Origin of the sequence: Sphingomonas sp. Leaf30, from assembly GCF_001422525.1 — a bacterium.
GTDB lineage: Bacteria > Pseudomonadota > Alphaproteobacteria > Sphingomonadales > Sphingomonadaceae > Sphingomonas > Sphingomonas aerolata.
The window spans coordinates 433,360-545,725 of record NZ_LMKZ01000018.1 but is presented as its reverse complement, the minus strand read 5'-3'; the positions used below and the strand labels follow the sequence as shown (position 1 = coordinate 545,725).

General features: G+C 66.4%; 112 protein-coding genes and 1 tRNA gene (1 of these 113 cut by a window edge). 40 read left to right on the top strand and 73 right to left on the bottom strand.

Features of this window, described 5'->3' with window-relative positions:
* From ASE89_RS21300 to ASE89_RS16215, 3 genes are all read left to right on the top strand, one after another.
* Positions 1-159: part of a methyl-accepting chemotaxis protein coding region (locus tag ASE89_RS21300; protein WP_236701831.1), annotated on the top strand (this coding region is incomplete at its 5' end). The annotated region extends 235 nt beyond the left edge of the window; the window shows 159 of its 394 annotated nt.
* A gap of 65 nt (positions 160-224) precedes the next feature.
* Positions 225-929: an SDR family NAD(P)-dependent oxidoreductase gene (locus tag ASE89_RS16220; RefSeq protein ID WP_056679804.1), complete on the top strand. Its 705-nt coding sequence runs from the start codon at positions 225-227 to the stop codon at positions 927-929.
* On the top strand, positions 919-1,869 hold the full coding sequence (locus ASE89_RS16215) for a 50S ribosomal protein L11 methyltransferase (RefSeq protein ID WP_056679801.1): 951 nt from the start codon (positions 919-921) through the stop codon (positions 1,867-1,869). The genes ASE89_RS16220 and ASE89_RS16215 overlap by 11 nt, the downstream gene beginning before the upstream one ends.
* 388 nt (positions 1,870-2,257) lie before the next feature.
* On the opposite strand, the gene phhA is transcribed toward ASE89_RS16215, so the two are convergent.
* Positions 2,258-3,133, bottom strand: a complete 876-nt coding sequence (gene phhA / locus ASE89_RS16210) for a phenylalanine 4-monooxygenase (RefSeq protein WP_056679798.1) — start codon at positions 3,131-3,133, stop codon at positions 2,258-2,260.
* 22 nt (positions 3,134-3,155) lie between these two features.
* On the opposite strand from phhA, the gene ASE89_RS16205 reads away from it, so the two are divergent.
* A complete protein-coding gene (locus tag ASE89_RS16205; protein ID WP_056679795.1) occupies positions 3,156-3,821 on the top strand; it encodes a TIGR02117 family protein in 666 nt (221 codons plus the stop codon).
* A 158-nt stretch (positions 3,822-3,979) separates the two neighbouring features.
* On the opposite strand, the gene ASE89_RS16200 is transcribed toward ASE89_RS16205, so the two are convergent.
* Both ASE89_RS16200 and ASE89_RS16195 read right to left on the bottom strand, forming a co-directional pair.
* Positions 3,980-4,258, bottom strand: coding sequence for a hypothetical protein (locus tag ASE89_RS16200; protein WP_056679792.1), 279 nt, complete (start codon positions 4,256-4,258; stop codon positions 3,980-3,982).
* Complete coding sequence (locus ASE89_RS16195) at positions 4,259-5,263, bottom strand: glycerophosphodiester phosphodiesterase (RefSeq protein WP_056680796.1); 1,005 nt, start codon at positions 5,261-5,263, stop codon at positions 4,259-4,261. It lies immediately after the preceding gene.
* Positions 5,264-5,392: 129 nt separating this feature from the next.
* Between ASE89_RS16195 and ASE89_RS16190 the strand changes: the two genes are divergently transcribed.
* The 6 genes from ASE89_RS16190 (at position 5,393) to ASE89_RS16165 (ending at position 13,275) form a co-directional block, all read left to right on the top strand.
* The gene (locus ASE89_RS16190) at positions 5,393-5,956 is read left to right on the top strand and encodes a 2Fe-2S iron-sulfur cluster-binding protein (protein WP_081874216.1); all 564 of its coding nucleotides are present in this window, start codon (positions 5,393-5,395) and stop codon (positions 5,954-5,956) included.
* On the top strand, positions 5,953-6,933 hold the full coding sequence (locus ASE89_RS16185; RefSeq protein WP_056679789.1) for an FAD binding domain-containing protein: 981 nt from the start codon (positions 5,953-5,955) through the stop codon (positions 6,931-6,933). Before ASE89_RS16190 ends, ASE89_RS16185 begins: the two co-directional genes overlap by 4 nt.
* 2 nt (positions 6,934-6,935) lie before the next feature.
* The gene (locus tag ASE89_RS16180; RefSeq protein ID WP_056679786.1) at positions 6,936-9,167 is read left to right on the top strand and encodes a xanthine dehydrogenase family protein molybdopterin-binding subunit; all 2,232 of its coding nucleotides are present in this window, start codon (positions 6,936-6,938) and stop codon (positions 9,165-9,167) included.
* A 329-nt stretch (positions 9,168-9,496) separates the two neighbouring features.
* Entirely contained in the window at positions 9,497-11,701 is a 2,205-nt protein-coding gene (locus tag ASE89_RS16175) for a xanthine dehydrogenase family protein molybdopterin-binding subunit (protein ID WP_056679783.1), read from the top strand.
* 46 nt (positions 11,702-11,747) lie between these two features.
* Entirely contained in the window at positions 11,748-12,671 is a 924-nt protein-coding gene (locus ASE89_RS16170; protein ID WP_056679780.1) for an XdhC family protein, read from the top strand.
* Entirely contained in the window at positions 12,658-13,275 is a 618-nt protein-coding gene (locus ASE89_RS16165) for a nucleotidyltransferase family protein (protein ID WP_031440130.1), read from the top strand. The genes ASE89_RS16170 and ASE89_RS16165 overlap by 14 nt, the downstream gene beginning before the upstream one ends.
* Here the strand turns inward: ASE89_RS16165 and ASE89_RS16160 are convergent.
* The 4 genes from ASE89_RS16160 to ASE89_RS16145 form a co-directional block, all read right to left on the bottom strand.
* Positions 13,250-14,458 (bottom strand): ABC transporter permease, encoded by a 1,209-nt coding sequence (locus tag ASE89_RS16160; protein ID WP_056679777.1) that lies wholly within the window; start codon positions 14,456-14,458, stop codon positions 13,250-13,252. The two genes, ASE89_RS16165 and ASE89_RS16160, sit on opposite strands and share 26 nt — an antisense overlap.
* Positions 14,459-14,645: 187 nt before the next feature.
* A complete protein-coding gene (locus tag ASE89_RS16155; protein ID WP_081874217.1) occupies positions 14,646-15,302 on the bottom strand; it encodes an ABC transporter ATP-binding protein in 657 nt (218 codons plus the stop codon).
* Positions 15,303-15,357: 55 nt separating this feature from the next.
* Positions 15,358-16,743 (bottom strand): efflux RND transporter periplasmic adaptor subunit, encoded by a 1,386-nt coding sequence (locus ASE89_RS16150; protein ID WP_056679774.1) that lies wholly within the window; start codon positions 16,741-16,743, stop codon positions 15,358-15,360.
* Positions 16,743-18,176: an efflux transporter outer membrane subunit gene (locus tag ASE89_RS16145; RefSeq protein WP_236701830.1), complete on the bottom strand. Its 1,434-nt coding sequence runs from the start codon at positions 18,174-18,176 to the stop codon at positions 16,743-16,745. The genes ASE89_RS16150 and ASE89_RS16145 overlap by 1 nt, the downstream gene beginning before the upstream one ends.
* Positions 18,177-18,600: 424 nt before the next feature.
* On the opposite strand from ASE89_RS16145, the gene otsB reads away from it, so the two are divergent.
* The 3 genes from otsB to ASE89_RS16130 are packed head-to-tail and all read left to right on the top strand — an operon-like array spanning position 18,601 to position 22,567.
* Positions 18,601-19,359 (top strand): trehalose-phosphatase, encoded by a 759-nt coding sequence (otsB, locus tag ASE89_RS16140; RefSeq protein WP_056679766.1) that lies wholly within the window; start codon positions 18,601-18,603, stop codon positions 19,357-19,359.
* Positions 19,359-21,182 (top strand): glycoside hydrolase family 15 protein, encoded by a 1,824-nt coding sequence (locus ASE89_RS16135; protein ID WP_236701829.1) that lies wholly within the window; start codon positions 19,359-19,361, stop codon positions 21,180-21,182. The genes otsB and ASE89_RS16135 overlap by 1 nt, the downstream gene beginning before the upstream one ends.
* Entirely contained in the window at positions 21,179-22,567 is a 1,389-nt protein-coding gene (locus ASE89_RS16130; protein WP_031394052.1) for an alpha,alpha-trehalose-phosphate synthase (UDP-forming), read from the top strand. The genes ASE89_RS16135 and ASE89_RS16130 overlap by 4 nt, the downstream gene beginning before the upstream one ends.
* Positions 22,568-22,855: 288 nt before the next feature.
* Here the strand turns inward: ASE89_RS16130 and ASE89_RS16125 are convergent, their stop codons facing one another.
* Positions 22,856-23,941, bottom strand: a complete 1,086-nt coding sequence (locus tag ASE89_RS16125) for a mechanosensitive ion channel family protein (RefSeq protein ID WP_056679763.1) — start codon at positions 23,939-23,941, stop codon at positions 22,856-22,858.
* A 263-nt stretch (positions 23,942-24,204) separates the two neighbouring features.
* Between ASE89_RS16125 and ASE89_RS16120 the strand changes: the two genes are divergently transcribed.
* From ASE89_RS16120 to ASE89_RS16055, 14 genes are all read left to right on the top strand, one after another.
* Entirely contained in the window at positions 24,205-25,863 is a 1,659-nt protein-coding gene (locus tag ASE89_RS16120; RefSeq protein WP_056679760.1) for an MFS transporter, read from the top strand.
* Positions 25,860-27,041 carry an HlyD family secretion protein gene (locus tag ASE89_RS16115; RefSeq protein ID WP_056679757.1) on the top strand — a complete coding sequence of 394 codons (1,182 nt, stop codon included), beginning with the start codon at positions 25,860-25,862 and terminating at the stop codon, positions 27,039-27,041. Before ASE89_RS16120 ends, ASE89_RS16115 begins: the two co-directional genes overlap by 4 nt.
* A 785-nt stretch (positions 27,042-27,826) precedes the next feature.
* Complete coding sequence (locus ASE89_RS20595; RefSeq protein ID WP_056679753.1) at positions 27,827-29,239, top strand: efflux transporter outer membrane subunit; 1,413 nt, start codon at positions 27,827-27,829, stop codon at positions 29,237-29,239.
* A gap of 95 nt (positions 29,240-29,334) precedes the next feature.
* Positions 29,335-30,042, top strand: a complete 708-nt coding sequence (locus ASE89_RS16105) for a phosphocholine cytidylyltransferase family protein (RefSeq protein ID WP_056679750.1) — start codon at positions 29,335-29,337, stop codon at positions 30,040-30,042.
* The gene (locus ASE89_RS16100; RefSeq protein ID WP_056679747.1) at positions 30,039-31,145 is read left to right on the top strand and encodes a hypothetical protein; all 1,107 of its coding nucleotides are present in this window, start codon (positions 30,039-30,041) and stop codon (positions 31,143-31,145) included. The genes ASE89_RS16105 and ASE89_RS16100 overlap by 4 nt, the downstream gene beginning before the upstream one ends.
* Before the next feature lie 56 nt (positions 31,146-31,201).
* Complete coding sequence (locus ASE89_RS16095; protein WP_443024355.1) at positions 31,202-32,308, top strand: CDP-alcohol phosphatidyltransferase family protein; 1,107 nt, start codon at positions 31,202-31,204, stop codon at positions 32,306-32,308.
* Between the two features lie 73 nt (positions 32,309-32,381).
* Positions 32,382-33,710 (top strand): lipopolysaccharide biosynthesis protein, encoded by a 1,329-nt coding sequence (locus ASE89_RS16090; protein ID WP_056679744.1) that lies wholly within the window; start codon positions 32,382-32,384, stop codon positions 33,708-33,710.
* Between the two features lie 95 nt (positions 33,711-33,805).
* On the top strand, positions 33,806-34,270 hold the full coding sequence (locus ASE89_RS16085) for a DUF2141 domain-containing protein (protein WP_056679741.1): 465 nt from the start codon (positions 33,806-33,808) through the stop codon (positions 34,268-34,270).
* Between the two features lie 66 nt (positions 34,271-34,336).
* Positions 34,337-35,374: a diacylglycerol/lipid kinase family protein gene (locus tag ASE89_RS16080; RefSeq protein ID WP_056679737.1), complete on the top strand. Its 1,038-nt coding sequence runs from the start codon at positions 34,337-34,339 to the stop codon at positions 35,372-35,374.
* Entirely contained in the window at positions 35,371-36,264 is an 894-nt protein-coding gene (locus ASE89_RS16075) for a hypothetical protein (protein WP_056679735.1), read from the top strand. Before ASE89_RS16080 ends, ASE89_RS16075 begins: the two co-directional genes overlap by 4 nt.
* A complete protein-coding gene (locus ASE89_RS16070) occupies positions 36,261-37,028 on the top strand; it encodes a nucleotidyltransferase family protein (protein WP_236701828.1) in 768 nt (255 codons plus the stop codon). The genes ASE89_RS16075 and ASE89_RS16070 overlap by 4 nt, the downstream gene beginning before the upstream one ends.
* A gap of 101 nt (positions 37,029-37,129) precedes the next feature.
* A complete protein-coding gene (gene dapB, locus ASE89_RS16065; protein WP_056405144.1) occupies positions 37,130-37,858 on the top strand; it encodes a 4-hydroxy-tetrahydrodipicolinate reductase in 729 nt (242 codons plus the stop codon).
* 4 nt (positions 37,859-37,862) lie between these two features.
* Entirely contained in the window at positions 37,863-38,552 is a 690-nt protein-coding gene (gene nth, locus ASE89_RS16060; protein ID WP_056679732.1) for an endonuclease III, read from the top strand.
* Between the two features lie 23 nt (positions 38,553-38,575).
* Positions 38,576-38,652 (top strand) — tRNA-Arg (locus ASE89_RS16055).
* A gap of 4 nt (positions 38,653-38,656) precedes the next feature.
* Here ASE89_RS16055 and ASE89_RS16050 read toward each other — a convergent pair.
* The 9 genes from ASE89_RS16050 to ASE89_RS20010 form a co-directional block, all read right to left on the bottom strand.
* Entirely contained in the window at positions 38,657-39,763 is a 1,107-nt protein-coding gene (locus ASE89_RS16050; RefSeq protein ID WP_056679729.1) for a tyrosine-type recombinase/integrase, read from the bottom strand.
* Positions 39,760-39,930, bottom strand: coding sequence for a hypothetical protein (locus ASE89_RS20590; protein WP_156363523.1), 171 nt, complete (start codon positions 39,928-39,930; stop codon positions 39,760-39,762). The genes ASE89_RS16050 and ASE89_RS20590 overlap by 4 nt, the downstream gene beginning before the upstream one ends.
* Positions 39,927-40,274: a hypothetical protein gene (locus ASE89_RS16045; protein WP_056679726.1), complete on the bottom strand. Its 348-nt coding sequence runs from the start codon at positions 40,272-40,274 to the stop codon at positions 39,927-39,929. The genes ASE89_RS20590 and ASE89_RS16045 overlap by 4 nt, the downstream gene beginning before the upstream one ends.
* A gap of 258 nt (positions 40,275-40,532) precedes the next feature.
* On the bottom strand, positions 40,533-40,706 hold the full coding sequence (locus ASE89_RS20585) for a hypothetical protein (RefSeq protein ID WP_156363522.1): 174 nt from the start codon (positions 40,704-40,706) through the stop codon (positions 40,533-40,535).
* The gene (locus tag ASE89_RS20880; RefSeq protein ID WP_168427707.1) at positions 40,706-40,861 is read right to left on the bottom strand and encodes a hypothetical protein; all 156 of its coding nucleotides are present in this window, start codon (positions 40,859-40,861) and stop codon (positions 40,706-40,708) included. The genes ASE89_RS20585 and ASE89_RS20880 overlap by 1 nt, the downstream gene beginning before the upstream one ends.
* Entirely contained in the window at positions 40,858-41,289 is a 432-nt protein-coding gene (locus tag ASE89_RS16040; protein ID WP_056679721.1) for a hypothetical protein, read from the bottom strand. The genes ASE89_RS20880 and ASE89_RS16040 overlap by 4 nt, the downstream gene beginning before the upstream one ends.
* Before the next feature lie 116 nt (positions 41,290-41,405).
* Positions 41,406-41,729 (bottom strand): ogr/Delta-like zinc finger family protein, encoded by a 324-nt coding sequence (locus tag ASE89_RS16035; protein WP_051916603.1) that lies wholly within the window; start codon positions 41,727-41,729, stop codon positions 41,406-41,408.
* Positions 41,726-42,184, bottom strand: coding sequence for a hypothetical protein (locus ASE89_RS16030; RefSeq protein ID WP_156363521.1), 459 nt, complete (start codon positions 42,182-42,184; stop codon positions 41,726-41,728). Before ASE89_RS16030 ends, ASE89_RS16035 begins: the two co-directional genes overlap by 4 nt.
* Before the next feature lie 35 nt (positions 42,185-42,219).
* Positions 42,220-42,507 carry a transcriptional regulator gene (locus tag ASE89_RS20010; protein WP_082451608.1) on the bottom strand — a complete coding sequence of 96 codons (288 nt, stop codon included), beginning with the start codon at positions 42,505-42,507 and terminating at the stop codon, positions 42,220-42,222.
* 84 nt (positions 42,508-42,591) lie between these two features.
* On the opposite strand from ASE89_RS20010, the gene ASE89_RS20005 reads away from it, so the two are divergent.
* Entirely contained in the window at positions 42,592-43,077 is a 486-nt protein-coding gene (locus tag ASE89_RS20005) for a helix-turn-helix domain-containing protein (protein WP_082451606.1), read from the top strand.
* A gap of 276 nt (positions 43,078-43,353) precedes the next feature.
* On the opposite strand, the gene ASE89_RS20000 is transcribed toward ASE89_RS20005, so the two are convergent.
* The 26 genes from ASE89_RS20000 to ASE89_RS15900 all read right to left on the bottom strand — a co-directional run bounded on the left by ASE89_RS20000 (position 43,354) and on the right by ASE89_RS15900 (position 65,231).
* Positions 43,354-45,882 (bottom strand): DEAD/DEAH box helicase family protein, encoded by a 2,529-nt coding sequence (locus ASE89_RS20000; RefSeq protein ID WP_168427705.1) that lies wholly within the window; start codon positions 45,880-45,882, stop codon positions 43,354-43,356.
* A 200-nt stretch (positions 45,883-46,082) separates the two neighbouring features.
* Positions 46,083-47,114, bottom strand: coding sequence for a contractile injection system protein, VgrG/Pvc8 family (locus ASE89_RS16015; RefSeq protein ID WP_056679708.1), 1,032 nt, complete (start codon positions 47,112-47,114; stop codon positions 46,083-46,085).
* Positions 47,111-47,497 (bottom strand): phage tail protein, encoded by a 387-nt coding sequence (locus tag ASE89_RS16010; RefSeq protein ID WP_056679705.1) that lies wholly within the window; start codon positions 47,495-47,497, stop codon positions 47,111-47,113. Before ASE89_RS16010 ends, ASE89_RS16015 begins: the two co-directional genes overlap by 4 nt.
* Positions 47,497-49,908: a phage tail tape measure protein gene (locus tag ASE89_RS16005; protein WP_236701827.1), complete on the bottom strand. Its 2,412-nt coding sequence runs from the start codon at positions 49,906-49,908 to the stop codon at positions 47,497-47,499. The genes ASE89_RS16010 and ASE89_RS16005 overlap by 1 nt, the downstream gene beginning before the upstream one ends.
* The gene (locus tag ASE89_RS16000) at positions 49,898-50,029 is read right to left on the bottom strand and encodes a GpE family phage tail protein (protein WP_056679700.1); all 132 of its coding nucleotides are present in this window, start codon (positions 50,027-50,029) and stop codon (positions 49,898-49,900) included. The genes ASE89_RS16005 and ASE89_RS16000 overlap by 11 nt, the downstream gene beginning before the upstream one ends.
* A gap of 8 nt (positions 50,030-50,037) precedes the next feature.
* Positions 50,038-50,379 carry a phage tail assembly protein gene (locus tag ASE89_RS15995; protein WP_031395795.1) on the bottom strand — a complete coding sequence of 114 codons (342 nt, stop codon included), beginning with the start codon at positions 50,377-50,379 and terminating at the stop codon, positions 50,038-50,040.
* A 53-nt stretch (positions 50,380-50,432) separates the two neighbouring features.
* A complete protein-coding gene (locus ASE89_RS15990; protein WP_031395794.1) occupies positions 50,433-50,942 on the bottom strand; it encodes a phage major tail tube protein in 510 nt (169 codons plus the stop codon).
* A gap of 29 nt (positions 50,943-50,971) precedes the next feature.
* Complete coding sequence (locus ASE89_RS15985; protein ID WP_056679697.1) at positions 50,972-52,144, bottom strand: phage tail sheath subtilisin-like domain-containing protein; 1,173 nt, start codon at positions 52,142-52,144, stop codon at positions 50,972-50,974.
* An 11-nt stretch (positions 52,145-52,155) separates the two neighbouring features.
* Positions 52,156-52,509, bottom strand: coding sequence for a GPW/gp25 family protein (locus tag ASE89_RS15980; RefSeq protein ID WP_236701826.1), 354 nt, complete (start codon positions 52,507-52,509; stop codon positions 52,156-52,158).
* Between the two features lie 5 nt (positions 52,510-52,514).
* Positions 52,515-53,069 carry a phage baseplate assembly protein V gene (locus ASE89_RS15975; protein WP_056679691.1) on the bottom strand — a complete coding sequence of 185 codons (555 nt, stop codon included), beginning with the start codon at positions 53,067-53,069 and terminating at the stop codon, positions 52,515-52,517.
* Between the two features lie 60 nt (positions 53,070-53,129).
* Positions 53,130-55,133, bottom strand: coding sequence for an SGNH/GDSL hydrolase family protein (locus ASE89_RS15970; RefSeq protein ID WP_056679688.1), 2,004 nt, complete (start codon positions 55,131-55,133; stop codon positions 53,130-53,132).
* A gap of 3 nt (positions 55,134-55,136) precedes the next feature.
* A complete protein-coding gene (locus ASE89_RS15965) occupies positions 55,137-56,177 on the bottom strand; it encodes a gp53-like domain-containing protein (protein WP_056679684.1) in 1,041 nt (346 codons plus the stop codon).
* Entirely contained in the window at positions 56,174-56,821 is a 648-nt protein-coding gene (locus tag ASE89_RS15960; RefSeq protein WP_236701862.1) for a phage tail protein I, read from the bottom strand. The genes ASE89_RS15965 and ASE89_RS15960 overlap by 4 nt, the downstream gene beginning before the upstream one ends.
* Positions 56,814-57,713: a baseplate assembly protein gene (locus tag ASE89_RS15955; RefSeq protein ID WP_056679678.1), complete on the bottom strand. Its 900-nt coding sequence runs from the start codon at positions 57,711-57,713 to the stop codon at positions 56,814-56,816. The genes ASE89_RS15960 and ASE89_RS15955 overlap by 8 nt, the downstream gene beginning before the upstream one ends.
* A 191-nt stretch (positions 57,714-57,904) precedes the next feature.
* Complete coding sequence (locus ASE89_RS20580) at positions 57,905-58,786, bottom strand: hypothetical protein (protein WP_156363520.1); 882 nt, start codon at positions 58,784-58,786, stop codon at positions 57,905-57,907.
* Positions 58,787-59,102: 316 nt separating this feature from the next.
* Entirely contained in the window at positions 59,103-59,561 is a 459-nt protein-coding gene (locus ASE89_RS15950) for a phage virion morphogenesis protein (RefSeq protein ID WP_056679675.1), read from the bottom strand.
* On the bottom strand, positions 59,558-60,040 hold the full coding sequence (locus ASE89_RS15945) for a phage tail protein (protein ID WP_056679672.1): 483 nt from the start codon (positions 60,038-60,040) through the stop codon (positions 59,558-59,560). The genes ASE89_RS15950 and ASE89_RS15945 overlap by 4 nt, the downstream gene beginning before the upstream one ends.
* Positions 60,037-60,273 (bottom strand): hypothetical protein, encoded by a 237-nt coding sequence (locus ASE89_RS15940; protein WP_082451602.1) that lies wholly within the window; start codon positions 60,271-60,273, stop codon positions 60,037-60,039. The genes ASE89_RS15945 and ASE89_RS15940 overlap by 4 nt, the downstream gene beginning before the upstream one ends.
* Positions 60,274-60,286: 13 nt before the next feature.
* Positions 60,287-60,754: a hypothetical protein gene (locus tag ASE89_RS15935; protein ID WP_056405910.1), complete on the bottom strand. Its 468-nt coding sequence runs from the start codon at positions 60,752-60,754 to the stop codon at positions 60,287-60,289.
* Positions 60,751-61,266, bottom strand: coding sequence for a lysozyme (locus ASE89_RS15930; protein WP_082451600.1), 516 nt, complete (start codon positions 61,264-61,266; stop codon positions 60,751-60,753). The genes ASE89_RS15935 and ASE89_RS15930 overlap by 4 nt, the downstream gene beginning before the upstream one ends.
* Positions 61,266-61,622, bottom strand: a complete 357-nt coding sequence (locus ASE89_RS15925; RefSeq protein ID WP_056405911.1) for a hypothetical protein — start codon at positions 61,620-61,622, stop codon at positions 61,266-61,268. The genes ASE89_RS15930 and ASE89_RS15925 overlap by 1 nt, the downstream gene beginning before the upstream one ends.
* A 2-nt stretch (positions 61,623-61,624) precedes the next feature.
* Positions 61,625-61,849 (bottom strand): tail protein X, encoded by a 225-nt coding sequence (locus tag ASE89_RS15920; RefSeq protein ID WP_443024354.1) that lies wholly within the window; start codon positions 61,847-61,849, stop codon positions 61,625-61,627.
* The gene (locus tag ASE89_RS15915; RefSeq protein WP_056679666.1) at positions 61,849-62,322 is read right to left on the bottom strand and encodes a head completion/stabilization protein; all 474 of its coding nucleotides are present in this window, start codon (positions 62,320-62,322) and stop codon (positions 61,849-61,851) included. Before ASE89_RS15915 ends, ASE89_RS15920 begins: the two co-directional genes overlap by 1 nt.
* Positions 62,323-62,434: 112 nt before the next feature.
* Entirely contained in the window at positions 62,435-63,202 is a 768-nt protein-coding gene (gene gpM / locus ASE89_RS15910) for a phage terminase small subunit (protein ID WP_082451598.1), read from the bottom strand.
* Positions 63,203-63,273: 71 nt separating this feature from the next.
* Positions 63,274-64,365 carry a phage major capsid protein, P2 family gene (locus ASE89_RS15905; protein ID WP_056679660.1) on the bottom strand — a complete coding sequence of 364 codons (1,092 nt, stop codon included), beginning with the start codon at positions 64,363-64,365 and terminating at the stop codon, positions 63,274-63,276.
* 56 nt (positions 64,366-64,421) lie between these two features.
* On the bottom strand, positions 64,422-65,231 hold the full coding sequence (locus ASE89_RS15900) for a GPO family capsid scaffolding protein (protein WP_056679656.1): 810 nt from the start codon (positions 65,229-65,231) through the stop codon (positions 64,422-64,424).
* Positions 65,232-65,544: 313 nt separating this feature from the next.
* Between ASE89_RS15900 and ASE89_RS15895 the strand changes: the two genes are divergently transcribed.
* Positions 65,545-65,952: a DUF6232 family protein gene (locus tag ASE89_RS15895; RefSeq protein ID WP_056679652.1), complete on the top strand. Its 408-nt coding sequence runs from the start codon at positions 65,545-65,547 to the stop codon at positions 65,950-65,952.
* A 252-nt stretch (positions 65,953-66,204) separates the two neighbouring features.
* Here the strand turns inward: ASE89_RS15895 and ASE89_RS15890 are convergent, their stop codons facing one another.
* Positions 66,205-66,798 (bottom strand): toll/interleukin-1 receptor domain-containing protein, encoded by a 594-nt coding sequence (locus ASE89_RS15890; protein ID WP_168427703.1) that lies wholly within the window; start codon positions 66,796-66,798, stop codon positions 66,205-66,207.
* Positions 66,799-67,019: 221 nt separating this feature from the next.
* Here ASE89_RS15890 and ASE89_RS15885 point away from each other — a divergent pair, with 221 nt between their 5' ends.
* The 4 genes from ASE89_RS15885 (at position 67,020) to ASE89_RS20575 (ending at position 71,752) form a co-directional block, all read left to right on the top strand.
* A complete protein-coding gene (locus ASE89_RS15885) occupies positions 67,020-68,822 on the top strand; it encodes a terminase large subunit domain-containing protein (protein WP_056679645.1) in 1,803 nt (600 codons plus the stop codon).
* On the top strand, positions 68,822-69,880 hold the full coding sequence (locus ASE89_RS15880; protein WP_056679642.1) for a phage portal protein: 1,059 nt from the start codon (positions 68,822-68,824) through the stop codon (positions 69,878-69,880). The genes ASE89_RS15885 and ASE89_RS15880 overlap by 1 nt, the downstream gene beginning before the upstream one ends.
* 148 nt (positions 69,881-70,028) lie before the next feature.
* Positions 70,029-70,835: a DNA adenine methylase gene (locus ASE89_RS15875; protein ID WP_056679639.1), complete on the top strand. Its 807-nt coding sequence runs from the start codon at positions 70,029-70,031 to the stop codon at positions 70,833-70,835.
* A gap of 236 nt (positions 70,836-71,071) precedes the next feature.
* Entirely contained in the window at positions 71,072-71,752 is a 681-nt protein-coding gene (locus ASE89_RS20575; RefSeq protein ID WP_156363519.1) for a hypothetical protein, read from the top strand.
* 307 nt (positions 71,753-72,059) lie between these two features.
* Here the strand turns inward: ASE89_RS20575 and ASE89_RS15865 are convergent, their stop codons facing one another.
* The 7 genes from ASE89_RS15865 to ASE89_RS15845 all read right to left on the bottom strand — a co-directional run bounded on the left by ASE89_RS15865 (position 72,060) and on the right by ASE89_RS15845 (position 79,426).
* On the bottom strand, positions 72,060-73,328 hold the full coding sequence (locus ASE89_RS15865; protein ID WP_056679633.1) for a Y-family DNA polymerase: 1,269 nt from the start codon (positions 73,326-73,328) through the stop codon (positions 72,060-72,062).
* Positions 73,325-73,750, bottom strand: coding sequence for a LexA family protein (locus tag ASE89_RS15860; protein WP_056679630.1), 426 nt, complete (start codon positions 73,748-73,750; stop codon positions 73,325-73,327). The genes ASE89_RS15865 and ASE89_RS15860 overlap by 4 nt, the downstream gene beginning before the upstream one ends.
* Positions 73,751-74,226: 476 nt before the next feature.
* Positions 74,227-74,478 carry a DUF2188 domain-containing protein gene (locus ASE89_RS19995; RefSeq protein ID WP_201781558.1) on the bottom strand — a complete coding sequence of 84 codons (252 nt, stop codon included), beginning with the start codon at positions 74,476-74,478 and terminating at the stop codon, positions 74,227-74,229.
* A gap of 28 nt (positions 74,479-74,506) precedes the next feature.
* Complete coding sequence (locus ASE89_RS20875) at positions 74,507-75,868, bottom strand: S8 family peptidase (RefSeq protein ID WP_168427701.1); 1,362 nt, start codon at positions 75,866-75,868, stop codon at positions 74,507-74,509.
* Positions 75,869-76,742: 874 nt separating this feature from the next.
* A complete protein-coding gene (locus tag ASE89_RS19990; RefSeq protein WP_082451594.1) occupies positions 76,743-77,870 on the bottom strand; it encodes an AAA family ATPase in 1,128 nt (375 codons plus the stop codon).
* Between the two features lie 332 nt (positions 77,871-78,202).
* The gene (locus ASE89_RS15850) at positions 78,203-78,916 is read right to left on the bottom strand and encodes a hypothetical protein (protein WP_056679624.1); all 714 of its coding nucleotides are present in this window, start codon (positions 78,914-78,916) and stop codon (positions 78,203-78,205) included.
* Positions 78,917-79,060: 144 nt separating this feature from the next.
* Positions 79,061-79,426, bottom strand: coding sequence for a dihydrofolate reductase family protein (locus ASE89_RS15845; RefSeq protein ID WP_236701825.1), 366 nt, complete (start codon positions 79,424-79,426; stop codon positions 79,061-79,063).
* A gap of 16 nt (positions 79,427-79,442) precedes the next feature.
* Between ASE89_RS15845 and ASE89_RS15840 the strand changes: the two genes are divergently transcribed.
* The gene (locus tag ASE89_RS15840; protein ID WP_056679618.1) at positions 79,443-80,447 is read left to right on the top strand and encodes an SDR family oxidoreductase; all 1,005 of its coding nucleotides are present in this window, start codon (positions 79,443-79,445) and stop codon (positions 80,445-80,447) included.
* 144 nt (positions 80,448-80,591) lie between these two features.
* The gene (locus ASE89_RS15835) at positions 80,592-81,386 is read left to right on the top strand and encodes a retropepsin-like aspartic protease family protein (RefSeq protein ID WP_168427699.1); all 795 of its coding nucleotides are present in this window, start codon (positions 80,592-80,594) and stop codon (positions 81,384-81,386) included.
* Positions 81,387-81,443: 57 nt separating this feature from the next.
* Here ASE89_RS15835 and ASE89_RS15830 read toward each other — a convergent pair whose 3' ends face one another.
* Positions 81,444-82,196, bottom strand: a complete 753-nt coding sequence (locus tag ASE89_RS15830; protein ID WP_197979420.1) for a hydroxypyruvate isomerase family protein — start codon at positions 82,194-82,196, stop codon at positions 81,444-81,446.
* A gap of 241 nt (positions 82,197-82,437) precedes the next feature.
* Here ASE89_RS15830 and ASE89_RS15825 point away from each other — a divergent pair, with 241 nt between their 5' ends.
* Positions 82,438-82,713: a hypothetical protein gene (locus tag ASE89_RS15825; RefSeq protein ID WP_236701824.1), complete on the top strand. Its 276-nt coding sequence runs from the start codon at positions 82,438-82,440 to the stop codon at positions 82,711-82,713.
* 10 nt (positions 82,714-82,723) lie between these two features.
* Here ASE89_RS15825 and ASE89_RS15820 read toward each other — a convergent pair whose 3' ends face one another.
* Positions 82,724-83,251 (bottom strand): hypothetical protein, encoded by a 528-nt coding sequence (locus tag ASE89_RS15820; protein WP_056679609.1) that lies wholly within the window; start codon positions 83,249-83,251, stop codon positions 82,724-82,726.
* A 97-nt stretch (positions 83,252-83,348) separates the two neighbouring features.
* On the bottom strand, positions 83,349-83,609 hold the full coding sequence (locus ASE89_RS15815) for a hypothetical protein (RefSeq protein ID WP_056679606.1): 261 nt from the start codon (positions 83,607-83,609) through the stop codon (positions 83,349-83,351).
* Positions 83,610-83,853: 244 nt separating this feature from the next.
* Here ASE89_RS15815 and ASE89_RS15810 point away from each other — a divergent pair, with 244 nt between their 5' ends.
* Together ASE89_RS15810 and ASE89_RS15805 are read left to right on the top strand one after the other, a co-directional pair.
* Positions 83,854-84,972: a fatty acid desaturase family protein gene (locus ASE89_RS15810; protein ID WP_156363517.1), complete on the top strand. Its 1,119-nt coding sequence runs from the start codon at positions 83,854-83,856 to the stop codon at positions 84,970-84,972.
* Positions 84,973-85,049: 77 nt separating this feature from the next.
* Positions 85,050-85,364 (top strand): hypothetical protein, encoded by a 315-nt coding sequence (locus tag ASE89_RS15805; RefSeq protein ID WP_031393859.1) that lies wholly within the window; start codon positions 85,050-85,052, stop codon positions 85,362-85,364.
* 177 nt (positions 85,365-85,541) lie between these two features.
* On the opposite strand, the gene ASE89_RS15800 is transcribed toward ASE89_RS15805, so the two are convergent.
* The 4 genes from ASE89_RS15800 to ASE89_RS15785 form a co-directional block, all read right to left on the bottom strand.
* The gene (locus tag ASE89_RS15800) at positions 85,542-86,633 is read right to left on the bottom strand and encodes an acyl-CoA dehydrogenase family protein (RefSeq protein ID WP_056679599.1); all 1,092 of its coding nucleotides are present in this window, start codon (positions 86,631-86,633) and stop codon (positions 85,542-85,544) included.
* Between the two features lie 4 nt (positions 86,634-86,637).
* On the bottom strand, positions 86,638-87,846 hold the full coding sequence (locus ASE89_RS15795) for an acyl-CoA dehydrogenase family protein (RefSeq protein ID WP_056679595.1): 1,209 nt from the start codon (positions 87,844-87,846) through the stop codon (positions 86,638-86,640).
* Positions 87,847-87,993: 147 nt separating this feature from the next.
* Positions 87,994-89,538 carry an alginate export family protein gene (locus ASE89_RS15790; RefSeq protein ID WP_443024358.1) on the bottom strand — a complete coding sequence of 515 codons (1,545 nt, stop codon included), beginning with the start codon at positions 89,536-89,538 and terminating at the stop codon, positions 87,994-87,996.
* 61 nt (positions 89,539-89,599) lie between these two features.
* Entirely contained in the window at positions 89,600-90,946 is a 1,347-nt protein-coding gene (locus ASE89_RS15785) for a dicarboxylate/amino acid:cation symporter (protein WP_260171256.1), read from the bottom strand.
* 230 nt (positions 90,947-91,176) lie between these two features.
* On the opposite strand from ASE89_RS15785, the gene ASE89_RS15780 reads away from it, so the two are divergent.
* Together ASE89_RS15780 and ASE89_RS15775 are read left to right on the top strand one after the other, a co-directional pair.
* Positions 91,177-92,937: a sensor histidine kinase gene (locus ASE89_RS15780; RefSeq protein ID WP_056679588.1), complete on the top strand. Its 1,761-nt coding sequence runs from the start codon at positions 91,177-91,179 to the stop codon at positions 92,935-92,937.
* Positions 92,934-94,259 (top strand): sigma-54-dependent transcriptional regulator, encoded by a 1,326-nt coding sequence (locus ASE89_RS15775; protein ID WP_056679585.1) that lies wholly within the window; start codon positions 92,934-92,936, stop codon positions 94,257-94,259. Before ASE89_RS15780 ends, ASE89_RS15775 begins: the two co-directional genes overlap by 4 nt.
* Before the next feature lie 226 nt (positions 94,260-94,485).
* Here the strand turns inward: ASE89_RS15775 and ASE89_RS15770 are convergent, their stop codons facing one another.
* The 15 genes from ASE89_RS15770 to rpiA all read right to left on the bottom strand — a co-directional run bounded on the left by ASE89_RS15770 (position 94,486) and on the right by rpiA (position 112,271).
* Positions 94,486-95,541, bottom strand: a complete 1,056-nt coding sequence (locus ASE89_RS15770) for an AbrB family transcriptional regulator (protein ID WP_056679581.1) — start codon at positions 95,539-95,541, stop codon at positions 94,486-94,488.
* Positions 95,538-96,200 carry a spermidine synthase gene (locus tag ASE89_RS15765; RefSeq protein ID WP_056679578.1) on the bottom strand — a complete coding sequence of 221 codons (663 nt, stop codon included), beginning with the start codon at positions 96,198-96,200 and terminating at the stop codon, positions 95,538-95,540. Before ASE89_RS15765 ends, ASE89_RS15770 begins: the two co-directional genes overlap by 4 nt.
* Positions 96,197-97,495 carry an Hsp70 family protein gene (locus ASE89_RS15760; protein ID WP_056679575.1) on the bottom strand — a complete coding sequence of 433 codons (1,299 nt, stop codon included), beginning with the start codon at positions 97,493-97,495 and terminating at the stop codon, positions 96,197-96,199. Before ASE89_RS15760 ends, ASE89_RS15765 begins: the two co-directional genes overlap by 4 nt.
* Before the next feature lie 100 nt (positions 97,496-97,595).
* Positions 97,596-100,862 carry a PAS domain-containing protein gene (locus ASE89_RS15755; protein WP_056679572.1) on the bottom strand — a complete coding sequence of 1,089 codons (3,267 nt, stop codon included), beginning with the start codon at positions 100,860-100,862 and terminating at the stop codon, positions 97,596-97,598.
* Positions 100,863-100,909: 47 nt separating this feature from the next.
* A complete protein-coding gene (locus ASE89_RS15750) occupies positions 100,910-101,377 on the bottom strand; it encodes a YaiI/YqxD family protein (RefSeq protein ID WP_056679568.1) in 468 nt (155 codons plus the stop codon).
* Between the two features lie 288 nt (positions 101,378-101,665).
* On the bottom strand, positions 101,666-103,432 hold the full coding sequence (locus ASE89_RS15745; protein WP_056409192.1) for a DEAD/DEAH box helicase: 1,767 nt from the start codon (positions 103,430-103,432) through the stop codon (positions 101,666-101,668).
* Positions 103,433-103,489: 57 nt separating this feature from the next.
* Positions 103,490-104,662, bottom strand: coding sequence for an NAD(P)/FAD-dependent oxidoreductase (locus ASE89_RS15740; RefSeq protein WP_269082967.1), 1,173 nt, complete (start codon positions 104,660-104,662; stop codon positions 103,490-103,492).
* A 315-nt stretch (positions 104,663-104,977) separates the two neighbouring features.
* The gene (locus ASE89_RS15735; protein WP_031396458.1) at positions 104,978-105,160 is read right to left on the bottom strand and encodes a hypothetical protein; all 183 of its coding nucleotides are present in this window, start codon (positions 105,158-105,160) and stop codon (positions 104,978-104,980) included.
* Complete coding sequence (locus ASE89_RS15730) at positions 105,160-105,615, bottom strand: GreA/GreB family elongation factor (protein ID WP_031441771.1); 456 nt, start codon at positions 105,613-105,615, stop codon at positions 105,160-105,162. The genes ASE89_RS15735 and ASE89_RS15730 overlap by 1 nt, the downstream gene beginning before the upstream one ends.
* A gap of 4 nt (positions 105,616-105,619) precedes the next feature.
* Positions 105,620-106,363, bottom strand: a complete 744-nt coding sequence (locus tag ASE89_RS15725; protein ID WP_031396456.1) for an HAD-IIB family hydrolase — start codon at positions 106,361-106,363, stop codon at positions 105,620-105,622.
* The gene (locus tag ASE89_RS15720; protein WP_236701823.1) at positions 106,360-107,169 is read right to left on the bottom strand and encodes a Cof-type HAD-IIB family hydrolase; all 810 of its coding nucleotides are present in this window, start codon (positions 107,167-107,169) and stop codon (positions 106,360-106,362) included. Before ASE89_RS15720 ends, ASE89_RS15725 begins: the two co-directional genes overlap by 4 nt.
* Positions 107,170-107,177: 8 nt before the next feature.
* Positions 107,178-108,161 (bottom strand): phosphogluconate dehydrogenase (NAD(+)-dependent, decarboxylating), encoded by a 984-nt coding sequence (gnd, locus tag ASE89_RS15715; protein ID WP_056409181.1) that lies wholly within the window; start codon positions 108,159-108,161, stop codon positions 107,178-107,180.
* 147 nt (positions 108,162-108,308) lie between these two features.
* Positions 108,309-109,433, bottom strand: coding sequence for a transaldolase (tal, locus tag ASE89_RS15710; RefSeq protein WP_056679559.1), 1,125 nt, complete (start codon positions 109,431-109,433; stop codon positions 108,309-108,311).
* Positions 109,433-111,526 (bottom strand): transketolase, encoded by a 2,094-nt coding sequence (gene tkt / locus ASE89_RS15705; protein ID WP_056679556.1) that lies wholly within the window; start codon positions 111,524-111,526, stop codon positions 109,433-109,435. Before tkt ends, tal begins: the two co-directional genes overlap by 1 nt.
* A 70-nt stretch (positions 111,527-111,596) precedes the next feature.
* The gene (rpiA, locus tag ASE89_RS15700) at positions 111,597-112,271 is read right to left on the bottom strand and encodes a ribose-5-phosphate isomerase RpiA (protein WP_056679553.1); all 675 of its coding nucleotides are present in this window, start codon (positions 112,269-112,271) and stop codon (positions 111,597-111,599) included.
* Positions 112,272-112,366 lie beyond the last annotated feature (95 nt).

Genomic DNA, 112,366 nt, shown 5'->3' with positions numbered 1-112,366 from the left:
GCCGCCGACACGATGTCCGCGACGATCGACATGATCCGCGGCGATGCGGAGGCGGTCGCCAACGAGATCACGCTGCTCGGCCAGGATTTCGGGCTGATCGACGACAAGCTGAGCGTGCTGCGCGGTGCCGCCGACGGGTTTTCGTCCAGCGTCGCGTGAGCGACCTCACCGCTGTGCAATCGGGCAGGTGACGGACCCTTACCGGGCGCGCTAAGGCCCCGGGCATGACCATCCTACTCACAGGGTCGAGCCGGGGCATCGGCGCGGCCATTCACCAGGCGCTGACCGACGCAGGCGCCACCGTCATCGGGCACAAGAGCAGCAACGGGGGCAGCGCGAGCGGGCTCCCCGCCGACTTTGCCGATCCCGCCGGGCCGACCGCTTTGTGGACCGCCGCGCTCGAGCAGGCCGGCGGCACGATCGACGTGCTGATCAACAATGCCGGGGTGTTCGAGGCAAGCCCGCTGGGTGACGGCGACTGGACCGCTCAGTGGGAGCGGACGATGCGGATCAACCTGACCGCGTCCGCCGAACTGTGCCGGCTCGCGGTGCTGCACTGGCAGGCGCGCGGGTTTGCGGGCCGGATCGTCAACATCGCCAGCCGCGCCGCCTATCGCGGCGATTCGCCCGCGCACTGGCATTATGCCGCGTCGAAGGCGGGAATGGTGGCGATGACCAAGACGATCGCGCGCGGCTATGCCCGCGAGGGGATCCTCGCCTTTGCGATCTGCCCCGGCTTCACGATGACCGGGATGGCGGAGGAGTATCTGTCGAGCCGCGGCGGTGATGCGCTGCTCGCCGACATTCCGCTCGGCAAGGTCGCGGACCCCGCCGAAGTCGCCTCGGTCGCACGCTATTGCGCGCTCGAGGCGCCGGCCTCGATGACCGGCGCGGTGATCGACGTGAACGGGGCGAGCCATGTCCGCTGAGAGCTGGAAACTGACGCTGCCGTGCACGCGCGCGGAGGCGGAGGCGATCGATGCGAGCGGCGATCTGGGCGACGCGATCCCCGGCGACGCGGTGCTGATGACCACCGAGGAGATCGAGGACGACGTCGAATCCTGGCGGCTCGACGCGTATTTCGAGCATGAGCCGGGCGCCGACACGGTCGCGGCGGTGCGCGCGCTGGTGCCGAGCGCGGCGGGGGCCAGAATCGCGGTCGAGCGGCTGGCCGCGGCGGACTGGGTGACGATGAGCCAGGCGGGGCTCGAGCCGCTGTCGGTCGGGCGGTTCTTCGTCCACACCCGCGCGCATGCCGATGCGGTGCCCGAGGGCAAGCGCGCCTTCCTGATCGAGGCGAGCCGCGCGTTCGGGACGGGGCATCACGAGACGACCAGCGGGTGCCTGGCGATGCTCGACGGGCTGGCGGATGCGGCTTTCGGCAACGTCATCGATATCGGCACGGGGACCGGGCTGCTCGCCTTTGCCGCGGCGCATCTGTGGCCCGATGCGGCGGTGATGGGGACGGATATCGATCCGATCTCGATCGAGGTGACGCAGGAGAATGCGGACCTGAACGGCGTCGCGGGGATCGACCTGGTGGTGGCCGACGGCACGCTCGACGACGCGATCGTCGCGCGCGCGCCCTATGACCTGGTGATCGCGAACATCCTGGCGGGGCCGTTGGTGTCGATGGCGCCCGAGATCGCGTCGATCGCCGATGCGGGGGCGACGATCGTGCTGGCGGGGCTGCTCGAGACGCAGCGCGCGGGCGTGGTCGCGGCGTATATGGCGTGCGGGTGCTCGCTGGAGGCGGTCGACCGGCGCGGGGACTGGAGCGTGCTGCGGCTGCGCGCGGGGGCGACGCGGTTCGTGGCGGACGGGCCGTTCGATCCCAAGGGGCGCGACGGGTGGGCGCTGGATATTTGATCGGCCTGCGCATCGCCTCCCACCTGACGCCACCCCGGCGGAGGCCGGGGCCCAGTTGGGATGGCGGTTCGGTTCCATCTCCGGGGTTCGCCCAACTGGGCCCCGGCCTTCGCCGGGGTGGTTCGTGGGTGGGGGGCGTTCGGTTTCACGAAGTGATACGGCCCCGCGCTGGATATCTGAAAGCCCCTCCCCAGGAAGTCTGTTCCCCCGCGAAGGCGGGGGTCCAGTCTGGGCCCCCGCCTTCGCGGGGGAACATGGGGGTGCGGCCTGCGCCTTGCCTCACACTTTACACCACCCCGGCGGAGGCCGGGGGCCAGTTGGGTGAAGCTTCGCGCATGAATCGCACCGCTATCCCAACTGGGCCCCGGCCTTCGCCGGGGTGGTGGCTTTATGCGGCGCCTGTGGCCTTGGCGTTCGCATAGGCCTGCGTGCCGTGCGTCAGCACGACGTCGCCGGGTTCGATCCGGGCGACGGGGATGTCGGGCTGGGCCTTCAGTTCCTCGTACAGCGGTGCGAAATCGGTCTCGACCGTCAGGCGCAGCAGTTCGTCGAAGCTCGGGATGACGAAATAATTCTGCTGGAAATCGTCGATCCGGTACTCCGTCCGCATGACACGCGCGAGGTCGAGCGCGATGCGGTTGGGGCTGGGGTCGTCGAGCGCGAAGCGGGTTTCGGCGAAGCTCGAGACGATGCCCGAGCCGTAGATGCGAAGCCCCTCGGGCTCTGCGATCAGGCCGAATTCGACCGTGTACCAGTAGAGCCGGCCGAGATATTTGAGCGCGTCGAGCCCGAGCGCGCGCTGGCCGCCGCGGCCATAGGCCGCAAGATAGTCGGCGAAGACCGGGTCGGCGAGCATCGGCACATGCCCGAACACGTCGTGGAAGACGTCGGGTTCCTGGAGATAGTCGAGCTGGTCGGGACGGCGGATGAAATTGCCGGCGACGAAGCGGCGATTGGCCATGTGATCGAAGAACACGTCGTCGGGGACGAGCCCGGGCACCGCGACGACCGACCAGCCGGTGAGCTTCATCAGCCGTTCGGACAGTTCCTCGAAATCGGGAATGCCGGGCTTCGACAGTTTCAGCACGTCGAGGCCGCGCAGCCACGCGTTCGACGCGCGGCCGGGGAGCAGCTTCGACTGGCGCGCGAACAGCGTGTCCCAGGTCGCGTGATCCTCGGCGGTATAGCTCGACCAGTTTTGCGGGATCGTCCAGTCGGGTGCCCCTTCGGGCGGCGTGCTGAGCACGTGCGTTTCTTCTAGCATGGCCATCGTCTAGCATGACCGAATGACAACGGAAACGCGCTGGATTCATTGGTCGTTAAGGATCCTTGCGGTCGTCCTCGGGCTCGTTGCAGCCTATGCGGTGGCGGGGCTGGTTGGCGGGGCGATCCCGGCCAACCGGGACTGGCGCCCTCCCCCGCGCGGCATCCGCATCTTCGTCGAGAGCAACGGGGTGCATACCGGGATCATCGTGCCGAAGGTCGCGGCCGGGGTGGACTGGCGCGGGTTTGCCCGGCCCGCCGACCTGCGCGACCCGCGTTATGCCGCGTCCGATCACCTGGCGATCGGCTGGGGGGAGAAGGCGTTCTTCCTCGAGACGCCGACCTGGGCGGACGTGAAGCTGCGGACCGTGCTGGCGTCGGCGACCGGCAGCGACGCGGTGCTGCTGCATGTCGAGCATCTCGCCGCGCCGGTGCCGGGTGGCGACGTGCGGCCGGTGATGTTGAGCGAACGCGAGTATCGGCGGCTGGCGGGGTATATCGCGGCGACGATCCGGCCGGGGGGACGGGCCTATCCGGGCTATGCCGGTTATGACGCGTTCTACGATGCGCGGGGGCATTATAGCGGGGTGGCGACGTGCAATGCGTGGACGGGGGATGCGCTGCGGTTTGCAGGCGTGCGGGTCGGATGGTGGACGCCGTTTCCGGCTACGGTGATGTGGTGGTTTTGAGCTGAGATTCCAGCGATTTTCTGCTTACCCACCCCGGCGGAGGCCGGGCCCAGTTGGGGGACGGCGATAACAGCGCGCTGCCCCTTGCCAGCAGCGGCCCCCAACTGGGCCCCGGCCTTCGCCGGGGTGGTATTGAGCGTTGGGGGTGCCCCCTCCCCTCACTCCCCCGCGCGGTACCCCTGATATTGCCCGCATTCGCCGCGCCGGGGGTCCTTCTTGCAACGTTTGGCGAGTTCCTTGCGCTGCTTGCCCTCCTCGGCCTCCTGCTTGCGCATCTTGCGGCCGTAATTGCGGTCCGATTCCTCCTGGCTGGTGGTGGTCCAGTCGACCGCCTTGCCGGCGACCTGGAACGGCGCCTTCACGATCGACGTCGCAGTGCTGATGCAGCCCGCGGTCATCAGGGGCAGGATCGCCAGAACGGGAAGAACCTTACGCATCTACTTCACTCCCGCGCGCAGCCGATCGCGCGCCTGCGCTCCGTATAGCGGAAAATCGGTGAAGAATCCGTCGATACCTTGCGCGAGCCCGGCGTCGATCTCCGCGGCGATGTCGCCCTGCGCGGCGGGATCGGTGCCGCGGCGGAAGCGGTTGGGGAGGAACATGTTCTCCGCGCGGTAGGTCCAGGGATGGACGCGCAGCCCCGCTTCATGCGCGTCGGCGACCAGCGGCGACGGCGTCGTGCCCGCCCACAGCATGCCCTTGTTCGGGCCGATGCCGTACGCATAGCCCGCCACCGCCTTCAGGCCCGCGGGCGTGATCATCGCCGCATAGCTAGGCTGGGCGGCGTCGGCGGGGCCGCCCTCGCCGTCGATCAGCTGGATCAGGCGCACCCGCGTCACCGCGTGGAGCCGCTGGAGGTTCTTCACCTCGAACGACTGGATGAACACCGGTGCCGTCGCCGAATCCCAGCCCGCCGCCTTGAGCTGCGCGACCAGCAGCAGGTCGGTCGGATGGCCGATGCCGGCGAAATAGGTTGGGTGCTTGGTCTCGGGATAGATGCCGATCGTGCGGCCCGTCTCGGCGGAGCGCCGCTTGGCGAGTGCGATGATCTCGGCGAGCGTCGGGATCTCGAACCGGCCGTCATAGGCGGTGTTCGCGGGGCGGAGTTTCGGCAGCCGCTCCTTCGCGCGCAGCGTCTTCAGTTCGGCGAGCGTGAAATCCTCGACGAACCAGCCGGTGAGGTTGTGCCCGTCGATCGTCTTGGTCGTGCGGCGGCTGGCGAATTCGGGATGGTCGGCGACGTCGGTCGTGTCGGCGATCGCGTTTTCGTGCCGTGCGACGAGCACGTCGTCTTTCGTCGGGACGAGGTCGGGCTCGATGAAGTCCGCGCCCTGATCGATCGCGAGGTCGTAGGCGGCGAGCGTATGTTCGGGCCGGAGCCCGCTCGCACCGCGGTGCGCGATCACGATCGGGGGTGTCGAGGGAGGATTTTTCGGTGTCATCGCAACAGATTGCCCGCCGGCGACGCCAAGTACCAGCGCGGCGATTCGTGAGAGCCAATCGCAATAGGAAACCATTCGACGCATCGGCGTTCAGTCCTCATATTTCCCGGATCCAGAAGGGGCGACCCCATGCATTTCACGATCAATGGTCAATCATATGACGCCGAGCCCGATATCCGCACCTCGGTGCTCGACCTGTGCCGCGAGCATCTCGGCCTCACCGGCTCGAAAAAGGGCTGCGACCACGGCCAGTGCGGGGCGTGCACCGTCCTGATCAACGGGCGCCGCGTCAATTCCTGCCTGACGCTCGCGGTCATGCACCAGGACGACGAGATCACGACGATCGAGGGGCTCGGCCAGCCGGGCAACCTCCATGCGCTGCAGGATGCGTTCGTGCGGCATGACGGTTACCAGTGCGGCTATTGCACGCCTGGCCAGATCTGCTCGGCGGTCGGCATGCTCGACGAGGTCAAGAAGGGCTGGGCCAGCCACGCCTCGGGCGACCTGACCGATCCCAAGTTCGACGATGCCGAGATTTCGGAGCGGATGAGCGGCAATCTGTGCCGTTGCGCCGCCTATCCGAACATCGTCGATGCGATCCGCGAAGTCGGTGACACCGCGCCCAAGGGCCGGTCCGCGGACGAGAAGGACGCCGCGATGGACGCCGATGCGCGCGGGGAGATGGTGGCATGAAGACCTTCACCTATGAGAAACCAGCGACCCCCGAGGCCGCGGTCCGGGACGCCGGGACGACCGGCGCGCGGTTCATCGCGGGCGGGACCAACCTGCTCGACCTGATGAAGCTGCAGGTCGAGACGCCCGACACGCTCGTCGACATCAGCCGCCTCGATCTCGCGAAGATCGAGGAGCGCGAGGATGGCGGGCTGACGATCGGTGCGCTGGTGCCGAACAGCGACCTCGCCGCCGACCGTCGCGTTGTCGCCAAGTACGAGGTGCTGAGCCGCGCCCTGCTCGCGGGCGCATCGGGCCAGCTGCGCAACAAGGCGTCGACCGGGGGCAACATGCTCCAGCGGACGCGCTGCTATTATTTCTACGACACCGCGGCCGCGTGCAACAAGCGCGAGCCCGGCAGCGGCTGTTCGGCGATCGGCGGCTTCAACCGCATCCTCGCGGTGCTCGGCACCAGCGAGCAGTGCATCGCGACGCATCCGAGCGACATGGCGGTGGCGATGCGCGCGCTCGACGCGACGATCGTGACCTTGAAGGCGGACGGCGATCGCCGGCGCATCTCGGTGCACGAATTCTACCGCCTGCCGGGATCGACGCCCGAGATCGAGACCGTGCTCGAGACGGGTGAACTGATCACGCATATCGAGCTGCCCGCACCGCCCAAGGGCAAGCAGGCCTATCGCAAGGTGCGCGACCGTGCGTCCTATGCGTTTGCACTCGTCTCGGTCGCGGCCGTGGTCGACGTGAAGGACGGCGTGATCGCGTCGGCCTCGCTCGCGTTCGGCGGGCTCGGGCCGATGCCGTGGCGCAATCCGGCGGTCGAGGCCGCTCTGGTCGGCAAGGCGCCGTCGGACGAGGCCTTCGAGGCCGCGGCGACCGCGCTGCTCGCCGATGCCAAGGGCTATGGCTCGAACGACTTCAAGATCCCCCTCGCGCGTCGCACGCTTATCGCGACGCTGCGCACCGTAACGGGAGCATAAACATGTTCGGTTTTGGAACCACCAACAGCCTGACGATGGACAAGCCGCATCCGGACAGTCTTCTGGACAGCGGCGTTCAGGGCGTCATCGGCAAGCCGCTCGACCGGATCGACGGTCCGCTGAAGGTCAGCGGCACCGCGACCTATGCGGCGGAATATCAGTTCGACGACATGGCCTACGGCGTGCTCGTCGGCACGAAGATCTCCGCGGGCAAGGTCGTGTCGATCGACGTCGATGCCGTGAAGAGCATTCCCGGCGTGCTCGACGTCGTCACCGACTTCGACCAGTTCATCCGCGTGTCCGCACAGGGCGGCGCGACCGATGCACCGACGCAGGGCGTCAAGGACATCGCGTTCTTCGGCCAGATCGTCGCGATCGTGCTCGCCGAGAGCTTCGAGGTCGCGCGCGATGCGGCGGCCCGCCTGCCGATCGTCTATGACGAGGCCGAGGGCCAGTATGACTTCGCCGCGCACCGCGACGAGACGCGGACGCCCCCCGACGATGCAGCCCCTGCGCATTTCAAGCAGGGCGATGTCGACACGGCGATGGCCAATGCGGCGGTGACGGTCGATTCGACCTATGTCACGCCGAGCCAGAATTCGGCGGCGATGGAGCCGCACGCCTCGACCGCGGTGTGGGAAGAGGACGGCTCGCTGACGCTGTACGGCGCCTATCAGATGCCGACGTCAGACGCGCAGCAGCTGGCAAAGTCGCTCGGCCTGTCGGAGAAGAAGGTACGGATCGTAGCGCGCTATATCGGCGGCGGTTTCGGGTCGAAGCTCGGCATCGCGCCCGAGAGCGTCGCGGCGGCGATCGCCGCCAAGCAGCTCGGCCGTCCGGTCAAGGCGGTCATGTCGCGCCCGCAGGTGTTCGAGGCGACCGTGCGTCGCTCGAACACCGAGCAGCGCGTCCGGCTCGCGGCAAATGCCGAGGGCAAGTTGACCGCGATCGGGCACGAGACGCTCGCGTCGAACCAGTCGACCGAGGATTATTTCGAGCCCGCCGGCATCGGCACGCACCTGCTCTATGGCGGCGAAAACCGGCTGATCACGCATGAGCTGGTCGACGTGAACCTCGTCCTGTCGGGCTCGATGCGCGCGCCGGGCGAAGCGGTCGGGATGCTCGCGCTCGAGGGTGCGATGGACGAGCTCGCCGAAAAGCTCGACATGGATCCGATCGAGCTGCGCAAGCGCAACGATCCGCGGATCGATCCGGAGAAGGACGTCCCCTATTCGTCGCGCAACCTGACGCGCGCGCTCGACGAGGGTGCCGTTCGGTTCGGCTGGGACAAGCGGCAGAAGGCCGGCACGCGCCGCGAGGGCGAGTGGCTGATCGGCATGGGCGTCGCGTCCGCCGTGCGCGGCAACATGATGATGGAATCGTCCGCCAAGGTCGAGATCCATCCCGACGGCACCGCGACCGTGTCGTCGGCGATGACCGATATCGGCACGGGCAGCTACACGATCCTCGCGCAGATCGCGTCGGAGATCCTGGGCATCCCGGTCGAGAACATCACCATGTCGCTGGGCGATACCAATGATCCCCCCGCCGCGGGGTCGGGCGGGTCCTGGGGTGCGGCCTCGTCGGGGACCGCGGTCTATCTCGCCTGCGAGATGCTGCGCGGCAAGATCGCCAAGGCGATGGGCGTCGACGAGGACGGCCTGACGCTGAAGGACGGCAAGGCGATCGGCGACAACCGCTCGACGCCGATCGGCGAGCTGGTCGGCAAGGGCCTCGAGGCGACCGGGCATATCAAGCCGGGCAAGCAGGAGAAGGAAACCTCGCAGGCAGGCTTCGGTGCGCACTTCGCCGAGGTCGCGGTCAACGTCATCACCGGCGAGACGCGCGTGCGGCGGATGCTCGGGTCGTTCGCGGCGGGGCGCGTGCTCAACGCGAAGACCGCGCGGTCGCAGTGCCTGGGCGGCATGACCTTCGGCATCGGCACCGCGCTGACCGAGGATCTGATCCACGACACGCGCACCGGCAAGCTGGTGAACCACGATCTCGGCGAATATCACGTGCCGGCCAATGCGGACGTGCCGCAGATGGACGTCCACTTCGTCGACGAGCGGGATATCCATGCGAACCCGATCCACGCGAAGGGGATTGGCGAGCTGGGGATTTCGGGCGCGGGCGCTGCGGTTGCGAATGCGGTGTATAATGCGACGGGGATCCGGGTGCGCGAGTTCCCGATTACGTTGGACAAGCTGCTGGATCAGTTGCCGGCGGTCTGATCTGCTCCTCCGCGAAAGCGGGGGTCCAGGGGTCACGGGCGGTGTCGCTTGTGACCCTGGATCCCCGCCTTCGCGGGGAAACAGGTGGGGGTGGGCGCCACCCTCCTTACTACAACCCCGGCGAAGGCCGGGGCCCAGTTGGGGGACTTTCCTGACAGGGGATCGTCCTTCGTCACGACGGCCTTCCCAACTGGGCCCCGGCCTTCGCCGGGGTGGTGGTGGTGGGGTGGCTGCGGCCTGCGCTGGGGCGGCGTTGAGACCACGCCGCCACCCTCGTCAAACACCCCCGCCCCCCCTATCTCAGACCCTCCACACCCGAGGACGAGCCTATGACCGACCACGTAATGGACGCCGCGTTCCGCCCGGCCGGGCTCGACCGCGCGACGCAGGGGGTTCTCGGGCGCGGGATTGATCGGGTCGAGGGGCCGGCGAAGGTCACCGGCGTTGCCGATTATGCCTATGAGGGCACGCCCGAGCGGGTCGCCTATGCCGCGATCGTCGGTACGCCGGTCGGCAGCGGCCGCATCCTCAGCATCGACGCGCGTGCGGCCGAGGCGATGCCCGGCGTGATTGCGGTGCTCCACGGCGATCCGCGCATGCCTGCGGGCGAGTCCAATTCCAGCGCGCTGCCGCTGTTCGACACCGACGTCATCCTCCATCTCGGCCAGCCCGTCGCGGTGGTCGTCGCCGAGGACCAGGCGATCGCGCGCGACGCCGCAGCACTCGTCCGCGTCGAGACCGAAGCGGGCGAGGACCGGTTCGATGTCGAAGCGCAGCCAGTCGATACCGATCCCGCGATCGGCTTCGTGCCGCCGGTCGACATGGGCGACCTTGATGCGGCGATGCGCGACGCGGCCGTGACGCTCGATGCGACCTATACGACGCCGGTGCATTTCCCCGCCGCGCTCGAGCCGCATGCGACCACCGCCTGGTGGGACGGCGACCGGCTGACGGTGCGATCGAGCAACCAGGTGATCGGCGCCGCGCGCAAGACGATCGCCAAGGTGCTCAAGATCGACGCCGACAAGGTCCGCGTGCTCGCGCCCTATGTCGGCGGCGGCTTTGGCGGCAAGACCGGCGTCGGCCCCGAGGCGATCCTCGCCGCGATCGCAGCGGAGGCGGTCGGCCGCCCGGTCAAGATCGCGCTGCCGCGGCGCCAGACCGCCTATGTCGTCCACCACCGCTCGCATACGACGCAGCGCATCCGCATCGCCGCCGACGAACGCGGCGTGATCCAGGGCATGGGGCATGAGAGCGTCGCCGCGCAGAATGACGACGCGCCGTTCCTCGAACCCGTGCCGTTCGGGACGATCCCGCTCTATCGCGGGGAGTCGCGGCGGTTCAGGACCGACCTCGTCCGCGTCGACCTGCCTGCGAGCGGCGCGGTCCGCGCGCCGGGCGAGGCGGTCGGCACGTTCGGCGTCGAATGCGCGATGGACGAGCTCGCGGTCCAGCTCGGAATCGACCCGATCGAGCTGCGCCGCCGCAACGAGCCCGACTGCGATCCGGGCAGCGGCAAGCCCTTCTCCACGCGGCGCATGCTCGACTGCTACACGCAAGGGGCAGAGCGGTTCGGCTGGCCCGCCGCCGTCCCCGCGCCCGCATCGGTGCGCGAGGGGGAATGGCTGATCGGGATCGGCATGGCGGCCAGCCTGCGCGGCAATTTCACCGTGCAGGCGCAGGCGCGCGTGCGGCTCGAGGCGGACGGCCGCGCTGCGGTCGAATGCGACATGACCGATATCGGCACCGGCACCTACACGATCCTGGCACAGGCCGCGGGCGAGATGCTCGGGCTGCCGGTCGCGGATGTCGACGTCCGGCTGGGCGATACCGACTTCCCGCCGACCGCAGGGTCGGGCGGGTCGTTCGGTGCAGGGAGCGCGGTGTCCGCGGTGGTGCTGGCGTGCGAGGACATCCTGGCCGAGCTCGCGCTCCGGATGAACGCGGCGCCCGAGGAGCTGAGCCTTCGCGACGGGTGCGTCAGCGCGGGCGGGCGGCAGGTGAAGCTTGCCGACCTGCTGCGCGGGGCGCCGATCGTCGCGATGGGGAAAACCGGCCCCGGCAAGGAGAGCAAGCGGACCAGCCAGGCGAGCCACGGCGCGCATTTCGTCGAGGTCGCGGTCAACGCGGTCAGCGGCGAGGTGCGGGTGCGGCGGATGCTCGGCGTGTTCGACGTCGGCCGCGTGCTCAACCGCAAGACCGCGACCAGCCAGATCATCGGCGGCATGGCCTGGGGCATCGCCTATGCGCTGACCGAGGAGGGCGTCGTCGACACGCGCACCGGCGCGTTCGTGAACCCCGATTTCGGCGAATATCACGTCGCGGTGAACGCCGACATTCCGCAGCTCGAGGCCTATTTCATCGAGGAGATCGACGATTCGGCGAACCCTGCGGGCGCCAAGGGGGTCGGCGAGCTCGGCATTTCGGGTGCGGGCGCGGCGGTCGCCAACGCGATCTACAATGCGACCGGTGTGCGGGTGCGCGATTTCCCGGTGACGCTCGACAAGCTGCTCGAGGGCTTGCCCGCGCTGTAACGTCTGTTCCCACGCCGATGCGGAGGAACGAGAAGAGAGAGAAGACATGGCCGAAAACGATAGCGTGATTGCTGCGGCGAAGACCTGGAAGGGCGAGAAGATGGCGATCGCCACGGTCGTCTCGACCTGGGGCTCGGCGCCGCGCCCCAAGGGGAGCCACATGCTCGTCCACGAGGACGGCCGGTTCGAGGGCTCCGTCTCGGGCGGCTGCGTCGAGAGCGACATCCTCGCCACCGCCGCCGACGTGATCGCCGGCGCGCCGTTCCAGCTGCGGAACTACGGCGTCGCGGATGCGGCCGCGTGGGAAGTCGGGCTGCCCTGCGGCGGCGAGATCGCGGTGATGGTGCAGCCGGTCTCGGCCGAGGGGTTCGACCCCGAATTGTTCGACCGAATCGCCGATGCGCGCGACCAGGGCGATGCGCTGACGGTGACCACCGACCTCGCCACCGGGCACAGCGATGCGCGGCCGGCGGAGACGGGCGAGGTGTTCGTCAACCGCTATGATCCGCCGCGCCGCCTGCTGATCGTCGGCGCGGTGCAGATCGCGCAGGCGCTGGCGGGTCTCGCGCGCGAGCTGGGGATCGCGACGGTCGTGATCGACCCGCGTGCGCGCTTCCTGACCGACGAGCGGTTTCCCGGCGTCACGCTCGACGACCGCTGGCCCGACGAGGCGATCGCGGCGCTGCGCCCGGGTCCGTCGACCGCGGTCGTGACGCTGAGCCACGACATCAAGATCGACGACCCCGCGCTGATCGCTGCCCTTGCGACCGACGCTGCCTATGTCGGTGCGCTCGGCAGCCGGAAGAGCCATGCGGCGCGGCGCGAACGGCTGGCCGCGGCGGGGGTGACCCGTGAGAATATCGACCGGATCGACGCGCCCGTCGGGATCGACATCGGCGCGATCGGGCCGTCCGAGATTGCGCTGTCGGTCGCCGCCGCGATGATCGGAGCGTTCCATGATCGCGGCTGAAGACGTCGTCCTCATCCTGCTCGCCGCGGGCCGATCGCAGCGGTTCGGCATCCCGAACAAGCTCGAGGTGCCGTTCCTCAACAAGCCGGTCGGGCTGCACGTCGTCACCGCGTTCGAGGCGATCCCGTTCCGCGACCGGCTGGTCGTCACCGATGGCTGCACGCTCGATTTCGCGAGTCATGGCTATGCGGTGGTGCATAATGACGATCCCGCGGCGGGGATGGCGCAGTCGGTCAAGCTGGGCGTGCAGCGCGCCAAGGACGACGGCGCGCAGGCGGTGCTGATCGCGCTGGCCGACATGCCGCGCGTCACCGCGGCGCATGTCTACCGGATGCTCGATGCCGCCGACAGCGCGGATGCGGTGGTCGCGTCGAGCGACGGGGTGAAGCCGTCGCCCCCTGCCCTGTTCGGGCGCGACCGGTTCGACTTCCTGCTGTCGCTCGACGGCGATGCGGGCGCGCGCGACCTGGTGCGCGCGGGGCGGCACGTGGTGACCGCGCCGGCCGAGCTGATCGACATCGACACGCCCGAGGATCTGGAGCGACTGCAGGCGCTGGTCCATGACCCGCGCGCGGCGATCACTCGTGCCTTAACGCGTCGATAGGGTTCATCGCGGCGGCGCGGCGTGCGGGGAAATAGCCGAAGACGACGCCGATCACCGCCGAGATGCCGAACGCGAACAGGTTGATCTCGGGCACGAACAGCCACTGGACCTTGATCAGCGGCGCGATGATCGCGATCGCCAGCTGCGCGATCACCAGCCCGATCAGCCCGCCCAGGCACGACAGCACGATCGCCTCGACGAGGAACTGCAGCAGCACCTCGCGCGCGACCGCGCCGATCGCGAGCCGGATGCCGATCTCGCGCGTGCGTTCGGTCACCGACACCAGCATGATGTTCATGATCCCGATCCCGCCGACGACCAGGCTGATCCCCGCGACCGCCGCGACGATGCCGGTCAGCAACGTCGTCGTGCCGGTCAGCGTGTCGGAAATCTGCTTGGTATCGAAGATGTTGAAATCATCCTCCTTGCCCGCGGTGATCGTCCGGCGTTCGCGCAGCAGGTCGGTGATCGACGCCTGCACGGTCGCGGTCGAGAATTTCTGGTCGACGCCCACCAGCATCAGCCGGATGTCGCGATTGCCCGTGAAGCGGCGCTGCACCGCCTTGATCGGCATGATGACCACGTCGTCCTGATCGCCGCCGAACCCCGCCTGCCCGCGCGTCGACAGCACGCCGATCACGTCGCAGCTGATCGCGCCGATTCGCATGCGAAGGCCGACCGCGTCGCCGCCGCGGAACAGGTTGGTGCGCACGGTATTGCCGATGATGCACACCGCCTTGCCCGACGCCTCCTCGACCGGCGTGAAGATCCGCCCGCTCGCCAGCGGCCAGGGCTGGACCTGGAAATAGGCGCTGGTGGTGCCGTTGATCGTCGTCGACCAGTTCGCGCCTTCGTAGATCGCGGTGGCGGTAGCCTGCGCCTGGGGGGCGACCGCGGTGACGCCGGCGATCTGGTTGGCGACCGCAGTGACGTCCTCGGGCTTGAAGTCGGGCGGCCGCGGTCCGCCGCCGCCACGACCGAAGCCCTGACCCGGCCGGATCTGCAGGATGTTGGTGCCGAGCGCGGAGATCGACTGCTGTACCGCCGCGGTCGTCGCCTTGCCGAGCGTGACCATCGTCACGACCGCCCCGACGCCGATGACGATGCCGAGAATGGTCAGGAACGACCGCAGGATGTGGCGGCGGATCGAGCGCAGCGCGAGCGAGAGGGTGGTGCCGAACATTAGACGTTATCCCCGCGCAATGGTTCGTCTCCCCCGCCCGCTTGCGGGAGGGGGTCGGGGGGTGGGCTCGCGGGTTCGGCAAACACCACGATCGAGGCGTGACCGACTATCGCCGCCGGTGCATGCGACGTGAGCGCGTGCCCACCCCCGGCCCCTGCCGCTTGCGGGAGGGGGGAAGACGGGGCCATCACGACTCGACCCTTTCGCCTTGCTCGTGGCGGCTTTCGATGCGTTCGACGAGGCCGTCCTTGAAGTGGACGACGGTGCGCGCGAAGGCGGCCATGTCGGGTTCGTGGGTGACCATCAGGACGGTGATGTTCTGCTCCGCGTTGAGCCGGGTCAGCAGCTGCATGATCTCGACCGAGCGTTCGCTGTCGAGGTTGCCGGTCGGTTCGTCGGCGAGCAGCACATCGGGGTTCGTCACCAGCGCGCGCGCGATCGCGACGCGCTGTTGCTGGCCACCCGACAGCTCGGCGGGGGTGTGGTCCCACCAGTCCGCCAGCCCGACCGTGTCGAGGCTCGCCATCGCCGCCGCACGCCGCGCGCGCTTCTCGTCGCCGCGATAGAGCAGCGGCAGCTCGACATTCTCGAGCGCGGAGGTGCGCGACAGGAGGTTGAACCCCTGGAACACGAAGCCGAGATATTTACGGCGGAGCAGCGCGCGCTGGTCGCGGTCGAGCGTCTCGACATGATGACCGCGGAACAGGAACGTCCCCGCGCTCGGCACGTCGAGACAGCCGAGGATGTTCATCGTCGTCGACTTGCCCGACCCCGACGGCCCCATCACCGCGACGAAATCGCCGCCGGCAATGTCGAGGTCGACGCCTTTGAGCGCCTGGAACATCGTCGCGCCCGCGCCGTACGTCTTGGTGACGCCGCGCAGCGAGATCAGGGGCGGATTACTGGCCACCGCCCCCGCCCTTGCTCGCGCCACCACCGCGACGGCCACCGCCGCCGCGCTTGGTCTCGTCCGAGCCGCTGGCGAGCTGGCCGGTAATGACCTGCGCGCCGGGCTGGAGATTGCCCGACAGGACCTCGGTCATCGTCCCGTTGGTGTCGCCGGTGGTGATCTGCACCGGCTGCGGCGTGCCGTCGGCGCCCTTCACATAGATGGTCTGCTGCGCGCCGCGGCCGAGCGTCGCGGTCCGTTCCGCCCCGCCGCCGCGCCGCGGCCGGAAGGTCAGCGAGCCGGCAATGCCGCCGCCCGCATCGCCCGACGCGGCGGTCGGCTTGAACCGCAGCGCTGCGTTGGGGACGAGCAGCACGCGCTGCCTGTCCGAGGTGACGATATCGGCGGTCGCGGTCATTCCCGGGCGCAGCGTGAGCGACGGATTGGCCACGGTCAGGTCGGCGGCGTAGGACACGACCTGGCCGGTGGTGGTCGTCGTGCTGGTGCTCGAACTCGACGACGTCGCCGAGCTGACCGTCAGGTTCGAGCCGAGATCGACACGCGTGATCGTCGCGGGGAAGGTCTTGCCGGGAAAGGCGTCGACGGTGAAGTTGGCGCGCTGGCCGATCTTGACCTCGCCGACGTCCGCCTCGTCGATCGCGACCTCGAGCTTCATCTTGGTCAGGTCCTCGGCGATGACGAACAGCGTCGGCGTGTTGAACGACGACGCGACGGTCTGGCCGGGATCGATCTGCCGCGCGAGCACGACGCCGGTCACCGGCGAGCGGATGATCGCACGCGCGCGCTGCGTCTGGCTCTGCGCGAGTGCGGCGCGGCTGGCGACGACATTGGCCTCGGCGACCTTCTGCGCGGCGAGCGCGCGCTGATAGTCGGCGCGGCCGGCCTGAAGCTCGGTCTTGGACGGCACGCGCCCGCCCGACAGTCGCGCGACCTCCTCGAGCCGGTTGAGCTGTGCGCGCGATTCGGCGACGGTCGCCTGCGCCTGGTTCACCTGCGCCTGGTTGGCGGCGAGCTGTGCATTGCCCTGGCGGATCTGGTCGTCGAGCTGTTCGGGATCGATCAGCGCGAGCGGCTGGCCCGCGACGACGCGGTCGTTGACGTCGGCGACCACCTTGGTGACCAGCCCCGACAGCTGCGACCCGACCGTCACCTGGTTGGTTGGCGCGAGCTTGCCCGTCGCGGACACCGTCACGGTCAGGTTGCCGCGCTCGGCCGCCTGGGTCGAATATTGCGTCTGCTCCTTGGCGCCGAAGCACTTGGCGAGCAGCAGGCAGAGCAGCACGACGCCGACCGCGATCGCGACCCATTTGATGTAGCGTTTCCAGGGGGCCTGCGGCCTCACGCCCAGAAAGTCGTCGATCGATGCGTCGGCCATCAGCGTGCCTCTGGATTGGAGATGGGCGCTTGCGGGATCACGGTCGCGTCCCAGCCGCCGCCAAGCGCGGCATAGAGCGCGACCAGCGCGGTCGCCGCGTCGGCGCGCGCCTGGGTCGCGCCGTTGCGCGCGGACAGGAGCGCGACCTCCTGCTGGTTGAGCGTGGTGAAGTCGGTCAGCCCGGTGCGATACTGGCTGCGGCTGAGGATCGCGGAGTTGTTCGCGGCATCGAGCGCGATGGCGAACTGGCGCTCACGCTCCTGCGCGGTCTGGAGCGCGACGACCGCATTCTCGACATCCTCGAGCGCGGTCAGCACGGTCGACTTGTAGAAGGCGAGTGCGCCGTCGGCGGCGGCCTCGCTGGTCCGCACCTGGCTGCGCAGCCGGCCGCCGTTGAAGATCGCCTGGGTCAGCCCCGCGAACAGCCCGCCGGTGATCGCATCGCCGATATTGCCGATCGAGGTGGCGTTGGTGTTGATGTTGCCGGTGATCGCGAGCGCGGGATAGAGCTGTGCCTTGGCCACCCCGATCCGCGCGGTGGCGGCGGCCAGCGCGCGTTCGGCCGAGCGGATGTCGGGACGCTGGCGCAGCGTGTCGCCGGGAATACCGACGCCGACCGCCTTCGGCCCGACCGGGATCGGCTTGACCGGCGCGAGCAGCGGCCGGAGCGCGCCCGGCGCCTGCCCGGTCAACACGCCGATCCGCGCGACCGCGGCGGCATATTGCTGGTCGAGGCTCGGGATCGTCGCCGCGGTCTGGGCCCGCTGCGCGCGCGCCTGTTCCTGGTCGAGGCTGGAGACGAGCCCCGCCTGGACGCGGAACCCGGCGATCTCGAGATTGTCGTCCTGGATCGTCAGCGAGGCGCGCGCATTGGCGAGCTGCTGCTGATACAGCCGGGCGAGCACATAGTTGCGCGCGACCTCGCTCTCGATCGAGATCAGCACGGTCGCATAGTCATAGCCTGAGGCTGCGTACTCGGCGCGGCTAGCCTCGATCGTGCGGCGGATCTCGCCGAACACGCCGACCTGGTAGCTGGCGCTCGCGCCGAGCGTGAAGCTGTTGGTGCCGCCGCCGCCGGTGTCGACGACGGTGCCGTCGGGCAAGGTGAACGACCGCCCGCCGCCGCGCAGATTCTCGTTGCGCTGATACCCGCCCGAGCCGCTGAGCGTGGGGAGCAGCAAGGCGCGGTTCTGGATCAGGCTCTCGCGCGCCTGGCGGAGGCGGGCGACGCTCTGCGCGATGTCGAGATTGGTCGCCGCCGCCTGCTCGACGAGCTGGCCGAGCACGGGGTCGTCGAACCGCTGCCACCAGCGCGTCAGGTCCTCGGGGCTGGTCGCGGGGGTGACGGAATAGGCGTCGGGCACCCCCAGCTCGGCCGCCGCCTTCGGACGGTAATCCGGCCCGACCGAGCAGCCGGCGAGCAGGACGGGCATGAGGAGGAAAGCTCGGACGCGGGACATGGGCGGTAGGCATGACGCAATGCCCCTTCCCTCGTCCAGTGGTTTCGTGTCGCAACCTGTCGCAACCGGGGCGAGCTGTGGGTGGGTGCGTGCGGCCGTGCGGCCTTGCTGCGCTGTCGCCATCCCTCTCTTCCGTCATCCTGACGAAAGTCAGGATCCAGGGTAACACAGGGTGACGCTCGTGGCTCTGGATCCTGACTTTCGTCAGGATGACGGTGGGGGTGGGGTGGCGCTCGTGGCTCTGTGTCCTGACGTTCGTCAGGATGACGGAGGAGGGCGTGACGGCCCCGAAGCATCGCCCCGATGCCCAACGCCTGCTATGACGGCAATCGAACCGCACCCGTTCCAATTTTGCAGTGCAGCGGAACGGAGCGTCACAGCCGGGGGTTAGACGACCATGCTTGCCGAACGCCAGCCTGCGACTGAAGTCCTCGCACCCCCGCCGCACGTCCGCGACGACGCCAGCCTGTTCTTCGATTTCGATGGCACCCTGGTCGATCTGGCCCCGACCCCCGATGCGGTGGTCGTCGATGCCGGCTTGCTAGACCAGCTCGACCGGCTCGCCCTGCGCTTTCCGGCGCGCGTCGCGATCATCAGCGGGCGGTCGATCGCGCAGCTCGATGCGATGCTCGGCCAGCATGCGCGGCGGTTCGCGGTCGCGGGCAGCCACGGCGCGGAACGCCGCACGCCCGAGGACGGCCATGTCGCCGCCGAACGCCCCGCCTCGCTCGAGACCGCCGCCGAGGCGCTGCGCGCCTATGCCGAGGCGAACGCACTGGTCTATGAGGCGAAATCGCTCGGCGCCGGGCTGCATTACCGGATGGCACCGGCGTTCGAGGCGGATGCGGTCCGCCTTGCCGAAGATCTCGCGCGCACGCACGGCCTGACGCTCCAGCGCGGCAAGATGATGGTCGAGCTGCGCACGCCCGGCGACAAGGGCGCGGCGTTGCGCGACCTGATCGCCGCGCCGGCGCTGGTCGGCAGCCGCCCGTTCTTCTTCGGCGACGACGTCACCGACGAGGATGGTTTCGTCGCCGCACACGCTCTGGGCGGCGCCGGGATCCTGATCGGCCCCGAACGCCCTACCGCCGCCACCTACCGCCTCGACGATGTCGCGGCCCTTCGCGGCTGGATTGCCGCCATATTGGAATCATGATGACCGCTACCCCGCTCGCCCCCCGCCCATTTGACAGCAACCCGACGCCGGACATGAACCTGTGGCCGATCGGCAATTGCCAAGTGTCCGCGCTGATCGACCGCACCGGCACGTTCGTCTGGGGCTGCGTGCCCCGCGTCGACGGCGACCCCGCCTTCTGCGCGCTGCTCGGTGGCGACGCCCCCGAGACGGGGCTGTGGGCGATCGAGCTCGAGGGCAGCGCGAAGACGACGCAGGCCTATATCCGCAACACCCCGATCCTGGTCACCCGGCACGAGGACGAGGCGGGCAACGCGGTCGAGGTCACCGATTTCTGCCCGCGCTTCGTGCGCGAGGGGCGGACCTATCGCCCGACCAGCTTCGTGCGGATGGTGAAGCCCGTCGCGGGCAGCCCGCGGATCCGCATCCGCCTGCGCGTCGCGACCAACTGGGGCCAGCCGACCACGCATACGCAGGGGTCGAACCATATCCGCTTCCTGATGGACGACCAGACGCTGCGGCTCACCACCGACGCGCCGGTCGGGCATATCGTCGGCGAGCGCTGGTTCCGGCTCGAACGGCCGATGCACCTGTTCCTGGGGCCCGACGAGAGTTTTGCCGGCGTGCTGCACGAGGCGGCCGAGGCGATGCTGACGCGGACCAAGGACGAATGGCGCCACTGGGTGCGCGGGCTGGCGACCCCGGTCGAATGGCAGGACGTCGTCATCCGCGCGGCGATCACGCTGAAGCTTTGCCAGCACGAGGAGACCGGCGCGATCGTCGCCGCGCTCACCACCTCGATCCCCGAACATGCGGGGTCGGAGCGCAACTGGGATTACCGCTATTGCTGGATCCGCGACGCCTATTACACGGTGCAGGCGCTCAACCGGCTCGGCGCGCTCGATGTGCTCGAGGGGTATCTCGAATATCTGCGCAACATCGTCGACGCGTCGAAGGGCGGGCATGTCCAGCCGCTCTACGGCGTCGGCGGCGAGGCGACGCTGGTCGAGCGAGTCGCGCCCGCGCTGCCGGGCTATCGCGGCATGGGCCCGGTCCGCGTCGGCAACCAGGCGTATGAGCAGATCCAGCACGATGCGTACGGCCAGATCATCCTGTCCGACGTCCAGGCGTTCTTCGACCAGCGGCTGTTCCGCATGTCGAGCCATGAGGATTTCAAGAGCCTAGAGCTCGTCGGCGATCGCGCCTGGGAAACCTATGACAAGCCCGACGCGGGGCTGTGGGAACTGCGCACCAAGGCGCATGTCCATACCTATTCGGCGGCGATGTGCTGGGCGGCGTGCGACCGGCTCGCCAATGCGGCGGGCGTGCTCGGGCTCGAGGATCGCCGGACGTTCTGGAACGCGCGCGCGGACACGATCCGCAAGACGATCGAGACCTCGGCCTGGCGCGAGGAGACGCAGCGCATCTCCGCGACGTTCGGTGGCGACGATCTCGACGCGAGCCTGATCCAGCTGCTCGACCTGCGCTTCTTCGCGCCCGACGATCCCCGTTTCCAGTCGACGCTGAAGGCGGTCGAGGAGGGTCTGCGCCGCGGCAGCCACATGCTGCGCTATGCGACCGAGGATGATTTCGGCCTGCCGCATACCGCGTTCAACGTCTGCACCTTCTGGCTGATCGAGGCGCTGCACGCGACCGGCCGCACTGCAGACGCCTGCGCGCTCTTCGCCGAGATGGTCGCACGGCGTACCCCTGCGGGCCTGTTGTCGGAAGATATCGATCCGAACACCGGCGAGCTGTGGGGCAATTATCCGCAAACCTATTCGCTGGTGGGGCTGATCAACTGCGCCGTCCTCCTCAGCAAACCCTGGAGCGCCGTACGATGAGTCGCCTGGTCGTCATTTCGAATCGGGTGCAATCGGTCGACGCGCCGTCGGGCAACCAGGGCGGCCTCGCGGTCGCGCTGCTCGCAGCGTTGCGCGAAAAGGGCGGGGTCTGGTTCGGCTGGTCGGGCGCGACCACCGAGACCTTTACCGGGCATATCAATTTCCAGCAGGGCAAGGGCGTCACCACCGCGACGATCGACCTCGAGGAACAGGATTTCGACGAATATTATAACGGCTATGCGAACCGGACCTTGTGGCCGCTGTTCCATTACCGGATCGACCTGACCGAGTTCGAACGCGATTTCTCCAGCGGCTATGCGCGGGTGAACAAGCGCTTTGCCGAGACGGTGCTGCCGCTGATCGAGCCCGACGATCTCGTCTGGGTGCATGATTATCATCACGTCCCGCTGGGCCGCGAGCTGCGCAAGCTGGGGGTCGAGAACAAGATCGGCTTCTTCCTCCACATCCCCTGGCCGCCGATGGCGATGCTGCTGTCGCTGCCGAGCCACCGCGCCCTCGTCGAATCGATGTTCGCGTACGACGTGGTCGGGTTCCAGACGCAGGACTGGCTCGACAGCTTCCTGCACTACGTCACCAGCCAGCTCGACGGCGTGGTCGGCGAGGATGGCTGGGTGACGGTCGGCGACCGGACGATCAAGGCGATCACCACGCCGATCGGGATCGAGACCGCCGATTTCGAAAAGTCCGCGAGCAGCGACACCGCGCGCCACGCGAAGGAGCGGATGTACATGTCGGCGACCGGGCGCAGCCTGATCGTCGGCGTCGACCGGCTCGATTATTCAAAGGGGCTGGCCGAGCGCTTCTCGGGCTATGAGCGGTTCCTCGCGTCGCACCCCGATCACCGCGGGCTGGTCTACATGCTCCAGATCGCGCCGCCCTCGCGCGAGAAGGTCGACACCTATCAGGAGATCCGCGCGAACCTCGATTCGATGTCGGGGCGGATCAACGGCGAGTTCTCGGACATCGACTGGACGCCGATCCGCTACGTCAACCAGGGCTTTCCGCGCGACGTGCTGGCGGGCATCTACCGCGCGGCGCGGGTCGGGCTGGTGACGCCGCTTCGCGACGGAATGAATCTGGTCGCGAAGGAATATGTCGCGGCGCAGGATCCCGAGGATCCCGGCGTGCTGATCCTGTCGCAGTTCGCGGGCGCGGCAGCGCAGCTGTCGGATGCGGTACTGGTCAACCCGTACAGCCCGGAGGAAATGTCCGACGCGATCGCGCGCGCGCTGAAGATGCCGCTGGCGGAGCGCAAGGCGCGCTGGGAGAAGCTGATCGACAACGTCCGCAAGGAGGACGTGATGTGGTGGTGCGAACTGTTCATCACCGCGCTTGAGGATGCGCCGGAGCATGTCGAGGCGTAACGACACTTAGCCTTGGTTGGCCTCGTCATTCAACCGCCGCCCCGTCATCCCCGCGCAGGCGGGGATCCCGACTGGCTACCCCCGCGAGTCCCCTCCACGGCCAGCCAATATGGATCCCCGCCTGCGCGGGGATGACGGCTTGGGTTGGGATGGCGCGGAGCGGTGATGGGTTTTCCCCAAGACCCGTCATCCTGACGACCGTCAGGACCCGGAGCCATACAGAGCAGCGCCCGTGACCCTGGGCCCTGACTTTCGTCAGGGTGACGGGTGTCCTACGCCGCGCCAGCGTTACGGCGCGACACCCCGCACCGGGTCCGGCGCCATCAGCAGGCGGCCGCGGGGCATCGCCTCGGGCATTTCCGCCGTGATATACGCCAGCATCGCCTCGCGGACGTCGCAGCGCAGGTCGAACGCGACCGAGGCGTTCTTGGCGGTCATCAGCGCGCGGAGTTCGACCGCGTCCGCCTTCATGTCGGTGACTTGGAGGTTGAAGAACCGCCCGTCCCAGCGCGGATTGGCCTTCACCACCTCGGCGAGCTTCTCGCGCAGGCGGGGCACGTCGGTCGACGGGTCGACATACCAGAAGACCGAGCCCATCAGCTGGCTGGTTTCGCGCGTCCAGTTCTGGAAGCTCTGTTCGAGGAATTTCGACACCGGCACGACGAGGCGGCGTTCGTCCCAGATCTTGATGACGACGAAGGTCAGGTTGATCTGTTCGACCCGCCCCCATTCGCCGTCGACGATCAGCACGTCGTCGAGCCGGATCGGTTCGGTGAACGCCATCTGCACGCCGGCGATCAAATTCTTCAGCGCAGGCTGGGCGGCGGCACCGACGACGAGGCCGGCGATACCCGCCGAGGCCATCAGCGTGACGCCGATCGAGCGGATGCCGGGGACGCTGAGCAGCATCAGGCAGACGCTGATGAAGATGATGAAGAAGGTGCCGATCCGGCCGAGGATCGCCGCGCGGGTGCGCTTGCGCCGCGCGCGCAGATTGTCCTCGACGGTGATGTCCGAGCGGATCTCGATCACGTCCTGGAATGCGCGCAGGGCGGCGACCGCGAGCCAGCCGAGCAAAGCGGGGACGAGGAAGCCGAGCAGCTGCTTCCACAATTCCTCGATATCGTCGTCCATCGGCAGGATCCGCGCGACGAATGCGACGCTGACCGCGACGAACACCGCGCGCAGCGGCCGGCGGACGCGCGCGAGGACGAGTCCGTCGGTCTTGGCGGTCGACCGCCGCTGTGCATGGCCGGCGATCCGCATCGTCAGCCAGTGCGCGACCAGCGCGAAGAGCACCGCCGCCGAGACCACGGCGACGCTTTCCAGCCAGACCCATTCGGGTGGTATGTTGAGCGATCTGAATATGCGCATGACAGCGCAACGGTGCGGGTGCGGGGATGTTCCGCTGCGGTGCAGCATGGGGGGGGGACATCCACCACGATGGCGACCACCCCGGCGGAGGCCGGGGCCCAGTTGGAGAGGTCGCAGTAATGGAGGGCGGCCCGCTGTTACCGCCGTCCCCCAACTGGGCCCCGGCCTTCGCCGGGGTGGTGTGCTTTTCTGACGCGGGTCGCTCGCCGCGAACCCTGTTCCCGGATGACGTGCCCCCGTGATCATGCCACAAGACAGCGACCATGATCGCCCGGAGAATCAGACGCTTCCTGAGCGAGGAAGACTGGACGTTCGCACCGCACGAACTGCCCGTCCTTCCCGGCTCGCCGGGCTCGCCCGCGCATCCGCGGCATCGCCAGATCGCCTATGCGCTGATCGGCATCCTCCTCGGGCTGACGGTCGGGTTCGGCAACGCGCTGATCAGTGCGAACACCTACACGCTGCAGGGCGCGCTCGGGCTCGATCCGGCGGAGATCGCGTGGCTGCCGACGGTCTATGTGATGACCAACGTCAGCATCAACCTGCTGATGATCAAGTTCCGCGCGCAGTTCGGGCTCAGGCCCTTCGCGCTGATCTTCCTCACGCTCTATGTGCTGGTGACGCTCGCGCATCTGTTCGTCCACGGGTTCGCCACCGCGATCGCGGTGCGGGCGATCAGCGGGATGGCGGGCGCCGCGCTCAGCAGCCTGTGCCTCTATTATGTGATGCAGTCGCTGCCCGCGAAATGGCGGCTGAAGGCAGTCGTGCTCGGCATTGGCATCCCGCAATGCGCGACGCCGCTCGCGCGGCTGTTCTCGCCCGACCTGCTCGCCATGTCGCAGTGGCGGACCCTGTACCTGTTCGAGCTGGGCCTCGCGCTGCTGTCGCTCGCCGCGGTCGCGGCGCTGCGCCTGCCGCCGACGACGCGGAGCAAGGCGTTCGAGCCGCTCGACTTCCTCACCTTCGTGCTGTTCGCGGGGTCGACCGCGCTGTTCGCCGCGGTGCTCGGGCTCGGGCGGATCCTGTGGTGGACCAATGCGCCGTGGATCGGGTGGGCGCTGATCGTCGCGATCCCGATGTTCGCCGCCGCGATCGTCGTCGAGCATCACCGCGTCAACCCGCTGCTCAACACCCGCTGGCTCGGCAGCGCGGACATATTGCGCTTCACCGTCGTCATCGTGATGGCGCGGATCGTGCTGTCCGAACAGACCTATGCCGCGGTCGGGCTGCTGACCGTGCTGGGGCAGAACAACGACCAGCTCATCCCGTTCTTCCTGATCATCTTCGTCGCCTCGGTCGCGGGCGTGATCGCGAGCGCGGTGACGCTCGACGTCGAGCGGCTCGGCCACCCGATCATGCTTGCGATCGGGCTGGTCGCGGTGGCGGCGTGGTTCGATTCCTACGCGACCAGCCTGACGCGCGCGCCGCAGATGTACGTGACCCAGGCGATCATCGGTTTCTCCGCGACCTTCTTCCTCGGCCCGGCGCTGCTGTTCGGGATGACTCGCGCGCTGAAGGAGGGTGCGGGGCACATCATCAGCTTCATCGCGCTGTTCGGGATCATCAACTCGCTCGGCGGGCTCGGCGGCACCGCGCTGCTCGGCAGCTATCAGGTGATTCGCGAGAAGGCGAACAGCGCGGCCCTCGTCCAGCAGATCTCGCCGACCGACCCGATCGTCGCGCAGCGCATCGCCGCGGGCGGCGCCGCGGTCGGCCGGGTGATCGTCGACCCGACGCTGCGCAGCGCGGAAGGCGCGGCGATTTTGTCCCAGACCACGACGCGCGAAGCAAACGTGCTTGCCTATGCCGACGTCTTCCGCTTGGTCGCGATTCTCGCCGGAGGGACGTTCGGGTATCTCGTCTTCCTGATGGTGCGGCGCCAACGACGCGAACGCCGTGCGCGACTTGAGAGGACGACATGACCGACGCCCGCAGCCCGGTGGCAGAAGGACCCGCGACGGAGGAGAAACAGGCGGAGACGGCCACCGCGCCTACGGCCGCGCCTGCGCCCGCCGCGACGCCCGCCACCCCGGTCGGCTCGGGCTGGCGACCGCAGCCGCCGAGCCCGCGGGTCATCGGCGTCATCGTCCTGCTCGTGATCGCGGGTGTCTGCGCGGTGCTCGCGGCGTGGCGGCTGCCGCCGTTCGCGACCAGCTACCAGTCGACCGACAACGCCTATGTCCGCGGCCGCACCACGGTGATCAGCCCGCAGGTCAGCGGCTATGTGACGCAGGTGCTCGTGCGCGACTTCGCGGATGTGAAGGCGGGCGATCCGCTGGTGAAGATCGACGACCGCATCTATCGCCAGCGGATCGACCAGGCGCAGGCGCAGGTCGACGCGCAGGCGGCGACGCTGTCGAACAGCCTCCAGACCGCGCGCAGCCGCCAGGCGAGCCTTGCCGCGCAGGACGCCGCGGTCGCCAATGCCGCGGCGCAGCTGATGCGCGCGCAGGCGGACATGGCGCGCGTCAACGACCTCGTCACCGACGGCTCGGTCAGTCTGCGCGAACGCGACCAGACGCTCGCCGCGCTCCGCCAGGCGGAAGCACAGGTCCAGCAGGCCAAGGCCGCGCGCGAGATCGCCCGCCAGGACATCCGCACCGTCGAGGTCGGACGCGGCGGCCAGGAGGCGGGCGTCTCGGGCGCGGAAGCGGCGCGCCAGCTCGCGCGGATCGACCTTGCCAACACGGTGATCCGCGCACCCGAGACGGGGCGGCTGAGCGAGGTCGGCGTCCGGCTCGGCCAATATGTGACCGCGGGGTCGCAGCTGATGTTCCTCGTGCCGCCCGAAACCTGGGTGATCGCGAACTTCAAGGAAGCGCAGACCGCGCGGATGGCGGTCGGCCAGCCCGCGTCGTTTACGGTCGACGGGCTCGCGAACGAACGGCTGACCGGGCGCGTCGAACGGATCTCGCCCGCGGCCGGCTCGGAATTCGCGGTGCTGAAGGCGGACAATGCGACAGGCAACTTCACCAAGGTGCCGCAGCGAATCGCGGTCCGCATCCGCGTCGATCCGGGCCAGCCGCTGAGCGCGCGGTTGCGGCCGGGGATGTCGGTGCAGGCGCGGGTCGATACCGCCGGCGGGCCGGGGCCGCGGTGATGTTGCGCCGGTTCGACGTGTCCTGTTCTCCCGCGGAGGCGGGAGCCCAGCCTGGGTCCCCGCCTTCGCGGGGAGACATTTTGGTAGGGGCGGTAAGCCAAGCCAGGATTTCCACCCCGGCGGAGGCCGGGGCCCAGTTGGGGGACGGCGATGACGTAGCGCTGTCCGCCGTTACTGTGGCCTTCCCAACTGGGCCCCGGCCTTCGCCGGGGTGGAGACAGGGGGTGCGGGTGATACCCGACGCCGCGCGCGCGTCCTGTTCTCCTGCGGAGGCGGGAGCCCAGACTGGGTCCCCGCCTTCGCGGGGAAACATTTTGGCAGGGGCGGTAAGCGAAACCAGGATCCCCACCCCGGCGGAGGCCGGGGCCCAGTTGGGGGACGGCGATAACGGAGCACTGTCCGCCGTTACTGCGACCTTCTCAACTGGGCCCCGGCCTTCGCCGGGGTGGTGGCAGGGGGTGCGGGCGGTGCCCGACGCCGCGCGTGCGTCCTGTTCTCCCGCGGAGGCGGGAGCCCAGCCTGGGTCCCCGCCTTCGCGGGGAGACATCTTGAGGGAGGGCGCTGCGCCGACCCACGCCGCCGCCCCAATCAAAACCGCTACCCCGGCGAGAATCCCCACCCCGGCGGAGGCCGGGGCCCAGTTGGGGGGCGGCGATGACGTAGCGCTGTCCGCCGTTACTGCGGCCTTCCCAACTGGACCCCGGCCTTCGCCGGGGTGGTGGTTAACAGTGCGGGTGCGGCGCGGCGTGCCGGGGTGTTGGCCAGCAGTGCGAGCGTGGGGCGGCGTGCGGACGTGGCGGCGCAAACACGCATGGCGGACCGCCGCCGCCCTCCCCCTCGCGCTGCTCGCCTCCGCGTGTATCGGCCCCCGCCCCGAGGCGCCCGCCGCTACCGCGGTCGCGCCGCCGCCGGCGTGGCGGACCGCGCTGGGGCCGGGTACGCCGATCCGGGCGGACTGGTGGAGCGCGTTTGGTGATCCCGCGCTGACGAGCCTCGTCGCGCGGGCGCTTGCCAACAGCCCCGATCTGGGGGCGGCCGCCGCGCGGATCGACGAGGCGCGCGCCGCCGCGCGGCTGGCACGGGCGCAGCAGACGCCGCTGGTCAACGGATCCGCGCCCGGTACCACCGGGCAGACCGTCAGCGCGCTCGGCACGCCGTCGGACGCGATCGGCGCGCAGCCCGCGGTCAGCATCAGCTATGATCTCGACCTGTTCGGCCGGCTCCGCCAGGCGAGCCGCGCGGCACAGGCGCAGTTGCTCGCGAGCGAAGCGGCGCGCGACACCGTCCGCCTTGCGATCGCGAGCAGCGTCGCGACCGGCTACATCACGCTGCGCGCGCTCGACCAGCGGCTCGCGGTCGCGCGCCAGACGCTCGACGCGCGCGCCGAGGGGCTGCGCATCGCCCGCCGCCGCGCCGAGACCGGCTACACCTCGAACCTCGAACTGCGTCAGGCCGAGGCGGAATATCACGCCACCGAACAGCTCGTCCCCGCCGCCGAACTGTCGATCAGCCGCCAGGAAAACGCGCTTAGCCTGCTGCTCGGCGATGTCCCCGGGCCGATCCCGCGCGGCCTGCCGCTCGACCGGCTCGCCGCGCCCGCGATCCCCGACGGGCTGCCCGCCGACCTGCTGCGCCGCCGGCCAGACCTGTATCAGGCGGAGCAGACGCTGGTCGCGACCGACCGCTCGCTCGACAGCGCGCGCGCGGCGATGCTGCCCAATCTCGCACTCACCGGCTCGGCGGGCGTCGTGCTGTCGAGTGCGCTTGCCGATCCGATCGCGGTGTTCTCGATCGGCGCGAGCGTGCTCAGCCCAATCTTCGACGGCGGCCGGCTGGGCGCGCAGGCCGATGCCGCCACCGCGCGTCGCGACCAGGCGGCGTTCGCCTATCGCCGCACCGCGCTGCAGGCGTTCCGCGAGGTCGACGACAGCCTTGCGGGTGTCCGCCGCTCGGGCGAACAGGCCAATGCGTTCGCGGCACAGCGCGATGCGCTCGCGGGTGCGCTGCGCAACGCGTCGAACCGCTACCGCGCGGGCTATTCGGCCTATATCGACCAGCTCGATGCGCAGCGCGGGCTGCTGACCGCGGAGCTGTCGCTGGTCCAGGCGCGCGCGGACCGGCTGACGGCCTATGTGACGCTCTACCAGGCGATGGGCGGCGGCTGGTCGCGCGACGATGCGGCGGTCGTGCGGCGCTGAGGAGGGTTACGCAGGACACCGCCTGCGGCCCTGCCCCCGCATTCGCACGCGAAGATCTGCATTTTCCTGCCACAGTTGATGCATAAGCGGGTGCCATGAAGGCCATCATCCTTGCCGCGGGCCACGGATCGCGGCTCCTGCCGCTGACGCTCAGCACGCCGAAATGCCTGGTGCAGGTCGGCGGGCGGGCCATCCTCGATTCGCAGCTCGACGCGGTCGCGGCGGCGGGGTTCGATGGCGCGGTGATCGTCGGCGGGTACCGCATCGACCAGATCGCCGCGCATCTGGCCGGGCGGCGCGGCGACCCGCCGACGACGCTGATCTTCAACCCCTTCTGGTCGGTCGCCAACAGCATCGGCAGCGTCTGGGCGGCGCGCGCGCATCTGGGCGCCGCGTTCGCACTGATGAACGGCGACACATTGTTCGACGCCGCGATCCTGCAGGCGGCGCGTGCCGAGGCCGGGCCCGGCGTGACCCTGGTGGTCGAGCCGCTCCACGAACCCGGCCTCGACGACATGCTGGTCGAGGCGGACGGCGAGCGGGTGATCGCGGTCGGCAAGCATCTTGTCGGGCATCAGGCGACCGACCGGTCGCTCGGGCTCATCCTGTCGGGCGGCAGCACCGCCTATGCCGACGCGCTGCGCGCGGTGATCGGCGAGGACGAGGGGATCCACGCCTATCACCACGCGGTCGTGCGCCGCGTTGCCGAGGGCGCCGGCGTCCGCGCGCTGCGGATCCCCGCCGGCGCGCGCTGGCAGGAGATCGACCGGCCCGAAGACATTGCGCATTGGCAGGCGTCATGAGCCGGAAGGTCGCGTTCCTGTTCCTCGGCGAGACGCTGCTGATCCCGCATCTCTATCCGATCGTCGAGGCGCTCGCCGCCGCCGAGCCGACGCTGCCGATCGAATTGTGGGTCAGCACCTCGGTGCACGAGGCGCTGCTTGCACGCTGGAGCACGGGGCTTGGGCAGGTCACAATCCGGCGCGCACCGGGGTTTCGCGCGCTGCCCGGCCATGCCGAGGGCGACAATCCGCCGCTGCCGCCCAAGCTGCCGACGCTGTTCCGCCTCCTGCCGCATCTGCTGCGCACGCCGGTGGTGGTGTGCGCCGAACAGACCAGCCTGTGGCTGCCCGCGACGCTGCCGCTGCGGACGCGGTTCATCGACACGTTCCACGGCGCGGGGTCGATGATGGCGCGCGGGCACTGGCGGCGGCGCGCAGGGTGGCGCACCTTGGTCGCGGCCGAGCGCGACCGGCAGGCGCTGATCGACGGCGGCGACGCGCCCGAGCGGATCGTCACCACCGGCTATGTGAAGGCCGCGTTCCGCCAGCGCACCCCCGCCGCGCGGCTGTTTGCCGATCCGCGGCCGGTGATCCTCTACACCCCGCACTGGCAGGCGCACCGCTCGTCCTGGTGGCGCTGGGGGCCCGAGGTGGTCGACCGGATCCTCGCCGATGGCCGCTACAACCTGATCTTCGCGCCGCACCAGCGGCTGGTCGAGCGCGCGCCCGAGCTGCGCGGCTTCGTCGCCGGGCTCGCCGGCCGCGCGGGCGTGCATGCCGATCTCGACAGCTTCGCGATGGTCGATGGCAGCTACACCGCCGCCGCCGACCTGTATCTCGGCGACACGTCGAGCCAGGTGGTCGAATATATGATGCGCCCGCGGCCGTGCGTGTTCCTGAACGCGCTGGGGGCCGACTGGGTGGGCGATACCTCCTATGCGATGTGGGGCGCAGGCGCGGTGGTCGGCAGCCTCGACGCGCTGATCCCGGCGATCGACGCAGCGCCCGCGCTGCATCCCGGATATCAGGATTTCCAGACGCGGTTCGTCGAGACCGCGCTCGGCGACGTGGCGGGCGGCGCGCCCGCGCGCGCGGCGCAGGCCGTGCTCGCCGCGCTGCGCTGAACCAGCCCGGGCTCGCAATCCGCGCGCAATCGGCTATCGGGCAGCGGATGCAAGACATGCCAGCACTCGTGCCCCTGGGCGACAATCCGACCCTGCTCTGGGGGATGCGCAACGACGAGCGGCTGCGTCGGATCGGCGTGGCGCAGGGCTTTGCCGGACGCGACGCGGCGGACGGCCCCGCGATTCTCGCCAACATGGCGTTCGCGTTCGACCCGGTCTGGACGGCGCATCTGAAATCGCGCCCCGGCACCGTGATGACGCGCGCGGGCGTTCCCGTGCTGGCGCATGTCCGGACCGCCGAGGAGCGCGCGCGGGTCGCCGCGGCGATGCACGCGGACGCAGCCCTCGACGCCGCCAGCGGGCTGACGCTCATCGCCGCCGAGTCGGACGAGGGGATCCTCAACGAGGCGCTGCGCAAACGCGAAAAGCCGTTTGCCGAGCGGCTCGTCCCCGCCGCGGTCCCCGCGATCGAGCGGGCGAGCTATGTCGGGGCGTACAAGGGCGTCACCGACCTGCTGACCAAATATCTCTGGCCCGAATGGGCGCTGGCGATCACCCGGGTCTGCGCGCGCGCGGGGATCACGCCGAACCAGGTCACCGCGATGGGATCGGTCCTGTGCATCGTCGCGACGATCGCCTTCTGGTATGGCTGGTTCTGGACCGGGCTTGCCACCGGCCTCGTCTTCATGGTGCTCGACACCGTCGACGGGAAGCTCGCGCGCTGCACGATCACCGCGTCGAAGCTCGGCAATGCGTGGGATCACGGCGTCGACCTGGTCCATCCGCCCTTCTGGTGGTGGGCCTGGGCCGCGGGCTGCGCGCCCTATGGCCGGCCACTCGACGATGCGACCTTCTGGGCGGTGATCGGCACGATGCTGTTCGGCTATGTCGCGCAGCGGCTGATCGAGGGCGCGTTCATCGTCCGGTTCGGGATGCACATCCATGTCTGGGAACGCTTCGACAGCTGGTTCCGGCTGATCACCGCGCGACGCAACCCGAACATGGTGATCCTGTTCGCGGGGCTGGTCGTGACGCGGCCCGACTGGGGGATCATCGGCGTGGCGGCGTGGACCGCGATCTCGCTGATCGTCCATCTCGTCCGGCTGTTCCAGGCGATGGCGCGGCGCGCGAAGGGCGGCACGATCACGAGCTGGCTCGCCTGACCGCGCCACACGCCCCGACCCGCCAGCCGCGACTTGCCGCACCGCACCGCGCGCTTTAGGGGCCGCAGGGCGCATGACCCAGGCCCCCGCCCCTTCCCCCACGACCAAGGATTTCGGTGGCGTGCTGCGTTCGGCGGCGCGCAACCTGGGCTGGCTGCTCGCGAGCCGCAGCGTGCTGGCGATCCTGTCGCTCTTCTATCTCGGCTTTGCGACGCGGACATTGGGGGTCGTCGATTTCGGCCGGTTCGCGCTGATCACCGGTGCGGTCCAGGCGCTGACGACGTTCGTCGGCTTCCAGACGTGGCAGATCATCGTCCAGTACGGCGTCCAGCCGCTCCACGACGGTGACAGCCCGCGGCTCGCGCGGCTGTTCCGGCTGGCGGCGCGGCTCGACCTGTCGAGCGCAATCCTCGGCGCGCTGCTGACGATCGGCATCCTCCAGATCTGGGCGAACGCGTTCGGCATTCCGCGCGACCTGATGCACTACACGCTGGTCTTCGCGGTGATCCAGCTGCTGACGATCCGATCGACCCCGCTCGGCATCCTGCGGCTGCGCGACAAATTCTCGCTCTCCGCGCTCGCCGACAGCATGACGCCGGTGATCCGCTTCGTCGGCGCGGGCGCGGCGATGCTGTTCGACCCGACGATCCGCGGCTTCATGATCGCCTGGGCCGCGGCCGAGCTGGTCACCGCGGCGACCTACTGGATCATGGTGTGGCGCAGCGGCGACTTCGCGCTGATGCTGGGCGGCCGCAGCGGCTGGCGCGCGCTGGTCGCGGAGAATCCCGGCGTGGTGAAGTTCGCGCTGAGCACCAACGCGAGCGCGACGCTCGGCCTGTCGAGCAAGCAGATCCCGCTGCTGCTCGTCGGTGCGTCGATCGGCCCCGCCGCGGCGGGTGCGTTCCGGCTCGCGGCACAGGTCGCGCAGGCGCTCGCCAAATTGTCGCAGCTCCTGTCGCGCGCCGCCTTCCCCGAGATCGTCCGCGCGGTGCGGACCGCGGCGCCCGAGCGGCTGCGGTACATCCTGGTGCGGACGATGCTGGCGAGCAGCGCGGCGGCGCTCGCGATCCTCGCGGTCGTCGCGCTGATCGGCGAGCCGATGCTAAAACTGGTCGGCGGCAAGTCGTTCGGCAGCGCCTATCCGGTGCTGTTGTGGCTCGCGGCGGCGGGGTGTTTCGACCTTGCGACCGTCAGCCTCGACACCGTGCTGACCGCGGTCAACCGCGCGGGCACGGTGTTCGCGATCCGCGTCGTCGGCGTGGTTCTGCTGTTCATCGGCGCGTTCGCGCTGATGCCGCTCTATGGTTCGTCCGGGGTGGCGATGGGCGTCGCGATCGGTTCGGTCGCGGTCGCGATCCTGCTCGGCTTTGCTGCGGCGAATCTGACGCGCAGCCGTCCCTGAGGGCGGCACGCCCCGCCGCGGTCGATAAAGCGCGGGTTCACAGAGCCGACGTCATTGGCCTCCAAATTGCCGTTATGCGATTGCAAGGGTCCCCCATGACGAATCTACCTCTCCTGCTCGCGCTCGCCGCGGGTGCAACGCTCGCCTCGACGTCCGCGGCCGCTGCGGAGACGTGCGTCGGCACGCCCGGGAACGGCGCGGCCAAGCTCGTGCTTGAGGCGACCACGCTGCACAATGCGGTCGGCGAGGTCGCGTTCACCGTCTATCCGGACGACAAGGGCCGGTTCCTGTCCAAGGGCGGCAAGCTGGCGCGCGCGCGCGTGTCCGCCGCGCAGCCGCATGCCTGTTTCTGGCTGAAGCCCGGTTATTACGCGATCGCGCAATATCATGACGAGAACAGCGACCATGATTTCAACCGAACGCTGTTCCTGCCCAAGGAGGGGTTTGGATTTTCGAACGACGCCCCCACATCGGTCGGCCTGCCCTCCTTCGCGTCGGCGCGGGTGGCGTTGCCGGCCGGGGGGACGGTCGTGCGGATGAAGATGCGGTATCGGCGCTAGCGTCGATCAGGGGCAGACGTGCCATAAAAATGTAGCGATACTAGCCTGCGACAGGTAGCCAAGAGTGTGAGCGACGCCGTTTCCAATTTCCAGGCCTTTGATGGCGTGCCGTTTCCAGCGGCCAGACGCGGCGCGGCACCGGACGTGACCGCGCGCAGTGCTGCGTCGCAGATCCGCACCGGGATCATCTGCAACCCCAAGAGCCACCGCAACCGCAGCAGCGTCGAGGCGACGCGGCCGTTCGTGTCGGGCACGGTGCTCGCGGTCACGCCGCGGACCCAGGCCGAACTGGCCGCGGTGCTGACCGATTTCGCGCAGCACGGGATCGAGCTGCTGGTGATCGACGGCGGCGACGGCACGATCCGCGACGTGCTGACCGCGGCGGCGACGGTGTGGACCGGCGCGATGCCGCGGGTCGCGATCGTCCCGTCGGGCAAGACCAACGCGCTCGCGCTCGATCTCGGCATTCCCGATCACTGGACGCTCGACCAGGCGCTCGCCGCGGCGCGCGACGGCGCGAGCATCGTCCGTCGCCCGGTCGAGGTCGAACGCGCCGGCACCGGCCAGAAGCTGCGCGGATTCCTGTTCGGCGCGGGCGCGTTCGTCGAGGCGACCGGGCTCGCCCAGCGCGCGCACCGCGCGGGCGCGTTCAAGGGGTTCGCGGTCGGCGTCGCGCTGAGCTGGGCGATCGTCCAGACCTTGTTCGGGCGCGCGTCGGGGATGTGGCGCGCGGGCAACCGGATGCACGTCCGCTACGATTCCGCCGCCGATGCCGGCCGGGTCGCGGATACCGACACGCATCGCTACATCCTGCTCGCCTCGACGCTGACGCGGATGCCGCTGGGCGTCCAGCCGTTCGGCCCCGCGCGCGACGGGCTGAAGACGCTGCTGGTCGATGCGCCGCCACGCTGGCTCGCCGCCGCCGCACCGCTGATCGTAGCGGGGTCGCCGGCCAAATGGCTCGACCGGGCGGGGTATCACCGGATCGACACGCCTGCGCTCGACGTGACGATGGAGGCGGGCTTCATCCTCGACGGCGAAGTCTATCCGGGCGGCGCGCTGACGATCCGCCAAGCGGCGCCGATCAGCTTCGTCGTTCCGTGAGCGCGACGCTCGGCGCGCTCGTCCGCGACCAGCTCGCCACCCCGGTGATCCCCGCGGTGCGGCACGTCGCCGAGGCGCTCGCGGCAACGCCCGGCGCAGTCGGCATCCTGTTCTACGGCTCCAACCTGCGGACCGGCGCGACCGAGGGGGTGCTCGACTTCTACGTGCTGACCGCGGGCGCGCCCGAACGCGGGATCTGGCCGACCGTCAGCTACCGCGAGTTCGACGAGGCGGGCGAGACGCTGCGCGCGAAGATCGCGACGATGCGGCTGTCGACCTTCGCCAAGGCGGCGGACGCGGGGACGCTCGACACGACGATCTGGACGCGCTTCGTCCAGCCCTGTGCGCTGGTGTGGTCGCGCGACGAGGCGACGACCGCGCGGATCGCCGAGGCGATCGCCGCCGCCGCACGTTCCGCCGCGCGGTTCGCCGCCGCGCTCGGCCCCGAGACGGGGACCCCGCGCGACTATTGGCGGGCGCTGTTCCGCCAGACCTATGCCGCCGAATTCCGCGTCGAAAAGGGTGGGCGCGAGGATCAGATCATCGGTTTCGACCCCGACCGCTATGACCGGCTGCTCCCGCTCGCCTGGGCGGCGGACGGGATTGTCGTGACGACGGAGGGCGCGGCGTTGCGCCCTGCCCTGCCGGCCGCACGCCGCGCCGCGGTGCTGCGCGCGTGGCGGCTGCGGCGGCGCGCGGGCAAGCCGATCAACATCGCCCGGCTGATGCGCGCCGCCTTCACCTTCGACGGCGCCGCACGCTACGGCGCGTGGAAGATCGAGCGGCATACCGGGATTGCCGTGCCGCTGTCGCCCTGGGCCGAGCGGCATCCGATCCTCGCCGCGCCCGGCGTGCTGTGGCGCGTCTGGCGCGCGCGGCAGGCGGCATGACGGAGATGCCTAACCCGTTCAACGCGCTGATCCTCGCCGGGTCGCGCGGCGGCGTCGATCCGCTCGCGGCCTATGCGGGCGTCGCGCACAAGGCGCTCATCCTGCTCGAGGGGCGGACCTTGCTCGCGCGGGTCGCCGACGCACTGCGCGAGGCCGGCGCGGACGTGATCGCGGTATCGGTATCGGACGACGCGGTGCGCGATCATGCGGTCGCGCTGGGGCTGCGGGTGCTCGACGCCGCGAGCGGCCCGAGTCTCAGCGTCGGCGACGGGATCGCCGCGCTCGGCACCCCGTTGCTCGTCACCACCGCGGATCATGCGCTGCTCCGCCCCGAATGGATCACGCGGTTCCAGGCCGACATTCCCGCCGACGCCGATGTCGCGGTGCTGCTCGCCCGGCGCGATGTGGTCGAGGCGGCGGCGCCGGGGACGCGGCGCACCTATCTCCGCTTCGCCGATGGAGGCTGGTCGGGGTGCAACCTGTTCCGCTTCGCTACCCCCAGGTCGATCGCCGCGATCGATCTGTGGCGGCAGGTCGAGGCGGATCGCAAGCGGCCGTGGCGGATCGTCCGCCGGCTCGGCCCGGGGCTGTTGCTACGCTATGCGCTGGGCCGGCTGACGCTGGGCGATGCGATCGCGCATCTCGGGCGCAAGGCGGGGCTGGTCGCGGCAGCGGTCGCGACGCCGTACGGGCTGGCCGCGGTCGATGTCGACAAGCCCGCCGATCTCGACCTCGTCCGATCGCTCCCGCCCGTCCCGCGATAACGCTATCGCGCGGATTTGGGGTCTATTCGCGACCCCCCGCTTCGTGCGAAAGCGCGCGCATGATTGCACCGACCTCGCCTCCGTCCGCCCCCCGGGCCCGCATGACCGCGATCGGCATTTATGGCAGCGCCGGCCGGATGGGCCGCGCGATCACCGACGCGATCGAGACCGCGGGCGCGACGCTCGCGGGCGGCGTCGATGCGGGCGACGACCCCAGCCCGCTCGCGGCCGCCGCCGACGTGCTGGTCGACTTCTCGACCCCCTCGGCGATCGAGGCGCATCTCGCCGCCGCGCGCGCGGCGGGCACCGCGCTCGTCATCGGCACGACCGGCCTGACCCCGCAGCACCAGTCGCTGATCGACGCGGCGGCTGCCGACATCGCGATCCTCCAGACCGGCAACACCTCGCTCGGCGTCACGCTGCTCGGCATCCTGGTACGCGAGGCGGCGGCGCGGCTCGGCCCCGACTGGGACGTCGAGATCGTCGAGATGCATCACCGCCACAAGGTCGACGCGCCCTCGGGCACAGCACTCCTGCTCGGCGAGGCCGCCGCCCGCGGTCGCGATTCGACGCTTGCAGAACTGCGCGTCGACAGCCGCGCCGGGCTGGTCGGCGCACGCAGCGAGGGGACGATCGGTTTCGCGTCGCTGCGCGGCGGGTCGGTGATCGGCGACCACAGCGTGATCTTCGCGGGCGAAGGCGAGCGGATCGAGCTCAACCACCGCGGCGACGATCGCAGCATCTTCGCACGCGGTGCGGTGCGCGCCGCGCTCTGGCTCGCCGACCAGCCCGCCGGCCGCTACCGGATGGGCGACGTGCTGGGGCTGTGAGCCAGTGAAGAAGGCCGACGTCGTCGACTTCTATGCGCGGCTCGCCGAGGCCGATCCGCATCCCGAGACCGAGCTCGAATTCGTCAATCCCTACACGCTCGTCGTCGCGGTCGCCTTGTCCGCACAGGCGACCGACATCGGCGTCAACAAGGCGACGCGCGCGCTGTTCCGCATCGCCGACACGCCGCAGGCGATGCTCGCGCTCGGGATCGACGCGCTGAAGGAGCACATCAAGACGATCGGCCTGTTCAACACCAAGGCCAAGAACGTCATCGCGCTGTCGCAGATGCTCGTCGACGAGCATGACGGCATCGTCCCGAACGACCGCGCCGCGCTCGAACGGCTGCCCGGCGTCGGCCGCAAGACCGCGAACGTCGTGCTCAACGTCGCGTTCGGCGCAGAGACCTTCGCGGTCGACACGCACATCTTCCGCGTCGGCAACCGCACCGGTCTCGCGCGTGGCAAGACCCCGCTCGCGGTCGAACTGAAGCTCGACGCGGCCACCCCCCAGCCCTTCCGCCTCCACGCGCATCACTGGCTGATCCTGCACGGCCGCTATGTCTGCAAGGCGCGCACCCCGGAATGCTGGCGCTGCCTCGTCGCGGACCTGTGCGCGTTCAAGCCCAAGACCCCGCCGCCCAAGCTCGCCGCCAAGATCGGCACGGCCAAGAAAATGGCTGGCGCACCCGACTAGGCTTTGCTACGCGCACGCCTCAGGCACCCGTAGCTCAGCTGGATAGAGCGCTGCCCTCCGAAGGCAGAGGCCACTGGTTCGAATCCAGTCGGGTGCACCAAACTTCATTTATTTTCCCCTGATTTTAATGTCTTAGCGGCATCTTTGGCTAACCTTTCTGCAAGGTTAGCCAAAAGCTTGTTTGCAGCAGTGTCTGAAAGCGTGCGCTGATCGGCGGCGGCAGTGTACCGCGCAACCTCGCTGTCGGTCGTGTGACCGGTCCACGCCTTGATCTCCTGATTCGAGCAGCCGGCCTCGGCGAAGCGGCGCGCGGCGGCCTTGCGCAGCCCGTGCGCCGAGCAATTCGGCAGGCCGGCCTCGTCGCACCACTGGCGGAACTTGTTGCCGAAGCCTTTCACCGAAAACTGCCTGCCGAACTCGGTGACGACAAAGAACGCGCCGACTGTCGGCGTTGCCAGGATCGATTCCGCCAGGCCGGGCATGATCGGCAGCGACACGAAGACCTTCGTCTTTTCCTGCGTCAGTTCGAGCCTGGTGTCGCGGACGCTGGCGGGACCCATCTTGCGGGCATCACCGCCGCGCTGGCCGGTCCAGATCATCAGATCGAACGCCAGCCGGGCGACCGTGCCGATCGCGTGGCGCCGTTCGTACGCGGCGATCTCTTCCTCGGTCCAGCTGTGGAACCCGCCCCCGCTGACCTTGAACGGACGCGTGACGATGACCGGGTTCGAGCCGGCCATGCCGATGCGCATGGCGAACTTCATCAGCGCGGAGAGCCGCTTGCGTAGCATGTTCGCCGACGTCCGGTGCGGCAGCAGCTCGGCGAGCATTGCCTCGACGTGCCGCGGCTGCAGCTCGCGCACCATGATCTCGCCGTACCGCCGCCCCTTGCGGGTCCGCGAGCGCCAGCGCTCGAGCGTGCCGCGATAGACGACGCGCGTGCGCTCGCCCGGATCGAGAAAGTCGGGCGAGCGGTAATAACGGGACAGCAGGTCGTCGAACGTGCCGACCGCGGCGCGATTGGCGCCGGCCTCGATCGCAGGCGCGCTGACGCCTTCGTTGCACGCGCGCAGCTCGGCCAGAAATGTGTCGGTCCCCGGCTCGTTCTTAAAATAATAGGTGACGAAGCCCGTCCGGCGGTAGCGATAATGGGCCTTGCCATGCCGGTCGCGGAACGTGCTGACGTGCTTCGGAAGCCAGCGCCGCTTCACGCGAACATCTCGTCCAGGCTGTTCGCGCCAGCGGGTACGACCCCTGCCCCGGTCGTGACGATGATCCGGCCAGGTTCGATCTCGACCCGCACGGGGATGCCGACTTTCGCAGCTGCACGGAACACGCGCGCGAGATCAGCTTGGCGAACGAGGGCGCGCGCGCTCATGATTGGGCCGACTCGAGCGGAGTATCAGCGAGGACCGCGCGCAGCTTTGCAGCGTGCTGCATCATTTTCGCAGCGCGCGTTTCAAGCGTCCTGGCGGTCACGAAGAGGTCAAGATTCGACACACCGCGATCGGCGTTGAGTTTGTGGTTCAGGCTTCGGACGCCGACCCCGAGCGCATCAGCCAGCGCCTTTTTGCCGCCGAGGATCTCGTATGCGGTTTGGAGCCCCATCATCCGCGATATCTCGATCGGGAGGCCGCGCTGTTCCCGCTTTGAGGAACGCCTTTCAAGGGCTGCGGACGTTTCGATCTCGCGTGCTTCGGGGGGAGCGGTGCTGATCACCATGGAATTCCTGCAGATGCTGGGGAGGCCAGAGGACGCGCCAGTGGGCGTTCTTGTACAAAGCGATTCGCCAAGACCGGCGAACAGGGGCGGCGGGCAGCGTCAGCGAGGACGTCGCACGGTAGGTCGGCCGCGGCAGACGGCGACGTCCGCGACCTCACAAAGCCCACCATGCGACAATGGGCATCCAGCCGAGCAGCGACGCCGTGCCAATTGAAAGGACTCGATAGCCTCGAGGCAGACGCTGCTGTGCGATGCGGTTCACCGGCAGGCCTCCTCGACGGACGCCGTGATGGCCGGCTCGACGTTGCCGAGGGCGAGGCGGCAGATGCGCTGCCATTGCGGTGCGACCGACCCGGCGATGACACCGAGCGCCGCAGCGCCACCGCCCGCGAGCAAGCCGATGCCGAAGCCGTGGAGGATGTGCTGGGCCATCAACCGCGCCGATCCGCCATGCCGGCGGCAAGCATGATGATCGCGACCGGGACCCAGATCACGGCGAGCGCGATCGCCACGACGACCTTCGCCACGCGGCGGTGACGCATGCGGCGCTCGATGCGCGAGCGGCTGGTTGCAGCGGCGGCGATCACTGGAGCACCGCCGCTGCAGGATCCGAGACACAGCGCGAGCACGTCGCCGGCCCGCGCCAGCCGCACGTGTGCGAGCCGTCGCCCGCGACGCACGGATCGCTCTCGCTGCACCCGCAGCCGCGGCAGATCCGGGGATGTTCCTCGGCCGGCGTGTCGCGCAGCTGAAAGTACACGTCGATATCGATTGGGAAGGCATCGGCGAATGCGTCGACGGTCTCGCGATAGCGCGCCGTAGACCCCTCGGTTTCGAGCAGCATGACGAGCGCCCGCGCCTCGGCCTGGTTGTTCGCGCTGATGCTGCGTGCGATCGCGTCGACCGACAGGCCGGCGGCAATACGGCGCAGACGCAGATAGCGCGCAGGCGTCAGCGGCAGGAGAACCGAGGGCGCCGGGCGGCGGCGTTCGGTGGGCATCCCGACATGGATCATGGGGCAATCCTTCCAGACAAAGGGGTGACGGCGCCGGAAGCGGGATCTTCCGGAGTGACGGGGGGGATGGTTCAGGAGGCTGGCGGCGGATCGGCCGCGGAGGTCAGATCAGGGGATCAGCCAGGGGCTGGCGAGACCTCCGCCGCGTCGGGCTGGTCGTCGTCATTGGCCGGCACGCGGTTGTCGTCGTTGGCGGGCTTCGAGCGCCACTGGCCGTGCGGCAGGCGGATCGCCGGGTTCGGGATCATGCTCGGTCGCACCGTGCGGAATATGCCGAGCTGCGCCACGAAGGTGTGGCCGCAATCGGGGTTCTGGCAGACATAGCGGATCTCGCGCGTCAGCCGGTCGATCTCGACCGAGTCATAGGCGATCGATCGCGTCAGGCAGTGCGGGCACACCGTCGCGGGAACGCGGGGCGTGTAGTTTCTCTTCTTCGTCACTGATGGGTCCCCCCGGCATTCCCCGGCCCCGTCGACATGGCGGGACGAAGGAAATTGGGCAGGCGCCGGCGGATGCGGCGCAGAACGCCGTCAACCTGCTGCGCCTCGACCAGCGCGCGATGATGATCGAGCGGGGAGGCGCCGGGTTGGGAGACGCTGAAAAGGGCGGAGGTCAGTTCACCTGCCTCACGAACGAAGTCGATCGAGTCCGCGACCAGCTGGCGTCTGCAGGCATCCTCCTGCTTCACCTTGATACCGAGCTGATGGCTGAACGCGTCACGGAACGGCGCACCCTCACCACCAGCAAGCCGATGCGCAGTGTCGAGCGCAAGGGCTTCGGGAAGCGACGGCAACGTGTCGCTGTTCGGGTTGGCCCACGCGTACACGGTGCTGACGGCTTTGCCGACTGCGGCAGCGGCGCCTTCCCCTTTGATCTGCGCGAGAACCTTGATCATCGCGTCGGGAAAGGTGTCGGGGATGCGAGGCTTGGTCACAGCGAAGCCCTCCGCTGGAAAAGCGCGGATCGATTACAATCGACGAGGGTACCCTGCGCAGCTACCTCTTGAGTCTCGGGATAGATGTCGGGACGAAGAAGATGCTTGGAAACGCCGGTCGCCCGCTCAACCTTGAGCACATGCTCAGCGGGCAGGCGCTTCGCGGATTGCAGCCATTTCCAGACGGCGGTCTGCGAAACTCCGCACAGCCGTGCAAACGCAGATTGCGAACCTGATTTGAGAACCGCGGTTTTCAGCGATGCAGAAGGGGATGCGATATCCATACCCTTCGACTACACATATGGTTGTAGTCCAGTCAACACATATTTGTCTATATGCAACTACACCATTGGTTGTAGCGTGCTGATATGATTGACGGTGAACGATTAGCTGAGCGGCTAAAAGCCAATGGACTGTCGCAGTCCGAACTGGCGCGACGCGTGGGCATCAGCCAGCAGACCATCCATAAGCTGGTCGTCGGGCAGTCTCGTGGCTCGACGCATATTGCGGCTATCGCGAGAGAACTGGCGACGTCGCCCGCCTATCTCACAGGCGAGATCGATGATCCCCATGAAGGCGCCGCTCCCCCGCGCCCTAGGCCGACCGTGCAGGTCGCCACCATGCAGGTGTTGCTGCCTGATCAGCGGGCCTTGGCCCGAATGTTTCTTGGCATTCTGAAGGCGTCTGAGGGGATGTCTCAGGATGCTCTTTCTGATGAGCTTGCACGGATGCTGCCCAAAGGGCTCGGGCTTCTGCAAGGGCCGCTTGTGTTCGAGGACTCGGACGATGGCGATGCTCCGCCAGGCGAAACTGAAGGCGGTCATGACGATCGTCCCGCACGGCGGCGAGCATAGCGCAGGTGGTTTCACACCGAACACATCCGCGCTCACATCGAGGCTGAGACTGGAACACTGACACCATATCGCCGACTCATATCGTTCTTATTATGTTCCGCTCCGTACGGTACGATTCCCAACAAAAATAGGGGGTGCTTCGGCAAAACCGAGCATATAACCCGACAACGAGATGCTCGCAGCGGCTGGCTCCAGATTGCAGATAGGTCGCTTTGCGCGAGGCGGCCCCCTGATAACTGCCATTCAGCCGAGACTGAATGGCGGTCACATTTTCGATCAGACGAAACGTTCTGTAAGCAGTCGCTCCGAAATATCACGTAGGTCCCAACCAGCACGCGTAGATGTTTCCAGGGCATCAAGGCGTTGAAGGGGTATCATCTTATGAATGTCTTCTACCAAGCCGATCAGCTCGTCACGTATCTGGGACAAGGCATTTGAAGATGCGTAAAAGATTGACTTATTTGGGCTAGCCTTTGCCGATACGGTTGTGGGCTCACCTATAAGCAGAACGCCAAGGCTATCTTTTCCGATAATTTTGTCGTTCATCCACTCCAAGTGGTTTAGACACTGACCGATATCTTCTTTATTATATTGCGACTCTTCGTTCTTATCGGTTTTGAGCTCTAGTCCAAGAACAACATCCTGTCCCGGGTCAGCCCAAAGGACATCTGGTCCGGTACCAAGGTCGTTGTCAGGCCGCGTCGATTCAAATCCAAGTAGCTCGCCGAGATACCTTGCGGCTTCTTCCATTTGTCGAGGTGAGGCGCCATCGAGGGGGGCAAGGGCAGACCGGATCTTATTTAGCTGGCGATTGTAGCCTTCATGGGCCAGCGACACGATCTGGTTGAGGCTCTCTACTATCCGTGAGCGTATAATCTCTACGTCATTCTCTCGCCCAATCGGGCCTGTGTAAACGATGAGATTGTAACCTAGCTGCCCACGTGCTCGCGCATAATAAAAGCGCCCCTCGTCGATATCACCTTCTTTGTGCAGGCATGCCCCAATCCACAAATTATGCCACCCGGCCAACTTTTCGTCCGCACGAGCCGTCTCTGCGACGATGCTGTCCAAGGCGTCTCGCGCTGATTCGTAGTCGCCTTCCCAAGCGTATTTCGCAAACTGCGCTTCTGCGGCTGCCGCTGCGAGGTTGCGAGCCTCCATTTTTCGCGCTCGGTCAGTTATGTCGGCGTCAATCTCAGAAGCCTCCAGAAAGTCGCTATAGTAATTAAGCCACTTTTGATCACGGGGCCTTGAAAGAAGGACCTTGGAAAGAAGCTCCTGGACCTTCACCGTTGTCGAAACGTCCATGCCTTCCTGAACGTGTCGGCCGAGCAGAATTTGGTTTTGAAGAAGCGGCGGGAGCAGTGCGACGTTTTTATCAGTGTTTAACCAGCTGTTTAGTTTGCGTCCCGTAATCAAGAACGCCCCAAAATCGCTTCGACCGCGATTTATCCGGCCGAATAGCTGTACAATGCGGTTAGCCGTGCGCGACGCTGAAAACGACCGCATATTGAGCAGGTCGAACTGAAAGCGCTCAAGCAAGCTATCGCCGATAGGAATGCCATCGATAACCATAAGGCGACAGGTGTCGTGTGGAAGATCGATGCCATCAACACGGGATACCAAAACAAAAGCTCCAGATTTCGCATTTCGAAAATTATCCAGAGCGTCAGAGAAGTCCTTCGGTGCTGGCGGCGTGGCTATGGAAGCCCAGTTTTCACTCGCTTTGTAACTAGGAACTGCGATCAGTGTTTTGTGGGTTTTTGATATCGTGCTAATGTATTCGGTGCTAAAGGTCTTGGCTGCCAAGCCTCGTTCGAAAATGATCAGCCGCTCACCATTGCCAGCATCATTGTCAGGCTCGATTACAATGCTCGGTTCTTTACCAAATGCACGGATTATATCCGCTTTGTTGTGCAGAGTCGCTGACAGATAAACTCGCCGTACAGACCGAGAAAATATGTTTAGAGCCAGCGACGGAAGGAAGGGAGGCGTTATCTCTATCGATCCGTTTGAAAGAACGACGGCGCAGCGATCTAGTTTGTCTTTAAGATGCTGGTACGAGTATTTTAGGTTTTCATCCGTCGGAGCTCCGTTGCCGTTTAAAGCGGCGGATAACTGCCCGGCAGTAGAGGCAGAAATGTCTGGCGGGATCAGCATGCTCTGCGATGTGCCTGGCAGCTCGCCGATGGCTTCCTTGTATTCGTTATCGTGGCCAATATTGGCCATCTGCTGTCGATAGATGGCGACGACCGCGCTGTATAAGTCCGGGTGGCTATGCTTCGAAAAGCGGATTGAAAAGGCATCTCTCATCATCGCTTCCGCGACATGAGCGTCATCAAATATTACCGCCTGAGGGAAGTGCTGTCGTTGAATTGATGAGTGACCGGAAAATAGTGCCTGATAGGTAGTGATGCAAAATGACTTGCCCGTCTCAAACAGGTCGTTGTCGTAGCCTCCCCGCACGCGAGTGGTTGTTTCTATACCAATCGCGCGGGCCTGTTTTGCCGTCTGATTGACGAGGTCAATCGTGGGACACACATAAATGACGTTCTCTAAGCCCTCGTTGCAAAAGCTCTTTGCAATTAAGAGACCAACGAGCGTCTTTCCGGCGCCAGTATTGAGGCTTACCAAAGCGTCTTTGGTTTTGCGGTTTTCGTGCCATTGAGTGAGCGCTTGAGCTTGTCCCCGCCACAGATCGTTCGGCGCGTTTTCGATGCGAGGGAGTGAGGCGAATATCTTAAAAGGATCAGTCTGCAAGCCAGCTTTTTTTGGAATCGACAGGCGAGAAAAGTCCAACGTCATATAATCCATCTCCAGTTCGGAGGTAGGGTGGACGCGACGCTTCATCCTTGTCGAGAACTAAAGCATAAAAGGTTCAATATGGATCTAATTGCTTTAACACTGAAAAATCGGAAAAAATTGCGAATAACGTATTTCAACCAGGCCGAATCCAGCGAATTCTACTGAGACAGCGAAGTAGAAAGTTGATCAGACGATCAACATCAAGCCGCTTCCAGCTTGATGACCGTCGAATAGCCTCGATCGCCAAACGAGTGCGCGACCTCCGCCACCAGCCAAGCGGCACCATTGATCGGAGCTTTGTAGCCGCTGACGTCCGCCTTCGTCTCAACGTGAATGTCGGGCCGCCCCAACGCGAGCGTAAGGCTAAGCGAAACCGGCTCCCGCCTCGCGCGACCATTCGCCGCATTGGCAGCAGCCTGCGCGTCCGCCTCGTTGGCGTAAACGCGTGATAGCGTCTTTGCCCCCTCCGCCTCCCCGGCCACGAGATGCTCGCGCTTGCCGGACTTGCGGTCGTGCCATGTCGCCTTGACCCCCGGCACGTCGTCCCGCCTTTGGCGGCTGAACTGGTGGGCATCGCCGTCACGCCGCGCGATGGTAACGGTTGCAATCGTTTTGCCGGACGGCGTCGTGCCGGCGGAGATCGGCGAGAAGATCAGCACACCGCGCGCGATCTTCGCCACCGCGCCGCGCTCGCGGCCGAGGCGGCGGAGGAAGGCGAGGTCGCTTTCGCGGTTCTGCGCTTTTGCCGTGACCGCGATGTCGGCGAGGCTGGCCGCGCAGTGCGGCGTCAGCTGGTGGCGCTCGGCGATCTCAGTCACGATCGCGCCTAGCGTCGTGCCGTGCCAGCTCTTTTCGCGCCTGGTCTTCAGGTCGCTGGTGAAGTCGGCCGAGCGCGCGCGGATCGTGATCAGGTCGGGCGGGCCGCCATGCGCGACCTCGTCGACGATGAACCACCCTTTGTCGACCAGACCGGGCGTGACGTCGCTGCCCTGCTTCCACCCAAGCCAGACGTGGATCTTCGCGCCTGTCGGCGGAAGCTCGACGGCGCCGTCGGTGTCGTCGATGACGAGATCAAGCTGGTCGGCTTCCTCGCCGCGCTTTTCGGTGATGTTGAGCGAGACGAGGCGGCGGCGCGGCGGGCGGCCACCCCCTTGCGCGACGCGGCCTTCGAGCAGCGGCGTGATGTCGGTGCCGTCGACGACGACGCGGACGGCGGCAATGTTGGCGATCATGCGACGTCGCTGTCTACGCGCAGGAGATCGATCGCGAAATCGATCTGGCGCGGCGTGCCGTCGGGAAAGAACGCCTTTGCACGATCGTCGATGCCGGTGATGACGAACGCGCCATAGACATAGCCGAGCCCGTCGACGAGCGACCAGGCGTCGCCGCTGTCCGCCATGCGGCGCAGCTCGTCGATCGACACGCGGCCGTCGGCGATCTCGGCATAGACGGTGCCGGGCAGCGTGATCGTCTCTTCGCCGGGGCCGGTATATTGGGTCGCGTCGCGCGCGCCGATCCGCGTGGACGTGGCGTGGCGCCAGTTCGCGCGGCGTGCCAGCTCGTCAAAGGCGAGCGTCTGGATCGAGAAGGGGAACAGGCCAAGCGCGAGCAGCATCAGACGGTCTCGTAATCGGGGGTGTCGGCAAAGGACGATCGGCGACGCGCGGCCGTTTCGCGCTCGCGGCGGTCCAGCTCGTCGGCGACGGCGCGGGCAAGGGCTTGCGCGTCCTGGCCCGGCTGCTGGTTGATGTGGATGGTGTAGCTGCGGGGTGCGGCGCTCACCGCGCCAGGCGATGCGGAGGCGGGCCCGGCGGCGCCGCCAATTGCCAGCGCCGGGATCGCGCTGCCGGTGACGATCGCGGACGTCAGGCGGCTGGAGAGGCGATCCATGCGCCTGACCGGCTCGCCCTCCTGCGCGGCGATGCCGTTGGTCAGCCCGTCGACAATATTGCCACCGAAGCCGGCGAAGACGCGGCTTGGCGAATGGATGCCGAGCTTCGCCTTGAACCATCCCGCCGCGGACGAGGCGACGCCGACGATCGTGGTTTTCAGCGAACCGAACATGCCGAAGATCCCGCGGATCAGCCCGGAGATCATGTCGCGGCCGATCTGTGCGAACCGGGTCGGCAGCGACGCGAACCAGTCGACCGCGCCCGCGAACGCCCCCTTGATCCCCTGCCAGAGCCCGGCGAACCATCCGCTGATCGCGCCCCAGTTCGCATAGATCAGATAGGCCGCGGCGCCGATCGCGACGATGCCGGCGACGACCGCGAGCGCGATGCCGATGACCGGCAGCATGCCGATCCCGAGCGCGCCGGCCGCGAACGCCAGCGCCGAGAAGGGCGCGACCAGGCCGGCAATGACGATCGCGCCGCCCCCCAGCACGAAGAACAGCCCGGCGAACGCCGCGGCGCCGATCGCCACCGCCTTGGTCGCATTGGGATAGCGGTTGGCAACGTCGCCGATCCACGTCGCGAACGCATTGGCGCGTGTGACGATCGCGTTGATGGTCGGCAGCAGCTGCGCGCCGAGCGTGATAGCCAGCGTCGTCGCGTTGACCTTCAGCTGTTTCGACTGCTCGGCCGAATCCTTCATGCGGTCGGCGAAGTCGCGGTCGGTCGTGCCCCCGGCCTTGCCCGCCTCGGCGCGGATCTTGCGAAATTCTTCCATGTTCTGGATCAGCGGGCGCAGACCCTGCTGCACCTGGGCATCCTCGAACAGATAGCCGAGCTTCGACAGGTCGCCCTTCAGCGTCTTGTTGGTCAGCTCGGCAATGGCTTCGAGGGGCGTCTTTCCTTCCGCATAGGCCTTCTTCAGCGCGGCCGGCAGATCGACGCCCATCTTCTCGAACGCCTTGTTGGTGGCGGGCGATGCGATCTTCTGCAGGATGTTGGCGAGGTTGCTGCCGGCGCTGGCGGCGTCCCCTGCCCCCTTGCGCGCGATCTGCAACCCGGCCGCCAGATCCGCGACGGCGCCGACGCCCGTCTGTCCGAGCCCCTGATAGGCAGCGGTGAGCGCGGGGAAATATTGCGCCATGTCCTTGATCTCGAACGCGCCCGCCTTGCCGGCGCTGGCCATGACGTCAATGATCTTGCCGGTCTGCGCGACCGGTACCTTCAGATTGTCGGTGGCGGCGAACGCGGCGGCGGAGAGGTCCGCGATCTCAGCCTTGTACGCGGTCGCGGCACGGCCGATCGGCTTCATCATCGCGACCGCGTCGGGCACCTTCGCGCCGAGTCCGGCGAGCGCATCGACGCCGGCTTGCAGGTCCGCTGGCATCTGGTTGGCGGCGCGCGCGGACACGAGCAGGTTGCGGCCGAGCTGCTCAGACGCGGCGCGCGACAGGTCAGCCTTTTGCCCGATGTCGGTCATCACCGACTGATAGTCCTGCGCGGCCTTGATGCTGCCGATCAGCGGGGCGGCCATCGCCACGCCGGTGCCGATCGCCGCGGCACCACCGGCCGCGAGCCCGGTGGCCATGCCCTGCGTCCGCGCGAAGCGCGCGCGGCCCGCCGCCATGCGCCGCTCGCGGTCCGCAAGACGGCCGACCTCTGCCGTCTGCTCGACGATCGTGCGGTTGGTCTGAACCGCCTCGGTCCGCAGCCGGCGCTGGTGACGCGCCAGGTCGTTCGTATCGACGCCGGCGGTGTGGAGGCGCAGCGACATTTCCTGCAGCGACTGCGACTGCTTGCGCTCGGTCGCCTCCAGCGTCGTCACTTCGCGTTCCGCCTTGGCGAGCGCGCGAGTCAGCGCCGCGGTCGGCCTATCGGCCGCGGCAATCTCCTGCCGTAATCCCGCCATGCGCGTCCGCGCCGACCCGAGCGCTGTGCCGGTATCGCCAAGCCCTGTCTTCAGTTTGCGGAAACCCGCGATATCGCCCTGCGCGCGCTCGATCTCGCGCAAGCCGTCGCGCGTCAGCTTGAGCGCCTGCGCGGCCTTGGTAGATCCACCGGCAATGGCGCGAAGCGGGCCGGTGACGCGGTCGCCGGCCTCCAGCAGCATGCGGATGCGCAGGTTACGATCCACGGGTCTGTCCTTCGGGGTTGTGGCGGCGCGCAGCGCGCGCGCGCCACTGCATCAGGTCGTGGATCGAGAGTGCGTCCAGGGCATCGGGCGACCAGTGGAAGACGAAGGCGATGTCCGCCATCGGATCTTCTACATGCTCTGGGAGAGTGCCGCCTTCGTCGCAGTCGGCAGCAAAAAATCGACGAGCACCCCTGCGATTTGCGTAACGTCGGCGGGATCCATCGCGTCGATGAGGTGCGGATGCAGGATCGGCTGCGTCACGCGCGGCGCGACGAGCGCAACCTGATTATAATCCATCCGCACCAGCCCGCCGAGGTTCGCGCCGCGCAGCGCGCCACCCATCGGCTTTCGGACATGAATCAGCGTACCCGCCGGCATCACGACCTTGTCGGCGACGACGATGTCGTATTCGAGCGTGACGTCGCCAGGGGCGGCGGGTGCGGAGTTTTGCGTGTCGTTCTGGTCGTTCATCTTATCGATCCTCGGATTTGGTTCGCGGCGCGTCGGCGGGGCTGGCGCGCGGGCTAAAGCCCCAGCGCCCCGCGGTGCGCGGCCATCAGGTCCACGCCGCCAACGACCTCGATCATGCCGAGCACATCGATCTCGACCTCGACGACGTCGTTCCACGTCAGCTTGAAATAGCTGAGCTGGCTTTTGACCTTGAACTCGGTGTCCTCGCCGGGCTTCCATTCGCCCATGTCGATCTCTTCGTGCCGGCCGCGCGTGACGATCTCGACGACGTCGACGGCGCCGGTGTCGTCATTCTGGAACGAGCCGACGAAGCGCTGCTGCACGCCCGAGATATTGAGCATGCCGTGCTGACGGAGGATCTGGCGCATCGGGCCGCCATAGGTCGCCTCCATCTCCAGCGCCTCGCCGCCCATGTCGACCTTGACCGCGCGGCTCATGCCGCCCGCACGATAATCCTCGAACTTGCGGACGAGCTTGGGCGGCGTGATCGAGACGGTTTCGCCGATAAACGCCTCGCCATCGTTGAACATCATCGTCTGTTTGAGCTTGCTGGGGAACGCCATCGCGTCGGCCTTTCGTGCGGGAGGTGGTGTTAGTTGCCGGCGACCAGGCTGGTGAAGTCGGCGAAGAACTCGTCCGAGATCTCCTGCTCGAGCCCGAGCGCCTCCAGGGGCGGCACGAAGGTGTAGCGATAGCCGATCAGCAGCTTGCCGGCCTTCAGCTGCTCGACGGGGTTTCTTGCCCCGTCGAAGAAGGCCACGGCGCCAAGAATGCGGCCGGCTCGCGTCTCGGTGCGGAATTTCTCGTTGATCTGCTCGACGATGTCCTTGGCGAGGCTGGGCAGCAGCGGCTTGTCCATCGCCCACACCAGGCCGAGCGCGACGGTGTCGGCGAGGATCTGCGCGGTGCGGCAGCCGCTTTCGAACACGAAGTCGCTGTCGGGCGCGGCGCAGGTGCGGTTACCCCAGAAGCGCAGTTCACCCGCGATGCGGACGACGGTCACCAGCTGCGACGCGTTGAGCACGTTGGCGTCGCATTCGGGATCCTGAATGTCGAATGTAACATCTGCCGCCAGGCCATCGATCTCGGGCAGTGCGACGTTGGACAGCGTCTTGTGCCAGCCCTGCGTTTGATCGATCGCTGCGCGGGCGCCCATCGCGACGGCTGCGACCGGGACGCCAATGCTCGCACCGCCCGCGCCGTAGGGCGCCGTCACGCTCGGCCAGAGCAACGTCAGTTCGCGCGCGTCGGGGAACAACGCACGGTGCGCGATGACCTCGCCGCGATCGTTGCCGATCGCGTACGCATAGACACGGGCGCGCAGACGCTTTGCGACGGCGACCATCGCCTTCGTCACCAGCTCGCTCTCGAGGCCGGGCGCGCCGATAATCCGAGGATGGAGGTTCAACTGGGCCGAGGCGGTCAGCAGCGCCTGCATGCCGGTCTTCACGCCGGCCACGTCGGTGCCGATGACCGCCGTCGCAGTGTCAGCTGGCGTAGCACCAGGCGCGACGCGCACGACGACGACGGGCGCGGTGACCTGTCCTGCGATGGCGATCAGCGCGGCCCGCAATGTGCCGCTCACACCGGCCTTGTCGATCGCGACGTCGAGGTTCGTCACCTTGACCGCGGTGTCGAGCGGGAATGCGCCGGCAACCGCATCCGGTGCGGTTGCGACGAGACCAATGACGGCGGTGGCGACGGTCGTGATGCCGCGGGTCGATGTCTTGACCTCGGTGACGTTGATCCCGTGGAGGAAACTCATGGGCGGACCTTTCAGGCGAGCGCCGACAGGGCGCGGATGGTGGACGAGATGGAAAAGGCGGCGGCGGCCGTCGTGTCGGTGCGTCGGCCGGTGACCGTGATGACGGCCTCGTGCGGGAGTTTTCCGGGCGAAAGCACGATGCGGGAGATCCGCGCGCGCCCTTCCTGTCGAAGAAGGGCGAGCGCTGCGGCGGCGAATACCCGCGTGCGACCGAGTTCGTTGTTCGGCTGGTCGAGCAGTTGGGGAAGCAGCGAGCCATATTCGCGCCGCCCGATCCGGGTGCCGAGTGGCGTGCCGAGGATGTCACCGATCGACTGCGCGAGGTGATCTGCACCAGTCAGCGGCCCCCCGGTGTTGCGATCCATGCCCATCATTGGGGCGGCCCCGACATCACGCTACCCGCCTGCACCTTCGTGTGGACGTGACCCTTGAGGCTCTTGCCGCCACCGACGACGTCCGCGTCGCCGGTCACGGTGCCGGTCGCGTGGATGTCGCCATCAACCGCGAGGTCGCCCTTGAACGACAGGCCACCGTCCGCATCGATTCGAACGGTCGCGCCTGCTGGCAGGATGGCCGTCAGCGTGTGGGTCCTGGGATCGTAACCGATCCGCGCGCGGTCCCGATATTCGGTCAGCGTGGAGTCATCGTTCGCGGGGTGAGGATAAGCGTCGCTCGCCAGGCTGCCGATAATAATACCGCGCGCGGTGTCCGCCTCGGGTGCCAGGACAACGACCTGTTCGCCGATCGCGGGCGGCGACCAGGTGCGCGTGGATCCGGCGCGGCTGGCAAGCCAAGGGATATTGCCGGTCGTCAATTCGTCAGCGAATTGCACACGCGCGGTGCCAGCAGCATGGTCGACGAATACGACCACGCCCTCGCGCGCAAGATCACCAATGAGGCGCTGGATATCGGCATGTTCGGCCATAGCGGCGACCATGCGCGGGACGTTTCGAGAGGCGAGGCTTTGCTCTTGTAGAAACGCTTTCTACAAGAGCAGCGGCACGATTTGGCTCATCGCACCAGCAACCGGTGCCGAAATCCATAGCGGCGCCGTAACCTCGGTAGGATGGACCCAGTCATTGTTGTTCGCCGTGCCGGTTGGCAGCGTGAATTCATTCGCCCCGCTCTGCCGATACAGGTCAACAACCGGATGCCCATATTGACCGACGATCTTCATGCCGATGTCGACATAGTCCTCGAGGGCATGACCAAGGCTGTTGCGGCCGCGAGTCCCCTCGGCCACGCCAGCGCCCGTGGTGTCGCCGCCCATCCGCTGAAGCGAGGTTAGCCAGATAATCCGAAGGTCTTTCCGAACCGCCGCGACCGTTTCGAAAAAGCGGCGGATGTCGCCGGCGAAGGTCTGCGCAGCTGAGGTGTCAGCGTCGGTCCCGAGCGGTCGCCCATAATACCAGTCGTTGGTGCCGAGGAATACGATCAGCCCGTCGATCTGCGTCAGATCCGGATTTTGGCTGAAGGCGTCCTTGAGCTGGCGACCGTCGATGCCGCTCTTGAACCCCAGCCGCGCGCCGAGGCGCTTCAAGAGGGGCTGAACCCAGTAGCCTGCGTTCGTGATGCTGTCGCCGATGATGCCGAGCGACAGGTTGAACCACGGACGCACAAGCTGCCTCAACTGCGCGGTTGGGGGGATGTAGCCTTGCGGGTTGCTATTGTCGGGCGTCAGGACGAAGTCGCCGAGATGCGATTTCGGCATCGTGACCTGGATGGAAAAGGCATTCGCGGGCACATCGTAGACGCCCGGCACCGCCGGAAACGGAATGGCGCCAACAGGGTTTTCGCCGAGATCCATAAAGACATGGCCGAAGTCGGGGACGCCGAACGGTTCGCCCAGATGCCACAGCGAAATCTTGCCGCCCGGCATGACGGCGATCGGGATGCTCGTACGGAAATCTGCGTTGCCCTCGTCGATCGTGCCGTCAATCCGCTGCGCGCCGCCCTTGACCCTCGTCGGATCAAAGATGTTCTCGCCACGACGCGCGCCGAGCAGGCCATAGAAGAGATCGCGCAGGCGCTTCTCGTCCGCGATCGTCAGACCGCCAGGATGACGATAGGGCGCGGCGCGTGTCAGCCCCTTCGCCACATTTACGGCAAGGCCCGGCAAGCGGTAATTAGCGACGCAGAATTCGAAGAACGCAGCGCGGGGCGGCGCTACATAGGGCGTGTCGCCTGCGAGCCGAACGGCAGGCGAGCCGACGACACGGCCCTTCGCGCCGAACCAGACAAGCGATGCGGCCTCGATCGTACCCGGCCATTTGTTGAGGATCACGCTGTCCCCCGGTGACACCTGAATACGACCGGTCGTTGTGAAAGCGGTGTTATACTCGGTAGTCCCGTCGTTCAGAAGGACAGTGTTGGCAACAAACCTAGAGGGATCAAGCCAGTTACGCAGCTCGCCATCAGCATCGATCGCGAGTGCACGCGCGAGCTCTCGGCCGGACAGCGGATCCAGCGCGCCGAATGCCCTTGCGCTCGTCGGCAGCGCTGAGCCGCGGTAAGCGTGCATGTCGACGAATAACGGATCCTGTTGGCCGAACCGGGCATAGAGTGCCGTTTCGACGCTCGTGGAGATCGGCACGCCTGCGGCGATCGGACCGGTCTGAAAATCAACCTGGTTCATGCCCGCGTCGAGCCATTGGACGCCGTATGGCGCCGACACCGCTATCGTCACGTCGCACACGAACGGCCCTTGCCCGACTGGCAAGAGGCTCGACATGGAGAAGCCGGCGATGCGATCGACACCGCCTGAGCTGTTGACCAGGACGCCCAGCTGAAGCCGTGACGGGTCGATGAGATCGCGATCGGTCGGCAGCGAGACATCATTCAGATCATAGCTCGCATCAGCAGCGATAGCGCCGGCGCCGGCGACAAGCTGCGCCAACGATGCGCGCCGGGTTTGATCGCCCTGGACGACGACCAGCAGATCTTCGTCGGTGACAGGCCCGATGACGGGCAGGTTTGAAATTTTTGCCACGGTTCAGCGTCCTCGAGCAAACCAGCGAAAGCCGCCGGCGGCATCCGTCGTTGTTGATTTGTGGTTCTGTGCGAACAGCGTCGCCTGGTCGGGCGTTAACGCGACCTCCTGAACCGACGACAGGCCGTCGTTCATCTGCGCGCTGTTGATCGTGGTCGCAAAGATGCCGTCGCAGGCGGTGGTAAAGGGCCATGGAAAGACGAGCCTAAAGGTCGTTTCCGACGTCGGCATCGCCGAAATGCCGCTCATCTCGATTGTGCCATCCGAAAAGCGGCGATAGCGGCTTGCACCGTCGACCCGCGTCTCCGCGACAAAGATGACGCCCGCGGCGATCAACGCGGCCGGTGTGATCGCGCAGTCGATCGCCGTTCCGGCGCGGATCTGCGCAGCCGTCGCTGTGTCGACGGTCAGCGAGAGGTTGGTGCCGAGTGTGCCGCCCCCTTTGACAAGACCGTAACCGTAGATCGTTCGGGATAGCAGGCCGTCGATCGCGTCGGAAACCGCCGCGACCGCCGCTTCGATCATCGTCTTGACCACCCCACCGGTGGTCACGCGCGACGTGTCGCCGCCTTCGGCCTCGGCATAAGTCGCCAGTTCGACGACACCTTTCTTCTCGGTGGTCGCCGGAGGATTGAGGAAGTCCGTGTCGCCGAAGGTGATGTTTTCGACCCCGGCCTGCGGAAAGACGATGTCGATCGAGAGGGCGAGCGTTGACGAGATCGACTTTTCGACGATCGTTGCCGCCTGGCTATAGGTGGCGAACAGGGTGCCATCGGCTAGGAAAAGGCCAAAGCCCGTGACACTGTAAGTGATCTCCGCATCGTCCTGGACGGTCATGTGCACGACGTTATCGCCGACCGATTCGCCCGACACGGTCGATACCCGTCGGAACTCGCCGGGAAGGGCAGTCAGTGATGGTGCGGCGATGAACGGCGTCGCGGTCATGGCGACCGCAGTCACCGTCAGATCAACACCATTGTCGGACTGCGCGGCGGTGAAACGACCCAGCCCCGCCGTCGTCATGACCAGTTTCAAAGCGTTCATGGCATAGTATCCAGAAAGGTGCCGGTGCTGCCGTCCTCGATCGGTTCGCCGTCTTCAGTCTGCAAAAAGCCGGCCCAGCTCGGCGAGCTGTCGATCGTCATCTCGGCATCCGTGCGGGTGTAGGAGAATGCCCGAATGACACCTTGCAGGCCGATGGCTCCTGCGACCTCGATCTTTTGGACGAGCCGCATATGCTCGCGCAGCGGCTTCACCCGGGCGACCTCACGGATGATGGCATCAGCAAAGGCAGCGCTCGCGCGACGTCCGCCGCGGGCGACGCCGTTCGTCACCATGGGGACGATGACCTCGAACGTATGCGGCGCGCGGCGCGGCGCGGCTTCGTGCCACTCGACCAGGCCGGCGAGCTGATCGAACCGGGCGAGAACCGTTTCGACCGACATTCGCGTGCCCTTGCGGCGATGCAGGTCGATCGATCCGGCGACCGCAGCGCGCTTGTCTTCGTCCGACCAGTCGGCGTCCCAGCTATCAACTGATAGCCCCCATGCGAGCCACGGCAGCACCTCGACCGGGCAGGACATGGGATCGTCTATGTCAGTCGGCGCGTGAAGATCGACGATCCGCGCACCGCCCGCCTCAAGAGCGCGTTCAAGCCGCGTTGCGTTGGGCGGCAGCAGGCTATTCATCATAGCCGGCGTGCTTCACGTCGATGTCGGTACACAACGCAGCCTCGGTCAGATCGCAGACGATCGACGTAAGTGGCGACGTGATCTCGACCCGCTGAACGCCCTCGACGGTCAGGGCCGCGTAAAGCCCCGACATGGTGATATCCCGGCCGAGCTTGCGCGAGTCCGCAAGGTATCTAACGAGCTTCTTGTTCGCGGCGATCAGCACCAACGATGGATCCGGACCCGCGAAGGTCCACAGGCGGGCGACCAGCGCAAAGCGCCGCTGCGTTGCGGACGCGACGGATACGAGATCGCCGAGCGGCCGGATGGCCTTGTCGGTGACGATCGCGGCGACCTGCGCGAGCAGCGCGGGCGACGCCGTACCATCGCCTTCGGCCGACAGCACCGATACCCGGACCTCCCCGGGCGTGGGTGACGTGGCGCTGGCATCGAGCACCAAGCCGCTCGCGTCCTTGGCGTGCTTTACATAGGCGAGCTCGGGACCGGCAACCGAGAAGCCCTCGGGGCCGAGCACGATGCGCGCGCGCAAGCTGTCGTCAGTTTCGTAAACGGGCACGGTGCGAGTGGTGCCGTTCGCCGGGGTGACGACCAGGCGGGCGACGCCGATCGCGGCGCCGAGGTGATCGAGCGTCGAGCCGGTGGCATAGGCGACCAAGCGCTGCTGGAGGCGTTCGTTAAAGTCCTGTCGCAACAACAGTTCGTCATAGGTCGCGACCTGCAACACCTTGACGGCGGGGTCGCTGTCAACGGTTGCGTCGAACGACGGCAGCAAGGCCTGGACGCGCGCGACCTTGCGTTGAAAGATCGTCTCATAATCCAGCTGCTCAACGAGCGTCGGGGGATCGAAGCGTGATAAGTCGACTGTTGTAGGACTGGAAGTAGCGGCCATGCCAGCTATGTCGTCGGCGCGGCAAGGGCATGGCTATGGCGCGCTCTTGTAGAAACGCATTCTACAAGAGCGCTGTTGCTCGTCTAAAGTAACTCGTCTCGGCGGTTTACGACCAATGGGTGTGAGAGCGCAGCGTTCAGGTAAATTACCGAGAGGTGATCGAACGTGCCAGTGGCTTCTCGCTCAACCAGTTAAAACGAAAATGAAGTCAACACCAGAATACCGGTCTGGAGCGTCTCACGATACCTGATTTCAGATTCGCCAACAGGGAGCGGCTTATTAGCTTCTAGCCCCTCACCGAGCAAACGGGTGTTAGGATCTAAGACAATACCCACTCCGAAGTTGAAGCTTTCGCTGCTATTGGGACGCCGAGCACCAACCATAACTCCGAGGGCGATCGCGTCGATGATGTTGTCCGATCCCGGCTGAACGGCAACAAAGGGCCCGAGCCCCCAACGCGTCTTGCCAGGATCTGCTACCCGAAAAGCTCGGCCTTCAGCATCCGTTTCAACGGTGCAGGGATTTCTTAGTATGCTCAAAAAATCCCAAGTACAGGGTGTGAAGAAGTAATGGGTCTCAAGCATTATTCGCGCCCGGCCATTATCTTGATCGTCTGTCCGAACGATCCCGTTAACGACAGATGCGCGACTGATGCGATCCTCTTTTCCAACATCTGCTGTGAAAGATAATCCAATGCCGAGGTCTAGCCCGCCAAAATTTTGCCGGCCGGGAGCAGATTCCGAACCGGTGGAGGCGGTTTTCGACTTCGTTCCGTTTGCATCTGGTGGCGCTGCCGAATTCGAGGCAGTGGTTTGGTCGGGAACAGCGGGAGCGCTTACCGGCTTGCTGGCCGTCGATGAAGCACCGATGGTCTGCATGTCGGCGGCGGGCGCAACCGGCGGCGCCAGCGGAACGGCAGCGATTTCAGATGTCACCCGCGCCCGTTCGGCATCGATGCCAGCCAGTTCTGTTGCAAGATCAGCCAGTCGGGAGGCGCGCCATTGCTCTGCCAGCGCTTTAGTGCGGCTTGCCTGCGGCTGCGCCTGTGCTGTCGATGACGAGAATATAAGCATCCCGATGCATACTAAACGCGCCGATCCGTATCCCATATCACCCCCCCCGAAAAGTATGACGCGATCTTCTGCCTCATTTTTAATTCGATCAAGTCAGAGGTATTGAGTTATTTTTTTACATTATGCCTATGATCTAGTTTTAGACAAATATCGATCTTATATTATATTGTTTTTGTAGAATAATAATTTACGATGTTAGTGTTTATATTTTATAATATAGTATTAGTTTCATCTATTTATGATTCTGAGAAAAAAGACGGTTTATTGCGAATATTGCTGCAGTATTGCTGCGTTTTACAATTGATAAGATAATCGATCAGCGTTGAAAGACGCACACAATAATAGAATCGAGAATCCATTGCTGCTCGTTGTTTGTCAGTCCGAGGAGGACGCGTCGGGCATAACGCACTTTTGGCTGACCAGGTGCGGGCGCATCCGACAAGCCTGCTTGGTGAATGCTGGCAATGCGCGACGCGCGACCGCCAAAGCCGACCCACATTTCATCGGCGTTCCCGCCGGCTTTCAGGCTCTTTGCCATTCGCAATTTGCGAAACATCTTTTGCTGGCGAAGCTTACCCTTCTTTACGCCGCGATCGGTCTTGGGGCGGCGCGGGGTGAATGCAGCGCCATCCGGATCGTGCTGGGCGGCGATGCGATCGGACTGGCTCTTGCGGATCTCGCGGCCGATCGAACGCATCAGCCGCGCGCGTTCGGGCGCGGCGGTGCGCAGCAGCAGATCGCGACAGAGCTGCTCGATCGGTTCGAAGTCGTTCATCGCGTGACTATCTCGATACCGCCGGCTGCATCATCGATGAGCCCGGCCCATAGGACGGTGCCGGTCGGAACGCCGGCAAACTGGTCGAGCAGGACGGGCTCGGGCAGATGCGTGACCTTCAGGCCCCTCGCCTGTTGCTCGACGCGGACCAGCTCGGACAGCTCGAGCGTGATCGTGATGTCGCACGTCTCGGCATCGAGCAGCTCGCTTTCGAAAGTAAACGGCTTGCGCTCGCCCTTCTCGAACAGGTCGGGCTGATTGGCAGCGATCCAGGCCAGGATCGGCACGAGCAGGGTGTCCACACTGCCGGCATGGTCTTGCACCCAGATCGAAGCCGTGTAGGAATATTCGAACGACAGCGAGCCGGCGCGCACCGCGACGTCCCCCTTATCGACGAAAATCTCCATCTTCTCCGGGCTGTTCCTGATTGTGGGAACAGATGCGATCAGGTGCGCGCGCAGGCTTTCGAGCTTTTTCATCGGGTCGCCTTTGCAAGCGCCGGGCAGCTGTCCGCTGCCAGCCAGTTGACCAGGCGGTCCTTGCTGTCGGCGTTTGTGCGGAAGGCGCGTGCCATGCGGATGATGCCGGCGCGGATGGCCGTTGGGATCTGCGCGATCAGCGACGCATCTTCGGGAAGACCGGCGGGGCGATCGGCGCAGGCCATCAGATCGGCAGGCGGCAGCGGCCGTTCAATCGCGACGGCAACCGGCACCGCGGCTGGAGGATCAGCGGGTCGGTGGACGCAGGCCGGCAACGCCGTTGACAGCAGCAAGCCACTCACGATCAACAAGGTTGCGGCGTTCGGCTTCGGCATCGGCGGTCTCCATGCGGATGGCCGCGGCGCTGGCGGCTTCGGCCGCAAGGCGCGCGGCCTGGTTATCTTTGACGGTGCGGGCGCTGGCATCGGCCATCGCCTTGGCGAACAGCCGCGCGGTCTGCTGGTCGGCGTCGGCACGGAACGCGACGAGGCCGGCGACATGGCGCGCGCAGAGCACGCCGCGCGCGGCGGTATCGGTTGCGCCCCATTCGACGCCCGAGCGCGCGCAGACGATCTCGGCACGGTGCACGGCGTCGTCGCGATCGGCGCGGACCTGCTGGAAAAGGACATAGAGCCAGGCCCCCGCCCCCGCGACCGCGAGCAGGACGAGAAACGCAGCCTCGCCACGCAGCTTCGACAGGATCGCGCGGATCATCGCGGCAGATCCTTCAGGCAAAGGTCGCGCTCCGCCCGGCGTCGACGGACGAGACCGTTCACGACCTTGCCGCCCGCCTTGTTCCACAGGAGGAAGGCGTCGCACGCCGCGCGCCACTGGCCCGCGTCGAAGCGGCGGTCGACCGTCGAGCCGCAATAGCCACTGGTGCCGATATTGTACGCCAGGCTGATCGCAGCTGCGAGCTGGTTGGGATGACCGCGCAGCGATGGCGTGCAGGCGAGGACCGGTTCGGCGTGCCGGACCAGCGCGGCCTGGTCGCGGGCTTCGCACCCCGCAACCGTCTCACGCATGCCGGGCGTCACGCCGAGCGTCTCGCCACCGCAGATCGTCCAGACGCCGACGATGTCGCGGTAGGCGTCGAGCCGCGGCCTGCCGCCCGACTCCCATGCGGACACGAACGGGGTAACGATGACGGCGGTGGCGAGACCGATGACGGCGATCAGCGTCTTGCGCGGCGCGCGCACAGGCGTGGTGGTGCCGGGGTTCGGCATCACTTTTTCTCCTTCTTGGCGGGGAGGAAGGCGACCAGGCGGTCGCGAATGATGCCGGGCAGCTCGCCGGCCGCGGTCGCGCAGCCGGTGATGAAGCCGGGCGCGGTCTTGAAGGCGACCATCCCGAGCATGAAGCCGAGTGCCTGGAGGACGAAGGGGTGGAACGGGTAGACCGCGCCGGCCGCACGCTGCACGAAATAGCTGACGACGACGCCGACCCAGAGCTGCGTCGCGCGCTGCCCCCAGGTGAGGTCCGGGTCGTACAACATGCTGACGATCGACCCGAGCGCGGGCGGGACGAGCGAGCCGAGAAAGGCGAGCAGCCCTTCGGCCAGGTCATGGAGGAGCTTGTGCATCGTCAGTCCCACAGGTTGACGACATCGGTGCGCACGGCGACGGCCGGCGCGGCGATGGCGGGGAGGTTTACGGACAGCCCCTTGGGCAGGATCGGGCCGCGCGCGGCGATGCCGGGATTGGCGGCGAGCACGACCGACAGATCGGCGGGGCCAAGCCCGCGCTCGCGCCAGATCAGCGCATCGAGCGTATCGCCGTCGCGTGCGCGGACCGTGTCGAGCATCGCCATCAGATCAGCTCGACACAGGTGCGCGTGACCGCGAGCATGTCGCGGATGGCGTGCAGCGAATCGCGGCGCAGCTCGGCGACGCTGGGCTCGAGATCCTCGGCCTTGCGTTGCCCGGCGCCGGTCAGGTCGACGTCGCGGTAGCGCTCGACGACCTCGGCCTTGGCGGCGGTGAAGACGGCGCGGCGGTAGAGCAGCACCAGCGTGCTGGTGCCGTCGATCGTCGAGGTGGGCACTCCGTCGAGGCGGAGGATCCCTGCCGCGCGATGCCCGGCCGCCCAGCCGGCGAGATCGCGCCCGACCGTCAGGATGCCCGCGATCAGAGCCTCGCGCGCCCGCGCGGGCGTGACCGCGTCGCGGATGCGGTGCTGCTCGCGGAACATGGCGGGGTCAATGTCCGGCAAGAAGCCGTCATTCACGATCAGCGCCGGGGCTGGCGTATCCACGTCGGGCAGGACGGTCGCGATGATGGTCATGGGGACGGTCCTCAAATTCACGGGGGTGGGGATCAGGTCGAGCGACGGCCCTGTGGCCCGAAGGCCTCCCGTCTCGCGTGATCCGTCCCCGAGCGCCGGGGGCGAGCTTGGTTCAGCCAGCGGTGTCGCCGGCCTCAGATTTCGTGGCGGCGATCTTCGCCTTTTCGAGACCGCGCAGCATCGCCTTCACGCCGACCCGGTCGTGCAGATCCTGCGCGCGCGTCAGCATCGACGTCGCGCGGTCGATCGTCGGGATGATGGCGTCGCCGGTGCAAATGCCCGCTGCACGGATCAGCTCGGCGCCGATCGCCTTGAATAGTTTGGCGCGCGGCTGGTCGTGCATGTCGATGCCGTCGGTCAGCAGCTCGACGGCCTCGAGCACGGCAAGCGGGAAGGCATCGCCGCGAACCTGCGTCTTGAGCGCGGCGTCGGCGATTTCTTCCAGCACCAGCGTGGCGGCGTCGCGTTCGTACCGCTTCGGCATGGGAATCGAGAAGCGCAGTACGAAGCGGGCGAGCGCCAGCGCTCGGCTCCAGTCGCCGACGTCCATGCACCAGACCATGATGGTCGGCAGCACGTCGTCGGCGCCGGTCGGTTCCAGCGTACTGGTGTCGGCACCGCGGCCGGCATCGAGCAGCCCGTCGCACCATGCGCGGTAGTCGGGCAGCATTTCGCGCTTGGCGGCGACCTTGCGGTCGATCGACTTGATCTGTTTCAGCCGCTGCATGTCATGGCGCAGCCGCATGGATATTGTGGCCGCGGCGCGCGCGGCGGGCGTGTTGCCGGCGGGCACAAGCGGCTGGTCCGCTGCGGTCGGTTTGGCGACCGCGGCGGTACGGGTGTGCCCGCCCCCGGAGGCAGGAGCAGACGCCGCTTTCATGGCTAGGATTTGTTCCTGGCGTCGAGCGAAGCTCATGGCGTGTCCTGTGGGGGCGGGAACGGGGGAAAGGGTTAGCCGCCGGCCGGCGCGCGCGCGGCGGGCGACTTGCCCATGACGATGTTCTCGATCAGCGCGGCCTTGCCCATGTCCTCGACGACATAAGCGTGGTTCACGCTCTCGTAGTTCTCGATCTGGTCGCGCTTGGCGTTATCCTCGATCTTGCGCCGCTCGGTGCCGATCTGTTCGTAGACCGACAGGTTGGCGAGCGTCGTGATCAGGATGGCGTTCTTCGGGAATTTCGGCACGCGCACAGCGCTGAGGCCACCGATCTTCTTGTCGGAGAGCAGCACGTCGCGCGCGAGCTGTTCGGTCGCGCGGTCGCCCGATGCGTTGACGATCGAGAAATACTTGTCGTTGACCAGTTCGCGCCCGACGATCGCGACCAGGTCGGTATCCTCGCGGTAATTTTCGTGGAGCAGCTCGATGCCGGCGAACACCAGCGCATCGATGTTGACGTAGTCGACCTCGGTGCCGACCTCGCCAGCGCCGACATAGATCGCGCCGGCCGCGGTTACGACACCGTCTGCGTCGCGGGTTTCCACCTTCAGCTCGCCGCCCGCGGCGTGGCGCTCGGGCGCATCCTCGCGGATGTGCTGGAGCCAGCCCTTGTTGACGTCCTGAAGCAGCGGATAGGCGACCGGGTCGGTGTCCTTCGCCACGAACAGGCCGTTGAAGCCGATCGTGATGATGTCGACCGCCTTGGCGCTGACGATCGCGTCGCGCAGCAGCGTCTGGAAATTGGGCTGATGCGCCCAGGCGTCGAGCGTCTCGTACCGGATCAGCGTGTCGAAGTCGGTCTTTTCGCAGCGGTAGCGCGTCTCGTCGAGATCGCCGGGATAGCGCGGGCTGCGGTCCTTGGTGCGCGTGTCGGTGCGGCTGGCAATCGTACCCTTCACGCCGACGCCGACCTTGTCCCCCTCCTGCGCCACCACCGGGATGATGTTGATCTTCGACAGGAAATCGCTCGATCCCTTCAGCTTGGCGCGCAGCGTCTGCGCAATGGCGGGCAGCACCTCGAACGCGCGGCTGGGGTCGGCGACGTTGTTCAGCTTGCCGATCTGCTGGGTATAGGCGTCGTACTTGGTGCGGGTGGCGTTGAGCATCGGGGCGGTTCCTGTGAAGGCGGTCTGACGGGGCGGTCGGTGTCGGGCGCGGCGGATCAGCAGTCGGTGACGGCGTCGTCCCCTGCCCCCGATGCCGGCGCGCGCGAGAAGCCGGGCTGCTCCGTGGCGGCCAACTGCGTCTTCAGCGTCGCCAGTTCGCGTTGCAGCGAGGCATGCGCATCCGTGACCGGCTTCAGCGCCGCGGTCAGCGAGCCGCTGAACGCGGTCCGCATGTCACTGGCGAATGTCGCCGGATCGAAATTGTCGTTGGCGGGCGTCGGCGTGACGGGTTCGGCGGGTTTGAATTTGGCGGCGACGGCCGAGAACAGGCGATCGACGATGCTGTCGACCTTCTCCTGTTCGGCCTGCTTCGCCTCGAATTCGATCGCGACGGCGTCGGATCCCGAGGCGAACACCGTGCCGGGTGCGCGGTGCGAGAATTGCAGGCGCTCGGTGCCGATCGACGCGGGCGTGTCGGTAAAGGCCAGGCCGATGATGCCAAACTTGCCGCTGCCGGCATAATTGGGGGTGAGTTCGACCGAGGGGAACGGCTTCTGATCGGCCCTGGCAAGCGCGACCAGCTGGTCATTGCCCTCGACGATCGCGTACAGCGCACGGCGCTTCTCGCTCTTGCCGGCGATGACGATATCGTCGGTCTTGGCTTCGAGCGAGACGACGTCGCCATAGCCGTTGAAGGGTGGCTCCGGGCTGTAGCCGGAGACATGCTCGAGGTTGATCCGCGGCGAATAGGTCGCAGGCGCGAAGGTCGCGACGCACTCGTCGATCATCTCGGGCGTGACCTTGCGGCCATCGCTGATGGTCTCGCCTTCGACGAAGGCGCGGAACGGCTTGCTCTTGGTGCCCATGGCGGCTGATCCTCGGTTCGATTGCGGCGCGCCGGGCGCCGTTTGTTGAATCGAACAGGGACGAAGACAGTCGAGGTCTCAAGCGGCCGGTCTTGTAGAATGGTTTTCTACAAGAGACGGGAGCGGCGTTAGCCGTCAATCGCACGGTGGCTGTGCATCGCAGACAGCAAAGCTTGGTGCAAAATTTAGATTTTCGCATCAAGAATGTCCGGGATTGGTGGTATTTATCCGGATGTGGCTTGACGGCTGCGCAGCATCCATCAACGAAGCTCGACATCGACGCGTATCGTCTACGATATTCCGGGGGGGAAACATGGCAGTAGCTCAAACCATCAATATTACGGTGGACAAGGATTTTGCTCGATTTGGCTCGAAGAGCTACGCGATAAACAAAATCAACACGGTCGAAGTCCGTGAGCGGCAACCGCACGGCATTGGCGGCGCGATCTTTTGCGGGATCATCGCTCTCCTACTGTTTTACGGCGGGGTTAGCAGCGCCCTCAATGACACTGGTGATGGCGGTGGAACCGCAATAGTCGGGGCAATTATTTTTGCCGGGATAGCTTACTGGTCTTGGAAGCGCTCACAGATTCGTGAGTATCAACTATTTCTTATGACGAGCTCGTCTTCGACACAGGCTTATATTTCCAACGACGAATTCGAGGTCATGAACCTTCGCGACTCTATAGAGTCTGCCATGGTAGGAAAGCTCGACGCCTAAGTCTTTCCGTTCGAACGGGTTATGTTCGCTGTTCGCCACCAGTGACTGGGATAACAGGTTGATCGCCACCGCGTTTGGGGGAACCTCCCCGGTCACCGCGCTACGAAATTGCGCGATGTTCTGCACGGCTGCTGGATAGCGTCGAGCGACTTAGCCGATACGACGTGACATCACTTCGATTGGTCGACTCTCGCTACCACGCGAGAGAGCGCGAGCAATCCCCGGCGTCTTCAGCAATCTTCCTGCGCCTAACTATTGAGTCCAGTCACCCCATCCACATTCGCAATTGATGACGTAGTAGAGTTCGTCGCGCTGATGATCGGTAGCGGTTGAACGTTTCAGATCGTCAGAGCCACAGCTTGGGCAAATGATCACTCCGAAGGGATCGCTTGGGTGAAGGTTCGCCACAGTTAAGTCTTGCAGCCGTGCCTGAAGCCGTTGGGCGATCTCGATATCGCGCGGCTGCCCGGTTACCTGATGCGCGACATCAGCAAGCGTTACGTCCCCTGCCGAGAGGTCAAAGCCCAAAAAATCTGCGACCAAGCGTGGTAATGGTGTTTTATCAAGCATCACAGGCACAATTCTAAGGCTCGCGTCATCTATGCGGCGGCGGATTGTAGCGCGCACCTCCGTGCCGACCCACTTCGACTGGCGCGCGGCGTCTGACCAGATAAGTATGAAAACGTCCGAGCTGTCGAGGCCCTCCTCGATACCCCCAGTCAGCGAGTCGCCTGGGCGGAGATCCCATTCGTCAAACCAAACGCTTTCGCCCTGCTCAATAAGCAGACCGGCCAGAGTGCGCGCTTGCTCTTTGTCTGCCTTATTGTGGCTGATGAACGCCTTCATCACTAACTCCATTGAGATATCGTGCGATCATGTCCGCTTTTGGGGGCCAAGGGAAACCGATTGAACAGCCGACTTTAGGCGAAAGCGGAAAGCCGCGTTCGAGTTCTAACCGCGACGATGCTTCCACGAGCGGGATCCTCAATCCGGCGCTCTTGTAGAAAGACATTCTACAAGAGCCGCGGGAAGCGGTCGGCCGAAGGGCGTGGCTAGGCTCGCCGACCATGTCGATCCTTGCCGACCCGATTACCCTCCCCGTCGAAGAACGGGTGCGCCCGGCGCGCAGCCTATACTGGCGCGGCTGGAGCCTCGCGCAGATCGCCGAAGAGCTGGCGGTCAAATACGACACGGTGAAGAGCTGGGCGCGACGTCATGGCTGGGATGAGGCGCCGTCGATCCGCAAGCTGGAGGACTGCCTTGAGACGCGCCTGATGGTGCTGATCTGCAAGGAGAAGAAGACGGGCGCCGATTATACCGAGCTGGATGCGCTGCGCCGTCAGGTGGAAAGCTTGGCGAAGGTGCGCCGCTACGAGGCGCCCGGCGGGCATTCGGGCGATCTGAATGACAAGATCGCCAATCGTAACGCGGGCGAGAAGAAGAAGGCGAAGAAGAACCACTTCACCGCCGACCAGGCGGCCGAGCTGAAGGCGATCTTCCTCGACCAGCTCTATGGCTATCAGGAGGCGTGGTTCGCGGCGCTGACGTTCCGCACGCGGATGATCCTCAAATCGCGGCAGATCGGCGCGACCTATTATTTCGCGTTCGAGGCACTGATCGATGCGATTGAGACCGGTCGCAACCAGATCTTCCTGTCGGCGTCGAAGGCGCAGGCCCACCAGTTCCGCAGCTACATCGTCAGCTTCGCCAAGCTGGTCGGCGTCAGCCTGGCCGGCGATCCGATGCTGATCACCAGCGAGCTGCGCCCGGCCGAAGAGGCCGCGGCCGAGCTGCATTTTCTCGGGACCAATTTCCGCACCGCGCAGGGACGCCACGGCAACTTCTATTTCGACGAGTTCTTCTGGGTCCACAGCTTCGAGGAGCTCAACAAGGTCGCCTCGGGCATGGCGACGCACAGGAAATGGCGGAAGACCTATTTCTCGACGCCGTCGACGATCGCGCATCCGGCCTATCCGTACTGGACCGGCGAGCGCCGCAACAAGCGCCGTCGCAAGGAAAACCGCGTCGAGATCGACGTCAGCCACGCCGCGCTGAAGGACGGCGCGCAGGGCCCCGACCGGGTGTGGCGGCACATCGTCAACATCCGCGACGCCGAGGAAGCCGGCTGCGACCTGTTCGATATCGAGGAGCTGGAAGACGAATATGCGCCCGACGAATTCGCCAACCTGTTCCTATGCGATTTCGTCGACGACAGCCTGTCCGCGTTCCGGTTCAACGACCTGGTCAAATGCGGCGTCGATACGGTCGAGGAATGGACCGACTATAATCCGGACGCCGAGCGGCCGTTCGGCAGCGGCATCGTCTGGGCGAGCTACGACCCGCAGAACAGCGTCGACGGTGACAACGCCGCGCTGGTGATCGCCGCACCGCCCGCCGAGCAGGGCGCGCCGTTCCGGCTGCTGGAGAAGCACCAGCTGCGCGGGCTAGATTTCGAGGAACAGGCAACCTTCATTAAGGGCGTGCTGTCGCGCTACACCTGCACCTTCCTCGCGATCGACGCGACTGGCGTCGGCGCCGGCGTCTACCAGCTGCTCGCCAAACCCGAGGCCGGGCTGCGCGGCGTCACCAAGGTCGAATATTCGCTCGAGGTGAAGGCGCAGATGATCATGAAGGCGCAGCACGTCATCGCGCGCGGCCGCATGCTGTTCGATGCCGGCTGGCTCGACGTCGTGTCGTCCTTCGTCTCGATCAAGAAGACGCTGACCACCTCGGGGCGCAACGTCACCTTCAAGGCGGGGCGCGGCGGTGACGAGGGTCACGCCGATCTCGCCTGGGCGACGATGCAGCTGCTCAACAACGAACCGCTCGACGGCAAGGAAAAGCCGAAGGCAACCATGGAGATCCTGTAATGGGCAAGGGACGCGCGCACCGCATGGGCCGCACTGACATCGGCCGCGCCGGCGCGATCGCCATGGCGCAGGCGCCATCGACCGCGGTTGAAGCGTTCACCTTCGGCGATCCCGAACCGGTCAACAGCCGGCGTGAGGTGCTCGACCTACTGCAATGCTGGCACAATGGCCGGTGGTACGAACCGCCGATCAGTGTCGAGGGTCTGGCGCGGTCGTTCCGCGCCAGCCCGCATCACAGCTCGGCGATCCTGCTCAAACGCAACCTGCTGGTGCGGTCGTTCGTGCCGACCGCCTGGCTGTCGCGCGCGACGTTCGAAAAGCTGGTGCAGGATTATCTGATCTTCGGCTTCGGCTTCGTCGAACAGCGGCGCAGCGTGCTGGGCGATCTGCTCCGCCTCGACCATGCGCTCGCCAAGTTCACGCGCCGCGGCGTCGACGAGGGGCGCTATTTCTTCGCACCAGGCGGGGCGATCGAGACCGAGTTCCGGCTGAACAGCGTGATCCAGATCATGCAGCCCGATATCAACCAGGAGCTGTACGGCGTGCCGGAATATCTCTCGGCGCTGCAATCCGCGCTGCTGAACGAGGCGGCGACGCTGTTCCGCCGCAAATACTATCTCAACGGCAGCCATGCGGGCTTCATCCTGCACGCGACCGGCGAATTCTCCGACGGCGACGTGCAGGCGATCCGCACCGCGCTTAAGCAATCGAAGGGGCCGGGCAACTTCAAGAACCTGTTCGTCCACCAGCCGGGCGGCAAGGATGGCGGGATCAAGATCCTGCCGATCGCGCAGGTCGGCGCCAATGACGAGTTCACCGGGATCAAGAACGCGACGCGCGACGATGTGCTCGCCGCGCACCGCGTCCCGCCCGCACTGCTCGGCATCGTGCCGGCGCAGGGCTCCAGCCTCGGCAAGCCGGGCGAGGCGGTCGACATGTTCTTCGAGCTGGAGATCGAGCCGATCCAGGCGCGGCTGCTCGACATGAACGCGCAGATCGGCGTCGAGGCGGTCGCCTTCGCGCCGCGTCAGGCGCACGCGGCTGCGGCCGCACCGTAGTTCGACGTCCGGCATAGCCGGGCGGGGGATGCCGGGGGGCAACCCGGCACACCGACGAGGAGCTTCTTGCCACGACCAACGGCCATCGGCCGTCCCGCACCCGCGCGATCTGCGCAAGCGGGATTTCTACAAGGCGACGAAATCCAACATGTACACCCTTAATTCCGTTCAGCCCGTCGCACCCGCCGCGGGCTATATCGGCGGCAAGCGTAATCTGGCGTCGCGTCTGGTCGCGATGATCGAGCGCGTCGACCATGACGGCTATGCAGAGCCGTTCGTCGGCATGGGCGGCATCTTCCTGCGGCGCCGATCGCGACCGAAGGTCGAGGTCATCAACGACGTGTCCGGCGACGTCGTGACGTTCTTCCGCGTGCTGCAGCGTCACTATCCCTACATGATCGACATGCTGCGCTTCCGCGTTGCGTCGCGCGCCGAGTTCGAACGACTGAAGGCGACGCCGCCCGAAACGCTGACCGACCTCGAGCGCGCTTGCCGCTTCCTCTACCTTCAACGCCTGGCGTTCGGTGGACGGGTCAACGGCCGGCATTTTGGCGTCGACAAGACGCAGGGCGCGCGGTTCAACGTGACCAAGCTGGAGCCGCTGCTGGCGGACATCCACGAGCGCCTCGCCGGCGTCGTGATCGAGCAGCTCGGCTATGCCGACTTCATCCGCCGCTATGACCGCGCCGGCATGCTGTTCTACCTTGATCCGCCCTATTGGGGGTGCGAGACGGACTATGGCCAGGACGTTTTCGGCCGCGCTGACTTCGACCAGCTCGCTGACCAGCTGGCGGGGATCAAGGGGCGCTTCATTCTGTCGATCAACGACACACCGGGCGCGCGGGCGACGTTTGCGCGGTTTCATGTCGCGACAGCCGAGACGACGTACACGGTCGGGGCCGGCGCCGCGCCGCGCGCGGGCGAGCTGATCGTTTCGAACGTCACCTTCGAGTGAACGCTGCGGGGCGGTGCTTACGCCGTCCCGCCGACGGCGCCTAATCTTCGGCATCCTTGGAGCCTTCTCGCATTCCCAAGTACCGCCGCTCATTCGGGTGGCGTAGCCGCTGCCCGGATTTGAACGAGCTGCGTTCACAAAAGTTGGCAATGCGTCGAGGTGGTACCAAAAAGTAGAGGTTTCGAGATTCAGATGCTTGGATTTAGCGGCTTTGCCATGAGCGGGAATTTCCGCCAATGTCGGGCATGAAGAATCGAAAACGAGCCGGCTTCGCTGGGGCAATTGGAACGATCGTTTCCACGGCCTGGTTAATCCTCACAACGGCTATTTCTGCTGCAAACCTTCCCTCGGACGCGAATGATGCGTGGAAGGCGATTGTAAGCACCTCCCCCTTCTTGCCAGCTGGGCTTGCAGCGTTATGCGTCGCAACGCTTGTTTGGGCCATTTGGTGGCCCGTTAGTGCCGTTGCACCGGAAGATGCGAGCAATCACAGACCTACAGTGCCCCCCCAGGCAGCCGAAGGGGCGCGTTTCCACACAGACGGATCAGTTTATGCTGGCAGCGGTGGCTCTGGGCAGTTCTTTGGCGGCGGGGGCGGCGGCGGCGGCGGGTTGGAGATCGGCGCTGATGGATCGGTGCGGGCTGGCGGTGGCGGCGGTGGTGGTGGCGTGACCCCCGGAGGTGCTGGTGGTGGTGACCTTGGTGGCGGCGGTGGAGGAGCGTCAGGCATTCCGGCGCACATCGCCAATCAGCCTTATTGGCAGGCAGGCTGGTTCATCTCGCAGCTCACAGACCGGTTTAAAGCCAGTCACGGCGCCATGCCTTCAGACGAATTTGTAAACCAAGAACTCGAAAAGGCAGGCTACCGGTTTAAGTACAGCAAGTCATTGGTCGGCTATACGCTCGAAGAGCGTTAACTTTAGGTCAGACCCATGGCCAGCCTATATAAAGGGCGACTGACGCTGCTACCTGCACTCGCTTAATCCACGTTGGCTGGAAACGTTGGGATCTACCGATGCGAAATGGCGCTGTGTCTAAAGCCCCCTTTCGGTTGCGGTCTTGCTGCGACGCCGACCCTGAAGCAGAAGGTCCGCCTCCGTTCCAGACGGGCGGTGTAGAGTGCGGCCCTCCGACCAAGTAAACGTCCAGTTATCTCGATTGCCGTCTGAAACCGGCCAAGCCGCCTGTTGCTCTGATCTCGGTCATCCGCGCGCGCCCACGCAATCACGCTCGAACTTTTGGAACCTCACGGATGTCGGTCGTCCAAGCGGGCGACTTCATTTCCGATCGCATTTTCCACTCTCGCTTGAAACCTTGCGACGCCGTCGTAGCGGAGAATTTTCCAAAGCGGGTGTTGATTTCGTCCAGAGCGCCCATCAGCCGGTCGCGCTTGTCCGTGTCGCCCTCGAACAATGTTTGGGGGCGCATATCCGCCGCGATCAGATCGTCGAGCAGGATGCCGGCTTTGGTGTACGCATAGCCGTCGCGCCAGGCGGCCGACGCGCCGCGCTTCGCCGCGGCGATGAGCTCAAGGCTGTCGCTGGTCATCGGGTGCAGCGCCACGGTGCGCGAGCCGGCATATTGCGGCCGGTCGGGCTTGTGCCTGTTGGTATGGAAGAACGCGGTCAGCCGCCCCGCAACCAGTCCATGCGACCGGAGCTTCTCACCCGCCCGCATCGCATATTGTGTGAGCGCGCCGAACAGCGTGTGGAAGTCGCTCACAGGCGTGCCGAACGAGCGCGTGACCGCCATGCCCTTGCGCTGCGGGGCGATGGTCTCGACCGCATCGGACGGGACGCCGCGCAGCTCGCCGACCAGGCGCTCCAGCACGACCGTGCCGACCGCGCGCGCCTGCTTCATCGGCATGTCGCGCAGCGCGCCGGCATTGCCGATGCCGAGCGCCAGCAGCTTTCGGGCTGTCGCGCCGCCAACACCCCAGACGTCCTCGACCGGAAACCGGTCCATCACCCATCTGCGAACCGCATCGTCGCGCAGATCGGCGACGCCGTCGAACATCGGGTTCTTCTTGGCCGCGGCGTTGCCGAGCTTCGCCAGCGTCTTGGTGTCCCCGATGCCGACGCAGGTGGGGATCGTCGTCCACTGGCGCACCTGGGCACGCATCGCGTTCACGTGCGCGACCAGGTCCCGGTTCTCGAAGCCGGTCAGGTCAAGGAACGTCTCGTCGATCGAGTAGATCTCGAAGTCCCGCGCAAAGGCATCGCACGCCGCGACGACCCGGCGCTGCATGTCGCCGTACAGGGTGTAGTTGGACGACAGCACGCGGATCCCGTGCGCACGGATCTTGTCGCGCAGCAGGTGGACGGGCTCACCCATCTTGATGCCAAGCGCCTTGGCCTCCGCCGAGCGGGCGACGGCGCACCCGTCATTGTTCGACAGCACGATCACGGGCACGCCGATGAGGCTACTGTCGAACGCGCGCTCGCACGAGACATAGTAGTTGTTGCAGTCGATGAGCGCGATCGGCCCGCTCACCGGACTTGGCGCGCGACGCCGACGACAACGCCCCAGATCTCGACATTCTCGTCGACGAGCGTGTGCGGGTAGCCCTCGGCCTCTGGGACGAGCCAGTGCCGGCCGTCCATGTGCCGCAGGCGCTTCAGCGTGCGGTCGCCATGGACCAGAGCAACGACGATCGCGCCGGCGCGCGGCGTCCTGGATCGGTCGACGACGATCAGGTCGCCGTCGTTGATCCCGGCGCCCAGCATGGAGTGGCCGTCGACGCGCATGATGTAGCTCGCGGCCGGGTGTTGGACGAGCCAGGCGCCGAGGTCGATCGGCTCCTCCATGTCATCCTGTGCCGGCGACGGAAAGCCAGCCGGCGTCCGCGACAGGAAGAACGGCACCTCGAGCGGTATCAGGTCGAACGGGACATCGTGGAGGTGGAGATGGTGCATGATGGTTCCAGCGACTCTTTGGACCGCCATGTAGCGTGAGTCAGAACAGAAAGGGAACACATGATTTCAACGACGTGCGGCTATCCTGCCCCGCGGCCAAGGTCGCGACCCCATAATACGCGCTGATCCCCCCGCCTCGCCCGCGGTCTTTTCGTGTCGCAAAAGGTGCGCTCAAAACTGAAGCGATAGCGGGCCTAGATCCAAGGCGGACTCGCTAACAAAGAGGGGGCTGCAACGGTGCGGTTCGGTGCGGTTCAGCGCGGGCGTAGACGAACTCTGGATCCTGCAGACAGCGCAAGAACCCCCGCCTCGCCCGCGAACTTTTTAGGCGTCTTTCGATGCGTCTTGGGAACGTGATGCTGCGAGGTGGAGATGCATGATCTCGACAGCCATTTTGCCGGACCGTTGATGATGCAGATTGATGCGGCTGTCAGCCATGCCCCATTTCTCGCGACGCTCTTAAGCTCAAGAACGCATCATCCAGGCGAACCTTTAGGATCCTTCCCACGCGGGTAAGTGCGCTCTTCCTGGTACCGCCCATCCGTTTTTTGGATTTTGACTGAGCCGCCGGCTTTTCCAAGAGCGTCGCTCAATACACCCCCTTGAGTCGCCTCTTTCTTTGTCTCAAATCTCGCCTTCGCACGGCCTCCCGCATCGGGTTTAAGCGCCCAGTCATTCTTTTTATTATCATGGATCAAAGTATACTTTTTAAGGTCTTTGTCGGACACGATCACTTCTCCTCGATAACTATCACAATCATCCCAGAATATCATCAACGCTGATGTCGATATCGATCGTGGCCACTTCGACAAAAGCGCCCAGCGCACTTCTTATCTCACCAAAGATTGCATCGTTCCCATCTTTGGTCGCCAGAGTAAGAACGAAACAGACGTCCATTTCCGGCGCCTCTGCATTGGTTTCGAACCCATAGAGATACAAGTCACGCGTGAAACACCGAGCATAAACACGCATCGAGTTTCCAGTGTATTGTTTCGCATGCCACTTTTTGGAATGATGGCGAACGGGACTCCACTTATGATCGAACGATCGAGCCTGTTCCTCAGTCATGCGGCCAGTTTCAATTGAGCCGAGAAGATTCTCGAATTTATCACCACGCTCTACCTGCAAAGCGGTTTCCAACCGCGAACTAAAATAGTTTGGCCCTGCAATTTCGGAGGTAAGCGGATGCGGGTTTAAAATGGCGGTTAGCTTACCAGAGCCACTTAGCTTTCCTGCTCGAACCAAAGATGGGGGAATTGGGAGTTCCCAGTAATATGCGGCTCCCGGCTTCAATTTTGCTCGCCATTGCAGCGTCACGCTGCCGGTTTGAGCCTCCCATGGCATTACCAATGTCGGAGAACCAAACCCTCGACCTGGATCGAACGCACCTTCCGCTGAGCTATGCAGTATCAGGGCTTTTACGAGGTCTGGTGATGGATCCCGAAGACGCTCCATCGTATGCGCCGCCAACGGCGAGGTAAGTGCGGCCGAATAACTAGAACCGCTAGTCGTGAGTCCCCCGATGACGCGGACATGGGAAAAATTCGAAACCTCGGGTTTAAGCATACCAGAGGGGCCTGGTCCGGGGAGACTGATGGGGCAATCGTTCGTCGCGTTGCCATCACTATCATGAAGGCGGCCGCCAGCCGTGATAGCAGCCTCGCAATCAGCAGGCGGCTGCAGCAGATCTCCAGGCCGATTTCCAGTCGAAATCACAGGGAGCACGTTATGCTTTCTAGCTAACCGCGCTAATTGATGCCCCAGATAGCTAACCTTCTCGGGATCACACCCGCCCGGCTCATTTAAGGAAAGGTTCCAAACCCGAGTAGATGGGTAAGCGCCCATGACGGCATCTAGATAATTAATAAAGCTTTCTGGATCTACTAAAGCACCAGATCCGCGGCGCGATATAGCCTGCACCACACCAACCTGACAGTAAAGCGCCGGCAGACTCAGACCGTTGTTCCAATCATGGCCCTGCACAATTAAAGACGATATCCGGTTTCCATGAACATGATCTGCATAGCCGTCCGCGACTAACGCCGGCGCGCGCCACGCCTCTGCAGATCTATACGACCCGGCCGTTAGCCCTCCATCGACCACGCCAACGACCGGCATCGTACGAATCTCTCCTGGGATAGGCCGGTCTGGCTCTGCCCCGGCCCCTGGGGATGTCGTCTCAATTGGCCGCACGGGTTCAAGTCGAAAAACTGCTCCAGAGGCCACTAGCTCCGAAAGCGCGGGCAACGTTGGGACCACTACTGTGGTGCTTGCCCTCCGAGTTAGTCGGTATGATCGAAGTGCCGCACTTAAGCGATCGGTGGCCTCTGTGGCGCGGAGCGCCCTTGTCAGCCCCACCGGAGTGCTCGTTAAATCAATCCCGAGTTGTTGAGTAGCAGGGGGTACTGGCAACAACGCCCGTCCGCGCAAACCCTCCACACGGCCCAAAAGCGTTTCAACAGCCTCGGGATCAACCAGAGGCATCAACCACATCATAAATGCGCGCCCCCCTTCCAACACAGGAGCAGCCGACCACGCCTCTTCAACGCTATAGATTCCCGTGGCATCCTCTTCGTCAAAGAACCGAACGGCCTCGACACGCGATATATCTACCATCGCTGGCGGGGCATTAGCGGCCCCGACAAAATGGGCTAACTCTGGCAAACGCGACGTCTCGATCTGAATTAGATACCCTGATCGATACGGAGCAATTATCCGAGCGCCGCGCTCCCATGAAAACAAGTCCTTTGGGAGGTAGGTTGGAGCGAGAGAGTCGTCGAACATTGAAGCATAAACTACCGACCTTCCCAGAAAGCTGGGCTGATCTGAAGAAAGGCTCGATAGCTCGCGAAATCCAGCACTCAGCTTTTCACGCTGCTTCTGTAACCGCGCCACCTTTATCGCATTAGCGTCTTTACCACGACCCGTTACACTCCGTGGCTTCGGGTCCTTTGTAAAACGGAGCACCGGATGTAACAGCGGGCGATTTTCATCACTCGGCATGACTATGCTCCTTCAGATATCGGTGGGCCATCTGGCGACTAACGCCGATAATTTTCGCGATATTTGTAACTTCCAGGCCAATACGCTCCTGAAGAAGCGCCGCCAATGCGCGTCGATCGTCATGTGACAAACTGCGTCGATCTATCAAACTTGGCGCCCCAGCCTTTGATGAGGCAACTGCAAGCAATGCCTGAGCTAAAGGAGGTTCAGCACCTTCGAGGACCTCGCGTCGCCTCGCAGACATCGCAATATTTTCTATGTCTGCGCCCGTCAGACCCTCTGAAAACTTCCCGAGCAAAGCTGCCTCGGCGTGACGTGTGCCATCACCCCGGAACAAATAATGGGTCCACATATCCGACCTAACGCGATCGTCTGGCACTCCAAGATCAATTTTGTAGGGAAACCGGCGCCATATGGCAGGATCGAGCAGATGCGGGTGATTTGTGGCTGCGATAACAACAGTATCATCTTGCAAAGAATCTAAACCCTGAAGAACGGTATTCACGACCCGCTTCAGCTCACCCAACTCATTACGGTCATCACGGACTTTTGCGACCGCATCGATTTCGTCTAAAAACAGGACTGCACGCCGACCTGGCGCAAAGTCGAATACATTTCGTATATTTTTTGCGGTATCCCCGAGTCGGGATGAAATAATCGAATCCAGACGAACAGTATAAATCGGGACGCCTAACTGTGCAGCAATATGTCCAGCCAAAAGCGACTTACCCGTTCCAGGAGCACCGTGGAGTAGCATTGCAAGCCGCGAAGCCACGCCTTGAGAAGTTAGCAATTCGACGTGGCGCGCGTCTTCAAGGAACCTACTGACGACCTGACCTGCGTCATCATTCAGTAGCAGCGGCACCGTTGGCCACGCAGCCTCTTCAACGAGAGGTTGTTGCGATCCGGAATCGCGAGGAAGGGATTCTGCGTAGCCCGACGTCTGCAACGGCACTCCTCGGCGCCGCAACATGGACTGAAGAGATTTGGCCCCCGCAACATCCCCGTCCGCCGCCATGGCTTTAGCGAGCACGTTTCCAATACGTTTAAGGCGCGTGTAATCGGCCTCCAAGGCGGCTTCGAAGAAACTAAGTAGGGCGGGAGTGTCAACTTGCATACCCGTCTTGTGAACATATCTTGTTCAAGTGTCAACCTACAGAGTTCAAGTGTAAACTCACGTCGTCGCATATTTACATGGGAGAATGCGCCGCGCGGCTCGACGCCGCTAAACCCGACGTTGTAGGAACTGATCCGCGGTTCCCCAGCGCCACAAGCGCAACGGCCAGACAAGAAATGGCATCAAAAGTACGCATCCTCCCTAGGATGCACGGGACGGCGCAAGCCGGCACGCTCACCCGCAGTCGCTGGATGCTGAACCCGTTGGGTTCGGAGCCTCGGGGGCTTGGTGGAGCAGCAAACCTGCGCACGCCAACGGCGTTCCTCTTATATTTAACCTTGCAGGGATGGGTTCTGACCACCCGGTGAATTCGCGTTACAGAGGTCTACGCGCCGGCCCAGCGAAGCGAGAGCCTTGGCGAGAGGCGACTCATTGCCGGCACGGAACGCGGCCAGGTCCTCGGCGGAGACGGTCGCCAGCATTGCTGCCGTTTGCTCTTCCTCGGCCTTCCTGCGCGTGACCTCGTCGTCGGGCAGAGGCCCCTTCCTCATCATCCGGCGGACCATGTCCGCCGCTTCCTTGGGCAGTCCGAACCAATAGGCGTTCGTCACCTGCTTCACCTGAGGGCCGAAGGCGTCTGGGTCCTCGACCGGCTCAAACCGGCGGATCCAGTTGAGGAAGCCGTGATCCTTCAGACGTGAGAGCGCGCTGACGATCGCGCCGCGCGAGCGCCGCAGCCGCTCGGCGAGCGTCGCGATGGCGGGCTCGAGCCGGCCGGTCTTGAAGTCGATCATGCGCATCATCTCGCGCAGCACGTCGACGCCGATCGCGCCGAGCGGGCCGTTACGCTTGCCGGCGATCTTGTGCTTGCGGTCGTAGACCTCGGCCGCCCGCATCCGGGCGTTGCGTTCGGCCTTGTTAAAGGGGCGCCAATAGCGCTGCTCGCGCTCGCCCGCGCGATAGCTGCTGCGGCGGACCGGCTGGCCTGTGCGATGCCCCTTTTTCACCTTGCCGCCGGCGATCTGAAACAGCGAACGCGCGCTCACGACCGGTTAGCCAGCGCGTCAGAAAACCGCAGGATTCCGCGCCTGCCGTCTTTGTGGTTAGCCAAGCCAACATATTGAACCGGCGCGATTAACGGAGACCAGTCGGGTGCACCAATTTCGCTCCGCTATGTACGCCGACTGCGCTTAGCCGACCGCCTCCACCCGGTACCGCAGATTGACCGCCCCGGCGGCCAGGTGTTCGCATCCGAGCAGCGACAGCGTCACCTTGCCCTTCAGCCCGTCGCCCGCCGCGACGATCCGCTCCGCGTCGGCGCCGCCGTCGAGTGCGGGTGCGATGACGAGGTTGAGTTCGTCGACCAGACCGGCGGCGAGGAACGAGCCGTTGATGCCGGCGCCACCTTCGAGCAGCAATGTTTCGATGCCGAGTTCGCGCCGCAGCGTTGTGAGCGCACCGGCGAGGTCGATCTCGGGCCGGATGACTGCGCCGAGGGAACGGTCCGCGCCGCGGTTCGTCGAGCAGGGACCAGCCCGCCGGCGACCCCGACCCACCGACAAGGATCCGATCATGAGCAACGGTGAAACCTCCCGCCGCAGCATCCTGGGCAGCGCTGCCATCGGCCTTGCAGCCGCGGCCGCGCCGGGCATGGCGCGGGCCCAGTCGACCGAGGCCTCCGCCACCGGGCCCGCCCCCAGCCTGCGCGACCCGCGCAATGCGTACACCCGCACCCCCTTCCCCGAGCAGAGCCAGGCCTGGCCCGCGCTCGCCAGCAAGATGACCCCCCGCCCCGATCATGGCGAGCAGAGCTATCGCGGCAGCGGCAAGCTGGTCGGCCGCAAGGCGCTGCTCACCGGTGGCGACAGCGGGATCGGGCGCGCCGCCGCGGTCGCCTTTGCGCGCGAGGGTGCGGACGTCGCGATCAACTATTATCCCAGCGAGGAGCCGGACGCGCGCGAGGTCGCCGACCTGATCCGGCAGGCGGGGCGCAAGGCGGTGCTGTTGCCCGCCGACATCCGCACCCAGAAGGCCTGCGAGGATACGGTCAGGAAAGCGATCGCGCAGCTCGGCGGTCTCGATATCCTGGTCAACAATGCCGCCTATCAGCAGTCCAAGGCGGACATCATGGAGATCAGCGACGAACAGTTCGTCCGCACCTACGAAACCAACGTGTTCCACGTCTTCCGCTTTTCGAAGGCCGCGATCCCCGCGATGCCGCCGGGTTCGGTGATCATCAACACGATCTCGCAGAACGCCTATGATCCGAATGACGACCTGATCGATTATGCCTCGACCAAGGCGGCGATCCAGAACCTGACGCGCGGCATGGCCAAGCAGCTCGCCAAGAAGGGCATCCGCGTCAACGCCGTGTCGCCCGGCCCGATCTGGACACCGCTCCAGGTCGCGGGCGGGCAGCTGCCGGGCAAGATGCACGAATTCGGCCAGGACACGCCGCTCGGCCGCGCGGGACAGCCGTCCGAACTCGCGATATTGTTCGTCGCGCTGGCATCCGGCGAGGCGAGCTACTCGACCGGGACCGCGGTCGGCGCGCATGGCGGTGCGGGCTTCCCCTGATCCCGGACCGCGCCCGCGCCGCCAAGCGCCATGGACGTCGACCGCAGCACGTCCTGCCGCGCTAACCAACTGTAAACACACTGCCGCTAGGATTCCTTTGATCCTCCGGGACGGATGTCCGTGGATGAGGAAAAGGGGACTGCCGTGGGCATCAGAGCAACCGTCCGCGCAGGGGCAATCGCGATCGCGCTGGCGTCCGCGCTGACCGCTACCGCTGCCGCCGCGCAGGTCCGCGTAGCGATCGGTGGGCAGATTCAGGATGTCCCGGCGAACACCGTGCGGACCGTCACCACGATCAACGGTCGGACGCGCATCGTCGACACGGCCTGGCGCGGCGGCACGGCGACGCCGGGCATGGCGGTGATCACCACGACCGAGACGACCGACGAGGACGACGAGGGTAACGTACTGTCGCGCACCGTCGTCACCTGCATCGAGCCGCAGCGGACGATGGTCGCCGCGGTGGGCTATGCGCCGCCACCCGCCCCCCGCATCGAGATCGACCCCGCCGACCTCGACGAGCCGGTCACCTTCGGGCAGCCCCATGTCCTGCGGATCAATCGCGATCCCTGGGGCGGGCATTTCGTCGCGGCGATGATGGTCAACGGCGTCCGCATCCGTGCGATCGTCGACACCGGCGCGGCCTACACCATCCTGTCGGCGGACGATGCGCGCGCGACAGGGGCCGACCGTGCCGTGCAGCGCGAGGAGACGGCGATCGGCATCGGCGGCTATACCCGGCTCGGCGTCGCGCGTGTCGCCTCGGTCGAGATCGGCGGGCAGAGTCTGGGCCGGATGGCGATGCGCATCGGCCAGCGCGGCATGCCCTACACGCTGCTCGGCCAGCCCGAGATCGCGCGGCTGGGACGTGTGACGATCGAGGACGGCGTGATGACGATCACGCCGCGCGCGCTGACGACGCAGCTTGCAATGCGCTGAGTCCCGGGCCACGCGCTGGCCCCGGCAGTTACGAAGCGTCGACCGTCCGGCTTCCGGTCACACGGTGCAGGTCCGGACCGCCTGGGCAAGCGCCGTCAGGGGATCGCCGACCGGCACGAATTCATGCGCGAAATAACCCTGGAATTTGAGATCGGCGACGCTGCGCGCCACTGCCCGCCAATCGACCTCCTGCGTGCCGTCGAGATTATGCCGCCCGGGAACCCCGCCGGTATGGAAATGGCCGATCCACTCGATGTTCTTGCGGATCGTATCGATCAGGTCGCCTTCCATGATCTGCATATGGTAGATGTCGTAGAGCAGTTTCACGCGGGGCGACGCGACTTCCTTGGCGACCCGCACGCCCCAGGCGGTGTGGTCGGCCATGTAATCGGGGTGGTCGACCTTGCTGTTGAGCAGCTCGACGCAGATCGTCACATCATGATCCTCGGCGATCCGCTTGAGACGGTTCAGCCCCGCGACGGCGTTGTCGGCGCCCTCCGCGTCGGACAGGCCGCGGCGATTGCCTGAAAAGGCGATCACATTGGGAACGCCCGCCTTTGCGGCCTGCGGGATACCGATGCGGAACGCCCGTTCGATCGCCGCGTGGTTTTCCCGCCGGTTCAGACCATTGGGGATCGTCATGATGTCGGCGGCATAGCCCATGGTGCAGCGTAGTCCGTGCCGGCGCGGCACCGCATATTCGGCGGGCTGCAGCAGATCGATGCCGTCCAGCCCGATGCGCGCCGCGGCGGCGCACAGCGCGTCGAGCGGCATGTCCTGGTAGCACCAGCGGCTGACGGACTGCTTCATACGGCCACGCCGCGCAGGCGCCGCGGCGATCGCCGAGGTTGCGCACAGGGCGAGAGAAGAAGTGATGACAGTGCGCCGAGTAATCATGTCCGCACACTAGGCCAGACGGCCCTGCCGGCAAGCTGTATTGCACCCCGAAGCCACGCGCCGCGAATGGCGTGCGACCAAACCCTTGATCACGGGGAGATTTCGTGGTGGTCGGGGTATAAAGCGAACCCCGCTTGTCAGGGACCGGGGGCGCATGATGGAGATGCCGGCGATGTCCGACGATTATGCACGCGGACGGCGGGACGGGCTTCGTCTCGCACTCTCGATTCTCGCTGCCGAGGAGGCCAAATGGGAGGCGCTGCTCGGTGAGAGTCCGTCGTGGCGGACGAACGCGACGCGCGCGATCCGGCACAAGGCGTATCAGGTCGCGACCAAACGCGTGCAGACCGCGCTCAACCGCCTGTTGCCCAAGGCGGAAACCGCGTTGCCGGCCGAGATCGCATCGATGATCGATCAGGCCGGATTATAGGGGAACCGTGTCAGCGGCGGTTGGCGTTGAACGCGGCCTTCTCGGCCTCGGTGGCGCGACGCGGCGCGGATTCGAGTTGGGGCAGCCGTAAGGGCGGACGTGACGGGTCGCGCCGGGTGGTCGTGGCGTCGGCGCTTGCCGCGCGGCGCGGGGTGGGCATCGGCGCGGCCGCGGGCGGTGCTGATGGCGGGGCATCCTGCAGCGCATAGGCCTTGGCCTCAACGGCCGCGAGACGGCCCTTGAGCAGGTCGATCTCGACCGTCTCGGGCGTGGTCTGCATCTCCGCGAGCGATTTTTCGAGCGCCTCAATACGCTTTTCGGCAATCGAGAGGCGGACGGACTCTTCGGTCCGGGCAATATCCTGCTCGACGCGCTGGGTCTCGGTGCGCCTGAAATCGGCATCACGCCGTGCCATCGGGTCGCGGCTGTCCGTATCAGCGCCCCCGCGCGCCCAGCGTGGCGGATCGCAAGCCGACAATGCCAGGGGCAGTGCGAGCGACGGGACGATCAGGGCGCAGCATCGGATGATACGGGTCATGCCCCAGCCCTACACGGCGCGGCCTTGGAACGTCTATCGCCCGATACCGGGCGACAGAGGTTGCGGGGGCGGCGCGACCGCCGCCCCCGCGCTTAACTCAGTTGCTGTCCGAGTTGTCGTCGTCATTTTCCTTGTCGATGACGAGATATGCGACACCGGCGATCACGCCTGCGCCGATGACCAGCGGTGCGAAGCTGTCCGCAGCGACCTTGCTCGAGCGCTTGGTGGCAGTGCCGGCGCGAGCCGACGACGCGACCGACAGCGACTGTGCAGCGTTGCCGGTGAAAGGTGCTGCGCTCGCCGCGACGGGGAGGGCAGTCATGGCAAGCGCGGCTGCGCCAAGGATCAATGTCTTCATAAAATTCGCTTTCTCGAGAACGAACTCGGCTAAGAACCACCGCCCTAACGACTGCATTGGTAAAGCGTTCCTAATTCAAATTAAGGACAAGAAGGACTCGTACCGCTCCCGCGTGTCTGTCGCGACGGCGACGTGCAATCGGTCGCGGCCCGGCCGGGTGGTTGATTCCGGTCGTCCCATCACCATTTTTCAGCCTGAATTCTTCTGTATCGACGACGATACGTCACCCGAAAATGGTATGATCATGGCAACCGCATTCGTCACGCCCGACCCCCTTGCTGCGACCTTGTCGCGGGCCTCGGCTGCGCTCGCACGCCCGAAGGCGGCGCAGGCGGGTCGCGAGGATATCGCGATGATCAAGGCTGCGGCGTCGCTGACGCGCGACCTGCATGCGGCGCGCCCGATCGTCTACTGGACCGATCTGATCGCGTCGGCGGGTCTCGGCTATGCGGGCATGGCGGTGGCGATCGTCGCGACGCCGCTCTGGGCCAAGCTGCTCGGCGCGGTCGTCGCGGTGCTCGCGCTGTACCGCGCGCTCAGCTTCATCCACGAACTGTCGCACATGAAGCCGAACGCCGTGCGTGGCTTCACCGCCGGGTGGAACATCCTGTTCGGCGTGCCGGTGATGATGCCGTCGCTGATGTACGAGGGCGTCCATACGCTGCATCACGCCAAGACGCGCTACGGCACGAACCGCGATCCGGAATATATGCCGCTCGCCCGCGGGCCGGCGGCGACGCTCGCGATCTTCGTGCTGGTGTCGGCGCTGCTGCCGATCGGCCTGATCCTGCGCTACGGCGTGCTTGCGCCGCTGTCGCTGCTGTCGCCCAAGCTGCGCGAGATCGTCGTCACGCGCTATTCCGCGCTCGCGATCAACCCGCAGTTTCGCCGCAAGCCGCCCGAGGGCGCCGCGCTGCGCAGCTGGCGGATCTGGGAGACCGCGGCGAGCATCTGGGCGATCAGCTTCGTCGTGCTGACCGCGACCGGCGTGTTCCCGCTTGCCGCGTCGCTCACCTTCCTCGCGATCATCTCGGCGATTGCGGTGCTCAACCAGGTCCGCACGCTGGTCGCGCATCTGTGGGAGAATGAGGGCGATGCGATGAGCATCACCGACCAGTATCTCGACAGCGTCAACGTGCCGCCGCCGGGCCTGCTCGCCGAGATCTGGGCGCCGGTCGGCTTGCGCTATCACGCGCTGCACCATCTGCTGCCGGGGCTGCCCTATCATGCGCTGCCCGAGGCGCATCGCCGCTTGACGGGCGAGCTTGGTGACGGGTCCTCCTATCACCACGCCAATTACTCGACGCTGTCGGGGCTGATCGTCAATCTGGTCAAGGCGTGCCGCAAGGCGGTGCGCGGCTGATCACGCCGGTATCGCTTCGCCGATCATCACGGTAAGCCCCCGCCCGGGCAGCACCCTGCCCGCGGCGGAGGCTCTACGTGTTACCCAAACTCTACCATCAGTGGATCGACTGGGTCGGCGACGGCACCGGGTTGCCCGACACCATCCTGCACATCCATGCGGGCATGGCGTTGCTGATGATCGCACGGCTGATCACGCGGCGTTCGTTCGGCACCTTCATCCCCTGGACGGTGGTCGCGGCGGGCGAGGCGTTCAACGAGATCATGGACCGGCTGAACTACGGGTCGTGGCGCTGGGACGACACGCTGGTCGATGTCGCGAACACGATGTTCTGGCCGACCGTCATCTGCCTCGGCGTCCGCCTGCGGCCGATCATCGCGCGGCGCGGCTAGCGCCGGACGACTTGCGGTCCCTCCCTCTTCCCGTTCCTCCCGAGTAGCTGCTGAGCGAAGTCGAAGCGGCGTATCGAAGGACAGGTTGGCGGATGAAACCTGTGCTTCGATACGAGCCCTCGATACGCCCCTTCGGGGCTACTCGATCTCTACTCAGCACGAACGGGAGAGCGGGCCTCAGGCGGCCTTGGCGAGGTCGATATAGCGCTGGAGGTGATGATCCTCGTCGCCGAGCTGGTGGTCGATCATCACCAGCCGCTTGGCATAATGCGACACCGCATATTCCCAGGTCATGCCGATCCCGCCGTGGAGCTGGATCGATTCCTCCGCGACCAGCGCGCCCGTCCGGCCGATCGTGTACTTCGCCGCCGCCAGCGCCCGCGCGCGCGCGGTCGCGTCGTCGCCGTCGAACGCCGCCGCCGCGTTGATCACCGCGGACTGCGCCTGTTCGATCTCGAGCAGCACGGTCGCCATGCGGTGCTGGAGCGCCTGGAACTTGCCGATCGGCACGCCGAACTGCTTGCGGTCGCGCAGATAGCCGAGCGTCGCCTCCTTGACGAACGCCATCGCACCAAGCGCCTCGGCGGACAGCGCGAGCAGCCCCGCCTCGATCGCCGCGTCGACGATCGCACGCCCCTGCCCGTCCGTGCCGATCCGGGCGTCCGGGCCAAGCGCGACGCCGTCGAACGTCACCTCACCCGCGCCGCCGCCCTCGACGACGCTGTAGCGGCGGACCGACACCCCGGCGGCATCGGCGGGGACGAGCAGGACGAGCGGGTCGCCCGGCTGTTCGACGCTGACGACGAAGACCGATGCGGCGCCTGCCTGGTGCACGACCGCCTTGGTGCCGCTGAGCGTCCAGCCGTCGCCGTCGCGCGTTGCGGTCACGGGCGCTTGTGCATCCTCGTGCGCGAAGGCGGCGATCGTTTCACCCGCGACGATCTGCGCCAGCACCGCGTCGTGCCCGCCCGCCGCGGCGAGCGCGCGGCCGGCCATCAGCGCGCCGAGGAACGGCTCGACCACCAGCGCCCGGCCGAGCGCCTCGAACACCACCATGATGTCGAACCCGCTGCCGCCGAACCCGCCCGCGGCCTCGTCGAACAGCGCGGAGACGATGCCGAGCTCGGTCAGCTGCTGCCAGACGGAGGGGTCATAGCCCGCCTCACCATAGGCACCAGCGTTGCGCGTCTCGATCGGATAGCCGTCGCGGAGTGCCCGGACGAGCGTGTCGGCCAGCATCCGGCGGTCATCGCTATGCTCGAAGTTCATATGCTCAGAGACCCAATATGGCTTTGGAAATGATGTTCTTCTGGATCTCGTTGGATCCACCGAAGATCGACAGCTTGCGGTTGTTGAAATAGCTCGGCGATGCGGTCGCGGCATCGTCGGGCCCGACCGGCTCGCCATTCCACCCCGCCTCGAGCGCCTCGGGGATATAGGGCGCGGCATAGGAGCCATAGGCGCGCCGCGTCAGCGCGGTGATCTCCTGGCGGATCTCGGTCCCCTTGATCTTGAGCATCGAGCTTTCCGCGCCCGGCGCGCCGCCGCCCGCCACCGCCGCGACGACGCGCAAATTGGTGGTCTGCATGTTGGCGAGGTCGATCTCGACGCGCGCCATCCGCGCCGCGAACAGCGGATCGTCGGCGAGCGGGCGGCCATTCTTCGTCTGCGTCCGCGCAACCGTCTTCAGCTGCTCGAACGACGCGATCGAGAAGCCGACGCCCGCGATGTTGGTCCGCTCATAGGTCAGCAGATATTTGGCGTAGGTCCAGCCGTCATTCTCGGTACCGACCAGATTCTCGACCGGCACCTCGACATCGGTGAAGAACACCTCGTTCACCTCCTGCTCGCCGTCGATCAGCGTGATCGGGCGGACCTCGATGCCGGGGGTCTTCATGTCGATCAGCAGGAAGCTGATCCCCTCCTGCTTCTTGGCGGCGGGATCGGTGCGGACGAGGCAGAAGATCATGTCGGCATGCTGGCCCAGCGTCGTCCAGGTCTTCTGCCCGTTGACGACATAGACCTCGCGGCCATTCCGCGTCTCGCGCACCGCGGTGGTCTTGAGCCCCGCGAGATCGGAGCCGGCGCCGGGCTCCGAATAGCCCTGGCACCACCAGTCGGAGCCGTCGAGGATGCGCGGCAGCCAGTGGCGCTTCTGCTCTTCCGAGCCGTATTTGATCAGCACCGGCCCCAGCATGTTGACGCCGAACGGCACGACGCGCGGCGCGTGCGCGAGCGCGGATTCATTGTCGAAGATGAACCGTTGGATCACGCTCCAGCCCGGCCCGCCCCATTCGCGCGGCCAGTGATTGGCAAGCCAGCCGCGCTCGTTGAGGATCGCGTGCCATTCCTCCATGTCGGCCTTGCGCAGCCGGCGGCCCTCGCGGACCAGCGTCGAGAGACGCGCGGGGAGTTTTTCGCGGAAGAAGTCGCGCACCTCCTCGCGGAAGGCCTCTTCGTCGGGTGTGAAGCTCAGATCCATGACCATGTGACTCCTGATGATGGAGCCCATGTGCCACAGTCGATCACGAAATTGAAGGACCGGTATGGTCGGAAGGACGGAAAATACGGGTGGGTGCGACGCAGGTTAATCCTGACGGTATTGCCTGCGCCGCCGCCCCCCGCCCGGTCAGAAGCGGTAGCTGAGCCAGCCGGCGAGGAAGTCCGAGTTCTTGTACCCGGCGCGGGTCAGTGACGACCCCGCGATCAGATGCTCGTAACGGCCGGTGAAGGACAGCCGCGACGAGATCGGATAGACTACCTGGAAACGGATCGTGTCGGCGATCTTGCTGCCCGACACATTCTGCGTCCCGGCAAAGGCGCTGCCATTGGCGCGGTACACCGCGTCATTCTGCGAATCGCGCCACGACAGCTGATATTCCGCGGTCAGGCGCAGCTTGTCGAGCACGGTGAAGCTGACGTTCGGCGCGACCGCGATCAGGTTGGTCGGCGTCGCGAACAGCTGATAGCTGTAATAGATGTTGTTGCCGAACGGTGCGAGCGCGGTGCGCAGCGTGCCGTTCCCGTAGGCACCACCACCGCTGGCATAATCAGCGTGGAAGCCGACGCGCGGTGCGTTGCGCCCCTTGCCCAGCTTGTAGGTCTGCGCGAGCAGGATCAGCCACGCCTTGATCGAGCGGTTGTCATAGCTGCCGGCCTGATAATTGACGGTCCAGTCGAGATTGACCGGCCCCGCATCGCCCCAGAAATGCAGGCCGTAGAAATTGCGGACCTCGCGCGCATTGTCCGTGCCCCAGACCGCGTTGCGGTTGCGCAGCCGCCAGAGGAACGGATCGAGATAGAGCTTCGACCCGCCGAACAGCGTGTCGGGCAGGACGACACCGGTCGAGATGCCCGAGAAGCGCCGTGCGCTTTCCGCATCGTCGTCGCGCGTGCCCTGCGTGCCGTAGGCGGTCGGCTTGAAGTCGAACACGTCGGCGCGCACGCCCGCGGTCCGCGCCCAGGCGCGAAAGCCGTTGAACCCGAAATACAGCGTGTTGTTGTCGCGCGGCACGACCATCAGGTTCGGACCGTCAGCAAAGGTCTGGCGACCATAGCGCACCCCGACATCGACATCGGCGACGGTGCCCGTCAGGTCGACGAACGCCTGCTGCACCGCGAGCTTGTTGCGCAGGTTCGGCAGCACGTTGCCGAGATTTTCACCCTCGAGCGTGCCGTGCGCGACTTCGCCATAGAAGCGCAGATGCTCGCCGACATGCAGGTCCGCGCCGCCGAACAGGCGAAGGATGTCCTGCCGCTGTGCCTCGCTGTCGCGCAGATTGGGGTTGGTGGTGTGGTTGACGCGCAACCGCGCCTCGCCCGACAGCGTCAGGTAGACGTCGCCGTCGCCCGCGATCGAGATGAATTTCAGCTGGTCGATGATGTCCTTGCGCTTGGCGGGGTCGCGCAGTTTCGACCAGTCCTCCGCCCAGCGTGACTGGTTGTAGCCGCCCGCGGTGACGCCGTCGCCGACCGCGGCATTGGGATAGCTCTCGGCGATCGGCGAGGCCGCGCTGGTGCCGGCCGCGTCCTTGGACACGGGACCAAGCCGTTCGCGCGCCTTGGGCGGTGCACTCTCGGGAGCAGCCTGTTGCGGCGCGGCCTGGGCGAGCGCCATTGCGGGAAGGGTCGCGACGGCAAAGCCGGCCGCATGGCGCACGCGGCGCATCATCATCGAGGTCATAAAAGCTATCCGGTACTGGTCGCGGGGCCGGCCAACGCCGGCCCCGTCGGGATCATGCGGCAGGAGCGGCGGCGGTCGTGATCGGTGCCGGTGCGAGTTCGGGCAGCTGGCCCGACAGCGCCGCGTTCAGCTTGTCGCGGTCGAGCGCACCTTCCCAGCGGGCGACGACGATCGTCGCGACCGCGTTGCCGATGAAGTTGGTCAGGCTGCGGCACTCGCTCATGAAGCGGTCGACGCCGAGGATCAGCGCCATGCCCGCGATCGGCACGGTCGGCACGATCGACAGCGTGGCCGCCAGCGTGATGAAGCCCGCACCGGTGACGCCAGCGGCGCCCTTGGACGAGATCATCGCGACGACGAGCAGCAGCAGTTCCTGGCCCAGCGTCAGGTCGGTGTTCGTCGCCTGTGCGATGAACAGCGCGGCCAGCGTCATGTAGATGTTGGTACCGTCGAGGTTGAACGAATAACCGGTCGGCACAACCAAACCGACGACCGACTTCTCGCAGCCCGCAGCCTCCATCTTCTGGATCAGGTTCGGAAGCGCGGCCTCCGACGACGAGGTGCCGAGCACCAGCAGCAATTCGGCCTTCAGATACTTGATCAGCTTGAAGATCGAGAAGCCCGTGAGGCGTGCGACGGTGCCGAGGATGACGACGACGAACAGCGCCGCGGTCAGGTAGAAGGTCGCGACCAGCGCGCCGAGATTGGCGAGGCTGCCGATCCCGTATTTGCCGATCGTGAACGCGATGGCGCCGAACGCACCCAGCGGGGCGGCGCGCATCAGGATGCCGACCAGCTTGAAGACGATCAGGCTGAGACGCTCGAGGAAGTTCAGCACGGGCTTGGCAGGCTCGCCGACCAGGCTCAGCGAAATGCCGAACAGGATCGCGATCAGCAGGATCTGCAGGATGTTGCCGTCGGTGAACGCGCTGACCATCGTGTCCGGGATGATGCTCATCAGGAACCCGGTGATCGTCGTCTCATGCGCCTTGACCGTATAGTCGGCGATGCCCTTGGTATCGAGCGAGGCGGCGTCGATGTTCATCCCCGCGCCCGGCTGGACGACATTGGCGACGATCAGGCCGACGATCAGTGCGAGCGTCGAGAAGAACAGAAAATAGGCGAACGCCTTGCCCGCGACGCGGCCGACCGCGCCCAGTTCCTTCATCCCGGCGATACCGGTGACGAGCGTCAGGAAGATCACCGGGGCGATGATCATCTTCACGAGCTTGATGAACGCGTCGCCGAGCGGCTTCAGCGCCGCGCCGTACGTCGGATAGAAATGCCCGAGCGCTGCACCCAGCGCGATCGCGATCAGCACCTGGATATAAAGCTGGCTGGTCCAGCCTTTGCGCGCCGGCGTTTCCGCGACCGCATATGTCTGGGATGGTAGGGTCAACATCGCCTCCTGAAAGTCTCGTCCACTCACGCGGGACGTTAGTGAGGGCGGTAATGCCGGGCCGGACCCCGGACTACAAGTGATCACGTCAAGTGCGTCAAACCCTTGGATTCGCGTGAGTTTGCTCCGTACCGTTGCTTCGAATGTGCGGAAAATGCACATTTTTGCCGATGGCGTCACGCGAATGTGTGTGATAATCCGCACAGATGAGACGGACTCGATCCTCGCTGGTGACGACCGCGTTGGCGGTGCTGATGGCGTTCGCGGCGCTTGGCGTGATCGTCTCGGTGGTCGCCTCCGTCTATGGCCGGCGGACGGTGGCGGATGCGACCGCCGCGGTCCGGCTGCGGGCGATGCAACAGACGCGCAGCAACCTGCGGCTGCTCGAGGCGGAGCTGCAGACCTATCGCCTGCTCCCCGTCATGCTCGGCGAATATACCGATGTCCGCGCGGCCCTCGCGTCGGGCACGGTCGATCCGGCGCTCAATGCCAAGCTCGCGCTGCTCGCGGCGCGCACCGGTGCACCGGTCATCTATGCGCTCGATACACAGGGCATGACGATCGCTGCGTCGAATGCGGACCGCCCCGACAGCTTTCTCGGCCATGATTATCGCTACCGCGACTATTTCACCAAGGCGATGGCCTCGGGCGCGACCGAGTTCTTCGCGCTGGGCAGCGTCAGCGGACGCCCCGGCCTCTATCTCTCGCGACGGATCGACCGCGCAGGACGGCCGCTTGGCGTCGTCGTCGTCAAGGTCGAGTTCGACCGCATCGCGCAGGCCTGGATCCAGGATCACATGGCGACCTTCGTCGTCGATGCAGACGGCGTGATCCTGATCTCCAGCGATCCGCGACTCGAATTCCACACGACACGCGCGCTGTCCCCTGCACGGCGTCGGACACTCGCGCAGACGCGGCAGTTCGGCACGCTGCCGCTGCTCCGCGCACCACTGACGCTGGCGGACGACCGGTCGCGCCTTGGCGACGGGACGCCCGCGGTGACGGTGTCGCTGCCCGTGCCGATCGCGGGCTGGCATCTGGTTCATATGGAGCCGCTCGACGCGGCGCTGCGCAGCGCGGCGGTGCGAACGCGCTCGGCGACGACGATTGCCGCACTGGCGACGATCGCGGCGATGCTCGGCGCATGGTGGCTGCACCAGCGCCGCAAGCGCAACGCGGGTGCGCGTGCCGAACTCGAGGCCGAGGTCGCACGCCGCACCGCCGAGCTCAGCGCCACCGCCGACCGGCTGCAGATCGAGGTCGAACAGCGCGAGGCCGCCGACCAGCGCTTCCGCCAGGCGCGCGAGGAGCTCGCCCATGCCAACCGCGTCGGCTCGATCGGCACGATCACCGCGAGCGTCGCGCATGAGATCAACCAGCCGGTCGCCGCGATCCGCACCTTTGCCGACAATGCCGCCGCGTTCCTCGCGCGCGACGAACCCGCGCGCGCCGCGACCAACCTCCAGGCGATCGTCGAGCTGACCAGCCGGATCGGCACGATCACCGCGGGGCTGCGCCGCTATGCCAGGCGCGGCGCGGGCTCGATCGGCCCGGTTGCGCTCGACGCGGCGATCGATGGCGTCCGCCTGCTGATCGGCGACCGGTTCCGGGCGAAGGGCGTGACGCTCGACCTGCCGAGCGGGCCCGAGGCGCGGCTGACAGTGATCGCCGGCCGCGTCCGCCTCGAACAGGTGCTCGTCAACCTGCTCCAGAACGCGCTCGACGCGGTTGCCGAGCGGCCCGATGCGCGCGTCGACGTCACCGTCGGGCGCAAGGGCCGCGACGTCGTGCTGACCGTTGCCGACAACGGCCCCGGCATCGATCCCGGCATCGCCGACGACCTGTTCACCCCGTTCGCGACGAGCAAGACCGACGGCCTCGGCCTCGGGCTCGGCATCGCGCGCGACATCATGACCGAGTTCGGCGGCACGCTCGACCTCGTCCCTGCTCCACGAGGCGCCGTCTTCCGCATGATCCTGGTAAAAGCATGAGCGAGCAGAGCGTCCTGCTCGTCGACGACGACGACGTGCTGCGCGGTGCGCTCGAACAGTCGTTCGAACTCGCCGGGATCGCGGTGATTGCCGAGCGCGATCCGACCGTTGCGCTCGCGCGGATCGATGCGGGGTTCGACGGCGCGGTGGTGTCGGACATCCGCATGCCGAAGATGGACGGGCTGGAGCTGTTCCGCCGCATCGCCGCGATCGACCACGAGATCCCGGTGCTGCTGATGACCGGCCACGGCGACGTCGCGATGGCGGTCGCAGCCCTCAAGAACGGTGCGTTCGACTTCATCCCCAAGCCGTTTGCGACCGATCACCTGATCGCGGGCGCGAGGCGTGCGCTCGAGATGCGCCGCCTCGTCCTCGACAATCGCCGGCTGCGCGCCGCCGCCGAGGAGACGATCGGCGCCGAACCGCTGATCGGCGAGACCCCGGTGATGGTCCGGCTGCGCGAGACGATGCGCCAGATCGCGCAGGCCGATATCGACGTTCTGGTCGAGGGCGAGACCGGCACCGGCAAGGAACTCGTCGCGGTGCTGCTCCACCGCTGGAGCAACCGCCGGTCGCGGCCGTTCGTCGCGGTCAACTGCGCCGCGCTGCCCGAGGCGGTCGCGGAGATCGAGCTGTTCGGCCATGACGGCGATTCGCGCCTGCCCCGCACCGGCCGGATCGAGGCGTCGAACCGCGGCACGCTGTTCCTCGACGAGATCGAGAGCACCTTGCCCGCGGCCCAGGCCAAGCTGCTCCGCGTGCTCGAGGAACGCGAGGTGATGCCGGTCGGCGGCGACCTGCCCCGCGCGCTCGACCTGCGCGTGATCGCCGCGGCGAAACCCGGGCTCGATCAGGCGGTCGAGGATGGCCGGTTCCGCGCCGAACTGCTGTTCCGGCTCGATGCAGTGCGGCTGCGCATTCCGCCGTTGCGCGAACGGCGCGACGACGTGCCGCTGCTGTTCGGGCATCTGCTGCACCAGGCCGCCGAGCGGTTCGGGCGCGAGGTGCCGACGATCGACACCGCGACGCTCGCCTATCTCGGCCAGCATGACTGGCCGGGCAATGTCCGCGAGCTCGACAATCTGGCGAAACGGCTGGTGCTGCGCGTCGAGGCGGATGCGCCGGCGGACGAGGATGGCGACCTGCCGCTCCCCGCGCGTGTCGACAAGTTCGAGGAAGCGACGATCCGCGCGACGTTGCACCAGGTCAGCGGCGACGTCCGCTCCGCGCTCGCCGCGCTCGGCATCCCGCGCAAGACCTTCTACGACAAGCTGAAACGCCACGAGATCGACGTCGAGGCCTATCGCCCGACCAAGGGGTGACGGGCCCGACCCCGTTCGCCCTGAGTGAAGTCGAAGGGGAGGCCGGGACTACCGGCAACGCCCCAACCCCGTTCGCCCTGAGCGAAGTCGAAGAGCAGGCCGAGACTACCGGTAACGCCCCCAACTCCGTTCGCCCTGAGCGAAGTCGAAGGGCAGGCCGCGCGCGCAGGTGCTTCGACTTCGCTCAGCACGAACGGACGGGGGTTCGGTACGCGGGTACGGGACGTCAGGTCGGAATGACCGGCACCACCCCGCCCTGCCGCGTCGCCACGAACCGCGCGAGCGGCGGTCCGATCAGCAGCACGCCCAGGAACCGCATCACCTGCAACGCCATCACGAACGGCACGTCGACCGGGCTCGACGCGGCGATGATCGCGACCGAATCCATCCCGCCGGGGCTCGACGCGAGATAGGCGGTGACCGGGTCGATCCCCGCCCAGCGTGTCAGCGCCGCCGCGATCCCGCCGCAGAACAGGATGAGCAGCCCGACCGACAGCAGGATCCGCGGCATCGCCTTGCCCGCCACGCGGAGCGTATCGCGCGTGAACGACAGCCCGATCTTCCACCCGACCACCGCATAGCTGATCGCGAGCAGCCATTGCGGCAGCACCGGCTGCGCGATCCCGGTGACGTTGAGTACCCCGCCCAGCACGAGCGGTCCGAGCAACGCGCCCGCGGGCAGGCGCAGCTTGACGCCAAGAGTCGCGCCGAGGCCGGCAATCGCCACCGTCCGCAGCACCGCGATCGGATCGACGCCCACGAACCACGCCGCGGCCGGATGGTGCCCGCTGCCGCCGCCGACCATCACCGCCGCCAGCACCGAGGCGACGACTGCGACGCACACGACGCGCGTATAGGTCATCACCGCGACCAGCCGCGAGTCCGCGCCGTACGCCTGCGCCATCAGCACCATCGCGCTGGCGGCACCCGGCGTCGAACCCCATACCGCGACCGTGCCCGGCAGCACCTGCCAGCGGCTGAGCAGATAGCCGAGCACACTGCTGGCCGCGAGCGTCGCGACATTGACCGCAAGGAACACCGGCCAGTGCTGCGCGACGGTCGCGACGATTCCCGTGGTGATCGACCCCGCGATCAGCGTCCCCACCGCCGCCTGTGCGCCGCGAAAGGCGAGGATCGGCACCCCCAGCGACCAGCCGCGCACCGCGAGCACGACCGCCGCGATCATCGGTCCGAGCAACAGCCCCGCGGGCAATCCGATCCATTCCAGCGCCCCCGCCACCAGCGCCGACAGCGCGACCAGCAGAGCCCAGCGCCAGATCATGCCTTGGTCGCGAACCAGATCACGTGACGCGCGCCGCCCTTGCGCGTCGCGCGCGCGACGACCTCGTCGACCACGAACCCCGCCTCGTCGAGCCGGCGGGCGAACGGCTTGCTCGGCGCCGACGACCAGACCGCGAGCACCCCGCCCGGCCGCAGCGCGGCACGCGCCCGCGCCAGCCCCGAAGCGCCGTAGAGCCGGTCGTTCCCCGGCCGCGAAATCCCGTCGGGACCATTGTCGACGTCGAGCAGGATCGCATCCCACTCCCCGTCTGCGATCGCCGCGGCGACATCGCCCTCGAAGATCCGCGTCCGCGGGTCGGTCAGGCTGTCGCCGTGCAGCGCCGCCATCGGCCCGCGCGCCCATTCGACCACCGCGGGCACGATCTCGGCGACCGCCACCTCGGCATCGGGCCCCAGCCGCGCGAGTGCTGCGCGCAGCGTGAAGCCCATGCCGAGCCCGCCGATCAGCATCCGCACGCCCGGCCGCGCGCCGATCCGGTCGCACGCCTGCTCCGCCAGTGCCTCCTCCGACCCGCTCAGCCGGCTGTTCATCAGCTCGTTCGCGCCGAGCATGATCGAGAATTCCGCGCCGCGCTGGAGCAGCCGCAACTCGCCGCCGCCCGGCACCTGCGCCGTCCCGAGAAGAACCCGCGGGATCATGCAGACCACGCCGCGATGTCGTCCTGCTCGCCGATCAGCGCAAGGCCGTGCGCGATCGAGGTCAGCTCGCCGCCGCTCATGATCGCCGCCTCGCCGAACCGCTCGACGAAGATCTGCCGCACCCGCGGGATCAGCGACGATCCGCCGGTCAGGAACACGCGGTCGATATCGCCGCCGCCGACCTTCGCCGCGACCAGCGCGCTGTCGACCGTCGCCTCGATCCGCGCGACATCGTCGGCGATCCAGCCCTCGAACTGCGCGCGCGTCACCTCCGCCTCGATCTCCAGCCCCGCGCCCGCAAAGTGGAAATGCGCGTCCTCGCCCTGCGACAAGGCCCGTTTCAGCGTGCCGACCGCGTCGTACAGCGGATAGCCGAGCTCGTTCTCGATCACCGCGATCATCCGCCCGATCGCATCGGGGTCGATCGCGGTCTTCTGCAACCGCTCGAGCTCGGTCATCGTCTTGCGGTTGCGCATCAGCGCGAGCCTGGACCAGTCCGCGAAATCGGCGAAATAGGCGCGCGGGATCTCCAGCTCCTTGCCGAACGACCTGTACGCGCCGCCCTTGCCCAGCATCGGCAGCACCAGCCGGTCGAGGATCCGGTAGTCGAACCGGTCGCCCGCAATGCCGATGCCCGCATGGCCGAGCGGCGTGCAGCGTCGCGCCGAGCCCGGCTCGGCGACGCGCACGACCGAGAAGTCGCTCGTACCGCCACCGAAATCGGCGACCAGGATCGTCGCGGGTTCGGTCAACCGCGTCGCATAGCTGTACGCCGCACCAAGCGGTTCGTAGACATAATGGATCTCGGCGCCGAAACCCTTGAACATCGCGTCGTAGCGCGTCCGCGCCAGCGCCTCGTCGGGCCGCGCACCGGCATATTCGACCGGTCGGCCGACGACGATCCGCTGCGGCCGTGTGTCGAGCCTGCCGCCCGCATGCGCGATCAGCTTGTCGAGGAACAGGTTGCCCATCTCCTCGAAGCGATAGCGCTTGTCGAAGACCGAGGCCTGCTCGAACGTCTTCATCGCCGCGACCGACTTGAACGACTGGATGAACCGGCTGTCGAGCGGATATTCCATATATTCCGCGATCGCCCACGGCCCCGCATCGACCGCGAGCCCCTTGCCGCTGTCGTCCTGCCAGAAGCAGAGCGCGGAGCGGAACACCGGGCTGGTCTCGGCGGGGGCGGCGAAGGTCACGAGCTCGGGCGTGCCCCCGGGCGTCCCGAGCGCCACGACGCTGTTGGTCGTGCCGAAGTCGAGCCCCAGGGCGGGACTCGCGGCTGGCGTTTGCATGAAGGTCTCCGGGAGCGGGTGGCGCCTGCCTATGCCGACCGGGGCCCCGGGATGGCAACCGGTAAAGTCGCGTGCGACGCGTCTTCGCGCTCGCCCGGGGTCAGCGCGCGACCATCTCGCGGATCCGTTCGGCGAGCATGTCGAGCGCGAACGGCTTGGTGATCATCTCCATCCCCGCACCCAGAAACTCGCCGCGCACCGCCGCCTTTTCGGCATAGCCGGTGACGAACAGGATGCGCAGATCGGGGCGATGCCGCCGCGCGACCTCGGCCAGCTGGCGCCCGTCCATGCCGGGCAGGCCGACATCGCTGACCAGCAGGTCGATCCGCCGCTCGCTTTCGAGGATCGGGATCGCCGCGTGCGCGTCGCCCGCCTCCATCACGCCATAGCCGAGGCTGCCGAGGATATCGACGATCAGCATCCGCACCGCGACATCGTCCTCGACCACCAGAACGCATTCGCCGTCCGCGCGCGGCAGGTCGCGGTCCGCGGTCGGCACGCTGGCCGCCGCAGTGCCGTGGAAGCGCGGCAGGTACAGCTTGACCGTCGTGCCCTCGCCCTCCTCCGAATAGATCCGGACATGCCCGCCCGACTGGCGCGCAAAGCCATAGATCATCGACAGGCCGAGCCCGGTGCCCTGCCCGATCGGCTTGGTGGTGAAGAACGGGTCGAACGCCTTCTCGATCACCGCCTTCGACATGCCCGTGCCGGTGTCGCTGACGCCGATCGCGACATAGTCGCCGGGCGCGAGATCACCGATCGCCTCGGTATAGTGCGCGTCGAGATGCGTGTTCTCGGTCTCGATCGTCAGCCGCCCGCCCTCGGGCATCGCGTCGCGCGCGTTGATCGCGAGGTTGAGCAGCGCGCTTTCGAGCTGGTTGGCATCCGTCGTCACCGGCCAGGTCGCCTGCTGCCGCCGGATCTCGAGCCGCGCATTCTCGCCGAGTGTCCGTGCGAGCAGATCCTCCATGTCGGCGATCAGCCGGTCGACATCGGTCGCCTTCACGTCGAGCGACTGGCGCCGCGAAAAGGCGAGCAGCCGCTGCGTCAGCCCCGCGGCGCGCTGCGCGGAGACCGTCGCCGCCTCCAGATAGCGGTCGACCTTGTCCGGGCGCGGTTCGGGCACGTTGCGCCGGACCATGTCGAGCCCGCCCAGGATACCGGTCAGCATGTTGTTGAAGTCGTGCGCGATGCCGCCGGTCAGCTGGCCGACCGCCTCCATCTTCTGCGCCTGGCGCAGCGCATCCTCGGCGCGCGCAAGCTGTGCCTCGCGCTCCTTGTCCGCGGTGACGTCGCGCCCGACCGCGTTGATCAGCCCGTCGCCCGGCCGCGCCGCCCAGCTGATCCAGCGATAGCTGCCATCCTTGTGGGCATAGCGATTGTCGATCCGCGCGACCGCCTCGCCGCGGGCGATCCCCGCCGCGGCCAGGCCGGTATGCGCAACGTCGTCGGGGTGGAGCAGCGAGAAGAGCTGGCGTCCGACGATCTCGTCCATCGACCAGCCGAGCATGTCGGTCCAGGCGGGATTGGCGGCGACGATCGTGCCGTCGAACTCGGCGCGCAGCATGATGTCGGACGACAATTCCCACAACCGGTCGCGGTCGGCGGTCGACACCTCGACGGCCTCGGCCAGTCCCTCGTTGATCGCGCGCAGCTGGCGCTCCGCCGCCTTGCGCGTCGACTGGTCGAGGATCGCGCCGATCATCCGCGTCGGCGCGCCGTCCTCGTCGCGGATGACGTAGCCGCGGTCGAGCACATCGGCATAGCGGCCGTCGGCGCAGGCGAACCGGTATTCGTCGGTCCAGTCGCTGTCCTGCCCGTAAATCACCGCATCGATGCTCGCATGGATCCGCGCGCGGTCCTCCGGATGGACCTGGTCCAGCCACCAGTCGCCGGTCGACTTCGCATCGGGCAGGACATGGCCATAGGCGCGCGTCAGCGCCTCGTTCCACAGCACCGAGTTGCTCCGCAGGTCCCAGTCCCAGATCGCGTCGTTGGTCGCACGGCTGGCGAGCCGCAGCCGCTCGCTCGTCTCGCGCAGCGCCGCCTGTGCGCGGCGATCGTCGCTCATGTCGACGACCGTCCCGACCAGCCGGATCGGAGTATCGCCATCGAAGAACGCGATGCCGTGCGCGACGATATGGCGCTCGACGCCGTCGCTCTGGCCGATCGTGCGATATTCCGAATCGAACATCCGCGTGCCCCGCGGATCGAGCGCGGCGGCGACTTGCGCATCGGCCGCCGCGCGGTCGTCGGGGTGGAGATTGGCAAGAAAGGCGGACTCGTACTCGACCGGCGCGCCCGCCGGGATCCCGAACAGCGCGCGGCACCGGTCGTCCCAGCGCAGCATGCCGTCCGCCGGCCGATAGTCGAACCGCCCCAGCCGCGCGACCCGCGTCGCCAGTTCCAGCTCCTCACGGCTTTCGGACAGCGCGACCTCGTTGCGACGGCGCTCGCTGATGTCGTTGAACAGCACCGCGACATGATGCTGCTCGGGCGCATCGACGCGGTAGGCATAGACCTCGAACCAGCGATCCTGCAGCGCGGAGGCGGGATCCTCGAACCGCAGCGGCTCGCCGGTCGTCGCGACATGGCCGTACAGGTCGAACCAGCGCTGTTCCATGTCGGGCGCGACGTCGCGCATCGTCCGCCCGATCATGTCGTCGAGCCCGGTGTTGCGCGCAAACGCCCGGTTCACCTCGAGGAAGCGATAATCGTACGGCGCGCCGTCGGCGAACAGCACCTCGATCACGCAGAACCCCGCATCGATCGATTCGAACAGCGAGCGATAGCGTGCCTCGCTCGCCTTCACCGCGATCTCACCGCGCACCCGGTCGACCGCGTCCGACGTGCGCAGCGCGACGTCCTCGACCAGCGCGATATCCGCCCTGGTCCAGTCGCGCGGCGTGGCCTCGTGCAGGTACAGGACCGCCGCCAGCCGCCCGTCGCGGAGCAGCGGCGCGGCGATCAGCGCGCCGACGCCGGCCTGCGCCCAGCACCGCGCGGTCGCCGGATCACGCGCGCGTGCGTCGGTCGCGCAATCGTCGACGATCACCGTGTGCCCGCGCCGCAGATCGGCGACCACGCCCGCGCCCAGTGCCGCGTCCCCGTCTCCGTCTCCGTCTGGCGTCGCGGCGAGGCCGGGCAGCGTCCCGTTCGACCAGTCACCGACGCCCTGGGTCATCGCGCCGTCCGCCAACACCTCGTCATAGCCGCAGCGCGCGACGTCGAGATGCGAGCCCAGCGCCGCTGCGGCCGCCGCCATGATGTCGTCGGGTCGCGCCATCGTGCGGAACAGGTCGACCAGCGCGAGCTGGAACGCCTGTCGCGCGAGCAGTTCATCACGATCGAGCAGAGGGGGACGCATAACCTATGTGTGCCCGGAGAGACCGGGGAAGTCGAGCCATGCGTGGCTCAGCCGCGCTTCAGCCGGACCAGCGCGGCGTCGAGCGCGGACAGGAAACGCGACCGGTCCGCCTTGGCGAAGGGTGCAGGGCCACCGATCACGTCGCCGCCCGCGCGCAGATCGGCCATGATCGCGCGCGTGGCGATCGCACCGCCGATCGAACTGGTGGTGAACGGCTTGCCGGTGTTTGCGAGCACGGTCGCCCCCGCCTTCACGCAACGATCGGCGAGCAGGATGTCCGCGGTGATCACCACCGCCTTCGCATCGGCCTGCTCGGCGATCCAGTCGTCGGCGGCGTCGAACCCGTCGCTGACGACGACGCGGTTGACCAGCGGGTGGACGGGCACGCGAAAATGGCTGTTCGCGACGATGGTGACGGGCACCTCGTGCCGCCACGCGACCTTGTAGATCTCGTCTTTGACGGGACACGCATCGGCGTCGACGAGGATGCGGAGGGCGGTGGGTGCGGTCGTCATCGGCAATCTCCCGATTTCACCAACGTCGTCATCCTGACGAAAGTCAGGATCCAGGATCAAGCAGGACGGCGTCCGCCGCTCTGGATCCTGACTTTCGTCAGGATGACGGGGCTGAAAGGGTTCTCGGCATCGTCAGGATGACGGAGCTGAGACGGCTCCCGGCGTCGTCAGTATGACGGTGCCGGAGGCCGCCGGCGCCCTCACCCCGTTCGCCCTGAGCGAAGTCGAAGGGCATGCCCCAAGCCGGGGTGCTTCGACTTCGCTCAGCACGAAAGGAATGCGGCAGGCTCAGCTGCGCTCGCGATTGCCGCGATACGGCGCCTTGCGCGCCGGAGCCGGACCGCCGCGCGGGGCCGCGCGGTGCAGCGTCGAGCGCGGGGCGCCCGCGTTGCTGCGGCCACCGCCGCCGGCATGGCGTGCGGTGCTCTCGGGCGCGCCCTGCATCGCCTCGATCGCGACGCCGCTCTCCTCTTCGCCCGCCTGCGCGGTGCGCTGGATCGCCGCCGAGAAGCGCGACGCGACGGCGCGCGGGATCTCGAACGCGGTCTCGTTCGGGCCGATGCGGATCGCACCGATCTCGGACTTGGTGATGTGCCCGCGACGGCAGATCAGCGGCAGGATCCAGCGCGGATCGGCGTTCTGGCGACGACCGATGTCCATGCGGAACCACACCGTGTCCTCGAAGCCCGCGCGCGGACCCTGCGAACGATCGTCGCTGACCGACTGCTTGCTCTGGTCGATCAGGTCCTCGGCCTGCGGCATCGTCGCGCGGTGCATGTGCACCAGCGCCGCAGCGATATCCTCAGGGGTCTTCTCGGCCATCAGGCGGGTCGCCAGCTCGCGATCCTCGTCCTCGACCTCGACCGGCTGCATCAGCATCGTGATCAGCCGCTCATGGTCGTTCTTGCGGATATCCTCGGCGGTCGGGGCGTTGACCCACTCCGCGTTGATCTTCGCACCTTTCAGCATCATGTCGACGCGACGGCGACGCGGGAACGGCACGATCAGCACGGCGGTGCCCTTCTTGCCCGCACGACCGGTACGACCCGAGCGATGCTGCAGCGTCTCGGCATCGCGTGGCAGTTCGACGTGCACGACGAGGCTGAGCGTCGGCAGATCGATCCCGCGCGCGGCGACGTCGGTCGCGACGCAGACGCGCGCACGGCGATCGCGCAGCGCCTGGAGCGCGGCGTTACGCTCGTTCTGCGAATGCTCGCCCGACAGCGCGACCGCGGCGAAACCGCGCTCGACCAGGCTTGCATGCAGATGGCGCACGTTATCGCGCGTCGCGCAGAACAGCATCGCCGTCTCCGCTTCGTGGAAGCGCAGCAGGTTGATCACCGCATGCTCGATCTCGGACGGCGAGACCGTGACGGCCTGGTACGAGATGTCGCCATGACCGCGATCCTCACCGACGGTCGAGATCCGCACCGCGTCGCGCTGGTAGCGCTTGGCGAGCGCGACGATCGGCCGCGGCATCGTCGCCGAGAACAACAGCGTCCGGCGCTGCTCGGGCGACGCGTCGAGGATCTGCTCGAGATCCTCGCGGAAGCCCATGTCGAGCATCTCGTCGGCCTCGTCGAGCACCGCGACCTTCAGGGCCGACAGGTCGAGCGCACCACGCTCGAGATGGTCACGCAGACGGCCGGGCGTGCCGACGACGATATGCGCGCCGTGTGCGAGGCTGCGACGCTCCTTCGACGCGTCCATGCCGCCGACGCAGGTCGAGATGCGCGCGCCGGCCTTGGCATAGAGCCACATCAGCTCGCGGCTGACCTGCAGCGCGAGTTCGCGGGTCGGGGCGATGCAGAGCACGAGCGGCTTGTGCGGCGCCGGCAGGCGCTGGACGCCGTCCTCACCCGCTTCACCGAGCAGTTCGCCGGCCATCGCGAGGCCGAACGCGACGGTCTTGCCCGAGCCGGTCTGCGCCGACACGACGAGATCGCGACCGACCGCATTCTCCTCGATCACATGCGCCTGGACGGGGGTGAGCGCGGTATAGCCACGCGCAGCGAGCGCTTCGGAAAGAAGCGACGGAATATTTGAAAAAGGCATGTACGTCCTAATTGGTGGCCGGCTTGACGCTACGGCAAAGCACTGGCGTGGTGGTCCCTACAGGACTTGGCCCGCGGCCCACCCGCTCGCCCATGCCCATTGGAAGTTGTAGCCGCCGAGCCACCCTGTGACATCGACCGCTTCGCCGACCGCATACAGGTTTTTTACGCGTTTGGCTTCCATTGTTTGTGAAGAAAGCTCAGCAGTGCTGATTCCGCCCGCCGTCACCTCCGCCTTGGCATAGCCTTCGCTGCCATTTGGCGTGAATTGCCAATGGCTTAGCGCACGCTCCGCGTCCTGCAGCCGGCGATCGGTGAGCGTGGAAATCTCCCCTGCCATCCCCAGCCGCTCGCTCAGCGTCTCGGCGAGTCGGTCAGGCAGCGTCCCCCCGAGCAGCTTGCGCAGCGTCGTGCGCGGCGTGGTGCGCTTCGCTGCGGGGAGCCAGCCGGAGTCGCGGTCGGGGACGAAATCGATGCCCACGGGCTGGCCGTGCCGCCAATAGGACGAGGCCTGCAGGATCGCCGGGCCCGACAGTCCGCGATGCGTGAACAGCGCCGCCTCGCGGAACGCGGTCTTGCCGGCCGTCGCAACGACATCGGCGGCGACGCCCGACAATTCGCGAAACAGGATCTCGTCGCCGCCGAGCGTCAGCGGGACGAGCGCGGGCCGCGGCTCGACCACCTTCAACCCGAATTGCCGCGCCAGATCATAGGCAAAACCGGTCGCGCCCATCTTCGGGATCGACGGCCCACCGGTCGCGATCACCAGCGCGGGCGCGGTGACCGCGCGGCCGTCGATCGCGACGCGGTAGCCGCCGTCACCCTGCTCGACCGCAGTGACGCCGCGTCCCAGCGACAGGTCGACCCGCCCCTTGTCGCATTCATCGAGCAGCATCTCGACGATCTGTTTCGCCGAGCCATCGCAGAACAGCTGCCCCAGCGTCTTTTCGTGCCACGCGATCCCGTAGGACTCGACGAGGGCGAGGAAATCCTGCGCGGTGTAGCGACCGAGCGCGGACTTGGCGAAATGCGGATTGGCGGAGATATAGCGGTCGGCGGCGGTGTGCATGTTGGTGAAATTGCACCGCCCGCCGCCCGAGATCAGGATCTTCTTGCCCGCCTGCTCGGCATGATCGACGAGCAGGATCCGCCGCCCGCGCTGCCCCGCGACCGCGGCGCACATGAGCCCGGCGGCGCCGGCGCCAAGGATGATCGCGTCATAGTCGGACAAGGTTCGCTCCGTGCGGCGCGGGGTGCGGGCCGCTGGTCAAAGGTGTTTTCCCGCGAAGGCGGGGACCCGGACTGGGCTCCCGCGTTCGCGGGAGAACAAGGCCGGATGCAGCGCGTTCGGGATCGCCCATATAGGCGCCACCTGCTGCTACCGAAAGCACCACCCCGGCGAAGGCCGGGGCCCAGTTGGGGGACGGCAATGACGCACGTCACGCGCCGTTACCCCCACCTCGCCAACTGGACCCCGGCCTCCGCCGGGGTGGTGCATTCTTAAATCGTCATCCTGACGAAAGTCAGGACCCAAGCTGACGAGCGACTAACGCAGCTTCGCGATATTCAGCGAATCTTCCTTCGCCCGCGTCTTCACCGATTCCTCGCTCCGCGTCAGCGCCTTGGCGATCGCCTTCAGCGCCATGCCCTTCTTGGCGAGCGTGTGCAGCTTCTGGATCTCGTCCTGGGTCCAGGGCTGGCGGTGCCGTTCGAATTTTGCCTCGGCCATTATGCGATCTCCACTATCTCGATCGCATCCGCCTTGCCGGCAAACGCGACCGTCTCGCCCACTGCGGCGCCCATCAGCGCGCGCGCGAGCGGGGCGGAGAAAGCGAGGCGATCCTCGCCCGGCTCGGCCTCGTCGCCGCCGACGATCGCGATCGTCCGTTCCGCGCCGTTCATCCGCACGCGCACCGACGATCCGATCCCGACCTCACCCTCTTCGGGCTCCGGCGCGAGCTCTGCCGTCGTCTGCCGTGTGTGCCAGTAGCGCAGGTCGCGCAGCAGCACCTTGCGTGCTTCCTCGTCGGTCTCGGCCGCCACCGCCGCCTCGATCGTCTCGACGCGCTCGCCGATCAGCGCAAGGCCGCGCGCCGTGACCAAATTGGGCCCCGGCGCGATTGGCTGTTCGAACTTCGGCTCGAGATGTTCCTCGTCGCTTTCACGGCGAAACGCGACGCTCATGCGCTTACTTCAGGCATGCGACGATCCCGGCGATCGCCGCCAGCGTGCCGTCGACATTCTTCACCTTCACGACGTCGAGCCCCAGCTGCTCGGCCGGATAGTCGTTGCCGCCCGGGAAGATCGCGTCGCCGATGAACATCATCTTGTCGAGCGCGATGCCGCTCGCTTCGTTGAGTTTCTTCAGGCCATACGCCTTGTCGACACCCTCGCGCGTGATGTCGATCGAGGTCGCACCGCCCATGTTGATCGACAGACCCGGCAGACGCTGGCGCAGATCGGCCTGGATCACCTTGCGCTTGGCGAAGTCCGGATCCCAGCTGTGCTTGGCGTCGATCGGCGCTTCCTGGCCGAGCGCGGAGAAGGTGATCTGGCTACCGCGATCCTCGATCCGCTCGCCCCAAGTCTGCTCGGGGACGAACCCGGTCGCCTCGAGCGACTCGTCGAATGCCTTGAGGATCTTCTGCTTCTCGTCTTCCTCGAACAGCTCGGCATAGACCGCACGCCAGGCGTCGTCGAACCGGTACAGCTTGGTGCCGGTCGTCGGCATCAGCCACAGCTTGGTGCGATCGGCGCGCTCGGGCAGACGGCTCGCGACCTGCTTTTCGAACTGCGGCCAGTCGCCGCCCGAGATCACCGCGACATGCGCGACGTCGAGCAGATCGGCGAGCGCCTCGCCCATCGGCTCCTGCAAGGGCTGCTTGCTTTCGGCCAGCGTTCCGTCGAGGTCAAAGGCAACCAACTCTTTCATGCGGAAACTCCAGTCAGGATAAATGTGTCGATCGCGTGCGCGACGCCATCGGCATCGTTCGCGGTGGTAATCTCGTGCGCGACGTCACGGACATTTTGCGGCGCATTGCCCATCGCGATCGCCAGACTGGCCCGCTTGAGCATCGCGATGTCGTTCGCCTGGTCGCCGATCGCCGCGGTCTGCGTCAGGCTGATGCCGAACGCGTCCGCGAGTTCCTCGATCCCGCTGCCCTTGTTGCCCGCCACGGGCGTGATGTCGAGATAATAGGTCTGGCTCTGGACGATCGTCGCCTGCGCGTCGAACTTCGCCGCGACCTTGGCGTGCAGGTCGCGCAGCAGATCCTCGTCGTCGCTGACGAACGTCACCTTGTCCGCCTTGCCGAGCAGGTCGGTGAAGTCGGCGACGATCACCGGATCCTGCGCCGAGGCCTTGCGCTCGCTGTCGACATGGCTGCCCTGGTCGGTGCTGGCATACCAGATGTCGTCGGCGAAGATCCAGGTATCGACCGGCGCGTCACCGATGATGTCCATCGCGCCGCGCACGACGTCGACATCGACCATGTGATGCTCGATGACCGTGCCGTCGCGCTTGAACACGATGCCGCCGTTGAACGCGCCCATCGGCTCGTCGATGCCGAGCAGTTCGGCGATCGGCATCATCCCCGATCGCGGCCGCGCGCTGATGATCGTGAAGCCCAGGCCCGCCGCCTTCAGCCGTTTGACCGCATCGACGGTCGCGGGTGCGACCTTCTTGTCCTTGTCGACGAGCGTGCCGTCGACGTCGGACACCAGGAGCTTGATGCTCACTTGCCCGTTCACTGGGGCATCTCGACATGCCCGCCAAAGCCGAAGCGCATCGCCGACAACAGCTTGTCGCCGAACGTATGGTCGACCCGGCTGCGATAGCGTGCGTAGAGCGCGGCGCTCAGCACGTTGGCGGGCACCTTCTCTTCCATCGCCGCGTCGATCGTCCACTGGCCCTCGCCCGAATCCGCGACGCTGCCGCTGAACCCTTCGAGCGTGCCGTCCTTGGCCAGCGCGATCGCCGACAGGTCGAGCAGCCACGACGAGATCACGCTGCCGCGACGCCACACTTCGGCGACGTCGGTCAGGTTGATGTCGAAACGCTGGTCCTCCGCGACATGCTCGCCCGACTTGCCCTTGAGGATGTCGAAGCCCTCGGCATAGGCCTGCATCAGGCCGTATTCGATACCGTTATGGACCATCTTGACGAAATGCCCGGCACCCGGAGGGCCGGCGTGGATATAGCCCTTTTCCGCACGCGGATCGGCCTGCCCCTCGATGCGGCCCGGCGTGCGGACGATCTCGCCCATGCCCGGTGCCAGCGTGTCGAAGATCGGATCGAGATAATCGACCGTCTCCGTCTCGCCGCCGATCATCATGCAATAGCCACGCTCGAGGCCCCAGACGCCACCCGACGTGCCGACGTCGACATAGCGGATGCCCTTTTCGGCGAGGTCCTTCGCGCGGCGGACGTCGTCCTTGTAGAAGCTGTTGCCGCCATCGATGATGATGTCGCCCTCGGCGGCCTTTTCGGCGATCGCCTGGACGGTCTGCTCGGTCGGCTCGCCCGCGGGCACCATCACCCACCAGATCGCCGGCGTGTCGAGCTTGCCGCGCATGTCGTCGAGCGAGTCCGCGCCGATCGCGCCATCCGCCGCGAGCTTCTTCACCGCCTCCGCATCGCGATCGAACGCGACGACCTCATGGCCGTTCTTCATCAACCGGCGCGCGATATTGCCGCCCATCCGGCCGAGGCCGATCAGTCCGATCTTCATGATTCACTCCGCGCTTTCGCTGGAAAATACCTGCCGTTCGTCCCGAGTAGACGTCGAGCGTGTCGAGACGACATATCGAGGGACATGTACCTCGATACGGTCTCTCGGCTTCGCTCGATCCCTACTCGGCACGAGCGGGAACGTGTCTTACGCCGTCGCCGGCTGCTTCTTCGCGATCGACCCGAGCAGATCGTCGAACGCCTTCACGAACGAGGCGACGCCCTCTTCGACCAGCGTGCCGGTCACGCCGGTCAGGTCGAGCCCGAGCCGCTCGGCTTCCGCCAGCACATGCTTCGCGCCATCGACATCCGCGGTGATCGTCTCCGCCGCGGTGCCATGGTCGCGAAACGAGTCCATCGTCTTTGGCGGCATCGTGTTGACCGTGTCACGACCGATCAGCGTGTCGATGTAGAGCGTGTCGGGATAGCTCGGATCCTTGACCCCGGTCGACGCCCACAACAGCCGCTGCGGCTGCGCGCCCTTGGCGGCGAGTGCCTGCCAGCGGTCCGACTTCAGGAAGTCGAGATACCATTGATACGCCATCTTCGCATTGGCGATCGCGACCTTGCCGCGTACCGCCTTCAGCGCATCCGCATCAGCATCACCCTTTTCGAGCCGTGCATCGATCTGCTTGTCGATCATCGAATCGATCCGGCTGACGAAGAAGCTCGCGACGCTGGCGATCCGGTCGATCGGCTTGCCCTCGGCAACGCGCTTCTCGAGACCTGCCGCATAGGCCTCGGCGACGCGGACATAGGCGTCGATCGAGAACAGCAAGGTCACGTTGACGTTGATCCCTTCCGAGATCGCGGTCGAGATCGCCGGGCCGCCCGCGAGCGTTCCCGGGATCTTGATCATCAGGTTCGGCCGGTCGACCGCCGTCCACAGCTTGCGGGCCTCGGCGATCGTCGCGTCGGTATCGTCCGAGATATAGGGCGACACTTCGAGGCTGACATAGCCGTCCTTCGCGTCGAGCTTGTCGTACACGGGCTTCAGCGTCTCCGCCGCCGCCTTGATGTCCTGGATCGCGAGATGCTCGTAGCGGTCGATCGTCGCCGCGCCGGGATTCTCCTTGTCGAACTTGGCGAGCGTCGAGTCATAGGCCTCGCCGTGCCCCATCGCCTTTTCGAAGATCGACGGGTTGGAGGTGACACCGGTCAGCCCGTCCGCGTCGACCAGCTTCTGAAGGCCACCGGCCTCCAGGAACTTCCGGTCGACGAAATCGAGCCACACCGCCTGGCCGAAGCCTTCGAGATCGTTGAGCGCACCCATCACTTGGTCTCCATAACCTGGCGGGCAACCTTGACGACATTGTCGACGGTGAACCCGAACTTGTCCTGCAGTTTGGCGAGCGGTGCCGAGGCACCGAAGGTCGACATCGTCACGGTCGCGCCGTCGAGCCCGACATAGCGGTCCCAGCCGATCGACCCGGCCATCTCGATCGCGACGCGTGCGCGCACGCCCCGCGGCAACACGCTTTCCTTGTAGGCGGCGTCCTGCAGTTCGTAGCGATACCAGCTCGGCATCGACACGACCCGGCTCTTCACGCCGTCCGCGACCAGCTTCTCATGCGCCTCGACCGCCAGCGACACTTCGCTGCCCGTCGCGATCAGGATCACGTCGGGCGTGCCGTCACAATCGGCGAGCACATAACCGCCCTGCGCAACGCCGTCCGCGCTCGCATATTTGGTCCGGTCGAGCGTCGGCAGCGCCTGGCGCGACAGGATCAGCGCAGCGGGCGTGCTGGCATCCTTCAGGACCGCCTTCCACGCAGCGACGACTTCGTTCGCATCGCTCGGGCGGATCGTGTCGAGCCCGGGGATCGCGCGCAGCGTGGCCAGATGCTCGATCGGCTGGTGCGTCGGGCCGTCCTCGCCGACGCCAATCGAATCATGCGTGAACACCCAGACCGCGCCCACTTCCATGATCGCCGACAGCCGCACCGGTGCGCGCATGTAATCGACGAAGACGAGGAAGGTGGAGCCGTAGGAGCGCAGATGCGACAGCGCCATGCCGTTGACGATCGCGCCCATGCCATGTTCGCGAATGCCGAAATGGAAGTTGCGGCCGGCATAGTTGTTCGCCTCGAACGAGGGCTGGCCCTTGATGTCGGTCTTGGTCGACGGCGCGAGATCCGCCGAGCCGCCGATCAGCCACGGCACCTTGGCGGCGATCGCATTGAGCACCTTGCCACCCGAATCACGGCTGGCGACACCCTTGGGATCGGCCTCGAACACGGGAATGTCCGCGTCCCAGCCCTTGGGCAGCTCGTCCTTGAGCAGCAGGTCGAGTTCGGCCGACAGCTCGGGATATGCACCCCGATATTTGTCGGTCAGCGCGACCCATTCGTCACGCAGCTTGGCGCCACGCTCCGCGATCGCACCGTTGAAATGCTCGATCACGCCATCGGGCACGTAGAAGGACTTGTCCTCGGGCCAGCCATAGGCCTGCTTGGTGAGGCGGATATTCTCGTCGCCGAGCGGCTCGCCATGCGCCTTCTCGCTGCCCGCCTTGGGGCTGCCATAGCCGATCACCGAATGCACGACGATGAAGGTCGGCTTGTCGGTCGTCGCCTTGAACGTCTCGATCGCACGGCTCAGCGCGGCGGTGTCGTTCGCGTCGTCGACATGGATGACGTTCCAGCCGTAAGCGTCGAAGCGCAGGCCGACATCCTCGTCGAACGCGAGATCGGTCGCGCCCTCGATCGAGATGTGGTTGCTGTCGTAGATCCAGCACAGATTGCTGAGCTTGAGATGCCCGGCCATGCTCGCCGCCTCGGCGGAGACGCCCTCCATCATGTCGCCATCGCCACAGATGGTGTAGACGTCATGGTCGAACAGCGTGAAGCCGTCCTTGTTGTAACGCGCCGCGAGCCAGCGCTCGGCGATCGCCATGCCGACCGAATTGCCGCAACCCTGGCCGAGCGGGCCGGTCGTGGTCTCGACACCCGTGGTGTGGCGATATTCGGGGTGGCCCGGGGTCTTGGACGAGAGCTGGCGGAACTGCCGGATGTCCTCGAGGCTGACCGCCTCCTTGCCGCTCTTCTCGCCGTCCGCGCTGATTTCCTCGATCTTGGCGAGGTGGATCAGCGCATAGAGCAGCATCGACGCATGGCCGACCGACAGCACGAACCGGTCGCGATTGGGCCAGTCGGCGTGCTTGGGATCGTAGCGCAGGAATTTCGACCAGAGCGTGTAGCCGACCGGCGCGAGCGCCATCGGCGTGCCGGGATGGCCCGAATTGGCCTTCTGCACCGCGTCCATCGACAGCGTACGGATCGTATCGATCGTCAGACGCTCGGGCGAACCGTCCTCGTGCAGGTTCGGATCCGCCTTCATCGTGGGGGCGGTTGCGGTATCGGTCATGGAAGAAAGCCTCGCTCTAGACGGTGACCGAACGCCGCGCATCCGATCTGGTTGCCAACATAGGATGCCTTTAGGCAGATGCACCCGGGCGTTCCAGTCGCGTAACGACGCCTTTGGATGCAATATAGGCGGCATCGACCTCGTCGAGGAACAATCCGTGGCCCAGCACGCCGGGAATCGCCGCCAGTACCGCCGCTAGCGCGTGCGGGTCGCCGAGTGCCGGAAATCGGCAATCCGCAACCAGATTGTCCTGATCCGTCCGATAGTTGGGGCGAATCACCGGCGCTCCGCCCAAGTCGGCCAGCACGCGCATCACATAGCCTCGCGCGAAGGGCAGTAGCTCGACCGGCAGCTTCGCCGCACCGATCCGTTCGACCCGCTTCGATCCGTCCGCAATCACGACCATCCGTGCCGAGCTTGCGGCGACGATCTTCTCGCGCAGCATCGCCCCGCCAGCGCCCTTGATCGCGAAACAGCGCGCGTCGATCTCGTCCGCGCCGTCGATCGTCAGGTCGACCTGCGCGATATCGGCAAAGTCGAGCACCGGAATGCCCACCTGCCGCGCCAGCGTGCCGCTCGCCTCGGACGTGACGACCGCGCGGACGTCGAGCCCCGCCGCGACCCGCTCGCCCAGCGCACGGATCGCGAACGCCGCGGTCGACCCGGTACCCAGCCCGACCAGCATCCCGTCCCGAACCTCCGCCACCGCCGCCACCGCCGCCGCCTGCTTGTCGTCATCGATCATGTGTTGCGCCTTTTCAAATCAACTGCCCCCGATCCAATCCAACCGCCCCCGTCCCTCCCGTTCGCCCCTCCCGTTCGCCCGCCCCCCTCCCGTTC

Excerpts from the sequence above, each read along its gene's own strand:
- ASE89_RS15755 (WP_056679572.1), bottom strand. The coding sequence starts at position 100,862 with ATGCGTCCCCCTCTGCTCGATCGTGATGAACTGCTCGCGCGACAGGCG.
- phhA (WP_056679798.1), bottom strand. The coding sequence starts at position 3,133 with ATGCTAGAAGAAACGCACGTGCTCAGCACGCCGCCCGAAGGGGCACCC.
- ASE89_RS15860 (WP_056679630.1), bottom strand. The coding sequence starts at position 73,750 with ATGCACCATCTCCACCTCCACGATGTCCCGTTCGACCTGATACCGCTC.
- ASE89_RS16200 (WP_056679792.1), bottom strand. The coding sequence starts at position 4,258 with ATGCGTAAGGTTCTTCCCGTTCTGGCGATCCTGCCCCTGATGACCGCG.
- ASE89_RS15735 (WP_031396458.1), bottom strand. The coding sequence starts at position 105,160 with ATGGCCGAGGCAAAATTCGAACGGCACCGCCAGCCCTGGACCCAGGAC.
- tkt (WP_056679556.1), bottom strand. The coding sequence starts at position 111,526 with ATGACCGATACCGCAACCGCCCCCACGATGAAGGCGGATCCGAACCTG.
- ASE89_RS20585 (WP_156363522.1), bottom strand. The coding sequence starts at position 40,706 with ATGGCCCAGCACATCCTCCACGGCTTCGGCATCGGCTTGCTCGCGGGC.
- ASE89_RS16070 (WP_236701828.1), top strand. The coding sequence starts at position 36,261 with ATGACGGAGATGCCTAACCCGTTCAACGCGCTGATCCTCGCCGGGTCG.
- dapB (WP_056405144.1), top strand. The coding sequence starts at position 37,130 with ATGACCGCGATCGGCATTTATGGCAGCGCCGGCCGGATGGGCCGCGCG.
- ASE89_RS20875 (WP_168427701.1), bottom strand. The coding sequence starts at position 75,868 with ATGCCGGTCGTTGGCGTGGTCGATGGAGGGCTAACGGCCGGGTCGTAT.
- ASE89_RS15875 (WP_056679639.1), top strand. The coding sequence starts at position 70,029 with ATGTACACCCTTAATTCCGTTCAGCCCGTCGCACCCGCCGCGGGCTAT.
- ASE89_RS16095 (WP_443024355.1), top strand. The coding sequence starts at position 31,202 with ATGCCAGCACTCGTGCCCCTGGGCGACAATCCGACCCTGCTCTGGGGG.
- ASE89_RS15900 (WP_056679656.1), bottom strand. The coding sequence starts at position 65,231 with ATGGGCACCAAGAGCAAGCCGTTCCGCGCCTTCGTCGAAGGCGAGACC.
- ASE89_RS15945 (WP_056679672.1), bottom strand. The coding sequence starts at position 60,040 with ATGAAAAAGCTCGAAAGCCTGCGCGCGCACCTGATCGCATCTGTTCCC.
- ASE89_RS16205 (WP_056679795.1), top strand. The coding sequence starts at position 3,156 with ATGACAACGGAAACGCGCTGGATTCATTGGTCGTTAAGGATCCTTGCG.
- ASE89_RS15750 (WP_056679568.1), bottom strand. The coding sequence starts at position 101,377 with ATGACGACCGCACCCACCGCCCTCCGCATCCTCGTCGACGCCGATGCG.
- ASE89_RS16190 (WP_081874216.1), top strand. The coding sequence starts at position 5,393 with ATGCATTTCACGATCAATGGTCAATCATATGACGCCGAGCCCGATATC.
- ASE89_RS15995 (WP_031395795.1), bottom strand. The coding sequence starts at position 50,379 with ATGAACGACCAGAACGACACGCAAAACTCCGCACCCGCCGCCCCTGGC.
- gpM (WP_082451598.1), bottom strand. The coding sequence starts at position 63,202 with ATGAAAGCGGCGTCTGCTCCTGCCTCCGGGGGCGGGCACACCCGTACC.
- ASE89_RS16120 (WP_056679760.1), top strand. The coding sequence starts at position 24,205 with ATGATCGCCCGGAGAATCAGACGCTTCCTGAGCGAGGAAGACTGGACG.
- ASE89_RS15990 (WP_031395794.1), bottom strand. The coding sequence starts at position 50,942 with ATGGCGTTCCCCAGCAAGCTCAAACAGACGATGATGTTCAACGATGGC.
- ASE89_RS16150 (WP_056679774.1), bottom strand. The coding sequence starts at position 16,743 with ATGGCCGACGCATCGATCGACGACTTTCTGGGCGTGAGGCCGCAGGCC.
- ASE89_RS16105 (WP_056679750.1), top strand. The coding sequence starts at position 29,335 with ATGAAGGCCATCATCCTTGCCGCGGGCCACGGATCGCGGCTCCTGCCG.
- ASE89_RS15730 (WP_031441771.1), bottom strand. The coding sequence starts at position 105,615 with ATGAGCGTCGCGTTTCGCCGTGAAAGCGACGAGGAACATCTCGAGCCG.
- ASE89_RS15885 (WP_056679645.1), top strand. The coding sequence starts at position 67,020 with ATGTCGATCCTTGCCGACCCGATTACCCTCCCCGTCGAAGAACGGGTG.
- ASE89_RS15760 (WP_056679575.1), bottom strand. The coding sequence starts at position 97,495 with ATGCAAACGCCAGCCGCGAGTCCCGCCCTGGGGCTCGACTTCGGCACG.
- ASE89_RS20005 (WP_082451606.1), top strand. The coding sequence starts at position 42,592 with ATGATTGACGGTGAACGATTAGCTGAGCGGCTAAAAGCCAATGGACTG.
- ASE89_RS15765 (WP_056679578.1), bottom strand. The coding sequence starts at position 96,200 with ATGATCCCGCGGGTTCTTCTCGGGACGGCGCAGGTGCCGGGCGGCGGC.
- ASE89_RS16175 (WP_056679783.1), top strand. The coding sequence starts at position 9,497 with ATGACCGACCACGTAATGGACGCCGCGTTCCGCCCGGCCGGGCTCGAC.
- ASE89_RS15915 (WP_056679666.1), bottom strand. The coding sequence starts at position 62,322 with ATGACCATCATCGCGACCGTCCTGCCCGACGTGGATACGCCAGCCCCG.
- ASE89_RS15790 (WP_443024358.1), bottom strand. The coding sequence starts at position 89,538 with ATGATGATGCGCCGCGTGCGCCATGCGGCCGGCTTTGCCGTCGCGACC.
- ASE89_RS15890 (WP_168427703.1), bottom strand. The coding sequence starts at position 66,798 with ATGAAGGCGTTCATCAGCCACAATAAGGCAGACAAAGAGCAAGCGCGC.
- ASE89_RS16010 (WP_056679705.1), bottom strand. The coding sequence starts at position 47,497 with ATGCTGCTCGCGCTTGGCCTGTTCCCCTTCTCGATCCAGACGCTCGCC.
- ASE89_RS15935 (WP_056405910.1), bottom strand. The coding sequence starts at position 60,754 with ATGATCCGCGCGATCCTGTCGAAGCTGCGTGGCGAGGCTGCGTTTCTC.
- ASE89_RS15925 (WP_056405911.1), bottom strand. The coding sequence starts at position 61,622 with ATGCACAAGCTCCTCCATGACCTGGCCGAAGGGCTGCTCGCCTTTCTC.
- ASE89_RS16100 (WP_056679747.1), top strand. The coding sequence starts at position 30,039 with ATGAGCCGGAAGGTCGCGTTCCTGTTCCTCGGCGAGACGCTGCTGATC.
- rpiA (WP_056679553.1), bottom strand. The coding sequence starts at position 112,271 with ATGATCGATGACGACAAGCAGGCGGCGGCGGTGGCGGCGGTGGCGGAG.
- ASE89_RS15815 (WP_056679606.1), bottom strand. The coding sequence starts at position 83,609 with ATGAAGACATTGATCCTTGGCGCAGCCGCGCTTGCCATGACTGCCCTC.
- ASE89_RS16170 (WP_056679780.1), top strand. The coding sequence starts at position 11,748 with ATGGCCGAAAACGATAGCGTGATTGCTGCGGCGAAGACCTGGAAGGGC.
- ASE89_RS15980 (WP_236701826.1), bottom strand. The coding sequence starts at position 52,509 with ATGGATCGCAACACCGGGGGGCCGCTGACTGGTGCAGATCACCTCGCG.
- ASE89_RS15745 (WP_056409192.1), bottom strand. The coding sequence starts at position 103,432 with ATGCCTTTTTCAAATATTCCGTCGCTTCTTTCCGAAGCGCTCGCTGCG.
- ASE89_RS16185 (WP_056679789.1), top strand. The coding sequence starts at position 5,953 with ATGAAGACCTTCACCTATGAGAAACCAGCGACCCCCGAGGCCGCGGTC.
- ASE89_RS15775 (WP_056679585.1), top strand. The coding sequence starts at position 92,934 with ATGAGCGAGCAGAGCGTCCTGCTCGTCGACGACGACGACGTGCTGCGC.
- ASE89_RS19990 (WP_082451594.1), bottom strand. The coding sequence starts at position 77,870 with ATGCAAGTTGACACTCCCGCCCTACTTAGTTTCTTCGAAGCCGCCTTG.
- otsB (WP_056679766.1), top strand. The coding sequence starts at position 18,601 with ATGCTTGCCGAACGCCAGCCTGCGACTGAAGTCCTCGCACCCCCGCCG.
- ASE89_RS16040 (WP_056679721.1), bottom strand. The coding sequence starts at position 41,289 with ATGATCCATGTCGGGATGCCCACCGAACGCCGCCGCCCGGCGCCCTCG.
- ASE89_RS16220 (WP_056679804.1), top strand. The coding sequence starts at position 225 with ATGACCATCCTACTCACAGGGTCGAGCCGGGGCATCGGCGCGGCCATT.
- ASE89_RS16115 (WP_056679757.1), top strand. The coding sequence starts at position 25,860 with ATGACCGACGCCCGCAGCCCGGTGGCAGAAGGACCCGCGACGGAGGAG.
- ASE89_RS16125 (WP_056679763.1), bottom strand. The coding sequence starts at position 23,941 with ATGCGCATATTCAGATCGCTCAACATACCACCCGAATGGGTCTGGCTG.
- ASE89_RS16030 (WP_156363521.1), bottom strand. The coding sequence starts at position 42,184 with ATGATCAAGGTTCTCGCGCAGATCAAAGGGGAAGGCGCCGCTGCCGCA.
- ASE89_RS15930 (WP_082451600.1), bottom strand. The coding sequence starts at position 61,266 with ATGCCGAACCCCGGCACCACCACGCCTGTGCGCGCGCCGCGCAAGACG.
- ASE89_RS15830 (WP_197979420.1), bottom strand. The coding sequence starts at position 82,196 with ATGAAGCAGTCCGTCAGCCGCTGGTGCTACCAGGACATGCCGCTCGAC.
- tal (WP_056679559.1), bottom strand. The coding sequence starts at position 109,433 with ATGGGTGCGCTCAACGATCTCGAAGGCTTCGGCCAGGCGGTGTGGCTC.
- ASE89_RS16180 (WP_056679786.1), top strand. The coding sequence starts at position 6,936 with ATGTTCGGTTTTGGAACCACCAACAGCCTGACGATGGACAAGCCGCAT.
- ASE89_RS20010 (WP_082451608.1), bottom strand. The coding sequence starts at position 42,507 with ATGGATATCGCATCCCCTTCTGCATCGCTGAAAACCGCGGTTCTCAAA.
- ASE89_RS15725 (WP_031396456.1), bottom strand. The coding sequence starts at position 106,363 with ATGAAAGAGTTGGTTGCCTTTGACCTCGACGGAACGCTGGCCGAAAGC.
- ASE89_RS15795 (WP_056679595.1), bottom strand. The coding sequence starts at position 87,846 with ATGGATCTGAGCTTCACACCCGACGAAGAGGCCTTCCGCGAGGAGGTG.
- ASE89_RS15920 (WP_443024354.1), bottom strand. The coding sequence starts at position 61,849 with ATGGCGATGCTCGACACGGTCCGCGCACGCGACGGCGATACGCTCGAT.
- ASE89_RS15985 (WP_056679697.1), bottom strand. The coding sequence starts at position 52,144 with ATGAGTTTCCTCCACGGGATCAACGTCACCGAGGTCAAGACATCGACC.
- ASE89_RS20575 (WP_156363519.1), top strand. The coding sequence starts at position 71,072 with ATGTCGGGCATGAAGAATCGAAAACGAGCCGGCTTCGCTGGGGCAATT.
- ASE89_RS15905 (WP_056679660.1), bottom strand. The coding sequence starts at position 64,365 with ATGCTCAACGCCACCCGCACCAAGTACGACGCCTATACCCAGCAGATC.
- ASE89_RS15895 (WP_056679652.1), top strand. The coding sequence starts at position 65,545 with ATGGCAGTAGCTCAAACCATCAATATTACGGTGGACAAGGATTTTGCT.
- ASE89_RS16145 (WP_236701830.1), bottom strand. The coding sequence starts at position 18,176 with ATGCCCGTCCTGCTCGCCGGCTGCTCGGTCGGGCCGGATTACCGTCCG.
- ASE89_RS16090 (WP_056679744.1), top strand. The coding sequence starts at position 32,382 with ATGACCCAGGCCCCCGCCCCTTCCCCCACGACCAAGGATTTCGGTGGC.
- ASE89_RS15800 (WP_056679599.1), bottom strand. The coding sequence starts at position 86,633 with ATGAACTTCGAGCATAGCGATGACCGCCGGATGCTGGCCGACACGCTC.
- ASE89_RS16085 (WP_056679741.1), top strand. The coding sequence starts at position 33,806 with ATGACGAATCTACCTCTCCTGCTCGCGCTCGCCGCGGGTGCAACGCTC.
- ASE89_RS15880 (WP_056679642.1), top strand. The coding sequence starts at position 68,822 with ATGGGCAAGGGACGCGCGCACCGCATGGGCCGCACTGACATCGGCCGC.
- ASE89_RS15770 (WP_056679581.1), bottom strand. The coding sequence starts at position 95,541 with ATGATCTGGCGCTGGGCTCTGCTGGTCGCGCTGTCGGCGCTGGTGGCG.
- ASE89_RS16045 (WP_056679726.1), bottom strand. The coding sequence starts at position 40,274 with ATGGTGATCAGCACCGCTCCCCCCGAAGCACGCGAGATCGAAACGTCC.
- ASE89_RS15975 (WP_056679691.1), bottom strand. The coding sequence starts at position 53,069 with ATGGCCGAACATGCCGATATCCAGCGCCTCATTGGTGATCTTGCGCGC.
- ASE89_RS16015 (WP_056679708.1), bottom strand. The coding sequence starts at position 47,114 with ATGATCGCCAACATTGCCGCCGTCCGCGTCGTCGTCGACGGCACCGAC.
- ASE89_RS15955 (WP_056679678.1), bottom strand. The coding sequence starts at position 57,713 with ATGGCCGCTACTTCCAGTCCTACAACAGTCGACTTATCACGCTTCGAT.
- ASE89_RS16135 (WP_236701829.1), top strand. The coding sequence starts at position 19,359 with ATGACCGCTACCCCGCTCGCCCCCCGCCCATTTGACAGCAACCCGACG.
- ASE89_RS16000 (WP_056679700.1), bottom strand. The coding sequence starts at position 50,029 with ATGGCGGACATCGCCTTCGTCTTCCACTGGTCGCCCGATGCCCTGGAC.
- ASE89_RS16130 (WP_031394052.1), top strand. The coding sequence starts at position 21,179 with ATGAGTCGCCTGGTCGTCATTTCGAATCGGGTGCAATCGGTCGACGCG.
- ASE89_RS15825 (WP_236701824.1), top strand. The coding sequence starts at position 82,438 with ATGATGGAGATGCCGGCGATGTCCGACGATTATGCACGCGGACGGCGG.
- gnd (WP_056409181.1), bottom strand. The coding sequence starts at position 108,161 with ATGAAGATCGGACTGATCGGCCTCGGCCGGATGGGCGGCAATATCGCG.
- ASE89_RS20590 (WP_156363523.1), bottom strand. The coding sequence starts at position 39,930 with ATGAGCGCGCGCGCCCTCGTTCGCCAAGCTGATCTCGCGCGCGTGTTC.
- ASE89_RS15840 (WP_056679618.1), top strand. The coding sequence starts at position 79,443 with ATGAGCAACGGTGAAACCTCCCGCCGCAGCATCCTGGGCAGCGCTGCC.
- ASE89_RS15820 (WP_056679609.1), bottom strand. The coding sequence starts at position 83,251 with ATGACCCGTATCATCCGATGCTGCGCCCTGATCGTCCCGTCGCTCGCA.
- ASE89_RS20000 (WP_168427705.1), bottom strand. The coding sequence starts at position 45,882 with ATGACGTTGGACTTTTCTCGCCTGTCGATTCCAAAAAAAGCTGGCTTG.
- ASE89_RS16160 (WP_056679777.1), bottom strand. The coding sequence starts at position 14,458 with ATGTTCGGCACCACCCTCTCGCTCGCGCTGCGCTCGATCCGCCGCCAC.
- ASE89_RS16215 (WP_056679801.1), top strand. The coding sequence starts at position 919 with ATGTCCGCTGAGAGCTGGAAACTGACGCTGCCGTGCACGCGCGCGGAG.
- ASE89_RS15965 (WP_056679684.1), bottom strand. The coding sequence starts at position 56,177 with ATGAACGCTTTGAAACTGGTCATGACGACGGCGGGGCTGGGTCGTTTC.
- ASE89_RS16155 (WP_081874217.1), bottom strand. The coding sequence starts at position 15,302 with ATGTTCCAGGCGCTCAAAGGCGTCGACCTCGACATTGCCGGCGGCGAT.
- ASE89_RS15950 (WP_056679675.1), bottom strand. The coding sequence starts at position 59,561 with ATGAACGACTTCGAACCGATCGAGCAGCTCTGTCGCGATCTGCTGCTG.
- ASE89_RS15960 (WP_236701862.1), bottom strand. The coding sequence starts at position 56,821 with ATGAATAGCCTGCTGCCGCCCAACGCAACGCGGCTTGAACGCGCTCTT.
- ASE89_RS16195 (WP_056680796.1), bottom strand. The coding sequence starts at position 5,263 with ATGACACCGAAAAATCCTCCCTCGACACCCCCGATCGTGATCGCGCAC.
- ASE89_RS20580 (WP_156363520.1), bottom strand. The coding sequence starts at position 58,786 with ATGCTTATATTCTCGTCATCGACAGCACAGGCGCAGCCGCAGGCAAGC.
- ASE89_RS16165 (WP_031440130.1), top strand. The coding sequence starts at position 12,658 with ATGATCGCGGCTGAAGACGTCGTCCTCATCCTGCTCGCCGCGGGCCGA.
- ASE89_RS15810 (WP_156363517.1), top strand. The coding sequence starts at position 83,854 with ATGGCAACCGCATTCGTCACGCCCGACCCCCTTGCTGCGACCTTGTCG.